Origin of the sequence: Bacteriovorax sp. Seq25_V (genome assembly GCF_000447795.1) — a bacterium.
In the GTDB taxonomy this organism is placed as follows: domain Bacteria; phylum Bdellovibrionota; class Bacteriovoracia; order Bacteriovoracales; family Bacteriovoracaceae; genus Halobacteriovorax_A.
This window is the reverse complement of record NZ_AUNI01000015.1, coordinates 230,687-346,029: the sequence shown is the minus strand read 5'-3', so window position 1 is coordinate 346,029 and position 115,343 is coordinate 230,687. Positions and strand designations below refer to the sequence as shown.

Below are 115,343 nucleotides of genomic sequence, written 5' to 3'. Positions count from 1 at the left end.
GGGCTCTGGATTAGGCCTCAGCCTTTCAGGAATGCTTGCGAAGAAAAATGAAGCTTCTATCGCATATGATATGAATGCTGAAAATACTACGTTTGTGATTAAAGCTAAGAAAGTTCTTACAAATCATCAATACAAAAAAGCAGCATAACGAATAACTTTGACAAGATACTAAAATCTAATAGAAAATTATCTAATGAATGATAATTTCGTCTTTATTGACCTTGAAACTACATCTCTAGACATTGAAAATGCTGATATCATTGAGCTAGCTCTCGTATGGAAGGATAATCACTCAGACGAAATTAAAAAGTATGTCACTCTTATAAAACCTAGGCGACAAGTCTCACGGGAAATCTCAAGCCTTACGGGTATCACGAATAAATCATTAGTTAACGAAAAAGAGTTTAATGAACTAGCTTCGAATTTATTTGAAATGCTTGAAGGCAAGATCCTTGTTGGTCACAAAGTTGATTTTGACTATGAAGTTTTAAAAAATCACTTTCAAAGAATTGGCATCAACTATGCTTCAAAGACTGTTTGTACTCTTCGTTTATCAAAAAGTTTTATCCCAGGTCTTAAATCCTACTCACTTGTTGATATGAATTCATTTTTCAATCTAAGCTACGGTAAAGCACATCGGGCCCTTAATGATGCTCTCGCAGCTTATAACCTCTATGAAAAGATAAAAGATACCTACTATCCTCGAACGCCTTCTGCTCTTAAATACATTCCTAAACATGAGAGAATTATTGGCACAGCCCCTCGCTCTCCGGGGATTATTAGTTTTTCAAACAAGCAAAAAAAAATCATTTCAATCCCAACAATAAATATCAAAAAATATTTATTAGATAGACTCAGTCTAACTATTAAGAACAAAGACTTTCTAAATGAAGTTATCGACATTAATTTTCATGAAAATTCATCTCTTATCGAAACCTACATTATCCACTCTAAAAAAGAAGAAAATCATAATTGGTCTTTATATACTGTAAAAGATAAAACAGGAAAATTAGCAATAAGAGTTAGCAAGTACCAAAAATTCAAACCGGCGCTAATGTACTTCAAAACAAAAAAAGAAGGACTACAGCTATTGATGAAAATTAATAGTCACCTCGAGGCCAGTTTCGAAAATCTTAAAACTAAAGAAATGGTGATAAAACACAATCATGAGTTAGAAATGAAGCTTCGCTTGTATCGACCATATTATGAATTAGTATGCTATTCTTCTTTTGATTATAATCGACGCTTATATAAACATATTTACATTTCATCCGGTAGATATATAAAAATAGTGCAGAGTAAGAACAAAACCCCTACCTCACCTTCAAGGAAAGGTTTTTCTTTAATGTCACCTAAAAATATCGCAGCCTACCACTATGCTCATAACCTTTTAAAAGAATCTAACTATGATGGTGAAGTATTTAAAGAAGTCTCACTTCAAAAATTTGCTACTCCTTAAATAATGGAAGATTGAAATCGATCCAAGATTATAAAATATAAAAAAGAGGAAAGCGTATTCAACACTAATTAATTCAGTCATCGTACCAAAAACTTGATGCATTATCATAAGTGTAATTCCAATGATAGTCATCGATGAAGAGATTAGTAAGTTTGAAACCTCCTTAAAGTTCTCATTAATCCATTCAACACTTACAGGAAAAAAATATGACATAGTTATCCCTGTCACAGACAAAAAGACAGGATGAATATAGTAACCAAATAGAAAAGCAATGAGAGTTAGAATCAGGGATGTATAGAGTAATCTAGAGCTCGATATACGTATATTTAAAGCTGCAAAAGACAATCTCCCAATTAATAGACATAAGAAAAATCCACTCAAATATGTATTAGCAACAGTAATTGAAAGCCCTTTTACCTCTGTAAGATAAAGAGTTAAACGAGTTGAAACTAGAATTTCACTGGCAACATAGAGTCCCATATAGATCCCAATAAGAAATTTAAGCTTCTTTGAGACTCGCATCGTCTTATAAGTGTCTTTAATAGATTCTTTATGTGTGTCATGAACAGTAAATGAATATAGAAAGACTAAGAGTGGAGGAATCACTGCCAATAAGAAATAAGTCCTCCAGTTCCCTTCTAGTTTCATTATCAGATTAAAAACTAACGGGGCTAAGAAAGATGCCACTCCGTAAGTGCCGTGAAGTCCCGAGAGAAAACGACGTCTAAGATGTGCTGGAGCCCCCTCTGAGACCATAATATTCATTGTGATACCAATGCCTCCAAATCCAACACCAGCAATTGCAGCAAAAAATAGAGTTATCCAGAAATTTGGGCTTAATGAAACTCCCAGAGCTGCGATCGAGAGAGTAAGTACAAAAAGTCTTGTTCCCCACACAAGTCCAAGATGAGGTAGCCAAAGAGCAGTTGAGAAATTAGTAACAAGACCAGTAAAAGAAGCCAAACTAAAAATTAGAGAGCCCTGACTTCCACTAGCATGGAAAGTTTCAAGAATTTGTGGGTAAGTCGCTCCTCGACCGTTATCAATAAAACTCAAAGCGACGAGTGCTAAATACCCTAGAATGATAAAACCTTTATTCTTCAATTTCCGACCTTTCCCATAAAGTATTTTGTATTTGAAACTATTCGTAATTTATTCACTTTTATTTAAGGAATAGCCGATATATTTACAGTGAGAAGTAACTATATCTATATTCTATTTTTTATTATTTCAAGCTCTATCTTTGCGAAAGATCCAAACGATTATTTAAAAAGAATTACTGATAATGAAACATTTAAAAAAATTAAAGAAGTAGTAGTTGAAGTAAAAGAAGTGACAGACAAATACCCTATTCAGTATATCGATGCAGACACAGAAGTACAAAATGATGTTTGTGTAAGCTGTGACGATATTCTAGTTCTAACAAAAAACGTAAATAAAATTGTTCAAGAGTTGGGAAAAGATGATCCAACATCTCATCTTATACTCGAACATGGAAACTTAGAAGCTTTAACGGTCGTAACTGAAGCAGTTAACAAAGCTACCGGTAATGTTAATTGCAGTTACGAACCTAACTCGAGACTCTCTGACGAGTTTACTGATATAAAAACTGAAGATCTAGAGCTGCAATTTGAAAAAGTAACTAATCTTGATTACGCATACGCACAGTATCGTTTTTCGAATAACAAGAGAATTATTTGGCTCCGAGGAAAAGGTAGAGATCAAAGAAAAGTAATCAAGGTAACAATCTATCCAGATGGTCACTCTGAATTAAGTTATTATCTCTTGCCAGTTGATTCCTACAATGAAAAGCTACAAGTGAAAAAACTAGGTGTTGCAGATAATCTCCCTAACCTTGATGTTGATGATCATCGTGAAGCTGGTCTTAAGGAGTTAATTCATGGAAAAGTTGATCTCTCAACAGGGTTCACTATCGACACTAGTCCTGACACTTTTATTAAAGTTAAAGTAGGGCCTTCATTTAACTATGAATATTTTATTCCAAAAGACATTAAACTTCTTAATGTAACTTCAAAAGCCCAATTAACAGAAGACTATAACTTAAGTGGAGATATTGAGGTTACAGCTAAAGGCCAGAAAGCTTCGGTTAACCTTCAAAATGAGAAAGGAAGAAAGCTACTCTCTGCTGAAATAGATAAAGATGACATAAAACTTGGTGCGGGAGGAGAGCTAAATATAAATGATGAGTTTAGCATTGATTCATTGGCAACGTATTCGATAGATGGTTCTTATTCAATTAATGCAAGCTTAAGTCACTTACAGAATAACTTAGTCGACACTTCATTTACACGTACAAGCAATGGTGACGAGATAGTAAGTATTTCTAAAAAACTTGTAGATAAAGACAAGGGTACTTTTTCAATAAAGTTAGATCAAACATTGAACAAAGGCAACCAGGCTCAAAGTGGAGTCTGGCTAACCTATTCCAAGCGATTTTAATCTAGAATCGCGCCACTCTTAATTTCCTCAACAACTTCTGGATCTAGAAGAGTTGAAATATCTCCAAAGCTATCAAACTCAGCTGCGGCAATTTTTCTTAAAATTCTTCTCATGATTTTACCTGACCTTGTCTTAGGAAGTCCTTTAACAATTTGTATCTTATCTGGCTTAGCAATTGGCCCAATGTATTTTACAACAGATGCAATAATCTCTTCTTTGATCTTTTCTGTTGCATTCTTACTAACCATGACAAACGCATAAATCCCCTGCCCTTTAATGTCATGAGGATACCCCACTACAGCAGCTTCAATTACATCATGATGTTGATCTATTGCATCTTCAACCTCAGCGGTACCAATTCGGTGACCAGAAACATTTATGACATCATCAACTCGTCCTGTAATTCTAAAAAATCCCTCGCTATCACGGCGACAACCATCACCTGTAAAGTAGTACCCTGGATATGTTGAAAAATAGGTTTGCTTATATCTTTCATGATCACCCCAAATAGAGCGAACAACTCCTGGCCAAGGGTGCTTCATACAAAGATTACCTTCAGCCTCAATTGATGTAATCTCTTGACCTTTTTCATCCAACAAGACTGGTCGAACGCCAGGTAACGGTAATGTTGCAAAACATGGCTTTAGTTTGGTGATATTAGCAAGCGGAGAAATCATGATTCCACCAGTCTCAGTCTGCCACCAAGTATCAACGATCGGACATTTCTTTTTTCCAACCTTTTCGTTGTACCAATGCCAAGCTTCGTCATTGATAGGTTCCCCAACACTCCCGATTACTTTCAAACTTGAAAGGTCATTCTTTTCTACAAACTCATCCCCACAGCCCATTAAAGCTCTAATAGCTGTTGGAGCTGTATAGAAATGGGTTATCTTATACTTTTCTACGATCTGCCAAAATCTACTTGCATCAGGATAAGTTGGAACACCTTCAAACATTACTGTTGATTTACCATTTAAAAGCGGTCCATATGTTATATAAGAGTGACCTGTAATCCAACCAATGTCAGCAGTACACCAGTAGAGATCATTCTCTTCAACTTGAAAAACATTTTCAAAGGTATATGCTGCCCAAACCATGTAGCCAGCAACAGTATGCTTGATCCCTTTCGGTTTCCCCGTAGACCCTGAAGTATAAAGCGTGAAGAGTGTATCCTCAGCATCCATAGACTCCGCAGGACAATTTAATGACATCCCCTCTCGAGCGGCATCCCAATCGACATCTCGTTCAGGACTCATGTTGATGATATTATTCACTCTCTTATGAACAATTACTTTTTCAACAGATTCACAACCTTCTAAAAGTAATGCCTCATCAACAATATTTTTTAAAGGAATAATCTTATCTCCACGATAACCACCATCATTTGTAATGATAAGTTTTGCTTCAGCATCCTCTATTCTTCCTGCTAAAGCTTGAGCAGAAAAGCCACCAAAAACAACCGAGTGAACTGCACCAATACGAGCACATGCAAGTACAGAGATTAAAAGCTCTGGTACCATCGACATATAAAGAATAACACGATCTCCCTTTTGAACCCCCTGTGCTTTTAACATATTTGCAGTAAGAGAAACTTCGTCAAGAAGTTCCTTAAAAGTAAATCTCTTATCTATTTCTTCTGGACTATTTGCAATGAATAGTAGTGCCAGATCATTTGCTTTCGTTGGGATATGACGATCAAGGCAGTTATTAGTAATATTTAACTTACCATTTTCAAACCATTTAATATTAGCATCAGAAAAGTTTCCAGATTGAACTTTCGTCCACTTTTTATCCCAAGTAAAATTCTCAGCAACATTTTCCCAGAAGGACTCTGGATTTTGAACAGATAGATCATAATCTCGCTTATACTGATCGAAGTCTGTAATTCTATAACTCATAAATACTCCATCATTTTGAATTTAATTAAATTTTATGCCTTCAAAAACTCAATGTATAGTAGTTAAACAATAAATCTTGGCACATTAATTGCTCTATATATAAGAAACTAAATCAAGTGGTGTAAACTATGAGAAATCTGATTCTTTTACTGGCTGCCTTTTTGACAGTGTCAACTTTTTCGACAAAATCTTTTGCCTATGATCTCGTCGATTATGGCATGATTGGTACGACAAGCGAGGAAGGGCTTATCAAAGTAGACCTCCCTCTCCCAATAATTGAGTCCGAAATTCAAAGTATGCTTCTAGGAGATGATTCTTATATCAAATCCATAGATGTTCTAAAGCTAGACCCAATCAACAGAACTCTTACTTTTAAGGGTGAAGTTGAGATGCCTGAGAGCTTGCTTCTAACAATGGAAGAGAAAGCCGGAGATAAATTAAAAAAGAAACACGATATTACACTAGTAATCACGTTTCCATCCGCTCGATTATTATCAGCATCAAAGTATGTGCAATTCAAAATAAATAGACTTGAACTAGATGGAGTAGATTACTCAAAAGGGATGAATATTATCTCTAATGTCCTACCTGCTCTTTTGATTAATAGAAGTTTAGTTAACTACTTTATTGATGAGACAAAGGCGCCAACGGATTATTCAGATAAAGACATATCACTCTTGGTAAAAACATTTTTAGAAACTAAAGCTGTAAAATTTAGAGATAATACAATCTCAATCAGATTCAACTTATCTGAGTTTATGGACCTAAAACGCTTTTCATACCTAGAGGAATTAAGACTATGGCACTTCAGTCCAATTTTAATAAAAGGAACTAAAGATAGAGTTGCATTTAGGATTGAAGCAGGACTTGGAAAGCCAGGTAAGAACTGGATTGCGGCAGCAAAGGAAAGACAAGACTCTGATGTTAAAGATCTAAAAGAGCTTAGAAAAGAACTCTATAATCAATTCAAATACACAGTAGCGCTAGATAAAGAGATCAATTCGTATATTGACTCTGAGATAGATCGTATAGGACTTGATAACTGGACAATCAGAACAGAGCGCGAAATCGCGGATTTAAAATCATCAATATCTCAAAGGGCGAGAAAGTTTTTAACGACTGATGATGAAATATTTACTGCAGATCCAGAAATGGCATACTATGATTTTAAAAAGGAATACAAAGAGTATGCTCTAAATGGATTACTTGATATCAAGAAACGATTGAATCTTGAAATTTTAAAGTTCGAAGGTGGATCAAACAATAAAAATCTCCCTCTTGCAACAAAACGACTTTCACAAAAGGCCGTAAATCAATTTACTAATTACTTCAGAGACTTTGAATTTGATAATGAACAATTATTTTCAAGCTTAAATGTTGTTCTTGCTCCTCAGCTTCCTGGTGTAGTTGTTCGCGGAGAAGTAAATCTAAATATTAATTCTCTTCTAGAAATGGGACTCGAAGGTAGTGGGATTGACTTTGCCGGACCAAAAGTACGATTTGACGAGAAAACATATGGAAAGTCCCTCCCATTTGAATTAACTCTTTATTCTGACTTACAAGACCACAGTGTACTTGAACTCGATATAAAAAATCTTTCTATAGGAACTGGTCAAAATCGTGTTGTTTTTGCCAACAATTCTAAGAATGGGGATTTTCTCAAAGAATTCTCAAAAATGACAATCATCAATGTTCTTAAAACATATATGATGAGTGATCCACTGGCCTCAACAGATTCAGAAGGTGACACACTTACTTACGACGACATCAGAATAAAGCTATTTGAAAAAATTGAAGTCTTCAAGAATAATATCTTAGGAATGAACACAAAGAACCTTAAAGGACAATTAAGTGATCTTATCAAGATCAAGGCCTTAGAGCTTAACAACCCATTCAATGAAACTCCAGCACAAATTGCTGAAGCACAAATTGTTGAATTTTTCAAAGATATCCTTGGCTACGATAGAACAACAGGAAGAATCAAAATTCGTCTATCTCCATCAATCTTTGCTGATAAGATAATGAACTCAGACAATAATATCAACATCTGGAATTTTGAGCCTCTATTTGATAAGAAAATGGATAAAACATACCTTGAGCTAAGTGTGGGAGATGGAAACCGCAGTAAGCAATACCTGAAATACTTAAAAGAAAGACCAGAAAACAAAGATTCACAAAGCTTTGCAGGAACGAGTGGAAACATTAACAATGAAGGGGAAGTTGATTACCACCTATCTCTTAATTTAAATGAGTTTGAAAAAACAGCAAATATCATCTTAAAAGATTCATTATCAGTGCAAACAGAACAGGTTAACTTAGCGCTTGATAAAGATGAAGAATCTGAAATGTCGCTACTTGAGGATATAACTCTTAAAGCAACAGCTGATAACTCACTGGTTCTAAACTTCACTCTCCTCTCTATTGAGAAGTCAAAAAAAGGTCTAGTGAGAAGAATTTTTTCCAATCGTGATAATCAGTATGACATAGAGAAATCTCGTTCTAAGATTTCTGCGAAACTAAAATTGACAGCTATTAATAAAGATCTCTATGAAAAAGAAATTTTAGAAAAAAGCCCAAATGAAGTATTCCTTGGAAGTACACTTTTAAAAGTTGACCTCGAGGCAATTGGAAAATCAATTGAAAACCCAGGGCTTCTCGGAAAACTGATGAATAAAATGATTGGTAATGTTAACCTTAACAATTCCTTCTTAGGCATTAATCTTAAATCGATCCTTTTAAAAGTAGCAGGACCATTTTTAAATGAGAGAAAGGAAGATAATGGGAACACTGTTCTTGGAGGCTTCAGGCTGAACCAATTCATGAAGGTTTACACACATAGCAAAGAGATTTTACTTCAAATCAACCCGAGGTTTGCAGGCCCAGTGTGGGATTTCTACATTTCACAAAATGGATTAAGTAATGGAACTAAAGTTGGTGTAATTGTTAATAGTAAAGACAATACTATCTCTTTCGACTTTAAATCAGCATTTGCACTATCAACAGTAGACAAAATAGAACTTTATAAAATCATGAAAGACGCTGAAGAATTGTCGCAGTTAAAACGAGATAACCTTATCGACGTTGAGAAGCTATCATATTACGACAAAATATTTTATAACTCAGACTCAAGTAAACCAAGCTTATATCATAGGCTTGTAAAAATTCTTGAACATTATGACAACTTAGTTCTTGCTCACTCAATGGATCAAGATGCCAAGAAGATATCATTTGAATATACAGCAGCGGGTGCAGAACTAATGCATATTGCTGCAGCATCAACGGCCCTAAGAAACGTAATTAGAATTTTCCAAGACGACAGTTTAATTCTAACTGGAAACTATGAATTACGCATGAGTGAAATTGAAAAGGAGTTAACTGAAAAGTACATTACTCCAATGAAGAAAATTTACTCTGAAAACTTTGAGGCCAACAATAGAAAAATCTTAAGAAAAAATGTAACAGACTGGAACTATCTCGTATATCCAGATGCCGTTTTCGCACAAAAAGCATATGAATATATAATTAGTGAAGATTAAAAAGGAGGCGACATCGCCTCCTTCACTCAATTAGAAATTAGAATCTTTTGAGCCACATCCCCTCATCATTGCAGCATAAGGGTTCTTAACATTTGAGTCTTTCTCTGTATTTTGTAACCATTTTTTCTTAACCATAGGACAAGAATAAGCGTTATACTTCTTTCCAAAGTCATATTTAGAATTCACATGTATCAATGCCATAGAAACGATATTGTAATCTTGCTGATTCAACTCTTCTGTTCTGTCAGCTGTCATAGTACTAAGCTTATCGGCAGAGAACTTCAATAAGTTCTTGATTTTTTCATCCGAAATCTTTTCGATTGCATCTTTAAGTTCTAAAGCACGCTTAGAAACCTCTTTCCCATTATAGTCAAAAAATGAATCATATAGCTTCTCGTTAACTTCATAAATCTTTACCAGTTCATCTTTAACTTTTCCTTCAAGCTTAATTCTGTCCTGAGCAGAAAAAATATTAAGTGTAAAAAATAACGCTAAAATAAATTTAAATTTCATCAATAACTCCTTTTTCTATTTTTTTATACTCATAAAAACTAAATACGACTGGTACAACAAATAAAGTAATTAATTCAACGATCATTCCCCCAAGAGTAGGAATTGCCATCGGCTTCATCACCTCACTTCCTGTGGATGTTGACCACATAACTGGAACAAGAGCGATAATTGTAGTAGTTGTAGTCATAACAAGAGGTCTAATTCGACGACTGCCTGCTTCAACAATGCAAGCTTTTAAATCTTGCCAAGTTCTAGGTTTGTGATTAGAAATGGCTTCCTGTAAATAAGTCATCATAACAACCCCGTCATCAACGGCAATCCCAAAGAGTGCGATAAAACCGACCCAAACAGCTACAGATGTATTAAACCCACCAATCCATAGTAAGATAATCCCCCCACTCATTGCGATTGGAACCGCACTAAAAATAATTACAGAATTTCGAAGGTTAGATATCCCCAAATAAATTATGATAAGATTCACTATCAATGCAATAGGAACAAGCATCTTTAGTCTGTTCGTAGCTCGTACTTGATTTTCATACTGTCCCGCCCACACAATTGAATAGCCTTTAGGTAATTTTACTTTTGAGGCAATCACTTTCTGCGCTTCTTCAACAAAACTAACAAGGTCTCGACCTGTAACATTTAATAAGACAACAGAACGTAGCATTCCATTCTCAGATGAAATTGCGGCAGGACCAGTTACTATCCTTATATCTGCAAGTTGCTCAATTGGGATATGTTGCCCTAATGGACTCGGAACCAGAACACTCTTTAACTGATCAATACGATCCCTTAGCTCTTTCTTATATCTTACACGAATTGGATATCGTTCACGACCTTCATAAAATTGGCTAATTGGCATACCTCCAACAGCTGTTTGAATTATTTTATTTATTGTCCCTGTATTGATTCCATAACGAGACGCTGCAACACGATCAATATCAAACTCGATGTATGGCTTCCCGGTAATTTTTTCAGCATATACTCCTGAGGCACCTTCGACTCCTTCAATGACCTTCCCCACCTCTGCTGCAATTTCTTGAAGTTGATCAAGGTCTGGCCCAAAAATTTTCACTCCAACTTGAGTCTTTATACCTGTTGATATCATTGCTATTCTATTCTCAATAGGAAATAACCATGCATTCACTAGTCCAGGAACCTGGAGAGACTTATCAAGCTCACTCATAATATCATAAATACTCATTCCCTCTGGCCATTCATCCTCAGGGATTAACTTCACTACAGTCTCAAACATAGAAACAGGGGCTGGGTCAAGAGCAGTATCAGCTCGTCCAAGTTTTCCAATCGCATCTTTAACTAAAGGGTGCTGTTTTAAAACCTTATCGGTATAAGCAAGTAACTCACGCGCCTTAGTCATACTGACGTCAGGAGTCGTTACTGGCATATAAAGAATTTCACCTTCATTTAGTGATGGCATAAATTCTTTCCCTAATTGTGTGAAAGCGAATCCCCCCAAGATTAATAATATAAGTGGTGCCATTAAAAATTTTAATCTATTTTCAAGAACCCACTTTAAAGTTGGGCGGTAGAGATTAATAATAGTCAAACTAACTTTGTTCTTCTCAATTGGTTTCAGGTTCCCCTTTAATAAGAATACGGATAAAGCAGGGAGGAGAATAATTGCAACAACGACAGAGCCAAACATGGCAAGTGTTTTTGCCCAAGCTAAAGGCCCAAATAACTTACCTTCACTCCCTTCAAGTGCGAAGACCGGTAAAAAAGTAACAATCGTAGTTAGTACAGCTGTAAGGATAGCCGGCCCTACTTCACGGGCTGATTTAATAATGACATCCACTCTCTCCTTAGAAGTCAGCTTTTGCTTTTCAGCGAGACTGGAATAAATATTCTCAGTCATGATGATTCCCATATCTACCATTGACCCAATAGCGATAACTAGCCCAGAGAGGGACATTACATTGGAGTCGATACCAAAGGCCTTCATAAGAATGAAACTAATTCCAACACCAAATGGCAGCGTCAAAGACACTAAGATTGAAGAATTAAAATGGAGTAAGAATAATAGAATAACAACTACTGTTATTATTATTTCCTGACCTAGAGCAGAGTAAACAGTTCCAATCGTTCTTTCAATTATCTCCGTACGATCATAGAAAGGAACAATCTCAACCCCTTGAGGAAGTCCTGCTTTGACAACTTTTAATCGATCTTTAACATTATCTATAACTTCTTTAGGATTTTCTCCAAATCGCATAGTCACAACACCACCAACAGCTTCGTGACCATTTTTATCCAGTGCTCCCCGACGAAAACCTGGTCCAACACCTACAGTGGCAATGTCTTTAATCCTTATAGGGCTTTTTTCTTTTATAGCAAGAACAACATCTTCTATATCTGCAAGAGATTTAAAGAAGCCTTTACCTCGAACGATAAACTCTCGTGCACCATCCTCAATGACTTCAGCTCCAACATCAATATTACTATTTTGAATTGCCTCTAAAACAGCACTAAAATGAATGTCATAAGCAAATAATTTTTTAGGATCAACATCAATTTGATATTCCTTTACAAATCCTCCGATACTTGCAACTTCACTAACTCCTTCAACACCTTGTAAAAGGTACTTAACATAGAAGTCTTGTAGTGAACGAAGCTCGGCTAGCGATTTTGGATTCTCTGCCCCTTTTTGATTCTCTAGTGTATACCAGAATATTTGTCCAAGACCTGTTGCATCAGGTCCTATTTGAGGACTCACCCCCTCGGGTAATGAATTTGTTGCTGTCGATAGTTTTTCCAGAACACGCGAACGACTCCAATAAAAATCTACATCATCCTTGAAGATGACATAAATAGTGGAGAAGCCAAAAGCCGACATTCCTCGTATATTTTTTACACCAGGGATCCCTTGTAAAAGAATACTAAGTGGATAAGTAACTTGTTGCTCAATGTCTTTAGGAGATCTACCTGACCATTTTGTAAAAACAATTTGCTGATTCTCTCCAATATCGGGAATAGCATCTATACGGGCCCTGCTTAAGCTAAAGACAGAGAGAAATGAAATTAAAATGAAAACAATAACAACAAGAACTCTGTTCTTAATGGAAGCTTCAATTAATTTTTGAATCATAATTGCCCACCAAAGTCCACATAACCACCAAACAACTGTGCCTGAGCATCGAGAAGAAAATTACCATCAACAACAACTTCTTCACCTTCTTCTAAACCTGATTTAACTTCAATATATCCCTCAGACTCGAGACCACTTTCAATTTCTTTGGCCTGAAACTCGCTATCACTAACTTTTAGCCACACAACTTTTCTTCGTCCAGTATCAATCACAGCACTTCTTGGTACAACCAGTGGCATTCCTTTAAACTTTATATCTACTATTGCATCTGCAAGCATTCCTGGCTTAAGCTTTCCTTGAGTATTTTTAATTGTAGTTCTAATCTTTAATGTACGAGACTGAAGACTTAATACTGGGCTAATAAAATCAATCTCGCCCTCTACCTTTTCCCCAGGAATTGAAGTAAATGCAAGCGTTGCCACTTGTCCCATTTCGACAAGTCCTGCATCATGTTCATAAACATCCATTTCTACCCAAACTTCGGATAGATCAGATAATTCAAAGAAATTTTGTCCTTCTTGAAAGTATTTACCAACTGTTGCATTTTTCTTTCGTACAATACCAGTTGCTTCGGAGAAAAGTGTTATGCTCTTAGGTACCTCACCTCGCTTGAACCATTCTTCATACTGCTGAGGTTTAATCCCCCAAAGTTGTAGACGCTGCTCGCTTTGCTTAATCATTTCTCTAAATTCTTTTGTTGCAGATTTTTGAAATGATCTTTTTGCTATAAGATATTCTTCTCCTGCAGTAATAAGCTTTGGACTATAAATCTCTATAACTGGTGCACCTGACTTTACAAAGCTACCAGTCGACTTGATATAGACTTTCTCAACCCTTCCCCCAACTCTCGCAGGAATACTACTTTCTTTATCTTCAGACTGAAGAACTGTTCCAAGCAAACGAATTTTCTTATTCATCACCATTTTAGTCACTGGAAAAAAAGATGGCGAAAAGTGAGCAAGCGTAGATTTCTGTAGCTTAAGCTTTGCGACAATTGAAGAAGCACTTTCATGATTAGAAACTAGAATCATTGGAGTACCATCAAGTGGACAAGGTCCTTCAACATCACTAGTAACATCAGGATAGTTTTCACATGCCCATTTTTTAGTTGGTGCAACTTTCTTTACTTCCTGCTCAGTTTTAGACTTTACAACTTTTGTGAGGTTCATATGGCATATTGGACATTTCCCTGGAGCTTTTTCCTTAATCTGAGGATGCATAGCACATGTATAGTAAACTTCTTCATGCTTATGCTCACTCTCATTCATTTCTGTTATAGCTTTCTTATCACAAGAGAACACAAGGAAAAGAAGTGGAATAATTACTAAAAAAATCTTATTCATAGAGGTTATCTCCAATTATAAATTTGTACATTACTTGATTTTTGGCGAGCGCAGCCTTGAGGCTACTTTTCATCAACAATAAATTTTGAAGCTTTAGTTCTGCTTGTAGTAATTCAACGTATGAAGTATCCCCCAAAGTGTAAGACTTAGAAGATATTTTCTTTGAGTTTTGTGCAAAACGAATTGTTTTAGAATCTAAGATACCCAACTCATTTTTAATTTTTTTGATTTGGTTTTTAATTCGTTTTTCTTCACTCTCTTTAAAACGATTGTAGTTTTTAAGCTGATATTTAATATTATTCTCTTCCTCCACGGCCTGCCCATAAGAGGCACTTGTTTTATCAGAGAACGGTAATGGAAATGAGATCATTGCAGATGCAAAATCTCCTTGTTTATCAATATTGGCCCGTTTGGTATATCCTAGAGAAAAAGTAATATCTGGCACGTAGTTTAACTTTGAGGCAGCTAGAACTTGTTTCTTTGAGTTCAACATTGATTTCAAACTCAATTCTTTTGAATCTTCAGTTTTTGCACCAACTTTCTCTAAGCTCGACCATGGAACTGATCTCTTATCTAGCCTGCGACTATTAGAACTAAGTAAATAGCTTAAACGATCATATTGTTCCTGTAATTCAAATTGTTTGTTACTTATCGAAGTTTCAAGCTCTGACTTTCTTATTTGGATATCAAGAAGAGTTTGTTGATTTATCTTTCCATTACGATAGAGTTGTTGTGAGGCCTTAAGGATACCATCTATCCAATTTTTATTTTCAGAAATGATGACAACTTCTTCATCAAGCTTTCTTATGTCGATTAAAATTTCCCAGTAAAGTTTAACAAGTTCTTGTTTCTTGTTTTCGACATCAAATTTTTTCGCCTGCGACATTTGGTTTAAAGCTGCATTTAACTTTCCATATTTATTTGTTAAAGCTATCTTTTGAGCGACAGATATTTCTAAACCGGTCATCGGACTTTTATCATCAGAAAAATTATCGACAGGATAATTCTTTGCAGCAAGCTTTACTATTGGATCACCCCATGATCCTTGTTTTTCCCCTTCAAACTCAAGTGCTTTTGCTTGAAAAGACAATGCTTCAACACTGTCGTGTGTAATTATTTGTTTTACACCATCTTTAAATGAAAATGCCCAGAGGCAGGAAGTCGAAAAAGTTAATATTACTATTTTTAAAATCATAGATGACCCCAGAAATTGCATTCATTCTTTAATACGATTTAAAAATAGAAATTGTGACAAGTCGATAAGATTAAATAATATTTACTACTTTATGGTCGGATCATAGCCAAATTTGACATACTCAGAGACGTATTTAGTTGATTTTTCAAAGAAATTTGAAAGTTTCTTGTCTTTTCTCATTCTGTTAATCTCAGCACTAAATAGCTTTGAAAGTCTTCTGCCTTTAATACTATCCTGAAATGAAAAGAAGACATCAAGTTTTGAAATGGCCTGTGGGAAAATATGTATCTCTCTTATCCCACTATCTCTCAACGCTGCGACCCCAGAGTGTAGTTCACAGACAAAGAAGTCAGCTCGCTTCTTTATTAGCATCTGTAGGCATGTTTGATCTGAATGAGTGTAGATAAGATTAAGTTCCTTATTCTCCAATAGTGATTTTTCATAAGGATAACCAGCAGTAAGACATACAGTCTTACCCTTAAGGTTTTTAACTTCTTCATATGAGAAGAAGAAGTCTTTTTTGTAATAGAATGGAGTTGTGTCGCTCGTTTTTAAATTTTGATTGAACCCATCAAGAGCAGGAAAGTACCCATCTAACTGTTCAGAGGCAAATGATGACAATGTCCTTCTTGGAGGGCGAAGTACAATTTCAATGTCAAGATCTAAGCGATTTCCGATTTCTCTCACAAGGTCAACAAATGCTCCGCTATCTTTTGAAGTGACAAACTCTGGAATATTAAAAGTGCCAAGAGTAATTTTTTCTCGCGCAAACACTGAAAGTGAAAATAGAATAAGTAACCACTTAATCATTAATCCCTTCTAGTATCTCCTTTATTGATAGCAGATTATTACCATCTGCAAACCCACTTTCCTCAGCATAGCTCCAGTCATTACACTGTCCTACAGATCTAAGATTAGCACCAGTGCCACGAACAAGAACACCTATAAGATCACCAGTATTCCTATCAAATATTGGGGAGCCAGAATTCACACTAAAGGTATCCAGATCACTACTAAAGCTATTTTTAAAAGGACTGTCTTTAACAGTTGCCCCATGAGATACTTTTTTAGGAGCTCCTAAAGGATATCCTATCATAAATATTTCATCCCCATTTGAAATTTCACTAAAGTTTACTTTATAAGGAGTTCGATCACTCACAGCTCTTTTAAGCTTAACAAGCGCAAGATCTAGTCCTGTTTTAGAAAAGAAGGTATCAAAATCATGGTGAATGATTTTCTGGCATTCGAAAATATTCTCTTTTTTCAAAGTTTTGACTTTACCATCCCCCCCTACTTCATAATCAAAAACATAGTAATACTCATCACAACTTTCTTGTTTATCGTCAGGAAGACAATGTGCTGCGGTCAAAACAGTATCATTACCAACCAAACTTCCAGAACAGTTTGCAAGTAATGGCTGATTACTAAATCGAGAGTTTTCGCACATTCTCAATGTCTCCGCTAAGCTATTAGATAGAATAGAAACACCATTATCCGTTATACTCAAACGATTTTTGGGGACGAGTGCGACAGATGAGCGAAGATTTTGACGAAGCACAGATGGCATCTCTTCAAAGGCCTCTAAACGATCATCAACACCAAAGATTTCAGCAAAGCACATGGACTGACAAAGTATTAAAATAGCTAATAGTTTTTTCATACAATTCCAATAGCATAAATTGATTTCGCTCAGAGTTTTGTTGAAAAATATACATATTCCATATCTCGAAATTTCAATTAGTTAGCATATTTACCTAGTCATATAACAGGTAATTTTGCATAATTTAGAAAGTTGTCACAAAACCACAAATTGACTCGTAATACTCTCTGAGGACTGATGGAAGAGATTAGAAATTTAAATGATGAAAAGTTAATGAATCTCTACGCAGCTGGTGAGTATGAAGCCTTTGAAATACTCTACTCTCGCTATAAGACAAAAATCTCTTCTTATTTAAATAGAAAGGTTTTTAATCAAGATATGAGAGAAGAAGTTTTTCAAGACATTTTTATGAAGCTTCATCGCACGAGAAGTCAATATAGTGATCAGTATCTTTTCGCTCAATGGATTTTTACTATTACAAGAACGACTGTCCTTGATTACTTAAAGAAGAAAAAGATTTCTACCGTTGATTTTTTTGAGAATGAGCTGGTATGTAAGAACGTGGAAAAGGAAGTAGAGATTGATCTTGAGTCACTCTCTGATCGTGAAAAAGCAATTATAGAGATGAGATACTTCTCTGATCACGATTATGAAGAGATTGCTCAAAAACTTAATCTCTCGACATCCAATGTTCGAAAGATTGCTTCGAGGGCGATTGCCGCACTAAAGGGTAAGAAGGTATAAGATGACTAAGAAAATTAATGATGATTTTAAACTTTTTATGACATCAGAAAGTTCTTCTAATGAAGTTAATGATACCGTACTTAATTTTGTTCATAGAGACCTTAATCCAAGTCACAGCACTATTATTCTAAAGCTAATATCGATCCAAACTTTTATCGGGCTAGTAACCCTACTATTTTGCCCACAATTTAACTTCAGCTTAACCAATAACTACGATCTGTTTCACTTCTTTCATCGCCACTTTGGCCACATCATATGCACGGCTATTTGTTCAGCGATTTTCATTGGCTCAGGAACGATATTTGCGAGTGCTCTATTAACAATTTCAGAACTTAAAGAAATCACAAAAACAAAAGGCCTCTATGGTTTAGGTCTTTCTGGATACTTCGTAAGTTTGTTTTTAATTTTGGGTTCAGATGTTTATCTTGTGAGCTCTTTAGTGTGGACCCTAAGCGCGGTGCTTACTTTTAGTACAATCAGCTATAGTGCTTTAAAAATAAGATACTCAATTTTAGTTTCTTAAACCTTATCTTTTTGAATGATTTTAAGACCCTCGCCTTTGTAGTTTGATCTAACAACGGCATAAACCTCAGTTTGTAATTCCTTGATCTCTCCAAGTGTGATTACATCTTCATTGAGCTCAAAACGTTTCTTCGAGACTTCAGGTACGATTGTAAATGCATTTCCACTCTTGGTCACAAGTTCTAGCATATCTATATCATTGGCTTCACCAATGATACGTGGATTAAGTGCATTTCTCATAAAGAATAGCTCAATCTCATGTCTAAGCGGCGAATCTTCTGTGTAGTTAAAAAATGGAATCTCAGTTAAGTTATTTGGGAAATCATTTTTAAATTTTTTAAATTTCTTATGGGCGACAACAAAAGTTTTATTAACACCGATTCGATATGCAGTGAAATTTTCCCCGATCCCCTCTTTGGAGTCAGTGAAGAGAATATCAACTCGACCTTCATCGAGATCTGAAAGAAGATAACGTCTCTCACCTTCTTTCATATTTATGGCCACATTCTCATTTCCAAGAAGAGGAAAAATCATCTCATGAAGAAAATAATGGGACATATACTGAGTAATACCAATATCAACAGAAGTCTTTGGTAGTGTGATTTGATCTTTTAACTGACTTGTTAATTCTTTTTCTAAATTAAAAATTTTTTGGGCATATTTCATCGCAACTTCACCATGGGAAGTTAAAGTTAGCGACCTACTTTTCCTATCAAAAAGTTTTGTATCAAAGTATTCTTCGAGAAGTTTTAACTGATCGCTGATCGTTGGTTGAGAAACATGGAGCTTGTTAGAAGCTTCCTTGATTGAGCCTAGCTTACCAACAACGTAGAAATAATAAAAATGATTGAAGTTTAGTCTATTCATCTTTTTTCTTATGACTTAGAGGACCTCTTTAATAGGTCCATTACCTCTTTAATTTTTTCCTCAATCTCTTTTTCATCATTTGATCTTGAGGCCTTCATCATGCAATGGCCGACATGATTTTCTAATACCTCTAACTCTAAAGACTTTAATGCACTTCGTGAAGCCTTAATTTGTGTCAAAATGTCGATACAGTACTTCTGCTCCTCAATCATTGAAGAAATACCACGAACCTGCCCCTCTATTCGCTTTACTCTATTGACTAATTTTCGGTGATCCGCATGGTGATTCATATTAAATTCCTTATACGTAAGCTATTTAAAACAACAGAGATACTACTCATTGCCATGGCGATACTTGCGAGGATTGGAGGCATCAGTGGTCCACCAAAAGGATACAAGATCCCAGCAGCAAGAGGAATAAGTGCCGTATTATAAACAAAAGAAAGCCCAAGGTTCTGCTTCATAATTTTCATGCTCCCTCGAGCAAGAATGAATAGATCGTAAATTTTAGCAATATCACCTGTCGAGATAGTGACATCACTAGCGTTAATTGCCACATCTGCCCCTGTTCCCATCGCGAGAGAGAGATCAGCCTTAGCCAGGGCCGGAGCATCATTTACTCCATCTCCTATCATTGCAACCTTATAATCTTTTTGAATCTTTTGAATATAATCTGCTTTTTCTAATGGCTTCACATTGGCATAGAAATCATCGATTCCAACTTCTCTAGCGACTTCAGCTGCTATCCTCTCATTATCCCCAGTGATAAGATATGTCTTAATCCCAAGTTCATGTAGCTTTGAAATTAGCTCTTTAGCCGATTGCTTAACTTTATCTCCAATGACAAAACGGGCAATACACTTCTTTTCAACGGAAACATAGACATATGTTCCTAAAAGATGATCGTCAAACTGATGTTCAAACTCCACACCTTCTGACTCAAGAAAGTTATGACTACCAAGAAGATATTCTTTTCCGATATAATCAGCTCTTACTCCCCCTCCAGCAACAATTTCAAATGAATCCGGATCATCAAGTTGTACCCCCAACTCCTTTGCGTAGTTTACAATTGACTTAGCAAGTGGGTGTTCGGAGTAATTTTCAATTGAGCTGACCGCGACAAGGAAATCTTGTTCGTTATCACCAAAGTACTCCATACTTAAAACGATAGGCTTTCCATGTGTAATAGTTCCTGTCTTATCAAAAGCAACAGCATTGATAGAGTTTGCCTTTTCAATAACACTTCCCCCACCTACAAGTACTCCCGCCAAGGAGGCTTTCCCGGTGGCTACAACAACTGCGGTAGGAGTCGCAAGCCCTAGAGCACATGGACATGCAATAACAAGAACTGCGATAAAATTAGAAATGGCATTACCCCAAACAGGAGTTGGTCCAAGCATAAACCATAGTATGAAAGTTATGACTGCTATTACAATTACGACAGGAGTAAAAACAGCACTTACTTGGTCAGCAAGCTTCTGAATTTGTGGTTTATTTAATTGTGCACTTTCAACAAAATCGATAATGTGTGCAACCATGGTATCTTTTCCAACTTTTGTTGCGACATACTCAATGACACTTTCTCCATTGATCGTCCCACCAAAAACATTGTCATCAATCTTTTTGAGAACAGGAACCGACTCTCCAGTTAGCATTGACTCATCAATACTCGATTGTCCTTTAATAATTTTCCCATCGACAGAAAGTTTCTCACCTGGTCGAACACGAAGAATATCCCCAACGACAATTTCATCCATTTTCTTAAGAACTTCAACACCATCAACAAGAACTGTAGCCTCTTTACTTGTTAAGTTTAGAAGTGAATCAAGCGCCTCTTTCGCTTTTTTCTTCGCCTTGTGTTCAAAGTATTGACCAAGAAGAACGAAGCTCACAATAAAACCGATAGCTTCAAAATAGACCGTCTGAGTTAATCCAATCTGAATTGATTTTTGATTAAAGAATGTAATGAATGAACTATAAGTAAAGGCAGCAGTTGTAGCAACCCCTATCAGAGTATTCATATTTGAACGAAGAGTTTTTAAAAGTACCCATACGGCTTTGAGGTATGGAAGCCCGATCCATGCCCAAACAGGAAGGGTTAAAGCAAATTGAATATACCAATTCACTTCTCTAGACACCACATGCATAAGTGGCCCCATAGCAAATAAGAAAATTAAAATACTCAGAGTGATTGAGATAAAAAACTTCATCAAAGTCTTATCATCTTTTTCTTCTTTTAAAGTATCTACAATCTCATACCCAATCTCTTTAATTTTTTTCTGAAGCTTATGAAAATCCGCTTCTGTCTCTGTTGATATCGCAACCGATTCAGTCGCAAAGTTAACCTCACATGATAGTACTCCAGCGACTTTGGATGCCTCCCTCTCAATAGTTGAAGCACAACCTGCACAGGTCATGCCTTTAACTTTCTGATTTATCTGAAAGCTCATTACTCAGCCTTAGAAAAGCTTTGAACTCCAAATCCTAATTCTTCAAGCTTCTTCTTTACTTCAATTGGTCTTGTCTCAGTGGCCAACTCTACAATGACCTCACCAACTTCCTTATCCACAACTGGGTGATAGTCCGAAAGATTATTTTCAATTTTTGAAACACAACCCCCACACTTAATTCCGCTAACAATAAACTTCATTTTTTTATTTTCTGACATAAATACTTCCTTTCAAAATACCCCCATGGGGTATACTTGTATCTTACATCTAAGTTCGATTATGGTAAAGTAAATTCATGATAAATAAGACTTTGATAAAACAAGAAATTCATAAAAAACTTCAACATGAGCTCGAGCTGGCAACCGAGGCCCTTGAGCACTCACGTGATCTCATGTCTCAAGATGATATGAAACCCGAAGGCAAGTACGATACTCGACGCACAGAAGTTGGCTACCTCGTACAAGCACAGGGCAAGAGAGTTGAAGAGTTAAAATCAGATATTGCCTATATTGATGCGTATACGCCTAAAGCATCAGACAAGGTAGAAGTGGGAGCAATTGCTAAAATTGGTCACGAAGACAATGAGGCACTCTATTTCATTTCTCCAACCTACTCAGGATATACATTAGATATTGATAATGTGGAAGTACATGTTCTTTCACTAAAGTCACCGATCGCTGAAGGCGCAATGACATTAGAAGAAGGAGAATTTTTTGAAGTCGAGTCTCCCAAAGGAGAGCTCGAGTATCAAATTATAGAAATTTTTTAGAATAGAATTGTACGATCTAGCGGGAAGAGAACCCATAACTGGTGAATTGCTCTTGTTGCAGCAAGGTGAAGTCTCTTTCTGGCCCTATTATTTTCTGGGTAATTCACTCTATCTGTATCTGGAAGAATAACGTAATCAAACTCAAGACCACGGATCTGGTCAACAGTTGTGATATCAATACCAGGCTTAAAGTTAAACCCTTGATCTAGCACAAGGTTCACACCACCAATATCTGCAAGTTCGTTGTAAAACTGCTCTGCCGTTTCTTCTTTATTACAAATGATGGCAATCGTCGCACGTGGCTCTCTCTTTGTAAGATCAACAAGAGCATCAGATAGAACCATCGATGCATGAGCAAGGTGTTGAACTTGAGTTTTAATAACTGGTCCACCGTTTCTCTTTGTATCTGGCATCTGACCTGGAGCAAGAGGACCAAGTACCGTGTGAGCAAACTCTACAATCTGCTTTGGAGAGCGGTAAGAAACATTAAGCTCACTTGCTTTAAAGTCACTAATTCCTAAACTCTTAAGAACAAGATCCCAAGAAGTGAAAACCATCGATGGATCAATTTGTTGAATCGCATCTCCTGCCACTGTGTAGTTTCCATCCTTCATAAGTGTATGAGACAGAAGTTCTAACTCACTTGCTGAAAGCTCTTGCGCCTCATCAAGGAAGATGTGTTTATACATTTTGATCTTGTGATTATTAATGTGGATTGTCCCATTTTTTAATTCAACAAGTTTGATTAGTAATGGGTAGTCTTCAAAATCAAACATACCACTTCTATCCATAGTCGCTTCAGTTGATTGATGATCCTTGTCTGAGTCGAACTCATTATAAGTAGAAGACATATGAAACTTTAACTCTTCAAGCATTCTATTTGTAATGAAACCATTTGAGTTGTCTCTTAACTTTTCCATTAAAGAGAAATTAGTGAAAAGATTAAAAATATCTTCTTGGTAATTTCTAAGTTTTCTTAACTGCTCTTTAATTTGCATTCTTTCCAAAGAAGTAATGAAAGACTGTTCATGAATCAGTTTAAATAATGGGATAATTGATAAGTGCTTATTAGAAGAAATGAAATTAAAGATCTTATCTTTATTCTCCATTTTCTCAAGAACAGAAAGAGCCTGATTTTTCTGTTGCTCAACATATTCAGCAAGCATATCTAAAGTATATGGATGCCTCTTGATTGTTGATACTCCAAGTGGAGTGTTATCATTAATCTTGCGTGGCATTCCCTTAATTGTCGTTGTTACAACTTCCTTTAAAAGTTCTTCAGTTGTTTTTACATGTACTCTTTCCAGGCCAATATTATAAAGAAGTGTCTTAGAAAGATTAATCAGACCTGCGTTTGGAACAAGAACAAGGGCATCATTAGGATTCAGAACACCCTTTTCACAAAGTTTTGCGATTCGATAAAGAGCTACAGTTGTCTTACCACTACCAGCTCCCCCTGTAATAAGAAGAGGTTTCTTTGCATCACCATGAACAATGTCATACTGAATTTTATCAAGAAGCGAGATTACTTCAGGAGAATCAAAGTTGGTATTTCCCATACCAAAAGCGAGCTCTCCATTAGCCTTCCCTTCTCCACCTGCAAGGACAGCAACTTCTTCGTGCATTCCAGTCCACTTACCATCTCTTTTCACATAAGACTCACCACCTCTATCAACACGAAGTAGTTCACCATTTCTAATTGTAAGGATAGACTTTTCAAGTATCGTTCCTTCAATTGTTCTCTCTTCAAGATCTAATTCAAAATCATCTTCTTCAGCAAATTGATAAAACACTCTCGCAATTGGAGCCTTTTTCCAGTCGATGATTTTAAACTTCGCAAGACGATGCGAAAACGATATATGTCCAAGATAAATATCTTTCGTTTTACCTTCTTGCTCAATTCTCATATGACCAAAGAATGGAGACTCGGCATCGGGAAGGCTTACGTGAGTCGAAAATCTTTCGGCCAGTTGATTTTGTAGGTGCATCTGTTGAATGATTGCTGGAAGATCATCGTCATTACATGACTTACTTTCTTCTTTCAGAGACTCTAAATTTCTTTGAATCTCCATCAAGGCTTCCATATTGTGATCAGGGATCTTTTTAATTACATCAACGCAATCAGTAACGGACTTCTCAAGTCGCGTTATATATTTATAAATTTCAGTACTTAGAGCATCAGACATGAAATATCCTTTATATGATTGAAAAAATTATTATGGCAATATAATGAAAAAGCACCTGTGAGGCAAGCTAAGATTGCCAGTAAGTGCTAGGGCCGATAAAAGTAGTTATCAAAAACAAAAAAAGGATATTTTATGACACAAAAAGTTATTGGATTTCATTACACTCTTAAAGATGATCAAGGTACAACAATTGATTCATCTGAAGGTGCATCTCCACTTCTTTTCCTAGAAGGTAGCGGAATGATTATCCCAGGACTAGAGCAAGAACTAGTTGTAATGAATGTTGGTGATAAGAAGAATGTTGAAGTAGCTGCTGCTGATGCTTACGGTGAAGTAAGAGAAGATATGGTTATTACTGTTGAAAGAGCTCAGTTTCCACCAGAAGCTGAACTAAATGTTGGAGACCAATTTAGAGTTAACAACAACCCAGCAATGCCTCCATTTACTGTTGTAAAAATCGAAGGTGAAAGTATTACTCTTGATGGTAACCACCCACTTGCAGGAAAGAAACTTTTCTTTGATGTAGAAATTACTGAATCACGTGCGGCAACTGATGAAGAAATTGCTCATGGTCACGCACACGGAGAAGGTGGACATCACCACTAAGAATTAAATTCTTTTTTCCAAAATACTAGTCTATCTGGGGAATACGGTTTTAATGCCTTTGTTCCCCAAATAGGTCCTGGCCAAGCTCTATCCCCTTCTTCTCTCGACAAAACATGTATATGTAAGTCACTAACCACGTTACCAAGACTACCAATATTTATTTTACCAGAATTAACAGACTTCAATTTACGACTAACGAGATCAATCTCTTTTGTTAATTGAATTTGCTGATCTACGCTTAGATCAATCCATTCTTTAGCACCAGGAACTTTGGGAATCATCATAAACCAATCGAGATCACCATCTTTCATTAGACGTAGCTGGCAAAGTTCTAGCTCAGTAACAAAGTCAGAATCTTCTACAAAACGTGAATTAATTTCCATTGATGATCCTAAACAAAAGACTCCGGAGGTGTCTTCTTAAAGACAATCGCAGGAATAATACTTGAAAGTATCGTATAAACAATCAGACCAGAAATAATATAAACATCAATTTGAAATCTCTCTCTTAAAATTGAAGCCAGTACTAGTCCAAAAATTAAATTTGGAAGCAACGCTGTTGCAATTGGATAACGATCCTGCCAATTATCTTTAATAAAGAATTTTATACTTGAAAACACTGTAAGGATTCTAATAGGAATAAACACAATCAGAAGTCCAAGTCCAAGCGCTAATCCCTTTATTGAGAATAGATCTGAGGTAATTGTTAGTCCTGTCGAATAAAAATAAAATGGGATGAAGAATGAAAAGAACATTCTCAAATGCTCTAGGATGTCATCGGCCTTATGGCTATTATTAAAATGTTTAAACTGTCCAGCAATGACACCTACAATAAAGGCTCCAACAAGATAGTATGTTCCAATATTCTTAGTGATAACTCCACAAATCAGGGCCACAAGAATCAGAAAGCCAACTTCCGAGTCTGGAGCGTAAGGCGCAATAACTTTAAAAAAGAATTTAAATAGAAATGGCAGAAATAACACAAGGAAAATCAAAATCCCTTTAGAGAAAATAAACTGCTCTAGCGACTCTGATTGAAGAGCAACAAATAGCATTACAATCGCAGCAATTTCTTTAGCGATCGCTTTTGATCTAATCCAGTATTGCTGATCCTCTGTGAAACCATAATTTCTAAGAGAATTTAAAATAAAACCAGTTGATGGAGTTAATATCGCAAGAGCTAAAATGATAGCTGGTCTAAAATGTAATCCCATGGACCACGAAAAGAAAATGGCCGAAACAATTGTGACAACAACCGCCTTTGCAATACTCTTGCTTAAAGCAGGTGCATCCCTTCTCAGTTCCTCAACCTCAATTTCCATCCCGGCAAACAAGAATAATGATGTAATCCCAAGGCGAGAAAGCATTAGAATCATTTGATCATCTTTAAACCAACCTATAGTCAAGGCCGTAATTACTCCAAGAAAAAGAGAAGATATCCCCACCGGAATATTAAATCTTAGTAAAATCTTTGGAAGAAGAAGTAAGACAGAGAATAAAATCAGATATTGTAGTTCAAGAGAGTTAATGTATTGTTCCATGTCATAATAATACGAGTAAAAAAGTCGTATTTAACTACCCAGCGCACAAATGTCTAGGAGACCTTTTGCCAAAAATTGGTTACCATCAACAAAAGGAGAATTTATGATTAAACTATTTTTAGTAATTTTTGCGACTCTCTCAACATTTGCGAACTCTCTCTATGATTTCAATATCAACACATACAAAGGTGAAGAAATTAAGTTTTCCTCATTTAAAGGAAAGCCACTTCTCGTTGTAAATATCGCGACACGTTGTGGCTATACTGGACAGCTTGATGATATTGAAAAACTCTATCAAAAGTATAAATCAAAGGGACTTGTCGTCTTAGGTATCCCTTCAAACGACTTTGGAGGACAAACACCAGAAGGTAATACGGAAGTCGCCAATTTTTGTCAGCGCAACTACGGAGCAACTTTTCCAATTACTGAGAAGCAAGTTGTCTCAGGTGCGAACAAAAATAAAATTTATGAATTCATCAAAAGCCAAACTCGTGAAGAAGTTAAATGGAATTTTGAAAAGGTTTTATTTGATAAGGAAGGAAGACTTATAAAAAAGTACCCTTCATCAACTGTGCCGCTAGATAAAGGGCTAATAAACAATATAGAAAAACTACTGTAGATTAATATCGGCAATCGCTTTGATGGCAATATCTTCATCATAGTCCGAAGATGCTCCTGAAATTCCGATTGCCCCGATAATCTCATCACCATCCTTAATTAATACTCCTCCAGGCTGAGGAATAAACTTACCATTTAGACTTCCATTAATCGCAGTACCAAATAGTTCGGGTAGAATTCCTTGCTTAACATAGTTGTAAAATTCACGAGAATTAAACCCCATCGCAAGAGCCGCATATGCTTTCCCAAGGGCTATTTCGTAGCGGGCGATTGAGCAACCATCCTGAGAATGTGCCAGTTTAACATGCCCACCATTATCAAGGATTACAAACGAGAGAGGAGGCCCTTTAAGAACCTCATTATTTCTTATTCCACTATCTAGAATATTGAAAGCTTGCTTCGATGTGATTCCTCTTAGATTCGCCATAGTACAACCTTTAATTAATTAAACCCGCTTTCTTATCGCAGTAATATTTGTAGTTTCCTGGATAGATAAGAACTTGACCATGGTCAACTTCAAATACCTTGGCAGATAGTTCTGTTAAAAAGTGTCTATCGTGGGATACGAAAAGAATTGTTCCTTCGTATGCCTTAAGAGCTTCAAGAAGAACCTCACGAGATTTGATATCAAGGTGGTTGGTAGGCTCATCAAGTATAAGACAATTATTATTTTGAGAAAGTAGCACGGCCATTACAAGACGAGATTTCTCTCCACCTGAAAGATACTTAACTTTCTTATCAACGTCATTACCTCTGAAAAGGAAAGCTGCAAGAAGATTTCTAACGTATCCATCACTCGCCTCTCCAAGTCCTTTTCGAACTTCATCAAAAACACTATTTTCAGGTTCAAGAACATCAAGAGAGTACTGACTAAAGTAACCAATCTTGATACTCGGCCCTACCTTCACTTGTCCAGAAGTTGGTTCAGTATGTTGAGTAATACACTTTAAAAGAGTCGACTTCCCTGCTCCGTTAACACCAACGACAGCGATCTTATCAAGCCTTTTTACTGTTGCCTTAAGTCCAGAGAAAACAGGAATATTCTCACCTTTAGAGTTTGTCCATGCCTTAGCAAGATCTTCAAGCATGATAACGTCATCACCACCTCTTGGAGGAGTTGGGAACTGGAAGTTAATTGTTTCTTCTTCAGTAGGAACTTCAATACGATCTATCTTATCAAGCTTCTTTACACGAGACTGAACCTGAGCTGCGTGAGATGCTCTTGCTTTAAATTTCGCGATGAATTCTTCTTCTTTAGCAAGCATATCAGCTTGTCTTTGCGCTTGCGCTTTTAATTGTACAAGACGAGTTTCTCTTTCTTGAAGATACCAGTCATAATTTCCAGAATATGTCGTCATCTTCCCATGAGAGATTTCAATAATTTTTTTACAAACATTATTCATGAAGTCACGATCGTGGGTCGTCATGAAAATTGCGCCCTTATAATTTTTCAGCCAATTTTCAAGCCAAAGAATTGTTTCCATATCAAGGTAGTTGGTAGGCTCATCCATGATGATCATTTCAGGGTTTATAACCAGAACCTTCGCAAGCGCGATTCTCATCTTCCAACCACCAGAGAAGTCTTCTACTTTCTTATGATGATCTTCTGGCATGATCCCAAGACCTGTTAGAATTTCTTCTGCACGAGATTCAAGATCGTAACCACCGCGCTTTTCAAACTCAGATTGAACGTCACCCATTTTCATAAGAACATCATTCATCTCATCGTCTGTCATATTTGCCATGTCGGCCAGCTTCTCTTCAAACTCGCGAAGCTTTTCTTGAAGCTCTTTAATTTTAGCATCACCTTCAATAACTTCTTGAAGAGCTGTCTTACCTTTCATCTCTCCAACCTTCTGAGAGAAGTAGGCCCAACGTAACTTGTCTGGGAAACTGATTTGCCCTTCATCTGGTTTTTCTTCACCAATAATCATTCTAAAAAGAGTTGTCTTTCCAGAGCCATTTGGCCCAACAAGTCCAACTTTTTCGCCTGGATTAATTTGGAATGAACAAGATGAATAGAGAGTTTCTCCACTCTGATTTTTTGATAAATTAGAGACGTTTAACATTGATTTTCCTTTAAGTGTTTAATGCCAAGATACTAGCGTTAAATACGCCAAAATGCACTAGAAATTAGTACATTATAAAGTAGCCCTTCACTTGAAAGGCCCGGTGGAACCTTATAATCAGCGGCGCTAAACTTGCTTAAATACTCGTCTAGCAATGGAAGATTATCAATCATTGATTCAAGAAGAAGTCCTGCCTCGAGAAATTCTGGAGAATTTTTTCCCGCCGTGATGTAGGCACTTGAAATTAGTTTAAAGTCTGTATTGAGTTTTTCTCTAAGCGAAGCTGAAGCATCAATATCAACAGGTATCTCTCTACCATGACCAAAGTCTTTAATCTCTGAGAGTCTCGTCGCGTAAATAAAGAAGGGTTCTACTGAGTCCATCTCATAACCCCATTTACTCTTCTTAACAATCACTCCTTGGCAGACAAGATTCCTTGCTTCTTCGTCGAAATTATTGACCTTGATAGTCGATGTTGCATTAATCACCTCAAGAGTATCCGCCTGGCACTCATACTTACAAGCAAATGAAATCGTTTTTGGAAATGGTTGGGTAAAATCAGGATTGATATAAACTTTAGAACTTGGTATCGCAACGCATTCTCCGTAAGAGATTGCAAGTGTTTGAAATGCTATTATCAGTGCGGCTATTAATCTAATCATGTCTTACTTATTATCACAATTTAACTAAAAATCATTGCCATATGTACTACTTATACGTTTAAATCGATGCCACACAAAGCACAACAAAAAACACTGAGGGAATATGAAGTCATTTTTAAAAATTTTGACGTTAATTGCATGTATTAACACTTTTGCAATGGAGCCTGAAACTGATCTTACTAATCCAAAGTATTCAGAATTAGAAATACTTGATCATGTTCTTAACCCATCATCAAATCTTATAACAATTAATTCACAGGCTGAGACTTTGGTCTTAATCAAGCTTATCCGAGAAAATGGAACTATTGAAATTCTCGAAAACCTTGATCTTGAAACAAACTGCGCTGAAGGCATTGCAACATCAAGACTCGATAATAGATACTTCAAAATTAAGAATATTCAAACTTATGAAATTCACGGTGAAGTTGAGTGTGGAAAAACAAATTACTGGATTTTCAATGCTAGCGAACCAACGGGACAAGTTATCGCAATTTACGATATCGCAATGAAGGCCGTTAATAAAATGTCTCGAGCAGGTATTATCAACTCTTGGACATCAAAAGTTAATTTTAGATTTCCGGCCGATGGTGATTACTATAACTGGAATACTGTTAACGTTTCAAGAGGTGATCACTGGGATGTAGTTGGTCACGAACTTGGACACGCAATTTATGATCAAGGAAATATTGGAGCTTTCGGAGGAGGAAGCCATAAGATTGACCAGTGCTACTCTGGAGCCCTTGCACTTTCTGAAGGATGGGCAAGCTTCTTCTCAGCATGGCTTTCAATTGATATCACAGATATCAACGCTAAATTTGAATACCTAGTTCCGAGAAGAGCTCCGATAACAATCGAATATATACCGGCCGATGTTTGTGCAGGACCTCGCAACGAATGGCGTGTAACTGGATTTTTATGGGACCTCATCGATCTTGCATACGATAACGAAAGCGCTGAAACTGCCTTTGAAACACTCTGGAATATTAACAAGAATAAAGATTATGGAGATGTGAAAGAACTTGCGAGAGATCTTATCCGCAATGGCTTTGATCCAATTCTCATTAATGTAATATACAAACAAAATTTCCTTGAGGAGCTATAGGTAGAAAATGATTAAACTACTTCTTCTTGTTAACTTTCTTTTTGCAAATTCAAACTCTGATTTTGAAGCGCAAGTGAAGCATCGACTCCAAGAAGAAGTCCTTTTTGAATATCTCCCTGGACTTCAAGCCTCGCTTGGAGAATGTGAAGATGAGAACTGCTTAATCGAAAATAGTGATCACTTATCTTTAAAAACAAAAGACGATGAAGTTTGTCTTCCTTACACACAATGTGGTTTCTACAATTGCATGGAAAAGAAGTATGGCTGCTCAGAAGTAGGAGTAAACTACTTCACAGGCCTTGCCTTCCCGACCTGCTCGACTTACCTAGAAAATATTAAGAAGAATTATTTTACAGAAAAAGGAATCCAGTGGATTTATAGTGTCATGGTTTGCCTTCAAAAAGGATTGATCGACGAATGTGAAGTACGTGGAAATTGCCAAAAAGAAACAAAGAAAAAGACATGTGACTATATAACTGACTTCACCCTCGATTTTCATCCTGGTTGCTATATTAACTCTGGAGTTGGTGTTTGCCACCTTCCGATGAAAGACAAATTAAATATCTGGAGAACAGTTAGTAAGTATCTAACAAAAGATGAGAGAAAGCAGGCTTACAAAGTTGTTTTTAATTGTATTCTTCCGACGACTAATTTTTAATAGTAAATTTCACATACATTAGAGCATGTTACAAAATCGTAAACATCAGCTCGACTAGAAATTCTTAATCCAACAATATCGGCCAAGAGATCTTCCCATTCAGGTGTGCCTGCACCAAAAATATCAGCTATCTCTTTTGCCATTCCTAAGATCGCACTCGAAGTGACACCACACTCAACTCCAACTATGCACGAAATCGTACAATGCTTATACTTGTCACGCGCTAATTCTGGGAACTCAACGAGATCTTTATATTTCATAGCAGATTCATAAGCACAGAAAATATTCTCCGGGCTTGCAAGAGTTGATAAAGAAAATGTTAGAGATAGAATTGCGATTAATTTTTCCATTATTAATTTCTAGCACTATTAATTTAGAAATTAAAGAATCAATTAAACGAAAAAAACATAATAAGAATTACACCATAGCGAAGAAGCTTACCTAATGCCATTAATAATACTACGCCAAGCGTTTTTTCCTTATTTAATCCGAGGACGAAAGCAATAGGATCACCAACAATTGGAAGGAAACAAAAGAAAGAAAGTATAAGTCCATAACGGTGGACCATCTTTTGAGCTTTTTCAACTTCCTCTTTCTTTATCCTAAGATACTTATTGGCCCACTCAATCTTTGAATAGTAGCCCAAGAAGTAGTTTGTCATTCCACCGAGTGTGTTACCTAAAGTAGCAACTACCAAAACCAACTGCCAATTGATTGACTTCGCCATATATGCAAGATGCACTTCCGAGGAAAATGGAAGAAAAGTAGCAGCAAGAAAACTAGATGCAAATAGTGACCACAAATCAGTGTTCATGATCATGTTTGTGATCGTGATGTTCATCATCATTCTCTGAACAGTCATACCCATCACTTTCAAATTCAATCGAAGAGAATTTAATTTGGTTCTTTACGAGAATATGCTTGATCTTTTTTTTAATTTTATCAACTTCAAGCATTTTTAAATCCCCGGAAACTGAAACATGAAAACTTAGAGAAATATTTGATTCATCAACTGAAAATCCTTGTATTCCATGTACATCGTTAACACAATCAATTTTCCTTATTAAAGAATATATCTTTTCAAGATCGAGGTGCTTCGGAAACTTTTGAAGAAGAATCTCCCCAACCCCAATTAAATTCTTATAAACTCCCCTTAAGATGACTATAGAAATTACAATCGAAAGAATTGAGTCAAGAATAAACCATGGTTTAAATAGAAGTACGATACTCACGACAAGTACAGCAATCCAGCCAAGAATGTCTTCCATAAGATGAAGCATTACCATCCTTTGATTGAGACCATCATCCTTAGATAGTCTAAAAGCGGCTACTCCATTAATGGTAATTCCAAGAAGTGCTAAACCTAGCATTCCTTCAGGATGCACTGGTTGTGGATTTGAGATTCTTTCAATCGACTCCATGATTACAAAAAGTGATCCTGTAAGAAGAATAACACCATTGATTAAAGCAGAGATTACAGAAAATCGTTTATACCCATAAGTATAATTTTCATCAGGAGCCTTATTTCCCATCTTCTCTGAGAAATATGCAAACAAAAGAGCAAGACTATCTCCAAGGTCGTGAATAGCATCTGAATAAATTGCTACAGAGTTTGTAAGATAACCACCAATGAACTCAACAACAGCAAATGATGCATTTAAGAAGAAAGCAATAAGGATATTACCACTTCCTCCATGATGGTGATGATGATGGCCATGACCATGATGATGCCCAGTTCCCATTTTTACCCCTTAACTTGATACGAAAGTCCTTTTAAGTACTCTCTTATCTTATTCATCTGATCGCCCTGAATCTCAATAGTGCTATCTTTAAAACTTCCACCAGTTCCACAATGATTCTTTAATTTCTTTGTGAGCTCTTTAAAGAAAGGAGGATTATTTGGTAAGTTATAAATAACTGTGACTGACTTTCCACCTCTTCCATTCTTTTCTATTCTAAGTTTTAAAATTGTTTGACTTGGAACTACATCAGCATACGAAGCCGGAGTTTTATTTTTCTCAACAAGATTAACTCCCGAGCCATCACTACTATATAATATTCTACCTTTTTCACTCATACTTACTCCTCAATGCAATCATAACGACATTTGGAGAAAATGTATATATTTCACGATCTTAAAGTTGTTGAGATAATAAACAAATAATTAAAATATCTTTTAAATTTTGTGTACTAGGAGTTAAAAAAAATGGCCCTATTCAGGGCCATTTTTCAAACTTGGATTTAATTAGGCAATATTTCCGAAATTATCTTCATCATAATCAAGCCATGCAGCTTCTGGATCCATAATCTGTAAATCCTTATGTCCTGGACGTGATTTTTTGGAAGTAATTTTATCTTTTCTCTTTTGTAATTGTCTTTCAATTTTTGCGACAACAATATCAAATGACTTGTATAAGTTTTCACTTGATCCTGTTGCATGGTAGCTATAGTTTGGTCCACTAAGTTCTACTTCAGCGTAGTGAACACCTTCTTTTACTGAACAACTCCATTTAATATGTGATTTACCTCCAAGGTATTTTGAAAGTCTTTCAGATTTCTCATGAATTCTTTCATCAAGTGAAGGTGTATGCTCTAAGTGTCTAAATGTGATTGTAACTTTCATAAACGTCCGACTCCAAATTTGTGTGTAAAGTTGTTGTGTATGTATTCCTTATCGTACTTTCTTATCCCCCAATTAAGTAAAGTTGTATTATTTTATTTTACGTTTAGCTGATGACAAAATCCCAAGCATTTCTCTATACTTAGCAACTGTCCTTCTTGCAACTTCGACGTCATCTCGACTCAAAACCTCGGCAATTTTTTGGTCACTTAAAGGTTTCTTAGGGTTTTCGTTTTCAACTAGCTCTTTTATCTTAAGTTTTAAAACTTCACCCACAACCTCTGTCCCACCGTTATTTCCACCAATCGCAGAACTAAAGAAGTATTTCAATTCGAACATACCAATCGGCGTGTGCATGTATTTATTTGAGGTAACTCTTGAAACAGTTGACTCGTGCATTCCAATCTCATTAGCAATATCTTTCAATACCATAGGTTTAAGGCACTTAGGCCCCTTCTTAAAAAATTGTTGCTGACGTCTAACAATTGCTTTTGCAACTCTTTCAATAGTCTTTTGTCTATTTTGAATAGATTTAATTAACCATAGAGCTGACTTTAATTTCTCAGAAACAAACTCTTTTGCTTCCTTATTATTAAAGCTCTCAGCCTGGTTAAGCATATCTTGATATAGTTTTGAAATTCTAAGTCTTGGAACGCCATCATCATTTACCTGAACAACAAACTCTCCACCGATTTCAACAACATAAACATCTGGTGTCACATAATGTGTTTCAGCAGGCGCAACAAGTCGTCCTGGTTTTGGATGAAAGTTATGAAGAAGTTTTGCTGTCTCTACAATTTGTTCCTCAGATACTCCAATCTCTTTTTCAATTTTTTTGAAATCTCTATTTTTTAAATCAACTAAGTGATTACGAATTATTTTTTCAAGTAGTGGTGACCTTTCTTCAGCGATACGAGCTTGTGCAAGAAGACACTCTGTTAAATTTTCAGAACCACATCCTACCGGATCAAGTCTTTGAACAATCTCTAAAACCTCTAAAGCCTCTTCACGTGAAATATCAATCTCTTCAATAATCTCGTCGAATGGAGTTGCAAGATATCCATCGTCATTAATATTATTGATGATTTGAAGTGCACACTCTAATTCAATTGCTTCAAGATCTTCCATACGAAGTTGCCATTCAAGATGCTCAGCAAGAGTCATCCCTTTTGAAACCATATTTTCGTAATTTGGACCATCTTCGCTTAAATCAGGAGCGGCCATATTTGGTTGTTGATATGTAGTTGAATTAAAGCTATCAGCATACTGTTGCCAGTCAATACTCTCATCTTTTGAAGCAACAAATGAGTCTTCTTGAAAGTCTGAACTACTCGATTCTCTGTTTTGAGATTCAAGAGATTCAAGCCTATAATCCTCTTGAGTTTTCCTATCACTTCCACTGATCTCTTCAAGAACTGGGTTCTCTACAAGTTCTGCTGAAATCATATCTGTCATTTCAAGATGATTTAAAGTCAAAAGCTTAATGGCCTGCTGAAGTTGCGGGGTCATCATTAAGTTTTGAGTTTGCTTAAGACTCTGCGAGAGTTTTATTGCCATAACTAAACACCTAAGTTTTCTTATAAAGGTTTAATCTAGAAATTAATTTCTAAATTACATTTTAAATTCTTCACCTAAATAGAACTTCCGTGCTCTTTCATTATTTACAATTTCCTCAGGCTTCCCGCTCACAAGGAGTTCACCACTACTCATAATATATGCTCGATCAACAATTCCTAAAGTCTCTCTAACATTATGGTCTGTGATAAGTACGCCGATATTTCTTCTCTTTAGTCCAGTGATAACACTTTGGATATCAGAAACAGCTAGAGGGTCAACACCTGCAAATGGTTCATCAAGTAAAACAAACTTAGGTTCAAGGGCAAGAGCACGAGCGATCTCCACTCTTCTTCTCTCTCCACCAGAAAGGGCAGACCCTTTTGATTCTCTGATGTGTCCTAAACCAAAATCACTAATCAGTGATTCAAGTAAGTTTTTCTTCTTCGCCTTTGGAAGTAATCTATTTTCCAATACAGCGAATATATTTGCTTCCACACTTAAATCTCTAAAGACTGAAGCTTCCTGTGGAAGATAACCAACACCTTTAAGTGCACGCTTGTGAATTGGATCTTCCGTTAAGTCGACACCTGATAAAGTAATTGATCCTCTATCTGCTTTCACAAGACCAACGATCATATAAAATGAAGTAGTCTTTCCTGCACCGTTTGGACCAAGAAGGCCCACGACTTCACCTTGAGTAACCTCAAGACTTACGTCTTTAACAACTGTTCTACCACCATATATTTTTTGCAAATTTTCTGCTTTTAAACATGCTAGAGCTTCGCTCACAATTACCTCAGTTTAAAGTTTGTATTTGCATCATCAACTTCGATAGTCTCGTTGTTTTCTCTAAGGATGATAACATTCCCCTTAAGTACATCTTTCTTCTGATATACTTTTGGAGACCCAAGTAACACAACCATTCCTTCTGAAGTAAAACCTTCTAATCTTTCACTGTAGGCCCTACGCTCAAAAGGTGGAGTATTTTCTGGCGCCACCTTTTCCTTAACAATCACATCGTCAAATAATGCAAAATACTTGAGTTTTTTATTATAGTTCTCGAGAAATACTTCTCCTCGCCTAGAATTGGCCCTAAGCCCCTGTTTTTGTATAGCAACATTTCCATCCATTTCGGCTTTTTTGTCATCCATCAAGAGTGTAAGGCGATCTGAATTGAAATAAAATGGGGCTTCATATTTGCGAAACCTATTCATTTTTCCTCTTACATTTCCACTATATTGAGCTTTTCTTGCGAGATGAAAATATCTCAAGGCTTCGCTTTCAATTACTAGCTCAAACATATCATCGTAATTTGTTGTCTTCGAAAAAACATTTCCTCTAGAGAGAACTGTTTTCAATTTATCGTCGTAGTTAAATTCATCTGAATTAATTGTCATCTTGCGTGAACGAAGAATTACATTTTCTTTTAAAAATAATTTTCCCTCATCAATATCGTAAAACCCACTTCCTCCAGAGTAATACATTGGATCTCCATCATCAGAAAAGAAAACCCCGTTAGGTGAAGTGAGAATCAATTCATTCTTAGTTTGATTATGAATAAGCTCGGAAGAGTATAAGTGAAAGTTGTCTGCATCCTTACCAATAAGATAATAATCAGCAGAATTGAAGTAGCTTTCAATAATCTTTGTACTCGCCTCTTCTGTATCTTCTACTGGTTCGAACTCATAAACAGGCATACTGCTCAGCACAATAGCACCAATGCAAAGTGCAAAAAATATTCCAATAACTAAATTATGTCTTAGGTTTAACAAGTGCCACTCCTATGGGCCATAAGTCATTATTATAAGGGACTTTTAGCATTATATCTAGCTTAAGATAAATTACTTGTTTCTTTGACGATTTTTAGCTGAATTGATAGGATTCAAGATACACAGAAACCGAGTACATCAGTCCACTTTAGGAAGAAATATGACACTACAAATAGAAAGTATTGTTAACAGCGGAACGAAATTAACTCCAATGATGGAGCAGTATTTTGAAATTAAAACAAAGTACCTTGATCACCTTCTTCTATTTAGAATGGGTGATTTTTATGAAGTATTTTTTGAAGATGCAAAAACGGCATCTCAAATTTTAAATATTGCACTTACCCATCGTGGAAAAGTTGGTGACCATCCAATTCCAATGGCGGGTATTCCACACCATGCAGCTGCAACATATATTGATCGTTTTGCAAGCCACGGAATCAAAGTTGCAATCTGTGAGCAAGTTGAAGACCCAAAAGAAGCAAAAGGTATTGTAAAGCGCGCTGTTACTCAGGTTGTTTCTCCAGGTATGCCATATGATCTTGAGAAAACAAATTCTAATGAAACTCACTTCATTGTTTCAACATTTAAAAAACAAAATACTTTCTATATTACTGCTCTTGATTTCACGACTGGCGTGTTTAAAGGTTTCGAACTAAATACAGAAGAAGACTTTCTTGAAAAGATTAGAAACCTTGCTCCTAAGGAATTTATTACTTTCCTTGGACAATGGGATAACAGTGCAAAAAGTGATGATTTAAAAACACTTTTAAATCACATGGGCACACTTGTAACTAATCTATCAAAAGAATATTTTGAGTCAACTTTCACAGAAATTTATATCGAAAAGCTAATCCCTACTTACAAGAGAGATCAGGTTCTTGTTGAAAACGATGTTATCTTAAATCCGATTGGAGCATTAAGTTATTACGTGAGTTCGACCCAAAACAACGAAGATTTTGTTCATATTCAACCATTCTCATTAATTTCAGAAACTGGTTATATGAAAGTTACGATCCCTACCCTAACAGGTTTAGAGATCCTTCCAAAATCGCGTGAGACATATCATGAGTCACTACTTGGATTTATGGATAAAACAAAAACAGCTCTTGGTGCTCGTACGCTAAGAGACGTTTTCACAAGTCCGTTAACTGATGTAAAGAAAATTAAGCAGCGCCAGTCGACGACGGCTTATTTCTTAGAAAATGAAGATATTCTTCAAACATCAAGAGAACTTCTTTCAAATGTAAGAGACCTTGAAAGAATTCTTGCTAAGGTGTCTACTAATAAAGCAAATGCCGGAGATCTTCTTAATATCTCTGGTGCTATTAATGTTTACCAGAAGCTTTCTATTATTCTAAAAGACCTTCCTGTGAATAACTTGAAAGAGTTACCAAAAGAGAATGTCACTGATCTTTTAAAGCTTGCAGAAGCGATCACGGTTACCATCAATGATGAAATTGGTGCCAACCTTGAAAAAGGTAACCTGATCAAACCAGGAGCAAATAAAGAAAGAGATCGTCTCGCTGGACTTTCTCAAAATGCTTCGGCTGAACTTCTAACTCTTGAAACCAAGTATCGTAATGAGACTGGTATTCAAAAATTAAAAATTAAATCTAATAACGTTGCAGGGTATTTTATTGAAGTTTCTAAAACTTATACTGATAAGGTTCCACCGCACTTTATCAGAAGACAAACTTTAGTAAATAGCGAGCGTTACTCGACGCAAGAGCTTAATGAGTTTGAAAAAGAATTAGTGATTGCTTCAGAGAGGCTACAAAAGCTTGAAAGAGAGATTTTCAAATCACTAATTGAAGAAATTATTGCAAACAGAGCGCATATCCAACTACTCGCGACTATTCTGGCAAAAATCGATGTACTTCAATCATTTGCATGGATTGCACGTAGTGAAGACTTTATCTGTCCAGAACTAAGTACAAAGAGTAAGGAAGTATCACTAAAAGGCGCATGGCACCCACTGATTAAAGCAGCAATTAAAGATCAGTTCGTAAGTCACGACTTAAATCTTGATCATAAAAAATACTTTGGTCTTATCACAGGTCCTAACATGGCCGGTAAGACAACAGTCATGAGAGAGGTTGCAATCATCCAACTTCTTACCCAAATTGGCTCTTTCGTTCCAGCAGACTCTGTAAAGGTTTCGGTATGTGATTACCTATTTAGCCGTCTTGGAGCAAGTGATGATATCCTAAAGGGACAGTCGACTTTCATGGTTGAAATGGCCGAGACAGCAGAAATCCTAAGACACGCGACAGAGAATTCACTTATTATTCTTGATGAAGTTGGGCGTGGAACGTCTACTTACGATGGACTTTCAATTGCATGGGCACTAGTAGAGCACTTTATTGAAAAGACAAAATCAATCTGCTTATTTGCAACTCACTACCATGAGCTAATTGATCTTGTTGATAGTTATGATCAAACAAAGAATCTTACTGTTGAGACAATGAATCACAATGGAGATGTAAAATTCCTATATAGACTTATTGAAAAAGCGGCATCTCAAAGTTTTGGTATTTATGTTGCGAAACTCGCTGGAATTCCAAATGATGTTCTAAAAAGAAGTCAGCAAATTCTTAAAACTCTTGAAAAGAATCACAATCACGCACAAGGCCTTATTGAGCCAGGTAATCCTGAACAACTCAACTTCTTCTCTTCAATCGAGCCAGAAGTTTATACCCCAGAGTATCTTAAAGATGTGGAAGAAGCGATTAATTCGCTCGACCTTAATAATCTGACACCGATTCAGGCATTAAATAAATTACAAGAGTTAAAAGATTTGATCCAATATCAGTAGGACAGAGAACCTGCCCTACTGTTTATTAAGTTAAATTATTTCTCTGACATTAATTTTGCTTCAATGTAGAAGTCTAGGTCATTATCAGAAAGAAGTTGATTAAGTGTTTTTCCACCTTCAATATTTTTTTCGATTTCTGCTCTAATCATCTCTCTTAGACCTGCAAGAGTATCTTGATCATTTCTTTCTACTGCTCTTTCAATTTCCTCTCTGTTGACTTCGAAGATATTTGAAATTGCTGTTACTGATCTTGTAACAAAGTAAAGAGCTGCAAAAATCCCTTCAGAAGTTAATGAAATACCTTTTCCTGTTAACTCAAGTCCATTATCAAGGTTTTCTTCACCAAGGACGGCCTTAGAAACTTCTGAACTTGACTCAGATCCTTTCGTGATAATTTTATAGAATTGATCAAGCGTCATATCAGTAAGCTCAAATGGCTTCTCAAGTACATCACCTAAGAACACTAAGATTTTTTCTGTTACATCAGAAGAAAGTTCTGACCCTTTTGATAGGTGTTTAAGTAATTCAATAATGATATCTCCAGAGACTTCAAGAGTTGGATCAAGAAGTACAACTAGTTTTTCTGAAGCTTTAAGAGTTTGCTCACCCGTTGCTTGAGATACTTCAAATACCATTGCGATACCGTCTGCAGTTAATCTAAATACAGGTTGAGAAACTTCAGAAAGCTTAACGATTGCTTCACCGATTTTCCCTGATGCTTCAATTGAAGAAGCAAAGTTTTTAGAGATGAAAGCTTTAAGTTTTTCCGCTGAAAAGTCTGCAATATCAACCGTTGCATCAATTGAACTTTTACCTTTATCAAGAACTACCTCAGATGCCTTAGAAGATGTATTCAAAGAAGCATCTCTAATATCAGCTGCAAATGGTTGAGCTGCGATTAATGCGATAAGTGTTGCGATTGTCATTTTTTTCATACTAATTCTCCTTACTTTAAATAAAGTTTCATTGAAATAATTTTAGTTTTTGTTCTAATGTCGTTAATTAAATTTTTAAGCGTTGATAAATCATTTATATCTTTTAAATATCTATTTTTTACACTTTCAATGAGTTTAGTTTCAGCCTCTTCAAGAACCTTTGCTGACTCTTGATAGTTCTTATTATCTTGCGCTGTTACTTCAAGCGGGATTCCATACGTCTTATCATTTGGATATAATCTGAAGTTCTTTCTCTTCTCATTCCATTCACGTACAAATTTTCCAAGCTCGCCTTCATCTTTTTCAAGTTTCTCAAGAAATGTTCCAATTTCTTCATCTAGAGCATGCTGTCTTACATTCATTACCCCTTGAGCAAGGATCGACAAGCGCTGTAACTTTTCTTTTGTTTCAACTGAAGCTCCTTCCTCAAAAGTGCTCATAAAAATATCTTTTAACTTTTCCGTAGAGATACTTTCAATAATCTCCTTAATATCTTTTTTCTTTTTCACTTCTCTATAATTACTTCCGAATTTTTTCCCATGATTTGAATAGCGATAAATTTTATAATCAGACTCTTCTTCACCAATTAGCTCATTTTTAATATCAGACAATCTTTTTTCATCACTCTCAAATAGAATACCTTCAGCTACGGCCTTTGCTCTATCTTCAAAATAATCTTCTCGAGAAAGCCCATTTTCAATAATTTCATCCATTAAAGAATATGGCTTAATGATATTTCCATACTTAATTTCATGATCAAGCATTGCACTTTGAAGTAGATCATGGGATTCAGACGCGCAGTTGCTACTTAAAAATTTATAGTTACCAGCATATTCCCAATAGGTTTCGAGAACCTTGTGGATAAAGCTTCTTTTTTCATCTTCGTTCAACTCAATAGGAAGACTCATTAGGTCTCTTAGCTCTCCCATTGTGTACTCTTCAATTACATTTGGAAGTGAAAGCATATAGAGAATCGAATCATAGCCGCCAAACACACCTTTAATAGCATTACTCTTAATATCAGTAACATTGGCTCTATAACTTAAAACAACGTGGTAAAGCTTATCTTTAATACAATCCTCACTTGCTTCTTGTCTAAAAGGTGCGCAAACAATAAGCCTGAACATTGAATGACCAAAACCAGACATGAGAGCATCACCACTTGAAGCGAGGAGATAATCAACTCGATAAACTCTTTTTGGGTCGATATCGATCACTGTTTTCTTATCATCTAAAATGATCTTTGTATTAATTTTGCAATCAGCATTTTCATGTGGATAAACATCAAACACCTTTGAAAAGAAATTATAATAGCTAGGACGCTTACACTTGTAGTTTTCATCCATTAAGAAGAATTCAAAATTTACAGCATAGTGTTCTTCAAGATTTTCATACTCATACTCATCTGCAGATCTCTTACGTGATAGATTCTTAGATTGTTTTGAGAAAAGTTTTTGCTGCCAATTCGCAAGTTTAAAGAAGTCATATAGTCCACTTACTGATTTTTTATTCATTTCTTCTTTCTTTACTGCATTACATTTTGAAGAATGTCTCCATCTCCTATCACTTGAGTCGTAGCACTCTTTTACATTTTTCCTGTGCTCTGCGGAACGAATTCTCTTGAAATCATAAATATGTGCCACTTCATGTAGAACAGTTGCAATGGCTTTCTTGTAGTAATTTCCATGTCCACAGTTATATGAATTTGCACTCTCTTCACCAGCTAAGATCTGAGGCAGAAATAGTTTTGATATTTTGATAGTGTCTCTACTGAATGTATTCACTTGGGCGTAAAGAATATTTGAGTTATCTTCACATCTATTTTTGGGTAATACCGAAATTGACTTATTTTCATCAAAGCTTTTAAATCTAATAGTAAGAGGCTCTTTGATAGTTCTTTTTATTGAGTCAGGAATTTTCTCTTCTACTTCCTGAAGGAAATTTTTGACTGCGTATATTTCATTTTTGGAGACAGAAGATTCATCAAGCTTTAAAACTGGGGACGCGAAAATACTTGAGGCAATAGCTACAGCAAATAGTCCTTTCAAAATTTTCATCATTTCTCCCTTGTACACATGTCCATGTCTTAGACACTTTCTAAGCTTGATTTACTTAGTAAACTTCATATTTGTTGTTTATAAAGCAAGCCTTATGCCAACTTTGGGTAAAATCTGCCTTCAGACGCCAGCGGGAGCCCAGGAGCTTCATCTAGAGAGGGATATGACGATACGCCTGCTATGGAAAGAGTAAGACTTGTAACTGAAATTGAACATTTAACCCCTAAGATGCCAGAGAGAAAGAAGATCCTTAAAAAGCGCATGTACGCTTTTATCTTAGATCTCTACGCGATTGTCTTCTTGAATAAGTTTATGGTTTTCGCTTGGCTTGGCTTTGTGAATAGCTATATTTCGAATATCTCGCTCTTTAACTCAAAGTCCTCCTCTCTAGTGAATTCAGGGGCGACTAATCTTTCACTGCCTATTGTTTATACGGCATATTTCTTTTTCTTCTATTATCTAGGAGAAGGTAGAACATTAGGTAAAATGTTTTTTAAGCTTAGAGTGTATTCTAATGGACATCGCAAAGAGGAGCTTTCTGCGAAAGAATGCTTCGCTCGCGCTTTAGGCTATTTGCTATGCAACTACATGTTCTTTATTCCTTTTGCTCTAGTCTATTTAAAGAAGGATATGAAGAGTATTGGAGATTACTTATCTGGAACAACTGTGATGACGGATGAAGAATTTGCGATTATTGATACACTTGAGGAGAATATATCACCTAAAGCAGAACAGATTGATATGTTCCCTGAAGATCCTGTTTCAAACAGATTACTAAAGATCAGTTAGATCCAATCCATGAAACAATGATTTCGCTCTTACAATGATTTTTCGTAGGAGCTTTTCTTCATCAAAATCTTGATTATCTTTTGTAAATGGCATCATTACTGATGACTGGCGGTCCTCAAAGAGAGCAGTCTCATCTTTCTTGGCCCAGGGTCTGACACTTTTTTTCTTAAAGCGACCACCTTGCCTTCTTTTAAAACGCTCTTCCTTTCTCTTCAAAATGATATCGAGTAAGGATTCCTCTGCAAGCGGTTTTCTGGGTGATTTTAAGTCGTTTAAACGAATGGCCATTATCTGATTTTACTTTTTTTTCTTGAAATTACAATACCTTATTGCTCATCTTTAAGCTTATCGACTACATCCTTCTTATTCTTTTTCAAAGTCTCCTTCTGTCTTTTAATAAGCTCAGCACTATTGAGATTTACAAATTTTAGCTTATCCTGCTCATTTTCAGCTTCTATAGGTATTCTTAGCAATCGGTTAACTTCCCTCCTTAGTAGGGATTTTTCAAGCTCATCGACTCCCATTATTAGTCCTCCATAGAAATCCTTATCTGCAAGTTTATCAAGAACTAGAAGATAAAAAACACATGGAGTTGAGAACTTAATTACAGTCTTATCTGATATTTTCATAGGACTAGAAAATGTTAAGCGATGCTCATTAAGTTTTTCAATAATAATTGGAAATTCAAGCTTTAGTAGTGGATCTACTTCAAAATTTTTAATTTCTTCAATTCCAAGAACTTCTTCAACCCGAAGTGGATTATGCTCAATTTTCTTTTCATATACCGAAATAATCTTGTTCAAGAAATCAGAAGTAATATCAAATGGGACATTCAATTGTGTTTTCGAAATTTTTTTAATATCAATGTCATGAAGTCCAAAAATGATTAGTACCGTATCCTCATTTAGAAGTTTTTTGATATAGCTTTCAATGGAATGAATTTTTTGATCATCATTCAAACTTAATTCATTCGAATTTTCATCGAGAATTGTTAACTGATCCCACTGTAAAGCAATAATATGAGGCCGACAGCTTATTTGATCTTCATGCTTCATAGATAAGAAAGGATATGAAAAAAGATTTGCTTTCTGTTTTTCTGTTTCATGGTTTTTTTGGAGTAACTTTACGCGCTTATCAATCACCATAACACGGACTCTAGTATCCACCATTTTTGAGAATATTTTTTTTGTCTTTTTTTGTACTTCTTCAAACTCTGAAGGTGAAACTCTTTTTGCTAATTTATAAGTAAAAGTATCGACCGCATCTTTTTCTACTGATGAAATATTTAAAAAGTCTCCTGTTAGTAGTTCATTCTCACTGTACTCAAATTTTAGTGTATTAATATCTTCAATCCATCGACATTTTTTTTCCAACGATTCAGAATTACTAACCATTGCCTTTCCATCTCCAATTTGCGGAATAAAGCGCTTTATCCACTCATCACTTGGATTAAGTTTATCAAATGTTGTTGTTGCTAATATATTCTGAGGGTCAATATGCTTTATCTTGCAAAAGAATCTTGGCCATAAGACAGTGTCATAACCCCTACTCGTTGCATATTCAGGTAAAAAATTAAATTCTGAATTTTTGAGATACTGAATATTTGTTACAATATCATCAAGGTCTGGTCGCTTATACTCAACCATATGGGCACCAGCAGCGAGAGCGGCTTCTAAATCGGTCTTTGGATTCTCTTCTCCAAAGAAGCAGATTTGTAGAATATACTGCGCTCCTTGATACTTATTAAAAATCTTAATAAGGTCCAAACAAAACTCTTCTTTCTTTTCAAAATCAAAGAAGACGACAATATTCACTTTTTTTATTTTTAAGATTAGTTCGAATAGCTTATCGAGTTTAAAATCTTTTTCCTCATTTGATTCACTGTTAGAAAAAACAAGTGTACGCCACTCTATAGAAATTTCATTCTTAGATAAGACACGCCTTATACGTCCTGAGAAAAGCGGGTCATCGGAAATAATTAATGTATAAGTTTTAATATTCATAATCCTAGACCTCTTAAGTTAATTTTAACTCGAAGTCTCTCTAGAATTATGGGTATTTGTTATAAGTTGGAGAGGTGTTCACTTTTTTGTGAACACCCATGACAAAAATTGACTATTTATTAAACGAGAAATGAAGCTCATCTGTTTGATCTTTAGACGGTCTTGATGGCGCACTCGACATCATATCACTTGCTGTTGTAGTTTTTGGGAAAGCGATAACATCTCTAATATTATCTGTTCCAGCAAGAATCATCACAAGACGGTCAAGGCCAAAAGCGAGTCCACCATGTGGAGGAGTTCCATATTTTAATGCTTCAACGAAGAAACCAAACTGATGCTTAACTTCTTCTTCGCTCATTCCAAGAATTTCAAACATACGTGATTGAACGTTTTGGTTATAGATACGAAGTGATCCACCACCAATTTCATAGCCATTACACACGATATCGTAAGCTTGAGCACAAAGGTCTTTAATAGGTCCATCTGGATCATTGATATCACCATTTAGGAAATCATCAAGCTGATCTTCTCTAACTTGTGTGAATGGGTGGTGACAAGCATAGAAACGTCCTTCACTATATTCGAATAATGGAAAGTTATTAACCCAAAGAAATGCTTTTTTATCACCTAGAAGCCCTAGTTCTTTACCAAGATGTCTTCTTACAGCATCAGCACTTGCGTGGGCAACTTCAGCAACGTCTGCAAAAAATAACCATGTTCCATTATTACCTTCTGCTTCCAATCCATTCAGTTGTTTTAAAATATCTTCAGTAATAAATTTTGAAATACCGCCTGTAGCTGCTTCATTTTCTACTTTAAAAAACGCAACACCTTTTCCACCGTGTGGTTTTACAACATCTACGAACCCATCAAGAATTTTTCTTGAAAACGTTCCCAATGACTCAGGAATAAACATTGCCTTGATTAGACCATTAGTTGCAAGAACGCTTGAGAAAACTCCAAAGTCCGTTCCTTTAAAAATGTCATTCACAATGTGGTGCTTTAATCCAAAACGAGTATCTGGTTTATCACATCCGTAATCTTTCATTGCATCTTGATAGCTCATAACAGGAATTGAAAAATTATCATCTAGTTTGAAAAGTCCTTTTAGAATTTTTGTAACAAGATTTTTAATATATTCTTCTGTTGAAAAAGAAACTTCGATATCAATTTGAGTAAATTCAGGTTGTCTATCCGCTCTTAAATCCTCATCTCTAAAACACTTACAGATTTGAAAGTACTTATCAGTCCCCCCAATCATTAAAAGCTGCTTTAACGTTTGTGGAGATTGTGGAAGAGCATAAACATGACCAGGGTGTACACGTGATGGCACAATATAATCTCTTGCTCCCTCCGGAGTCGACTTGTATAGAATTGGTGTTTCAACTTCAATAAAGCCCTCTTCCATCATCATACTTCTAACTTTAAAAGTTGTGTCTGCTCTTAGCTTTAAAATATCTTGTAGTTTTTGCGTTCTAAGATCGAGATATCTATATTTAAGCTTATTATCTTCAGTAGCCTCAGTCGCTCCATATGGTAGAAATGGGATTGAATTAATATCGTTTGCAGAAAGAAGCGTAATCTCCTCGGCCTGAACTTCAATTTCCCCAGTTGCCATATTCTTATTGATTGCTTCAGCAGGTCTCTTCACAACTGTTCCAACAACTTTGATAACAGATTCAAGATGACAAGACTTAAGGATAGAAAGATCTCCTTTAAAGCTTGTGAAACCAACTTGAGTAACACCGTACTTGTCACGGATATCGATGAAGTTTAATCCTCCAAGATCTCTATTCTTATTTACCCAACCACAAAGAGTAACTTTCTCTCCTTCATTAGATGACCTTAGTTGTGCACAGTGGTGCGTCTTCATTAAACCAGCGATATTTGACACAAAGCTTCTCCCATTTCCTAAATTTTTAGAGCAATATCTAAATATGAACATAAATATATCAAAGCCTAGCCATTTGCTCACTATCTTTTTGTGCATTTTTTTTAATACATTAGATGTTAATGCGCAGTTCCTAAACAGCTCTCGTGGCTCGAGTGAGCTGATCGCACCAAATGGGCATATCATCAGCGTCTCATTTGCTATCAGTAATGAAGAGAAGACAAAGGGACTCAGTGGGCTTCACCCATCTAAAATGAAATTTAATGAAGGACTATTTTTTGTTTACAACAATATGAGCTCAAAAACTTTCTGGATGCCTAATACATACTTTAATCTAGATATTATCTTTCTTGATCTCAACATGAAGGTCGTTGGCCTAGAGAAGAATGTTCAACACTTCAAAGGCCGAGAGCCAATAAAGTCAATTCCAGTAACTCCTACATATTACAGCGCCCACGTTTTAGAACTACACGCAGGTGAAGCTGATAAATATAAAATTGAATTAGGCTCTGTTCTTAAATGGAAGAAATATCCCTATTTTCTGTCGAGGCCTCACTCCCCTTAGAAAATAGAACTAGATATTCATCTTTTGCGATATAACCAAGATGGTCACGAACTAGTTTCTTCTGATATTTACCATCACTTTTAATAAGCTCAAGTTCTTGCATAAGAAGAGCATTGTCCTTCTTCGTGATTTCAAGCTCATGAACTTTTTGATCATAAACTGCTTTTTTGTCAAGGTACTCAACAACTCCACCATCAGAGAATATCAATCTTCCAATCAGGAAAGCACAAAACATCCAAGTTCCCTTCACAAACCAACTAGAAATTGAAGATGTCTCGCTTGTATTCTTATTTTTAGTTTTTAATTTTCTTTTCGCACTAACTGATTTTTTTACAGGAGCTTTAATCGGTTCCGCACCATAGTTAACAACAGCTGGAGCAGTCGTTCCTTTACGTAAATTTCCAGCAAGTTCAATCTTATCGGGATCTGCCGTTACAGTTCTTCTTGGCATACTCGATGTAGTTGAGCCAGAAGCTCCAGACATTCCCGAGTTAACTGGTTGAGTAACTGAAGGCCTAGGAATATCTTTCCCAGAAGCCTGTGCTCTACGAGCACGCATTTTCTCAAGTAACGAAGTTGAATCATCTGAAGAGGCCGCTGAAGAAGCAGGTCTCGCCGCTGTATTTTGAGATGCATTTAATCTTTGTTGTAAAGTTTGATTTGGAACTGGCGGAGGAGTTGAACCCATAGGCCTTGGTCTCTGTGGAGCCGAAGCTTGCATACCTGTAGAGGCTGATGCTGCCGAAGAGCCCTGTCTTTTCAGCATTTTTTCTCTGTTACGCTCTATGGCCTTTCTTAATTTATCATCAGCTGAACTTCCTACATTATTTGAAGAAGCTGCATTTTGTGGTGCCGCTCCCGTAGGTGCTGACTTTCTCTCAAAAGAAAATTGCAAATTAACATCCTGTTGTTGTGTTTAAAAACATCCTGTTTTTAATTATTTTATCAAGTTTTGAATTTTATTCAACAATCTAATTTAATAAATTTAAATTATTATCATAAAGTGCACCTTCGACATCAATCCAAAATCTTCTAATATCTGCAAGCTCAAGTAGATATAGCCTAAGACTTAGATCTAGCTCACATAGAAGTGCACTTTCTTCACTTATCTCGCCTCTTTCAAAAAGATTCATCAACTCTTTCATAATTGGATGAGTCTTATCTGAACTTCTTAGAACGAATTGTTTCTCATTAATAACAAGTTCTGAAATTGGAAGATGATATTTAAAATGTTCTTTTAACTTAGCAAATCTTAGACAAGCAACGATCACATCACCAATTGGACCAAGCTTCGTTCTCTCGCCTTGACACATAAACTTGTGACTCTTGAAATTAATACGGAAGCCATCATCAGCTTTTCCATACCACCAAGAAAATCCAGGGTCACTAATATTACAAAGCACATCCTCCTCAAGAGGAAAACGCTTATTAAATACTTGGTCGAGAACTATCTCTGCTCTTTCAAAACTTGAAAGTTCGAAAAATTTAATTTGATCTAATTCGCTATCATTTAAACGTAGCGCTCTTAAAAAAGACTTTTCACCGCTATAGATTGAGTCGAACGCTTCTTCAATAGATTCACATGCGAAGCCTCTAAGAGAAAATGTTGTTCCACTTTTAAAGATTGTATAAACCAGCCCCGGTTTATTTGGATACTCTATTCTTTGATCTTCGCTTTCAACGATTGGTTCATCAAAATGTGATGAGAGAGAGAACTCATTATAAAGTTCGTCGTCATACGATTCAATATTGAGATCGGCCATATTAGCGAGTCTCATTTCCTCGCTTATGCGCACTGTTTCTTGAGTTAAAAACTCAAACTCACTTGGTGTGTGCAATCTCACCCCTCCCTAGGTAAAACAATCATTATTAAAATTTTAAAATTGTTTACTGCGGTTTGGCAAGTATTTGATTTAATTAATTACCAGAGAACTTCTAAAATTTTTAAACAGAAGATAACAACCATTGGAGAAATATCAAAAGGAATATCTAGTTTTGGCATTAAGCGCCTAACTGGACCACATGAGAAATCTGAGATTTGCTTAATTTTCACAGAGAAAGGATGCCCTTTGTACTGCGGTAAGTAACTTAGAATAACATCGATAATTAGTATTAGAATATAAATGTCAATTAAAGCACGAATCAAAATCAACTCCATTTGTTATCAACAAAATATAATCCTATTGAAATGAAAACTCAAGGGACTGAGAAATACCCTCTTGCACTGCGATTAGTCAGACCTTTTTGTAGTAGTATTTATGAAAGTTCAAGCTTAAAAGAACAGAAAAATAAAATACAAACATTGAAAATAAAATCCAAATAAATAAAAGTATCAATGCATACGAAGCGCCATAATTAGCAACAAGTCCTGCTTCAACAAATGAGACATAGAAGAAGAAAAGAGACTTCACCGAAATAATTAGAATTGTGAATACACCAGACCCTAGTAAAGCACTTTTAAAGTTAATTCTTGGATGTAAAATATAGCGAAGTATCGACATCATAAAAATCACAATCATAATAACAGAAACGATATCTGCTCCTATAATTAATGAGTTTAAAATTTCAAATATCTTCTCTATCTTAAAGAAAGCAATCATCTTAGCAATATAACCCACTTCACTAATTTTGGTAATCAATTGAAAAACAATTGGAATGATAAAGGCCAATGTTAAAAAACCGCACGTAATAGCAAGAACACCAATTCCTTTAATCGTTTTTACAACTTGAGAAGCATTCTTTTCACCTGTAATAACACTTAATGCCTTCCAGATAGAATTAATAAACCCAAGTGAAGAAATCAGTAGAAAGAAGGTATTGATGATATTAAAACCTTTATTAGCAAAGAGCGATTTCTTGAGCATGTCTGCAATAATGTTAACAACCCCATCTAAGTGAGGTGGAATAAGTTCGAATACATATACCATAAGAAGATCAAACTTTTCGCCTTCTGGTCCAAAGAAGAACCCTAAAATGCGTGTCAAAACGAGAACAAGAGGAACGAAGGTTAAAATAAGATAGAAGCTCGAACTTGCGGCCAGGATTCCTAAATGACTTCTGTCACAGTCCTTAGCCAGTAATATTAAAAACTGTAGAAAGGAGCGAAATCTATTTTTTAATTTCATTCTTAATTATCTCACAGGCGCGGTCATATTTCTTATCGCAGGCCACGTGAAGGTAGCGATCTGACTTACTCAACTCTCCGCTACTTTCATATTTTTTTGATAGAAGATAGCAAGCAGGGGCGTTACTTTCGGATTCACATAAGTATGTATAAGTCTCCGCTTCGTAGATATAAAAAAGTAGTCCAAAAATGGAAAAAAAGACGAAAATAAAAATCCAATTTTGTTTGTATCTTGCCACAAATTCCTTCTCTTAAAACAAACTCATTTGACTACCTGAAATTATATCATCAAAACTCAAATTTAGAAATTTTAATACATCTGTTGCAAGTGGAGCAATCTGCTTATCAATATAGTGCTGATAATCAATATCAGTCGGATTAAATTCAATGGGAATAGGCCCTCTAAATGTCATTAAATAGGATACATCCTTGATAAATAACTTAGGGTCCTTTTCAAGTAGGAGTTTTGCGGCCTTAACATGTGGAGGAACTGTTTTAATATATTCTTCAACAGGTTTACTAAGTCTCTTCTTATACACAAGAAGATTATCAAACTCAGAATCTTTAAGCCTCTTTACATAATCTTTAATAAATTCTTCAACCTTTTCCTCAGCAAAAAACTTAGTGATCAGATCAAATTGAAAGTTCTTAGCAAGCTTTGTCCAGTCAGACCTGACGAACTCCATTCCAGAAAAGTGGAGCTTTGAAGAGTTCTCTTTTTCAAGAAGCCCAACGTAACGCTTCTTCGCCCCTTTATCTGTTGAGCGAGACTCTGGGATAAAAAGCTTAGAGAAATATTTTTCATATTCAATTTCAAGAAAAGACTCAACACCAAACTTTGACTTAATCTTTGATTCGAGATGACTATTAACTTTTGTTGCGATCTCTTTTCCTACTCTATCTCGAGCCCCAATCTCTAAGAAATTTAGCTTGATAAATAGAGAGTCAGTATCACCATAAACCACACGATGACCATTTTCTTCAATATAAGAGATTGTCTCTTTTAATAACCACTGCCCAGTCTGGGTAATACTTTGAGGAAGATCAGCATGATAAAAACGACAGCCACCAGAGCCCATAACACCATAAAATGAATTCATCAAAATTTTCACGGCCTGAGAAAGGTTGGCATCCTTTTTATGTTTAGCGATACTTCTAAGATTTAAAAGACCATCAATAATTCCTGGGAGGATATGTTCTGTTTTTGAAAAGTTCACCCCATTGACGGTCGTCAGAGAATTTATATCACCTTTTAATCTCGAGTAAGGATCAATTTTAAAGGTCTTTATAATTGTCGGATAGAGACTTTTAAAATCAAGGACAATGACATGCTCATGAAGACCTTTAATCCCATCCATCACATAACCACCAAGGCTTGACGCATCCTTTTGTGTATCAATAACGTTATTAGCAACAAGACCTTTTCGATGAATGAGTGGAAGATAAATATGATCAAAGGCCTTTGCCGATGAAGAAATTCGATCCATTAACATCCCACTATATTTAATTCGTTTTACATAATGATCAACGATATTCAATTTTTCATAAATATCTAAGACTAAGGTACAGTCAAGAAGGTTATATTTTGCAAGCCCCATCTTGTCTTCATGAAAGCGACGTGTAATCTCACTAACCTTATCGCTACCCGTACTGTCAATATCCTTACCTGTTCCCAGAACTTCATTGGCAACGGTATCTAATCTATAATTTTCAAAATTATGAAATGCTTGTTTCAATAGCCAAGGACCATCAAAGACAACTCTTCCAGCAATATCAGCGAAGTGCCCACTTCCCTTTCTCTCGACAAGTCGAACTTCACTGCCATCTCGTCCCAGAGAAAATTTAATCCCTAATGCACGACACTTTCTCTCAAGGAAGGCAAGGTCAAAACCAACCACGTGCCATCCACAAATAATATCTGGATCGAGCTTTCGAAGGTCATTAATAAAAGCGAGAATAACTTCTCTCTCTCCAGGGTGAAATTGAACTTCATTAGTGTTTGGAAGCTCCCCGATAATATGCACTTTCTTATACTCAACATCTCCGTCAATATGGTGAATTCCAATTGAATAAAGATCATCTCCAAGAGAGGTTTCTATATCAAAAGATAAAGTCGAGAGAGAAACTTCAACATCAGCTTTTTGCATTTTAGGGTTTGTGACTACTTGTACTCCGGAAACTTCTTTAGCATCCCCTTGGAATTCAACTCCACCACTAATAAATCTCTCCATAAGAAATCTTTCATTAGGCCTGACGTCACTTTCATATGTTCTGACACCACTTGAACTAAGTGACTCCCTTGCATTAAGAAGCGAGCGATAATCTTTAAAATAAAGACCATCAACTTCGGCCCCATTAAAGCTTTTAAGATTGAGTTGTTTTCGCTCAACGTCAGCTCCTAACCTTACATCTGCACGACGCTCGACAAAGAAGATTGGTTTTTCAGATGTAATCACTAATTTTACCGGATTTTTTTCTGTCTTCACCCAGTATTCGATTGTCATCCCGTGTGGACCATCAATAATATTGTCTGATAATATAAAACCTTTCATCTGCTTCCTTTGAGCCTACTTTACCAATGGCCATGAGAAAAAGAAAGTAAGCGAGAGCCAAAAAAGGAGAAAATATGCGTACATTATATCCAGAAATTACACCACGTGAGACTGGGCATCTTAAAGTGAGCGAAATCCATAATATCTATTATGAAGTCTGTGGAAATCCAGATGGAAAGTCTGTTGTCTTTCTTCACGGTGGACCGGGCGGGGGAATTGATGATAACTACCGTCAATACTTTGATCCAGAGAAGTATAATATCGTTCTCTTTGATCAAAGAGGTTGCGGACGTTCAACACCATTTGCTGAACTTAAAGAAAATACAACATGGGACCTTGTTGCAGATATTGAGAAACTTAGAAATCATCTAAGCATTAACACATGGGCGGTCTTCGGGGGAAGTTGGGGCTCAACTCTTGCCCTTGCATACGCGCAAACTCATCCATCATCAGTTGAGGCATTATTTCTTCGTGGAATTTTCATGCTTCGTCAAAAAGAACTTAAATGGTTCTATCAAGATGGTGCTAGCTACATTTACCCAGACGCTTGGGAATTCTATAGAGACGCAATTCCAGAATCTGAGCGTGGGGATTTCATCTCTGCTTATTACAAAAGACTAACAAGTGATGACAAAGAAATTCGCTCAGCTGCTGCAAAAGCTTGGTCAATCTGGGAAGCTTCAACAAGTAAGCTTATTCAAGACAAGGCCCTGATGGAAGACTTTGGCGATGATGAATTTGCCGATGCTTTCGCACGAATTGAATGCCATTTTTTCACAAATAAAGGATTCTTTGAATGTGATGATCAAATCCTTCGTGACGTTGATAAGATTAGACACATTCCAGCGATTATTGTGCAAGGTCGTTACGATGTCGTTTGCCCAATGACAAGTGCTTGGGATCTTCACCGTGCTTGGCCAGAGGCTAAGTTTGAGATAATCCAAGATGCTGGACACTCACTTAGCGAGAAGGGCATCAGAAGTTGTCTTATTGAAGCAACTGATCGTTACGTAAATACTGGCAATATTTAGGCAAAAATATGATTTTGCTCCTATTTCTAAATAGGAGCTCTCTCCCCCTTGAGTTCTACCAAAATTTGGAATAATATCGGCCTATGAAAACATTTAAATCAACAAAGAACTTTTATGGTTACCCTTGTACTCACCGCCAATGGAAAGCAGATAGTCACTGCAAGTACGTTCATGGCTACAGTCGCTCATTCCACTTCGTATTTGAATGCACGGAATTAAGTAAAGAAATGTGGGTAATGGATTTCGGTGATCTTAAAGATGTTAAAGCTTGGCTTGACTATATGTTTGATCATACATTTCTAGTTTCTGAAGATGACCCTTTTAAAGCAGAGTTCGTAGAACTTGATAAAAAAGGAGTTATTCAAATGAGAGAACTTCCAAACGCAGGGATGGAAGGTACGGCTATTTTTGTCTATGATCATGTTAATAAAATGGTCGAAGAGAAAACAAATAAGAGAGTTAGAGTTTACAGTCTTGAAGTAAAAGAAAACGAAAAAAACTCGGCGATCTACTGTCCGACCGCCTAAGTTAGGTTATTCGTAAAAGCTTGAATAGGTAGAAGAGAATTTTTCTTCTAACTCTTCAAGCTCCCACGGTTTTGTAATAAATTCATTTGCCCCATTACTAATAGCATCGAGCATATTTGAAACTTCATTCAGTGTTGTACACATTATAAATGGTACTTTATCTAGTTTTGATATACTTCTTACTTTTTTCAAAAAATCAAAACCTGTTCCATCCGGAAGATTCCAATCAGAAATAATAAAGTCTATTTTCTCTGATTCAATCTTTGCAATTGCAGTAGCGACATCTTCAGCTTCAACAATCGTTGCTTCAACTCCAAGTGATACTAAATCACTTTTCATCTTAACTCTTAAATCTTCTAAATCTTCAAGATGTAGAATTTTGAATTCAGATGTTATTGGAACTTTAAATTTTTTCATTATCCTTACCTTTTGATGCTAAGTCTCTCATCTTGTTTTGTTTTATTTCTTCTACAGGAAGATAGTAAAGAGTAAATCCAGCATAAATAATATTTGGATCTTTAATAAGGTAAGTATTATTTTCCCAAATATCTCTCCAGTACCTTGTCGTTCCATCATAAACATTTTGTGAAACTCTCATAAGTGAATCACCATCTTGGATAAGATACGGGTTCCCTTGTGGTTGCCAAATATTTCCTTCAAAATCTACGACCTTAACTTTTAGCTTATCTCCTGGATAGATTTTTGTTCCTCCATTTAAATTTTCACTATTCCATCCTGCGATATCTTTCCACATCATTACATCGCGATATAATCTGAACGCAAGGATCATTAGTGTATCACCTTTTTGAACAACGTAATCTTCGTAACGATCATTACTAATTACATTATCTATTTCTTCTTTCACTTCTTCGTTATGAGCAATCATTGGTGCAGGATTATCCATAATTGTATTTGCTTGAACTGGTTCCTCAGCAATGACATTTTCAACATCCTCAACTTGTGAAGAAAAAATTTCAACGACTCCATCCTCTTTAGTTTCTACGATTTGTAGTGAATCCCCATCAACAGAATCACCTAATTCTGCAATAGTCTTTTGCTGCTGATTTCCATTGAATGAACAAGATGCCGTGAGAAGGGCAAGAATAATTAACGAATTTTTCTTTAGTTTCATAAATATCCCCAAGAATTATTAGATGAACAAGTATTGTACTATTCTTCTCGGGTAATCCATGAAATTTCTTTAACATTATATAATTTTAGATACTTAGTTAATTAATAATCAGAAGAGTAAATATCCAAAACCTACCCCTAGCCTCAAAGTTGTGATATCTGATGGCCCAGACATCCAGTGATACTTAAAGAGAGTATGTGCAAAAAACTTATCATTCACTCTTCTAAATAGATAAAATAATATTTTATTACCTGTAAAAGGTGTATCTCCTGTTGCTCCAGAAAAGCCAGGAGTACGACTAGAGGCAATTGATTGTGATAAACTTAGTTTCGCAAAAAAATCCCATTTGTAAATTTTTACTTTCTTTGCAGCTCCGACCGTAAGATAGAAGACAGAGTTCTCATCAAAGTAAATTTTCTTTTCTGCTTGAATTCCTTCTAAACTGAAAGTCGTAAACTTCTCGTAATCAATACCTGCATAACCACTAAAATTCTTAGTTGTAAAACGGTACTCTCCATAAATATTTCCACCGATTTCAGTTGGTACTCGAATATTATCTGCGCCCAAATTACTTGCAGCAGCAAGTAGATATGAAAAATATAAACTTGAAGCAATCGAAAAATTAGAATTTTCTGGGTAGTAAGAAGTTGAAAGCCCTAGAGATAGCGGTGAGTTCTGCAAAAAAGTAATATTAGCAAGCTTAGGATTATCTTGAGTAAACTTTCCATATGAGGCCATATAAAAAAGAGACCCTCTCCATCCAGATGTCTTTGGAGCAGCGGCACGCTTCTTCATTAATGCTTCTTTTAATCTCTTAGATAATTCTGCAACCTTTTCGTTATACTTTGTGACCTTATCAAGATCGATATACTCAACATCAAGATAAATAAGAAGTTTCTTTTTAGGTGGTAAATTATCCCATGTTTTAATTGTTGGATTGGAAAGAATAGTCTTTTCAACCATTCCCTCACTTTTAGAAATAATAGAATCATCTCTTACAAAGCGCTTATATATAGATGCTAAGTTTTCACCTTTTCTTGTAATATAAGCAAGTTTAATATACTTAACATCTTTTCTATTTTGAATAATATCTCTAAAATCAAGTGACTCTGCATATGCAAAGCTTCCGCTTAAAAGAGATAGAAGTATAAATAATACTTTCATCTAAAACTCCGTCAAAGGTGAGATTGGAAAAATAATCTCACCAATCTTTGAAAAGGATGACTGACGATTCCAACTATCAAAGTATTTATAACGGTAGAAGTACTTCCCATGTCTGGAACTTTGCCAACATACTCCTGTATTATCTAACCAACGATTGAATACCATCTTCGTTCTATTTGCATCTTCATATACTTCTATGAAGTACTTCGTACTATTAGGAATTTTTGGAAGATCAAATGAATAACAACCTCCAAAATCTTTCTTGTATTTCATTATAATTGGAGCTGGAACAGGAAGCTCTTTTAAAAGCTCTGGTGGAGCTATCTTGGATTTTTTTGAAGGTAGCACAGAAGAAATTGATCCACGAACTCTCCAAGTAAGATTATTTACACTTGGGACCTTTATACTTGTGCTAGTACCTTTTACTGCTTTAGTAATGATTGGTGTCTTAGAATTATTTTCGAAAACTTCAACAATATTTTCATCAACTGGCGAGTTCCACTTCAACGGAACTTCAAACGCACCGTCCGTCTTCTTAATCATACTTGGATTTACTTTGACGCTTGAAATACGAGGAGCAACACTCACCTTTGAACTACCTATTCTCTGCCCCTGCTTTCCTGCTTGATAAAAATTTAATTGATAGTCACCACTATCTAAATTTTGGAATTTAATATCAGGACTTTTTAAAACTCCAGACTTCACAATACTTCTGTTTGCAGCAAGAAGCTCGTAGCGAACTTCTCCTTTTGCCTGAGACTCAACTTCAATTTTCTTTATATAGTTATCACGTACGTCAATCTCATCAATATTATTTTTAATACTAACAGGACTATCGAGAGCAATATTAAATTGTTTTCCAGTTGTAGTTGCGAGTGGGACATATTTCGCAGGTGCACTTGCAATAGAGCCTTGAGCCCCTACTGAATTCTTCGCTACAAAGGCTGCTGCGACGGCTAGAATACTCGGAGATATTTCTTTTCCATAATCTTTATCAATCGCTACGACCTTTCCATTTTCATAACGTTGATCAAATTTTTTATTCCCCTGAAAAAGAGTTACCGACGTGATCTCACCTTTTGAGTCATATCTCGCAATTAACTCTTCTATTTTTCGACCACGACTATCATAGGTCTTAGCTTTTCTTAGAGCAGGAATCTTTTTATCAATATTTGATCTTTCATAGAGTTCAACTTCTTCTTTCCCCTGTCCCGAGAGGAATCGGGTTCTAGCGATCTGTTGCTTATCACCATCTTTAATCATTCCCTCTTTAACACCTATAATTTTTAATTTCCTTTTTGAATCAAAGAAATCAAAAGTGAGATCTGATGTGTTGATCTTTTTATTTCAAGAATTCTTTTTGTAGAGAAACTCCATCAGAAGTAGTAAGCATCATCACATTATGACCACTTGAGCGCTTCACATCAGATTTTTTATCAAGTTTAGTCACAATATTACTAAGTACACTATCCGCGACGAAGAGCTTTGGCCCTTCAGTTAGTTTTAATGATTCAGAAATAATAGGTTCGTGCTTAGCTCCAACTTTTTTAACAGGAACAACACTTATATTATGAGCACCTGACTCCTGAGGATAGAAGGCCAACTGATTACCTGTAGTAATTTTTCTAAATAAGTCTCCGCTTGGTGAGTTAATTGTAACCTCAACAGTATGAGAGTTAGGATTACTCCATTTAAAGTCAATCTTCTCACCCTGTAATAGTTGTTGTGAAGATTCTTTCAGGTCAATTTGTATTGGCTTATACTCCTTGACTTGAACTCGATCAAGAATTTGACTATTTGCGACTTTGACAAAGTAATTTCCCGGACCGATATCATCCATCTCAATTTTATCGGACTTCACGACTTTCGTAGCTATTGGCCTGTCTCCAAGAGATTGATAAATCTCAACAGTCTGACCATCAAATTTATCCGACACAAGAGAGAGATCATTATCGATAAGAGGATCAATGCTTTTTGCCTTCAAAATATTATTCATTCTGATTTTTTCAAGATTTGATGAAGAAACCTTTACGATATCATTTGCCTGAACAGTAATATTATCCTTTTCCTGAGTATTTAAGACAAGATCAGCTTTCCCCTGCTTAACATCAAGAAGTGTATTACTATCAACCCTTTTGAGATTAACCACAGATTTCTTTGCGACTTTGATTGACTTGGACACTCCAGTATTTGATTGTATCTTAAACTGTATATCTTTTTCACCTGAAGCAATCGAAATTTCACCTCGATCAAGATTAAGAACGATGTCGTCTTGGTTTTCTGTAATAACAACGAGAGATTCTTTAGGTACGTTAACAATAGCTTTTGATTTTAAAAGTTCAATATTAATTTGCTGATCTTGATTCGCAAAAATCTTATCGCCATTCCAGATTTTTGATTCATTCTGTAGAGGTAACCAGAAAAGATTGCCTACTCTCTTTTGATTTCCCTTACCTTCAATCAATCTTCCCACAATTTTACCGCTAGCACTTGTTAGTGTGTTGTTAAAGTCAGTTTGATAGTAATAGGAACCCACTGTAATGAGTGAAACACCGATTAGCATTATCGTAGCATCAAAATGTGATAAATTAAGCCTCTTGAACATTTCCACAATTTCAATATGATATAAGTAATAACAAAATTTATTTTAACGCATGTGTCGATACAAGTAACTAGGAAATTAAAGTCATGTCACAAAGAGTTCCTTTTAGTATTAAAACAAAACTAATTTTAGCAATCACTGCCGTAGTTGCATTAACAACAGCATTCAATCTTTACTACACATATAAAACATTCAAGGCAGATAAAGAGTCTTATATTTTTGAATCTGCTCAACGCACGAGTTCATTGGCATTAGAAAAAATTTCTTTATTCTTAAACCCTATCGTCGAAGGACTTCAGAAAAAAAACATTTCACAACTCAATGAGAATGAAAATATCAAATCCATTTTCGAATTTTCAGAGGAGAAACTTAAAACGTTAAGTAATACTAGTAATTACAAATACGAAACAAAGGCCCTTTCAAATCAAATGCAGTTCCTATTGAAAGGAAAAGAAGATGGCATCTATTTCGACAAGTTCAACACTGACTTCATAGTTGGTATCAAGAAAGATAACTTCTCTCGTTTTGCAATCATTAACCTTGATGATATTACAAGAAATTTTTCAGTTGATAATATATTTCAGTACAAAATAACAATCGCAAAATTCATACTACTAGACTCTAATGAAATTAGTACAACAGGTTTTGATTTAACAACGAATCAAGCAAAATTTATAGGTGAATATCTTGCAGCAAATTCTTTTAATCCTAAGTTTAAAATAAGTGTTTTAAGTTTCATCAGTAAAGAGAAGAGTTTTTCTGTAATTCGTCAAATTATTTTTAAGAACATACTTTTTGCAGTTATTATTCTTGGATTTTGCCTAATTTTGGCTGTATTTTTTGCTAATACACTTACAAATCCAATTATTCAAATCATTAATAAAACTAAGCAGATTGCGGCAGGTAATTACAACGGTGATCTACAAGTTAAAACCAATGATGAGCTAAAATCTCTTGGAATTAGTATCAACTCAATGTCTCAAAAGATCAGAGATTTATTACAAGATAAAGAACAAATGATTTTAGCGCTAGAAAAGGCTAATATCCAATTAGAAGACTATAACAAAAACCTAGAAAACAAAGTTAATGAAAGGACAAAAGAACTAAGAGAAGCAAATGAATTCATTAATACTGTAGTCAACTCACTCAATCAGGGGATTTTTGTTTTCAACAAAGAAAACAAAATTGAGGAGATGAGTAATAAGGCTTGCACTGAAATCTTCAACACCGAAGCAAAACATCAAAATGTACCTACTCTCTTAAAGCTTAATACGACGGAAACGACGAACTTTACAAAGTGGTCAGAAATTCTCTTTCAAAACAAATTACCTTTCAATAGCGCTAAAGCACTAGGTCCTAAAAACTTTAAGGAACATGAACCTGGACACCCAGAGTTCAAGTATGTTGAGTTGGAGTATATTCCAATGAATAATCAAGAAGGACAACTAAACAACGTACTTGTTGTAGCTACAGATAAAACCAATGAGATAAATGCTCAAGAAGCTTTCAAAGAAAAAGATCTTTATGTTTCAATGCTAATTAAAATTGTAAAAAACAAACAAGCTTTCCTAGATCTTTATGAAGAAGCTCTATCAATGCTTGAAGATCTTCGCTACTCGCTTGGTCATAATAACTTAGAAAACAAGGCCATGATTGTATTTCATACTTTAAACGGTGGATTCGCTTCTTACAGTGCTCAAGAGCTAGTAAATGCCGCAAGAGAGACTGAAACAAAAATAAAAAGCTTTGAGCATGAAAAAGAAAACTTCAATCTTTTTGTTGAAAATGAGATTTCATCTTACCTTGAACTAATGACAAAGTTTAAAGAAGATCTCCTATCAAAAATTAGCTCAGGTAAAGATGTGGTTGAAGTAAGCAAGGAAGACTTACATGACCTAGAACATGAGCTTCATAAGATTTCAACTCCTGCACTTGAAGCATTTGATAAATACATCAAAAAGAAAAAGATATCGAGTCTTTTTGAAAGCTATGCTTCTCTCGTTGAAAATCTTTCTCTAAAACTTAATAAACCAATGGCTCCATTGCAAATAGATGATAATGGAATCCGCATAACTCCTGAGACATATAAAGATTTCTTCTCTAGTCTTGTTCACTTATTTAGAAACTGTATGGATCATGGAATCGAAGATGCAGATCAAAGAGCTGCTCATGGCAAAAGCACAGAGGGTTTAATAAAGGTTTCGGCTAACGTAGATGATTCAAAAATTCAATTAAAAATTCAAGACGATGGTGCAGGTATTAATATCTCAAAGCTTCGTGAGAAACTTATTCAAGTAAACGGAGAGCAAGAGGTCGCAGCAATGAGTGATGAAGAAATCTCAATGGCAATTTTTTTACCTAACATGTCCACACGTGATACTGTCACAGAAATCTCAGGACGTGGAATTGGAATGAGTGCGGTGAAAGAATCGGTAGAAAGAATTGGTGGACAGTTAACACTATCCACACAAGCAAACAAAGGGACAGAGTTTAAGTTCGAACTTCCCCTACTTTAAAAACTTTCCTATTTCATTTAACTTTGCTTTTAGAGTCTCTGTTGTAAAAGGTTTTAAGATGTAATTCACGGCTCCGGCTTGAATTGCATCCATAACCGTTGCAGCTTCATTCTCAGTGCTAATCATAACGACAGGTATATCTTTGAATCGGTCATCGGCCTTGAGTTTTTTAAGAAGTTCTATCCCATTACATTCAGGCATATTAATATCCGACAATATTAGTCGATAAGGTTCCTTCTCGTTATATGCATCTTCAATTTTTAAAAGGGCTTTGACTCCATCTTGTGCCGAACTGACTTTCGTGAACCCTACTCCTCTCAATAGTGTTACGATTGATTCCCTGAGTGTGGCCATATCATCAACAACAAGAACCTTAATCTCATCGAGAAGCTTATTTGCCATTATTCCTCCAAATATTAGTTATTTAAAACCGTAAACGCCATTTTAAATTGTCATTTATATAATTCAAGTATCGTAATCACTTTCTATTTACATTAGGAATTTTTTTCCAAGCCTCTAATAATACATATTAAGTCAATAAATTTTACTAAACTCCGATAAAGAATTAAAGACTTATAGGACAATGAAGAGAAATCCTCTTAATTTTTGTTGAACGTCGGATGGTAATTAAGTTGTTAAAAAATGTTTTAGTGTACATTTTAATTGTACTGTTTATCTCTAGTTGTAGTGATACTTCTAGCTTAACAGGTAAAATTGAGATTTCTAATATCGTCAATCCAGACAGTACTGCGCCCTCAATCTCATTTATCTCAACACCAACAAGTATCACAGGGAATAACGATTACAACCTTACCTATTCTATTACAGATAACACAGGTGGTTCAGGCGTTAAAACTTCAACTCTATCGTATTCACCAGACGGTATATCATTCAAGACTTTAAGAAACATTGGAAGTGGTACTCAAACAATTAAATTCTGTGTCCCTAATAAGAATCATCCTCTACCTACATTTAAAATTGATGCTGTCGATGGTAATAATAACACGGCTTCCGCAACTCTTGGGGACACCGGAGCAAACTTTAATATTACGATCGACCCAGAGCCGATTCTTCCAAATATTTCATCTTCTAATGGAACTCTTACTAATAGTAATTCAACTAAAATTTTCGTTGATGCTTGTCTTCAGAGTAAGTGTAGTGCCGACGCTATCTATTATGAGCCACCAAGCAATAATCTTTCAATCTCTCTTGGAAGTACTCAACCTGCTGCTGGAGACTCATCATGGGTAACATGTCAGGATGTTATTGATAATGGTATCGATTCACCAACATTTTTAACAGATAACGATTACGAGCTAAAAGTATGGGTTAAGTCAGAGGATACTGATTATGACAGTACACCCATCACTCACATCTCAAGCTCTAGTGAGGATATCACTGTTACATATGACACAAGTGCTCCTGATGAGTCATCAATTGTAATCGAAGGAACGACGCTTACAGGTAAATCACAAGGAACTTACCGTTTTACAGATTGCACAGATATTGCAAGCGTAATGATTAATAAAGCTGGCGCCCCACCTCTCGCAACAGACAGTGGATGGCAAGCATGTAGTAGCTCAGCCTTCTCTCTAAAATATACTGACTTCATAGAAGGTAGTAATAGTTTAAAATTTTGGATTAAAGATTCAGCTGAAAACGTAAACTCAGCTTTTGTACCATTTACAACTACCTATGATCCACCAAACATCACAGTTGTAGGAGGTCCAACAATCTCTACTTCGACAGCAAATATGACAATTGAGTTCTGTGATGAAGCTTCTATTACACAAGTATTTTTCAACGAAACAGGAACTCTACCGTCAGCGTCAGCTAGTGGATGGCAAACATGTAATACAGCATCTGGACACTTCAACTATGGTCCACTAAGTCCAGGTTCGACAACCCTGAAAGCATACTTTAAGTACGCAGACGGCTTAATTTCTCCAAACCCGAAAGATGTTCCAGTCTACTTTAGTCCGACTGTTTCATGGGTTGAAACACCTGTAACAAGAAGACCACAAGCAAGCTTTAAACTGGCATCATGTGAAGGTGTAACTTCAGTTTTTGTTAAAACTCCAGGGCCCGCACCACTTGCAACAGACAGTGGTTGGCAAACATGTTCTACAGTATCAGGTGCTATTACTTATGATGGTCTTTCTACCGGAACTCAAACACTAAACTTTTGGTTTAAAGACGCTCTTGATAATGTTTATGGTGAGTATGCAACAAGTTCTGTAACTTTCACTCCTCCACAAACAAGTGTGAAGGATGCTCCAAGTATTTCAACACCAAAAGCTTACTTAACTGTTAATACTTGTACAGATATCCAACAAGTTCTTATCACCATGGATGATGCGACAACTCCAACAGGAGCAGAAGGTGGTTGGGTTAGCTGTAATACAGCAAGTAACGCTCTTCAATCTCCAAATTTTGGAACTGATGGATCACACACTCTTAGAGTGTGGTACAAGTTTACTGACAATTATGTAATGCCTATTAACAATCAGCATATTGTTAACTATACAACTCCTGATACAACACCTCCTCCACTCACAACTGGAGATGGGGCAACAAGTGACATCCTTGCAACTCTAGACAATGGTGATGGAGGTTCTCCACCAACCCTACTTGCAAATGACTCGAGAGCTGATTTTACAATCAACTCATGTTCACCAACAGGAAGTTCCGAAGATGATATCACTGGTGTTTATGTAGGTACATCTGCGACACCTCCAGCAAATGGTGATTCAGGTTGGCAAACATGTACAACATCTGCATCAGCAATTCAATCTGGAACACTTCCTGATGGAACGAATACTCTATATGTATGGTTTAAAGATGATGCTGGAAATGTTAACTCATCACCAATTACACAGACAGTAATTGTAGATACATCTGGTGATGCTGCTCCTCCACCAAGACCGCTTGTAACCGTTGAGAATGCTCCGACGCTTACAACAGCGCCAGCGCAAATGACAGTATCAACTTGTACTGACATCGATCAAGTGTTTGTTAATAACAATGCCGATCCGCAGCCATCATCAGGAGATACTGCTTGGCAAAATTGTGATACAGCAACAGGAGCAATTACTTACCCAATAGATATCGCTGGGGACTATACACTCCAAGTTTGGTTTAAGGATACCGCAGGTAACATTAACCCAATACCAAGAAATGTTTCATTTATCTTTGATCCAGTACCAAGTACACTCCCAGAGCCAATTGCATACTGGTCATTTGATAATAATCACTACTTTCACAACAAGCTAATTGATATCAAAGGCACTTCCGATCTTAAGATTGCATCTTCTACGACTCTAAGTAAAATTACTGGAAAAATAAAAGAAGCCGTAGATTTGGATGGTGCTAATTACTTTGTAACAGAAAACTCGGTAGCTATTAAGCCAACTGTTGCTGTAACCCTATCAATGTGGGCATATCTTACAAGTGGCGATGGTTCAACTCAACACATTGCTGGAAATATTTCGAGTGGTGGTGGGTACGGTTTTAGACAGGAGTCAAACGAACTTAGATTCTATACCAATAGTACATTTGCAAAAATTTCAACGGCTGACTATACGACAGGCTGGCACTACATCACTGGTACATCTGATGGTCAATTAGTTAAAATCTTCATTGACGGTGTTCTGAAAGACACAGTAGATCTTGGAAGCCCACAGAATATTACTTATGGTTGTGCAAAAATCTTTGCCATTGGTGCCTCTGTTGCAACATGTACAGACAATGTAGATGTATCAAATAAGTTCTCTGGCTCACTAGATGAATTAGTTCTTTGGGATAAGAGCTTAACTGATACTGAAGCTTACAACCTCTTTGTTGATAGTCAGAATAAATTTAAAGTAAATTATTCGTCAACAGTACCAGCTGATATTACTTCAGCAACATTCTTTGGTGCGTTTGAACAAAATGCACTACTTTCGATTTCAAACTGCGTTGATGGGAAATTCATCTACCTTAATGAAACAACTCACCCACCAACCGCGAATGATGCAAACTGGACTCCGTGTACATCTATTTTAGGTGCTTTTTCAGAGACAAGCCTTCCACAAGGTGCTCATGAACTAAAAGTGTGGACAAAGGATGAGTACGATAATATTTCTGCGGGTTATCAAAAGATTGATACTACAATCATTAGTGTCATTGATGTTCCAAAGCCTCTAATACACTTTAACTTCGACAATACACATTCTTCGACCTCTCAGACTTCCGATATGTACTCACAACTGATTGGTATAAATAATGGCGCTACTTATAATACTCCGGCCATTCAAAATGAGGGATACAAGTTCACCAAATCTGAAGGTGACTATATTGAGACAAAATATGCTTCAACTTCAATGATTGAAACAAACCTAACTTTCTCTGTTTGGGCAAAATTAACAAACAACGACAATAGAAATCAAGTTATCGCTGGTAACAGAGTCACAAACTCTGGATACTCAATTGAAATTGATGGACCTAACGCTGAATTAAAATTCATCGTGGAGTCAATTGCAGGAAAAAGAGAACTTGCAGTTACAACAACCAGCTTTAATACAGACTTCCATAATCTTGTTGGTACATACGACGGTCAAGTAGCAAAATTCTTCATTGATGGAAAACTTGTAGCCTCTAATGACTTTGGTAGCTCATCAAATATCAACTACTCTTGCCTCCCATCATTTGTTATTGGAGCAGGTGCAACTTGTAATGAAGGTGCAGCAGCTGGGTCGCACTTTGATAATATTGTTGATGAAGTAATCTTATGGAATTCAGTTATCAGTGAAGCCGACGTTAAAAATATTTTCAACGGGCAAGATACAGTACCACCCGATCCAGTTGATGTAACTCCACGTAATAATGAGTACACTGTTGGAATTCCTTTAGTTCGTGTAAACATTGAAAACTGTGATGATATCGCAAGTGTCTACGTTACAACAGACATATCAACACCAACATCAGATGCAGCGAATTGGCAAGCATGTTCAACAACCGGAGATAAGATTTACTCTAACCTACTCGCAAATGGTGTTAACACTGTTAAGACATGGTTTAAAGATGCTGCAGGGAACGTCAGTTTAACATCAACAGATATGTCAATTACATTTAACTACGACTTTACAATTCCTGAGCCTTCGTCATATTGGACACTTGATAATGTAAACGTTCTCGGCGCAACAGCTATTGATGTAACAGCAGGAAAAGATGGTATCATTTCGAATGCTAACTCTACATCAGGAGCGTCTTTCGAAGCTCTATCATTTAACGGAACAGATTCTAATATTCTAGTTAACTACGATGCTTCCCATCAACCAACATCTAAAGTAAGTTTGAGTGCTTGGATCAATGTTGCGAGCTGGCCAACAGCTGACCAATATATTGCAGGTAATCTCAATGATGGTGGTTACGCACTTGTTCTTGGCAATGGAACTGTAGAGTTCAGAGTCAAAGCAAATGGCTCAATACAAACTGTTTCAACTCCTTCTGGAACGTTGTCAACAGCGACAAACTACATGATCACAGGTGTTTTCAATGAAGGATACTTACGCTTATTCATCAATGATGTTGAAATCGCTAATAACGACATGGGTGCTACCTACAATATTGATTATACATATGCCAACGCTTTTGTAATTGGTGCATCAGCAGGCACGGCAAATGATATCAATGCAAATTACTTCTCTGGAACAATCGATGAAGTCTCATTTTTCAGTGATGCTATCACAGACACTGTTGTAACAGAAATGTATGCTAGAGGTTCGGTTGCAGACAAAATTTTCTATGATGTAACACCACCTGCGATACCAACTACTTTAAACCTTATTTACTATAATGCCCTAGTATCTAGAGCGAACCTGACTTCAACAGATTGTACAGGTATCGACTACCTAATCGTTACGGCATCGAAATTTCCACCAGACAAAAATGATGAAGACTGGCAAACTTGTAATACATTAACTGGTGGTATTTTATCTAAGGAGCTTAATTCTTCAGACTCATACGGAAAGGTTTGGACGAAGGATAAATTTGGTAATATCTCGACGACATTCCAATACACTCCTATCACAACAAATTACGACCTTCCTATTGCGAGACCTATTGTACACTGGACATTTGATAGTGCTCATAACAACTCGACAACAAGAAGACTAACTGATCGAATTTCAGGTGCAATACTATCGAGTGAAAAAGGTATCTGGGAAGATGTTGATCCAGACCCAGGCAATACTGTTTACAACTTTGTCCACTACGCTAATTCAGACGACATGCTTTATAATCAAGCAGGTGTTCTTAATGAAGCAATCAAGCAACCATCAACAAACTTCACACGTTGTGACAACTGCGAACATCTAAGAATTAAAGACAAAGTTTCAGTGTCAGCATGGGTATATATTCCAGCAAACCATAGTAGCTCAGAAGATGTTATTCTTGGAAATTATAATGGGTCATCGGGATATGGTATAAGATTTCAAAATGATGCACCAATTGGACCTCGAGTAGAGTTTGTATTACGTCTCGACAATGGACAAACATTAAAGCCATACTTAGAGACTTCAAGTCTTTCGTCTGCATGGCACTTATTAACTGGTGTTTACGATGGTCAGACTGCATCTCTCTATGTTGACGGTATATTCATTAAGAGCTTCTCTGCAGCCACAGCAAGTGCAATAACTCATAATACCAATATTAAATTTGCAGTTGGAAACGGACCAACAGGAGCCACTCTTCCACTAGACTGGAATGCATCTTCATACCCAATTGTAAGATCGACATATTCAAGTGGAGAAATCGATGAAGTTCTTGTATGGGATAAACCTCTTACTGGCTTAATGGTTTCATCGCTATACCATAATGGGGCTGATATTATTTACAGCGCAGATACAACTCCACCAGCAAACCCTACTCTGCGCAGAGAAAACCAAAGAGAAACAATATACGATAATAAATTATATTTAACAGTAAACTCGTGTACAGATATTTCAGGGGTCCTTGTAAACGAAGGAACTCAACCCGACAAACAAGATGACAGATGGCAGATTTGTAGAACAAGACCAGGCTCTTTTAACAGAAGCTTAACTGAAGGTGGTCACACAGTTACACTTTGGTTTAAAGATCTTGCAGGTAACGTAACACCAATATCGTCTGACTCAGTAGCCTACTACAATAACCTGACACTTCCACAAGCAAATGCCTACTGGCCAATGGATCAAGTAACATATGTAGGAAGGGAATTTAGAGATGTAATCAGTGAAAATTTTGAACATGATATGTTTGCCTATAATTTTGAATCATCACTTAATACTGTCTCAGGGTTTGAAGCAGGAAAGAAGAATGAATCAGCAAATATTGGAGGTCGATCTTACCTAACTGGTGATACTTCAATCTTAACCCGTCCGGTAAACGAGCTATCACTCAGTGGTTGGTTTTACACAACAAATGGAGACAATGCTGAAAGAACTTTAATAGAGTCAGCATATTATGATAGAGATACAAGTAATCCTACTGATGGTTATCGCCTCTATTTAAATGCTGGAAATATCTACTTCAAACTTGGGCTTACAATTGCGGGCGAGAGAACCATTTCAGCACCAATGGCTCTTGTCCCAACGGGATGGAACCATTTCACAGCAGTGTTTAACAATAACCAAATGTTCTTATATGTAAACTCATCTCAAGTAGCGACAACAACGCTTGCTGAAAATGATTTTATCAAGTGGACTTATACACCACGACTAAACATCGGTTCAAATGTTGAAACTTCAACAACTAGACCAGGAACATTTTTCAGTGAAAAAATTGATGAAATAGCATTATGGGGACAGGCCCTTACTCAATCTGAAATCAATGATATCTACAACAGAGGAAACACAGGACAGTATCTATTTGATGTAAGAAAAACTGCAACAAATGTGAATAATGCCTATGTTTATCATTATGATAATTTTGAATCACGTACAAAGGTTACAATTCTTAATTGTACATCTACACCATTTATATACATTGGAGATCCATCTGTTACTTCACCAGATCCAAAATCAAATGATTGGAGAGAGTGTAATACAACTCCTGGGGCAATTATTTCTGCCAAACTTCCAATGGGAACACAATACGTGAGAATATGGTCAAAAAATCATTATGGTGATGTTTCCAGTGGTTTTGCAATACTTGAGATTCCAGCGATTGATGATGATGATGATCTTACTATACCTCTCACCTACTGGTCACTAGACCAAGACCAAAGATTAACTGATAGATACTACGATTCAATCGTACACAACAATGCAATTCTATCAAACACAACTAATTACTCAGTTATAAAAGATGCTATCAACAATGGTATATCAACAACAACAAGTAATCATTTAACCTCTAGTAAATATCATGTTAATGATGAAGCTCTTGGTATTACTGTCATGTTCAATGCGACTTTAACTAATGGAGATACTTCTTCAAGAGGTTTTTATCAACACGGGTCAACGAGAATTTATCAGTACGACGGAACCTTAAGATTTTCGGTACAAAGAACGTATGATACTAATTATACGGGTTACGTTAATTCAAATCCTACAATTTATTTACCAACATCAGAAATCACATCAGGACTTCATCACATTACAGCTCAATATGACGGTAAGAATTTATCTCTTTGGATTGATGGTATCAAACGTAGAGCTATTAATGCTGCAGAAGATAATTTTTCTACAGATATTTTCAAGACATTAGAAAGTGGGACAGGGCCAACATATATAAACAGAGACACTCTTGGACCATTCTACAGTAATGGACTCGTAGACGAAGTAATGATATTCGATGAAAACCTTACAGAAACAGAAATTGTAAGCTATTATGATCGATTAAAATCTAAACTCTATGCGGGTGATACAACTCCTCCGGCAACAGTTCCTACAATCAGTCTCGATTTAAAAAATTGGACAGGCACAAAATGGGAAACTGGAACTTCTAGTGAGAATTATTTAACTCTCAATGATTGTACTGATATTGCTGCAGTTTATATTACTGTTAATGACATCACTGTGCCGCTCGAAGATTCTAATGGTTGGCAATTCTGTTCAACTGCTGATGGCTCAATAGAAATACCAGCGCTTGCAAATGGAGATAATACAGTCAGACTATGGTTTAAAGACAGTGCTGGCAATGTAACTAGTACAAGCCAAGATGTTATTGTTAACTTCACTGCACAGCCAACACCAACCCCAACAGCTTATTGGAGTTTTGACGCTAACACTATTTATTCGCAAAAGGCTTATGAGTCAGCAAATAGAGTCGATGCCGAACTACACTATTATTCTGCAATAGCAGGTCAAGTTAATGAAGGACTGGATTTTAACAATGCAAGAACACATGTAAAAATCCCATCAAACACAGCCTTCAAGCCAACAGATGAATTATCAATTTCTTTTTGGGCAGATATTAATGATGATGCCGGTGATTATTCTTCAGCGGATACCACGGGAACTATTTTATCTACGATGAATAATGATGGTGATGGGTACTATCTTTGGTCTCTAAATCAATCAAGATGGCCTGGAGCAGGAATAAATTCACTAAAAACTATTCACTTTTACATCTCTCTTAATGGAGTAAAATATCGCTCAGTTATCCCAAAAGACTATATTGGATACAATAGAGCACACATCGTTCTAACTTTTGATGGAAGAAGGGTTAAGTGGTACGTAAACGGCATGCTTAAACACGTAGATGATTTCTTAACCAGACGTACTATCAGCTATGATGGTGGCTCAAATACTCCATTATACTTAGGAACAGGTGTAAACCCAGCAACAAATGGACCTAATTCTGATTTATATGAGGGAACACTTGATGAACTAGCAATTTTTAATAAGTCCCTAACATCAACTCAGATAATGGAACTATATACGAAAGGAAATACTGCTCAACGTATTTATGATCCAGCGAGAACAATAACAACTCCACTTAACACAAAAGCATCAATTTATGATAGCTCATCTAACTTCTTCTACGGAGATAGGATTAGAGTAACAATGAATGATTGTACTGATGCTGATCTTGTATTAGTAAACGACAGTACAACTGCGCCAAGTGCAACAGATGAAAATTGGCAACCATGTACAACAGCCACAGGAGCAATTCTTTCTTCTCCATTAACAACTGGAACACCAATTACTCCACGCTTATGGCTAAAGTCATTTAACGGTATTGTTCATAACACTAGTGCGACATTAAATGGAGAAGTCGTTAACCTTAATGCAACTGTAACAATCCCTAGACCGACAACAATTCTATCTCTAGACTCTGTTGCTTCTGGTCATACAAGTGCAACGGAGTTTTATGACTCAACAAACAAAACTTCCGTTTCTGTTAATGGTGTTATTCCTTCAGGAAATGAGCCAACCGCAACAACAGATACAGCAGCAGTAGTTGCAGCAGGAAGAGATTTCAATGGAGTCAATCAGTATATGACATTTGCTCCTACAGGTGCAAACACGTATGAGACAGACCTTACGATCTCAACTTGGGCTTACCTTGTAAAAGGTGACACACGAAACATGACGATTATCTCCAACAAGCAAAATGGAGCAACTAACGCTGGTGGAACCGCTATTAGAATTAAAAATAATAAATTGCAATTTGTTATGTCAGTTAACACATCAAGTGCAATTGGTTTATCTGCTGCCGAATATTCAGTATCAATTGACAATTATTCTTATACAACAGGATTTCACCATATCACTGGTACTTTTGATGGAAAGATTTTAAAAATTTACCTTGATGGTGTTTATATCAATAAATACAACATTCCATTTTACCAAGCATCTCGCTACTACTCTTATAGTAACTATGTAACTCCATGGTATATTGGAGCTGAAGCTGATGACAACGCTCCTGAAGCAGGCTCATTTTTCTCTGGAATAATTGACGAAGTTACTATGTGGCCGACTGTTCTTACAGAACCACAAATTGTAGCGCTATACAACTATGGAGCTCAGTATGACATCGCAAATACTGCTGATGGGTATGCGCCTAACGATCCAGGTATAAAAATCAAAGATAATAAAACAATTATCTCATCACCTTTTGCAACATTTACGATGCCAAGCTGTACTTATAATCAAACTTCACCTGTAGTCAAAGACATTCCAATCAATTCAATTTATATTAAAGTTGATGATGCAACACCTCCAGATAATTTCACAACAGGATGGCAGTATTGTACGAAGGAAGCTGACGCAATCATTAGTTCTCTGATTTCTGAAGGTAACTCTACTATCTATATCTATTTTCGAGATGAGGAGGGAGACATTTCCTCTGTTCCAATAACATTTGATGTAACGTATCTTCCACCAGAAATGGAGAATCCAAGGGCCTACTATGCGTTCGAAGGTAATCTTAATGATTCTGCGAATAATCTTCACATAAGGGCTGCTACATTTTCTAATCCAGGGGGGAAAGTAGGAAATGCATACAACTTATACGGTATAAGTGGTGGAACAACTGATCGAACTTATCTTGATGACTTAAATCTTGATAAAAACTTTGCAATCTCGGTATGGTACTACCCTTATGATAATGACACTAAAATATTTGAAATACCAAATCAAATCACTATTGCTAAAACAGCAAGTGAAACCATTAGCGCGACAGTAAAAGGTTCTTGGTGGAGTACTGTAACTGTTGAAACAACTGAAATTGTTACTCCAACGGCATGGAACCATATTGGGGTAATAAGAGAAGATGGATCAATTAAAGTTCTACTCAATGGAAAAATTGTAGCATCATCGAGTATAAATGATCAGAGTCTTCAAAAACCAATAGGAAACTTTAAACTTCTTGAATCATCATCTAAGTATCTTATTATTGACGAGCTCGCAATCTACAATAAAGATGTAACTATCGAACAAATGCAGTATCTATACTATCGCGGAATGAAGGGTCAGCCTGTTCCAACAAAAGCTGAAAACTACCTAGCTGCGACAAAACCTAATCACTACTATAATTTTGACGATGCCAATATTGTGACTACGACATTAGCAGACCTTGGAAAAGATGCTACGGCACCACTAACAATTAACAATGCTGTTATTACGGGATCTGTCGATGCTAAAGTCAATCAGTCATTCTTTATTAAAAGATATGAAGATACTCTTGAAGGAAGTGATGGCGGGGGTTCAATCAATAGTGTTGGAGCTGCACAATACTTAGAATCAAGTGCAACTATTGATATTCCTAATGACTTTACAATTTCAACATGGGTAAAATTAACAAAAACGACATACCCACTATCTGATCCGAAGCAAGAAACATATACGATACTATCTCAATGGGGCGATGATCCAACAGAGCAAAGCTATAGACTGTATGTTGATAGGACAAATAATGCTGGAACTGTTGTATTCCAATATCGTCTGGCAAACAACAACTTATTTCAGGTAACATCTGCTCTTGATAAAATTTTTGCAACTGACTCTAATTGGTACCATATTACAGTAAGACGACTTGGAAACCATATGGCGATGTTTATTAATGGTAAGCAATCCGGCTTTGTTTGGAATATGGCCAACTCACCTCTTCGAACGGTTACAACGAAGTTTAGAATTGGAGATATCACAAGTGCAACTATTGATGAAAATAGATTTGAAGGTTTTATAGATGAAACTGCAATTTGGACAAGTAAGGCACTTGACCATGATCAAATCTATGATGTTTATCAACGTGGTTTAAATAGTAATGCTATTTCAACAATGCCATTTCTCGCTGTCTCAGAACCTGGATCAACTATTGATTTAACTATTGTAAATATGAAAATTAACGAATGTGACGGATACGAATCAGTCTGGATTGCAAAATCTACTGATGCAACACCAGGAGCTTCAGACACAGGCTCTGGCTCACAGCTCGGCTGGCAGACATGTTCAACTGCAGTAGATGCATTCAAAACTCCTCTACTCGTTGATGGTAATAATGACTTTATTATTTACTTCAAAAAAGCTGGTGTGGTTTCGACATATACTCAGTCTGTTACAATCATTAAAAATGTTTCTGATACAACACCTCCAGCGCTTCCAACTGCGACTCTAGCAAGCAGCACTCCTACCGACTCAGCTATTGCGAAGTTTACAATTGGTAGCTGTGCGGATATTGCAGGTGTTTATGTTGGTACAACTGGAGCAAGTGAACCGGTATCAGGACTTTCTGGTTGGCAAGGTTGTTCAACAATTGCAGGAGCAATCACTTATCCAAAACTTGTGTACGGTGTAAATAACATAAGTCTCTGGTTTAAAGATGCGGCAGGAAATGTTCAGCCACTGACTCGAGACTTTAGTATTACATACAATACACAAACGATACCAGTGGCAAGCTTATATTTACCGTTTGATAAAGAGCTCTCTGGAGCGGCAGGTTCTTTTGACCTTATTAATTCTGATTTCTTTGCAGGAAAAAACAATGCGAGCTTATCAGCGAATACAGATGGTATTATCAAAGGATCGTTAGCAAATATTGGTACAGGTTACTTAGAGAGATCATCTGGAGCTATCTCTCTTTCAAACGAACTGTCGTTTAGTTCATGGGTCAAAATTGCGAAACCGTCTACACGCTCTGTTATCTATAGTAGATGGGATGAGAATACAGCAAACAACCAATTCTCTATCGAGGTTGACTCAGAAGGAAGGCTTTGTCTGGCATTCCAAACAGTTAATTCAGCAGGTGGAAGTTCATGGAATACATCAAGTTATGCTCGTAAGTGTTCATACAACAAGGTTAACTTTAGTCAGTGGTCACATATTGCACTGACACGAAAGAATGCTAATTTGTATTTTTACATTGATGGTATTCAAGAGCAATCAGATGCAATAGATACAGGAAATTTCCTATCTGTATCACCTCCTGTTGCACGAGTTGGGGCACAAGAGCGCAATGGTGCTTACTATACTGTTGGGTCTTTAGATGAAATGGCAATTTGGACGACCGAATTAACGCAATTCCAAATTGAAGCAATTTATTCGAAAGGAAAGAATGCAACACCACTTAATCAATACATTCAGCCACAAGTACCTGCTGTTCCAAGCTATTACTGGACTTTTGATGATGCGGATTACACTGGTGGAACATATGTACTCGCTGATCGCATGGGTGCAATGAACTTAACTAATATCCAATCGGCTTCATTAACATACGCACAAGATGGTATAAATGGTGTTTTGAATGAATCATTTAGTTTCCTAAATGAAGAACACCTTCTTGGAGGACCGACAGTATCTCTAGGTACAGAATTTGCTATTTCAACTTGGGTATACTTAGAAGATGATTCAGATGATGATGGATACATCATCAGTAAGTGGTCTACAGGACAAGAAGAATTCAGACTTTACACAAGTGCAGGTATTGTGAAATTTGATTTCCAAACAGCTGGCCTAACTAATAGTATTGAAGCTCCAAAAGCTTTAAACTACGATGCTTGGAATAATATTATCGTCGCAAGAAAAGATGGTGTCATTAAACTTTATATTAATGGGGCATATGAAGCTGTTAACAGTACAGTTTCCGTCAATCCTGTTCTTGATACACCAAACAACCTCTATATTGGTTGGGATGGTTCAGGAACAGATAACTACTTCACAGGGTTAATTGATGAAACAGTTATCTACCATCAGTCTCTAGATATGAGACAAGTTGATTATGTCTACAAAGAAGGAAAAGCGGCAAGGTCACTTCCTACAACTATTAAAGTAAGTGCAGCCCATGCTTCTAACACGGTTTCAGGTACTGATGTTGATTTAACAATTGGAGATTGTCTATCATTCACAGATGTTAAGATCCAGCTTTCAGGAACTCCTGCACCAGGTTCAGGAGATGCAGGATGGCTAGCTTGTAGCGAGGTTGTAGGAGCAATTAACTTTACAGGGCTTCCTGCCTCATCGACAACGACACTCGATATTTGGTTTAAAAATGGAACAACAGTTGAAGGTGCAGCGACAACAACAATTGATATCACTACACCATAGTTTCTAAAATTGATTTGTTGTTAATAAAACAAGAGTACAAGCATTTTCACAGTTAATACCCAGCTTGCTAAGACTCTTAGCAAGCTCTTCATTCTCACTTCCTGGATTAAAAATAACCCTAGTAGGCTTAAGTTTAATAATTGACTGTGTAAGTTCACTTGAAATCTTATTATTCACATATACTGTTAATGTATCAATCTTCTCTTGAACTTCTTCGATAGAATGAAATACTTTTCTTCCTTCAATTTCATCTTTAATTGGATTAACTAAAATTGGCTGATGTCCATGATCTTCCAACATGTGCAAGGCCTTATAAGAGTATCGTTCCTGATTATCACTTGCTCCCAAGATGAGTACTTTTTCTGATTTCATTACCAAGTCCCTACATTTTCCATCGTGTTCCACGGTGCTTTGGCCGGAAGCTTTCCACCTTTTTGTAGTAGTTCAATTGAAATCCCATCTGGCGACTTAATAAAGGCCATATAACCGTCACGTGGTGGTCTATTAATTGTTACACCAGCATCCATTAAGGCCTGACATTTTTCGTAGATATCATCAACTTCAAAAGCAAGGTGTCCAAAACTTCTTCCTATTCCGTATTCTTCTTTATTATTCCAGTTATGAGTAAGTTCAACTTCTGGCTCCCCTGGAGCTGTTGCCAAGTAGATTAACGAGAATCTTCCCTCTTCAAAATCAAGTCTTTTTGTTTCAACAAGACCTAACTGATTGACAAAAAAATTCATTGATTTTTCAAGGTCTAAAACCCTAACCATCGCGTGTAAGTACTTCATAAGGCCTCCTTTAGCACGATAAAAACTGTCTAATCTTTATACAAATCACAGATATATTAACACAATCCGGCCCGTAAATCACAAACATAGGCAAATTCAATGGCACAGGTATTGCTCTAAATAATGAATACAGTTATAACAAGATCGTACCAAAACAGAAAGGTATTGGAGCTCAAATGAAAATAGAAAAATTAACAAATTGGATTAGTGTAAAAGAGAGACCACTTGTTATAGCAGGGCCATGTTCGGCAGAAAGTGAAGAGCAGGTTTTGGCAATTGCAAGACAACTCAAAGAATCTGGTAAAGTTGATGCATTTAGGGCCGGTATCTGGAAACCAAGAACAAGACCTAATACATTCGAAGGTGTTGGACTAGTTGGTCTTCCTTGGATGGAAAAAGTAAAAGCAGAGACAGGACTCCCTATAACAACCGAAGTTGCAAATGCTTCGCACGTTGAACTTGCTCTTAAACATAATGTTGATATTCTTTGGATTGGAGCGAGAACAACTGTTTCTCCATTTGCGATCCAAGAAATTGCCGACGCACTTAGAGGCGTTGATATTCCTGTAATGGTTAAGAATCCTATCAATGCCGACCTTGCTCTTTGGATGGGTGCTATTGAAAGATTTTCTAACGTAGGTCTTACGAAGCTTGCTGCTATCCATAGGGGATTCTCAACAGCAGAAAAATCGAAATACAGAAACAAGCCAATTTGGTCACTACCAATTGAACTTAAAAGATTACTTCCAGAACTTCCAATTATCTGTGACCCTTCTCATATCGCGGGAGATAGAGAATTTATTGGAGAGGTCTGTCAAAAGGCTATGGACGCAGGTATGGATGGGCTAATGGTTGAAACTCATATTACACCAGACAAGGCCCTAAGTGATGCCGCACAACAAGTAACCCCAATGAGTTTAAATAATATTATTGAGCATCTCTCTGTTCGAAAACTTGAGACAGAGGATAAGACATTTGAAGAAACTCTCCAAAAGCTTAGATCACAAATCGATCAAGTAGATAGAGAATTACTTGAGCTTTTACATATGAGAAAGAATATTATTTCAGAAATTGGACTAGCGAAAAAAGAAAATAATGTAACTCCCCTACAAATCAATCGTATGGATAGCTTAATGAAAGATCGTAATGATCTTGGTGCTAAGCTAGGCCTTGAAAAAAGATATATCGAAGAGTTATTCCACGTTATTCATACGGAATCAGTTAGACTACAGACAAAAATTATGAATGACTTTAGTGGAAGTGACGATTAAAATATTTAGTAAATCATAACAATGAGAACTAAATGAATAAATCGGACTTATCAAATAAAATTCTAGCAATTGCTCCCTCAGGGAGCATTTCTATTGCCCAGGCCATCACAGAGTTAAGAGAAAAAGGTGAAAAAATTATTGGCCTCAATGTTGGAGAGCCTGATTTTAAAACTCCAGAAGTTGTTTTAAATGCAACAAAGAAAGCACTTGATAGCGGAAGAACAAAATACTCACTAGTTAGTGGAGAAAGAGAGCTTCGTGACGCCATCGCAAAATACTTTTTTGCGAGAACTGGTACGGTAATCGGAGCTCAAAATATTCTTGTAGGAAATGGATCTAAGCAAATTATCTACAATGCTTTTCAAGCAATTTTAAATGATGGTGATGAAGTTATTATTCCAGTTCCCTACTGGGTGACTATTCCTGAGTCTGTTAAGCTTGCAGGAGGAGTAAGTAAATTTGTTCCAAGTCAAAAAGATTTCCACTTAGACCTTGATGCCATAAAGGCAGCCGTCTCTAAAAACTCAAAAGCAATCTATATAAATACGCCAAACAATCCGACAGGAATTGTTTACAATGAAAAAGAACTTTTAGCTCTTGGTGAAATTGCAAAAGAACACAACCTATGGATTATAGCAGACGAAGCTTATGAATCATTAACTTATGATAGAAAGTTCGTAGCAATTAATACATTAAGTGAAGATTTGTTTGAGCGTACAATTTGTATTCAGAGTTTCTCTAAAACATTTTGCATGACTGGTTTTAGACTTGGTTATATGATTGCCAATGAAGTCGTTATCAAAGAGATTGATAAATTCCAAGGACACCTTTGCGGTAACGTTGCTCCATTTACACAACTAGGAGCAGTCGATGCTTTGGCCATTCACGAACAGATATCTTTTCCTCTTGTTGAAGAAATGAAGAAGAGAAGAGATATTACATTTGAATTATTTTCTAAGCTATTTGACTGTCACAAACCAGAAGGGGCTTTCTACTTATTCTTAGATATTTCAAAATATATCAAATCAGGTCTCGTTAAAAACTCTGCAGAGATGGTTGAGCTACTAATAAGAGATGCCAAAGTAGCTCTTGTTCCAGGCTCGGCTTTCGGGCAAGAAGGTTTTATTAGACTCGCCTACACTGCCTCTATCGATGAGCTAAAACAAGCATACGAACAAATTGCGAAGGTACTTGCATAATGAAAATTGGAATCATTGGTTTTGGACGATTAGGAAAACTTATCACACGATATCTTGCTCAAGACTTTGATGTTCTTGTATATGACCTAGTTGATCATACTGATGAAATAAAAAAACTCAGGGCCACTGCTTCCACACTCAAAGAGGTATGCGAGTGTGATGCAATAATTCCATTTGTTCCAATTAGCGCTTTTGAAAGCTGTATTAAAGAAATTTCACCACTTTTAAAAGATGGTGCTCTTGTTATTGACGTTTGTTCAGTTAAAGAAATCCCTGTTGAGATCATGCAAAAAAATCTTCCACAATCTGTTCAAATATTGGCAACCCACCCTATGTTTGGTCCAGATTCTGCAAAAGATACTGTCTTTGGTTCAAAGATCGTTATTTCTAAAATCAGAATTAATGACGATCTGTACGACAAGATTAGTTCATACTTAAAAACAAATGGTCTTAAGGTTGTCGAGGTAACACCCGAAGAGCATGATAGACAAATAGCTAAGTCCCTTAACCTCGCCCACCTAATTGGTCGCGTACTTATTGACTTTGAATCAACACCACAAGAAATCGATACAAAAGGTTATCGAAGATTACTTAAAATCTTAGAGACAGTTGAAAACGATTCATGGCAATTATTTCAAGATATGAATAAGTACAATCGTTTTGCAAAAGAGACGACTGAAGGTTTCAAAGACTGCTTAAATAAAGTATTACAAAGGTTAGAAGATTGAAAATTGCATTTCAAGGTACTAAAGGTTCATATTCAGAAGAAGCTCTCTATAAATACTTCGGCAAAGAAAATATAATCCCAACAGGTTTAGCACTTAGTGAAGACGTTTGTGAAGCGCTTGATCAAAAAGAAGTCGCAGCCGCGATTCTCCCGATTGAAAATAGTATCGTTGGAAATGTCGATGTCAATATGGACTTGATTTTCAAGTATCACTTCTACGCAATTGGGGAACTCTATCTCCCAATTAAGCATTGTCTACTTGCAACTAAGGGAACAAAACTAGAGAATCTTAAAAAAGTATACTCTCACCCAATAGCCCTTGCCCAGTGCCATGACTTCTTAAAAAGACATGGGATCCAAGCAATCCCTGAATACGACACGGCTGGAGCAGCTAAATTACTAAGTGAATCAAACGACCATGAGACAGGAACTATCAGCTCTCGTCTATGCTCTGAGTATTATGGACTTGATATTATTTCTGACGATGTACAGAAAGTAAAAAATAACCTTACTCGCTTTCTAGTTTTCGTGAAGGAAAATGAAAGACCGACAGTAGTTGGCAACATAAAAACAAGTATTGCATTTTGTACCAAACACCACCCGGGGGCACTTCTTGGCTGCCTACAAGAGTTTTCAAATAATAATATTAACCTTACGAAGCTTGAATCAAGACCAATTCCAGAAAACCCATTTATGTATATTTTCTATATCGATTTCATGGGAAGTCTCGATGACCAAAACACAAAGACTTGCTTAAAGAATCTTGAAGAACATGCAACAAGTATTAAAATTATTGGTTCTTATCCTTGTGGTGATCGACCAGACTTGATGTAAATCGTTTTGATATAACAAAACGGAAGTAGAACATCTCTGCAATCATAAAGATGCCAAAACAGATATAGAAACCTATTGTTTTAAAAAATGCCCATATTGAAGTTGAGTAATACTTGGCAAGAACTCCCATAAAGAGTCCGAACAAAAGTAAAAAGAACGCCATATGCCTTTCTAATACGAGTAGAACTTCTTTTGGTACTTTCATTTTCATATTCATATCTTTAGACATCGTCCACATCAAGCTCTCTCCACGAAGGCCTTGAATAAAAAGATAGAGATAGAGAATTATTCCTGTAAACATTGGTTGTAACTTAAACCACAATCCATCTTCCCCAATTAAGGATATAGGTCCAAGAATAAATAAGAGAACAAAATTTAGTTTACTCAGTGAATGAACATGTCTTACAAAGAAAAGCTCGAGTAAGATCTCGATACAAGCTAATCCCATTCCTCCAATAACAGCAATCTTTATGGAGTAATTTTCCTCAAGATACCAGTACGCAATCGCAGGCAAAAAAGAAAGGAGATAGAAACTTTTTGAAATTTCCATCCCCTTATTCGCATTTTTTTCATTTTGATTTGTCACGAAAAGCCTTAAGCAGCATTTCTCATACTGCAAAAGTATTCAAATTCATCTTTGATACTTGTGGGATCAAGAATATCAATCTTATCTCGAATAGAAAATAACCATTCGTAAAGATAATCTGACTTCTCTACAGAGGCGGCCCAGATGACATCACCATACTGATTTGTTGTTGTGTATGGATTTCCAAGAAAGATCAACTCACTTGGCATTTGAATCTCACTTCCATATTGTATTTTAATAACTAGCCTTTCATCACTTCCCGCGACTAATCGCATGGCATTGATAAAATCTTCGACTTCAAGTCTTGAAAAGAAGGATTTGTAATCATCCCCTCTTACTTCCATCTCACTAATCTCATCCATCTCAATCGTAAGCAGACGCTTTGTCTTTATATCTTCACCAATAAGAGTTAGGGAATTATCAAGAAACAAAAGCCTCCAGGGCCTAATTTCCATCTCTGTATCATTCTTATAGCTCAAGTTACAAATACGATTTGTCTCAATACAATTTTGTAGATCAGCAGCAAGTTCTCGGTAAAAGCTTTTTTGAATTATTTGATCGCCAAACTCTTTATGCCAAGATAGAGGAAGGATTTTATATCCTTCAGCTTCTTCTTGGAGATTTACGATTAGTCCAAAATAGTGTGCTTGCTCAAGGAAGATAAAGAAAGTGTCTCTTTCAATATCATGTTCGTTTAAAAATTCACTTAGTTTCGTTGGGACCCTTAGCTCTTCCAGATGAAAAAGAGTGTTCCAGAATACGTCACTGACTTCAGCGCAATTGTTTGTCATGTATGCTCCATTAATAACCTATGTTTCTTATCGGGTATTGCGTTTTTTTCCTTTAGTGATTTTTATAGAAAAGTGAGAGATAATAACTCTATGATACTAAAATCATTGATGAAAAATCCTATACTTATGGTCGGAATCCTCTTTATGGCGATCTTCCTTTTTCAGTTACGAGACAAAGGATTCTTTTCAAAAAGAGCGGAATCGATGATCCCTACTTCGTGCAAGTCTGTTATGGTGAGACTGAATAAATATATGAACGATGCATGGGAAATGAAATGTAATGGAAACAACTTATTAATTGAAACGAAAGTCGATCCAAAGGTTATCGATCCCAAGCTTAAAGACCCAAAAATCTTAAGAGAGAAAATGTATAAGGCGCTAGCTAATTCATATGCGAGTATTTCTAGATACTCCCTCGAAGAGAGTTTGAGTCGCACCAATATAATTAGTTTTCGACTGATTCACCCTCACCTCACTTTGAACTCAATGAGTGAAGGTCAGCACGTGGCGAATATTAAGAATATGAAAGAAGTTTCAAATTTATCGAGACACTTCCAACAAACTATCCGTGTTCAAGAAGTCACAAAATAGTTTATCTTCTAACGCGTAGAAAGTTCTCTTCTCTCCACGACATTCTAAGGAATATTTTAGAGCATGTAGAAACATACGGCTTGCGCTTTGTGCGCCGTAAAGAGAATCTCCAACAATAGGATGTCCAAGTAGTGCTAGTTGTACTCTTATTTGATGCCTAAATCCAGTTTGCAGATTTACCTCAACAAGGGTTTTATCTCCAATAACTTTAACAGTCTTCATATGAGCGATACAAAGTTGTCCGCTCAAATCTTCTTTGACAACCGCACCTTTGCTTGAGCTTCCTTGAAGATAGTTTCTAACTTCACGATCAATTTCAAGCTTACCTTCGATTAGTGCAAGGTAGGTTTTTTCTTTCATCAGCGATGAGAAATTCTCACGAAGCTCTCTGTGTAGAGATTCATCTTTTACAAAAATCAAAACCCCGCTCGTTTCAAAATCCAAGCGATACAGTAATCCCCTTTCGCTATTATCACTTTTCCCAGCAAGGAATTTTAAATTTTTATATGAACGGAGAAAATTTAAAACAGTTATATCTTCACTATATTCAAGTGCGTGACCATGTATCCCGGCAGGCTTGTTAAGAACGATGAAGTCTTGATCTTCAAATATAACTTGAATTTCGTTACCTTCATATCTTGGGTTGATAAAATTATTATTCACAAGATCAAGAGGAAGCTCTATTTCGTCCTGAGCCCGAACAGACTTTTCTAGAAACTTCTTTGGTAAATGTTTTTTTAATAAAGCAGCAGAAAAATGAAGCTCCTGATTTAGGAGCTCCTTTATTGAATGATATGAATTTATTGAACAAAACTTAGTTAGAGGCTTCATGATTAATGAGAATCTACTTTATGCCCATCATTTTGCAAATCAGTTTTTCTTAAAATAAATTCAACTCTTCTATTCTCGGCATCAATTTCAGACCTTGAACGTCCAGGAATATTTGTTGTCTGAGTATCACCATAAAAGACTGTTGTAATCTTATCAGGCGAGACACCTCTTCTAATAAGAGATCTTGAAACGGCCATTGCTCTTGCTGCAGATAACTCGTACGCATCACTCTTGCCATCTATTGCAACTTCACCACGAGCAGCATGTCCAACGACAAAAACTTTCCACTTAGTATCACTAAGAAGTTTAATTAGACGTGCATAAACAGGTACTGCAACTTTTGTATCTTCAATTTCGATACTTCCAAGCTTGAAGTAAATCTTATCTTTTACACGTACCTTCACACCTTCTGGCTGCTCATACATATCAACTGATTCTGTCAGATCGTACTCTTTGAGATCGTATTTCATCTGTTTAAGAACTTCGTCAGACTCTCTATTGATCTCATGCTTATCAAGAATTCCTTCCATTGTAAGAAATTCAATTGGAAAAGGTTGAATTGGAGTTTGAGATTCCATCATCGTTGGAAAATTATCAGGAGACTTTCCTCGCTGGATAACTTCACCTTGCTTTAAAACGTTTCCACCAAAAGCATCACGAATAGAACCAAGAGCTGCTTCGTACTTTGCTGTTTCAGTCTTAGCAAATGAAAGTAAGAGAACGAAGAATGTTAGTAGAAGCGTAACGAGATCCGAGAACGTCGCCATCCAACCCGGAAGCCCAGGAGGACAAGGAGGACATTTCGTTTCCGCTGGAGGACCACCATCGTCTCCACCGCCACCGCCGCCTAAATTTTCGCCTTCTTCTGCCATTTCGTCCTCCGTGATATTGGCCTAAAAATTATTCTCCGCCGCCTTCTTCACCGATATTTCTTTCAGCTGGTGGTAAGAATGAGCTTAACTTTTCAATAATCATTCTTGGGTTCTCACCTGCTACAATACCTAGCGTTCCGGCTACGACAATATTCATCGCTGTTAGTTCATCCGCTGATCTAAACTTGATTTTATTCTTAATTGGATTACAAAATACGTTGGCAATAATCGCACCGTAAAACGTCGTTAAAAGGGCAACGGCCATGGCAGGACCAATCGCAGATGGATCAGATAAGTTCTGTAACATCTGTACCAGACCAATCAGGGTCCCGATCATTCCCATCGCTGGACCATCTTCTGCCATACCACCAAATATATCTGCACCAGTTGTATGCCTAGCTTCCATTGAATCGATATCCATTTGAAGGATTGCTGCAATAACTTCTGGCGGTCTGTTATCCGCTGCTAGTGTCATCGCCTTCTTCATAAACGGATCATCAATCTCAGCCTTTTCAAGAGCAAAAACTGATTCTCTTCTCGCAAGTTCTGCAAGGTCTTTAATTTTTAAAATTACTTGTTTCGCATCTGCAGGTGTTGCAAATATTGATTTTAGTCCAATCTGAACAATTGATTTTACCGATTCCATTGGCCACTTAATAAATGTTGTACCAATTAACCCAAGACCTACAACGAGTACAGAAGGAACGTCGACGAAGATCATGAGTGACCCCCCCGCAAGAATTGATCCTATGATCGCAACCATCGCAACGACTAATCCAATGACCGTAGATATATCCATAAAAACTTCCCTGTAACAATTTTTACTGTTTCAGGATAACTATCGGAAATTGTAATCATGACATTAGAAAAATTTAGATAAATAACTAAAACTAGGAAAAAAAATTCAAACAAAACTAAAATGATCAACTGTTAATAAACAGCATCTGCATCCTCCCAACTCGATTCCCCAGCCTTCTTCTTCGGCTTAGGACTTGATTCTAATATAAGAGTGGAACCTGCTGCAGCAGGTTTTCGAACAGATGAAAATATTTTCTCAAATGGATTAGAAGAACTATAGTCACTTCTTTTCGTCTTTATTTCTTGACGAGAACCAGAACTCGAACTCGACGATGAGCTTTTAACGTATGAAGTAGGTTTCGCTAAGTCAGAAATTTTTGAATTAGCCGAATCAAGCATACGTTGCATATCATTTAATTGCATCAATAGATTCTTATTCTCTTGGGCCAGATCTGCACTAAGCATTGAATCTATCCTACTATGCGAGGCCGAATCGAGAAGCTTTGCATTCGCCTTAGACAACTTTCCTTCTAGGGCCTGAAGCTTTTTCTCATAAGATAGTTTCATCGCATCTCGATCTGAATTAGCTTGAAATATTGCTAAAGAGAGATTGGTATTTACTTGAATCAAATACAGGACTGTCGCAAGTAGAGAAACTGTCACACAAAGATGAGCCTTCTGCAAGAAACTGCTCGCTTCTTTTCGTGATACCTGTTTTTTAATTTTCTTTGGAACTGAAGGCCTCTTCTTTTTTTCGGCCTGCCCAAATACTGCAATTTCGTTGTCTTCAAACATAAAGTAAGTATAAGTCTGAAATGAGTCAAAATTTGATGATTCTATAATTTAGGGAAGTTAGAAAAACTCAATAAATTTTACGGCGCCAAAAAAAAGGGCCATGCAAAGCATGACCCCCTCTTTATTTATAGAAACATTTCCTATGTTTCGAATTTATTTATTAGCTGCGAATGTTTGATCAAGAAGATTCAACATCGATGATCTTAACGCTTCCATCGAAACCTCTTCACCATCAAGAAGTAATTCTTCCTTGATGTATTCCATTGGTACACCAGCTAGCTCTGAAAGCTCAGCAAGCTTTACCATATCAACGTCCTTGTTCTCTGCTCTTTTACCTATTTCTAAGGTTGACATAAAACACTCCCTTGTCCTATAATCCGAACCCCGACATCAATGTTAGGGCGCATTCCTTTGCTACATATTGTCACAAAATAATATCTATCCGCTTTTTACTATGTCAAAACATACATACTAGATGTAAGATTTTATTAGAATCTGACTAAATTAGTTTTTTTTAACACTTAAACAGTGTAAAGAAGCTTTCAACTTTTGAAATCATTTCATCGTACTCTTCATCACACTTACTTAGCAGAGTTATTCCCCCACCCGCTCCGTATTGAAGGACTGATTTTTTAATATCAACATTTGCTGTGCGTATGTTGATTGAACAAGATTTCATTTTACCAAAAAGAATGATCGTTGAGCCCGTGTAAGCTCCACGTGTTTGTGATTCGATTACATTAATTAATTTCAAAACTCGTTTCTTAGGTGCACCTGTGATACTTCCACCAGGAAAGAGTGCTTGAATAATTCTTAAAAGAGATACTGACTCTTCGAGCTTTACTTTAATCTCAGAGAATTGATGAATAAGACCAGGGACATGAAAGACTTCTTTTAGTGAGACCACTTCACTGAAGTAGTTTCCTATACGAGAAAGATCATTTCGCAGAAGATCAGTAATGATAGATAGTTCACTATTATTCTTCTCATCCTCTGTTAAAAGTTTTACATCAAGCTTATCACTAAGAGTTCCTTTAATTGGTCGAGTGTATAACTCCTCTTCTTTTATTTCAAATAGACACTCCGGGGAATTACTCAGAATCAGAGAGTTCATATTTTCAATAAATATACTATGGGCAAACGACGACCTATTCTTAGCAGAAAGAAAGTTTTGATAAAGTTCTTCGATGGAACAATCAAAAGCAACATCAAAAACCTTTGTAAGATTTAACTGATAACAATTACCATCTAATAGATTTTGATAAACTTCATTAAAGCATCTGTGATACTCCTCTGACGATATTTTATTCTTAAAACTAAAGTTCACATTCTTTAAATTAACTGAAACCGGAAGCTCTTTAGTCGCCTTAAATTTGAGAAAGTCGCAAAGAACAATTTCTTGATCAAGAACTTCGTTAAGTTCTAATAATAAGCCTAATTCGTAATAGAGATTCACAACAATCGGCTTCTCAAAAGATTTTTGAATATTTATTTCGGATAAAAGTTTTTCAAGTTCTGAGAAGTCAAAACATGACTCCTCACCTGTTTTAAGATTGATAATCTTCTTCGTGGTGTAGCGATATCCTTCATCAAGATCATGACAAAGGATATTCTTACCATTTTTATAAAATGTAGCGTGGGTTTTAGTTAGCAGGTGCTCTACTGTCATCATAAGCAACGTTCTCAAAGCTTGTGTGAGCACCAACAAAGGCCATCTTCGCTGTACCAACAGAACCAGCTCTGTTCTTACCTACGATAACTTCAGCAATCCCAGGCTCTTTAGTATCTGGGTTATAATACTCATCACGATACACGAACATAACAATATCGGCATCCTGCTCAATCGCTCCAGACTCACGAAGATCGGAAACGTTTGGTCTTTTGTTAGGACGAGATTCTACGGAACGATTAAGCTGAGATAGTGCGATTACAGGACAATCTAATTCCTTGGCCATCGACTTTAATCCCCTAGAAATTTCCGAGATCTGTTGTTCACGAGAGAGAGTCTTATTGTGTGAGTTCATCAGCTGAAGGTAGTCGATTACAATTAGAGCTAAACCTTGTTCGGCCTTAATTTTACGACACTGAGACTGAATATCCAAAAGTGTAATACTACCATTATCATCAATATAGATCGGAAGATCAGATAGGGCCTGAATTCCCATTCCGATTTTTCGAAGATCTGTGTCATCAAAATTCTTTTGACGTATTTTCTTCGCATCAACCTTCGCTCTTTGAGTCAGAAGTCTCATAGAGAGCTCCTTCTTCATCATCTCTAGAGAGAATATCGCAACAGGAAGTTTAGAGTAGTCACATGCATTTTGAGCAACGTTTAGTGCCAATGCAGTTTTCCCCATCGCCGGACGAGCAGCAAGAATAATTAGCTGACCAGGCTGCATACCGAGCAGTAATTCATCAAGACTGTTATAGCCAGTTGGAATACCTTGAATCTCACCAGGTCTTCTCGAAGTATCCTCGAGTTCTTTTATATTTTCTTTAAGACAGACATTTAATTTTGTAAGTGCACCTGTCTTCGCTTCATTTGTTAATTTAAAAAAACTTGATTCGACCTCTTGAATGAAGTCAGCTGCATCACCAGAAAAAGTAAGTCCCATATCAGCAACTCTTCTTGCTGTTCTTACAATCTCTCTAAGAGAAGCTTTATCTTTTACAAGCTGAGCATAGTGTCTAATATTAACACTTGAAACTTGATCTTCTGTAATCTCAAGAATGAATGCTTGTCCACCTAACTCTTCAAGTTTTCCTCGAGAAGTTAAGTAAGAGCAAAGAGTAACGTAATCGATTGGTCTTCTCGAGTGCGCCATGTCTTTGATAGCATCGTAAACAACACCATATTTTGGATGATAGAACTCAGAGCCATCAAGTTTTAAATCACTAATCTCATCAAATGCCTGACTATCTAATAGAAGACATGAGAGAAGTGATTTCTCTGCCAAAAGGTCATGTGGAAGTTCTTTTATCTGTGGGTGTTGATTAGACATTGATTATCCTCTATGAGTACGAGAAAAAAAGGCCTCAAAAAATGAGGCCTCCATTTAAACAAATCTAGAGATTAACCTCTAAGAATTCTGTTTGCTTCTTGCTTAAGTTTTTCTTCTTCAGAAAGTTCCTTAACTTCACCAGTTGGATTCTCTTCAGCTTCAGCAGCAGCAATTGCAGCAAGAGCTTGCTTCTGAGCAGCTAGCTCTTCAGCTTTTTTCTTGTTTTCTTCTTCTTGAGCTGGATCCATCTTTACAGTTACAGTAAAGTTAGCTTCAACTTCTTTGAAAAGTTTAGCTTTAACATTGTAAACGCCTAATCCTTTGATTGGCTTATCAAGTGTTAATGCTTTTCTTTCAACATCGTAACCAAGTTTAGAAAGTTCTGCAGTTAAATCTTGAGTAGTTACAGAACCGAATAGTTTCCCACCGTTTCCAACTCTCTTGATCATTTCAATAGCAACACCATCTACTTTCTTAGCTAGATCTTGAGCAACTTTTTTCTCTTCAGCAACTTTTGCTGCAAGAATTTTGCTCATGTGCTCTGTTTGAGCTTTATTTGATTCATCAGCTAGAACTGCTAATCCGTTTGGGATTAAGAAGTTTCTTGCGTGACCAGCAGAAACGTTAACAGTTTGTCCAACGTTTCCTAAAGTTTTTACTTTTTCTTTAAGAATGACTTTCATGACATATCTCCTTAATTCATTTCTTTTTGAAGTATTTTCTAAAGTTGACCCAAGTATCAAATAGGCCAGCGATAGCAACGAATTGGTAACCGTAAAAAATTGTCATAATAGTCAAAAGATTTCTAAGAAGTCCGAAGATTCTAAGATATCTTAAAAGATCTACATATATTCCCATTCCCTGGAAGAAGTATAAAACTCCTAACCCAAGTAAAATATTTCCACCGATAATTTCTGCAGTTTCACCACCTAAAAAGTCAGATCCCACAAATAGGCCAAAACCTATTATTACGAAATAGACTACAAAGTCAGGTACTTTAAACTTAACAAAATCACTTAATCCATATTTATAGTTATGCATTCTATGCCATAAAGACTTATTTCTCATAACTGTAAAAGTTGATAACCAAAGAACAAAGAAAACAAAAACGAATACTAGAGAGAAAATCCAGTTATAAAACTGTCTTATCAACTCAAGTGGATTCGACATAAATTGCTCAATTTGTCTTGCTTCATCACCACCATTTTTAAGTACTGCCTGATAATTCTCAGTGCTTTTTACCCCATTTGTATATTCTACGATTTGTTTTTCGAATGAAGCCGTTAACGGCTCAGGCGAAATAACATTAGCCGCAAAAACTAAAAGTCCAATAACACTTAAAGAAACGAGACCACGGAGAATAAAACCTTTTACAGGATGCTCTCCTCTTACAACTATTGTAGAAACCATGAAACCAACGATTGTTACGATGACCATGATGACACTATAGATAGAGAGCTCAGCCATTGCAGGAACAGTCAAAGCCAAAGCCATACTTGCAAAAATTGCAACTAGAGCGACAGAGAAAGTTTGTACAAAGCCATACATTAAAAATGCCATAGCAAGTGGAATCGGAGAAAAGATCACTAATGGACCTACTGCACACAGTACAAAGGAAACAAGACACAGAAGGATAAGCTTAATAAAACTAAGCTGCCCGATAACTCTCTTTTGAGAATTTTGCGTTGATCCTGAATATGTGTTTTTCTCTAAAACCATTATGAAATAATTCCAGCTAACTACTCAGTTAGGTTTCCAGACAAGTGAGAAGCTAAACCAATGTTTCTTGCTCTCTTAATTGCTGACTCAACATATCTATGGTGCTTTCTAGAAATTCCAGAAACTCTAGATGGTTGAATTTTTCCAAATTCATTTACTAACCAATTAAAAGTTTTTGGATCTTTCCAATCTGCAGAGATGCTGTTTTGTTTAAACCAACAGTTCTTTCTCTTAGAAAATCTTCTTCTATCTTTGTCTCCACCCTTCTCTAACTCATCAGTTTGAGAACCATTGTGTGCTTTTGAATGAGGAGTCTTGTATTTTTTTACAATCTCTTCAGCTTCAGCGTCAATGTCAGATAGTTTTACTAGAAGAATCTTGTGAACGTCTTCACTGATCTTAGTACGTCTGTTAATTTCGTCGTTAAGTTTGTTATTACCCTTAACGATAAAATAAACATAGTGCCCGTGTGTTGCACCATTCTTTGCGATTTGAGCGAATTGCTTTCTTCCCCAATCATCTGTAAGAAGAACTTCACCTTCGTACTGACCTGCGATTTCCGCGATCATGTCTTTAAGCGAAGCAATTTGCTCGTCAGTAGCTTCTGGTCTGGCTACTAATGCCAACTCATAAATCATACAAACCTCCTGAACAATATTATGATATTGGCCCAGGTCCACAATTGGCCTGAGCGATAATTTGGTTTTCTAAATGTCAGAGGAATTTAGCAACTTAGATGCAACTAGTAAAGGGATAAAAAAGCTTCCGGCAGATGTTACAACCACAAAATGGAACTATTGCAATAAAATGAGCGCGTTCAATAATTGTTTTTTTTTAACAATTTCTCGCAAATGACAACGAAAGTTGACGTTTTTAAGGCACAGCGAGTCATTTTCTACCCAAAACCGTGTAATTTTAGGCAGTAAGTTAAGATTAATTAAGCAGATCCGAATAGTGACTTAACTTTTACTTAAGAAAAAGTGGTTCCATGAGTAAAAAAACACTAATAACAAAACTGATTACTCCAGTGCTAATTTTTACAGCTGCAGCCGTAATCTATCGCGAAGTTTCAGATGAAGCGCTGCAGTCAAATATCATTAAATCTTCAAAGAACTATAAATTTAATAAAGGTTCGCGTGCAGAAGAGCAAAACAAGGCCCGTCTAAAGCGAAATCCAAGCTCAGTAACAACAATCAATCATGGCTTTAAAGAAGTAGTTAGCGATTCAAGCTACACAGTTGACTATAACGGTGACGTTTCGGTTGCTGATGGAAACAAGAAGTCTGCTTTCAATATCAATAAAGGAAATGTTAGTACTAATAGCGCTGTCAGTAATAATAGAGTACCAAGCAGTTCATTTTCACAAGCAGATACAACTCTAACAAATCCAGAAAGCAGCTCAAAATCCTCAACAGACTTAAAGAAAAATATTAGTGAAACAATTGTTGGCAACCCGACGTACCAGCCGGCAATGGAAAAAGAAGTATCTGAAGATACAATAATAAATTCATCATCTAAAAAAACGGATGATGTTTTTGTATCGAGTCCTCCACTAGTAAAAGGAAAGATTCCACCTCTCGTTGGAATCATTGTTGTTGATTCTGGATTTAGTTTAATTGAGAAGGCTTACTCAGCAGCATCAAGCTGTACCAATCCAAAGATAACTCTGTTTGATATTAACACAATGACAGTTCTTGCAGACAATCCTATCACTGCAGAAAATCTCAATACGACGACAACTTTTCAATTTGAGCCTGTAGGTTTGAATCTTGATATTACGAAACCTACAAAGTACCTTCTTAAAACGTCTGGTTGTGATATCAATTATGAAAGGATCGTAACTAGTTATTTTACAGAACAGGACCTTACACCTACTTCGACTCTTGTTTCAAAAATTATCAAGTCTTCATCAAGCGTTGATATTGAAGAACTTGATGGTGCAAAAATCGAAAGCTTTATTAACACAATTGATTCTCAGATTAATATTAATGATGAAATTGAAGCTTCATATAGTGTCGTTGAATCAGATCCAACAACTCAAGCTAAATTTGAAGAAGCATTTGAAGGAGAAAATTATCAAGTTCTTGCTGATGCTGCTCCAGACATTACAGGTTTAACAATACCAACAGCTCTACAAGAAAAAGTTTCAGCTATTTTAAATGTTGAATCTCAACACTGGAATACTTCATACACGACTGCTTACGAATGGCATATTGATAGTGCAAAAGTATCAAACCTTGCATCATGGTCATACACGCCTTCCGCAAATTCGAAGAGAACTATCGAGGTTAAACTCTTTGTAGGTAGAGCGGTAGCAGGTGCGGGTAGTGATGTTGACAGAACACTTCCATTTCACGAACTAACTTATAGTATCGATATTAGTGATGATGCTCCAACAACTGCACCAAATATCGCACTAAACAGTGGAAGTACAAATCCAACTCAAACAAGAGATATTCTAATCGATATTTCAACCGGTGCTGACCTGGGTGGTTATTTTCAAAACTGTGAGAGCTTCTCAAATTTTGCCATCACTGAAGGATCTACTATTCCAGTTCCAGGTGACTTCACATACACATGTACGACAGCAATTACACAAGTTATAAACCCATACACCCTAGTTTCAGGTGATGGAGATATTGAAGTAAATATTTGGGCAAAAGATGTTAACGGAGACATAAGTCCGAAGAAAACATTTACCATTAACCTTGATACTTCAGCTCCGGCAATTACGATTGACACTTTAGCCTCAAGCTATCGAGCAGACACAACACTAACTTTAGATTGGACGGTACTAGAAGCTAACCAAACAACTACTAACCAACATGTTGTTGAATTCTTTGATGGTTCAAGCTGGTCTACTCTACCGGCCGTTGCATCAGCAAATGGGTTCTTAAACAACCAATCCTTTTCAACAACATACTTACTTCCAAACATTCTTGTCTCAAACGCAAGATTAAGAGTAAGCTTAACTGACGTTGTAGGAAATACTGGTATTACAGAGACTGCTGACTTTGAAATTCAAAAACCAATCTTAGCGGTATCTCCTACTTCATATGATTACGGTTCAGTTCTCAATAAGGCACTTGGTCCTAATTATACTTTTACTGTTTCAAATAGTGGAACAGCTGCAACAAAAGATTGCTCGATTGCGGCACTAAGTGCTGCTAATGCTTCTGAATTTGAAATCACAACGGATAACTGTGCAACTGGTGATATTGGTCCAAGTTCATCTTGTGACATTATAGTCAGACCTAAACCAACAACAAAAGGTTCAAAAGTTGCGACACTTAACTGGGCATGTGGTCTTGATAGTATCTCAACTTCTCTTTCGTATAATTCTGCTAATAATATTCCTACGGTACCGTCAGACTATGCACTTTCTACAAATGAAGATACTGCACTTAGTTTCACTGCAACAGCTGGTGACGACATTGATGGTGATTCATTAACTTATACAATTACTTCTGCTCCGACAAATGGAGCATTATCTAATTGTATGGCCACTGATTCGGATCTCACATGTGACTACACTCCAAACCTAAATTATAACGGTGCGGACTCTTTCTCATATAAAGTAAATGATGGTACATCTGACTCGGCAACATCTGTTACTGTTAGTATTACTGTAGTTCCTGTAAACGATGCTCCTACAGTTTCCACAACACAATCGATATCGACAAATGAAGACACTCCAATTACTTTTGATTTAAACCTTGGCTCTGATATTGAAGGTAGTTCACTTAGTTATATTAAAGTAAGTGATACAACAAATGGAGCCATCTCTTGTGTTGGTGGAACGTCACGATCGTGCACTTACTCGCCAAACGCAAACTACAATGGAGTTGATTCATTCACGTTTAAAGTTAACGACGGCGATCTTGACTCTTCTATTGCAACAGTAACAATTACTGTTAATGCTATTAATGATGCTCCTACATTAGTTGATCCGCAAGCAATTGCGACAAATGAAGATACTCCGATAACTTTTGATCTTGGAATTGGGGCAGATACTGAGGGAGACACGCTTAATTACATAAAGGTTTCAGATACAACAAATGGAACTATTTCTTGTACTGGTGGTACTTCGAGATCATGTACATATACTCCAAACCTAAACTTTAATGGATCGGACTCTTTCACGTATAAAGTAAACGACGGCACACTAGATTCAAACACAGCAACAGTAAACATTACTGTAAATCCGATCAACGATGCGCCAACTCTTGCCTCAACTCAAACTATCAATGTTACTGAAGACACTGCACTAAACTTCTCTCTTAACAGTGGTGCAGATGTTGATGGCGACACTCTCACATATATTGTCACTCAAAACCCAGTGGCCGGAACTTTAACATGTACTGGTGGAACTTCAACGAGTTGTACTTACACTCCAGTTGCTGACGATATTAATACGTATACTTTCAAGTACAAAGTAAATGATGGGAATCTTGATTCGACAGAGGCCACTGTTACAATTAACATTAATAATACAAATGATGCTCCAGTAATGATTGGCGATCAAACAATCTCTACAAATGAAGATACTCTTGTTTCGTTCACTCTTAATGGTGCAACAGATATCGATCCAGCTCAAACACTTGGTTATAAGATTATTACAGCTCCAAGCAACGGAACTCTATCAAATTGTATCGATACTTCTGGTTATGGATCAGACCTAACTTGTGACTATACTCCAAATGCAAACTTCAATGGTGTTGATACTTTTACATATAGAGCAAATGATGGAATTGCTGATTCTGCAACAGTATCTACAATTACTATAAATGTTGCTCCGGTTAATGATGCCCCTACTCTCGTAACACCACAATCATTTGCTACAAACGAAGATACTATTTTAAACTTCAATCTTGGAATCGGTTCTGATATTGAAAATGACACTTTAACATACGTTAAACTTTCTGATCCGGCATCAGGAACATTAACTTGTACAGGTGGCACTTCAAGAGCTTGTACATATACTCCTGCAGCCAATTACAACGGAAGTGTTTCATTTACTTATAAAGTTAATGATGGAGCTCTTGATTCAAATACTGCAACAGTAAATATCACTGTAAACGCAGTAAATGATGCTCCGACATTAGTAACACCACAGTCATTTGCAACAAATGAAGATACAACATTAAACTTCAATCTTGGAATTGGATCTGACATTGAAGGAGATACTTTAACGTATATTAAACTTACAGACCCAGCTTCGGGATCACTAACTTGTGCAGGTGGAACTTCGAGAGCTTGTACATACGTACCTGCACTTAATTATAATGGGACCGTTTCTTTTACTTATAAAGTAAATGATGGGAATGCAGATTCGAATACAGCTACAGTTAACATAACAGTAAATCCAGTTAATGACGTTCCAACTCTTGTGACTCCTCAATCATTTGCAACTAATGAGGATACAACATTAAACTTCAACCTTGGTGTGGGTTCAGACGTAGATGGTGATACACTTACTTATGTTAAGCTTACAGATCCAGCTTCAGGAACATTAACTTGTACGGGCGGTACTTCGAGAGCATGTTCTTATGTTCCGGCCGCTAATTATAATGGAACAGTATCTTTTACTTATAAAGTTAACGATGGAAATGCAGATTCAACTACTGCAACAGTAAATATCACAGTTAACCCTGTTAATGATGCTCCAACTTTAGTAACTCCTCAATCATTTGCAACTAACGAAGACACAGTACTTAATTTTAATCTTGGAATTGGAACAGATATTGATGGTGATACTCTTACTTATGTAAAACTAACGAACCCTGCCTCAGGGACATTAACTTGTACAGGCGGTACTTCGAGAGCTTGTACTTATACTCCGGCACTTAATTACAACGGAACAGTTTCGTTTACGTACAAAGTTAATGATGGGGCACTTGACTCAAATACAGCAACTGTAAACATCACTGTTAACCCTGTTAATGATGCTCCGACTTTAGTAACACCTCAATCATTTGCCACAAACGAAGATACAACACTTAACTTTTCTCTGGGAATTGGAAGTGATGTTGATGGTGATTCACTGACATATGTGAAGCTTACAAACCCGGCTTCTGGGACTCTCACATGCACAGGTGGAACTTCGAGGGCCTGTAGTTATGTTCCTGCATCAAACTATAATGGAACGGTATCATTTACATACAAGGTTAATGATGGTGCTCTTGACTCGAATACTGCAACAGTAAATATTACAGTAAATCCAGTGAATGATCCTCCAGTAATGGCTGCGAATCAAACTTTCTCAACTGACGACAATGTTGCTTTCGCATTCACAATATCTAATGCGACTGATATTGATGGGGATTCTCTTTCGTATAAAATTGTTTCATCAACTTCAAATGGAACGATCTCAAACTGTATCACTACAGGGACATACGGAACTGATCTAACATGTACTTACCAAGCAAATACAAACTTTAATGGAACTGACTCATTTACTTATATTGCAAATGATGGGACTGTTGATGCTCTATCGACAGCGACGATAACATTTAATGTTTCTGATAAAACACCATCAGCAGCTCCTCCTGTGATACTTGCTCATACGCAATACCGTAAAGTAATGGGACAAAATCTTACTGCAACTTCATGTTCAGATATTAGTGCCATCTTTATCAACGAAGGAACTCAACCGGCAGCAGGAGCTGCGGGATGGCAAACATGTACGACGACAGCTTCGGCGCTTTCTTACACTCTTGCGGCTGCAACAGAAGGTACACACACTTTAAAAGCATGGTCAAAAGATGCATATGGTAATGTTTCAACAACGGCTACAAATATTACTGTAATTTACGATGTTACAGCTCCAACAATTGCTGTCGCAAACCCAGGTCTCCAACGTGGAGGAGATTCAATAACTTTAACTTGGGCCGTAACTGAAGCTAATATTAGCGCCTCTCAAAACCACACTGTTCAATATTATAACGGTTCATCATGGGTAACAATCACAACATCAAAGCCAGCAACAACTGGACCTCTCAGTGGTACGACATTTACTCAATCTTGGACAACACCATCTTTAAATAGGACAGATATCAAAATCAGAGTAACTCTTACTGATCTTGCAGGAAATACAAGAACTTCAGACTCAACTGCTTTTGAAATTGATTCAATTGCACCTGCTTTAGCTTTTACTTCTCCTGCAGCTAATAGCTATCACCAGTCTTCTGCAACAGTGACAGGGAATTGTGAGACAGGGCTTGATATTAATTTTAGTGGAAATATGCCAGCAAGCTTTAACCAAAATTGTTCTGGTGGAACATTCTCTCAGCTTGTTAACTTTGACTCAGGGGATGGAAACAAGACAATCACTATCTCTCAAACTGATGCCGCTGGAAATACGACAACTGTTTCACGAATCTTAATCCGTGATGAAGTTGCTCCAATTATGGCAAAGACGACTGGTTTGTCTCCAGACTTTACAAGATTTAATCAACCAAATGCTTGGGGTGGAACTTGTGAAGGAAACTATACAATTTATGTAACAGGAGATGAAACAACTTCATTTGCTTGTAGTGCAGGTTCATGGTCTTGGACTCCAAGTGCAAAAACTGTTGATGGTACTTTCACATATAATCTTGTACAAACTGATGGAGCAGGAAATACTTCTTCTCCACCACTCTCTCTTTCTTGGCAAAGAGATGCAACACCTCCAACATTTAACGTAAATACACCAGTTGCTATAGCATCAGGAGCAACTGTTACAATTACAAATAATTTAAACACTGTAACTCTAGCTGGTAACTGTGAAGGCACAAATACCATTAATGTTACAGGCGGTGCTACTGATGCATTCTCTTGTTCTTCTTCAAGCTGGACTTGGACAACTCCATCAACGACAACTGACGGGACAAGAACATTTACTTTCACTCAAGCTGATCCAGCAGGAAACACTTCAACACTTACGATGAAGCACACAAGAGATACAACTGGTCCGGCCCTAACAATTGCAACAAATATTATTAAAAATAATGACGATACAGTTACATATACTGGTGGTTGTGAAACAGGATTAACAGTTAATGTTTCTGGATCAGAGACTTCAAGTACAACATGTCCTTCTGGAACATGGTCTTGGACAAGTGCATCTCAAACAACTGATGCCACAAGAAACTTTACTTTTACTCAAACAATGACAGTGGCACCATTTAACTCAACTGCAGTGAGTGGTCAGTGGATCAGAGAGACGAATGCCCCGACAATTTCTCTATTTACAACGAGTGCTTCGAACCCTTCGAGATCGGCCTTTATTCCAGTTGATTTGAATGCGACATCACAAAATGCTAATGTGTACCTAAAGTCATTCTGTATTAAGTCAGATGATTCAACAACTCCAGCAGTAGATGATGGTTGCTGGTTAGATGTCAACTCTCCTTCTGTTGGTAAAGCACTGGCACAAACATTGAGTCTCGATGAATTCCCTAACCTTCTTGGTTGGGTACCAAAAACATTTGATGTTTTTGTATGGGTAAAAGATGAAGCCGAAAATATTTCAGTTCAATCAGCGACTGTAGGAGTGGATAAAATCGTTCATGGATATGACCCAGGTGTTGCACCAGAAATCTGGGACGTTCTCGCAGCCAACGTGGCAAATGCAACACTCCCTCCAACAAGAGCACAATCAAGTGCTCCTGCAGGAAATGATGTTTATATTAGATGGAAAGCAAGTGATAACAACACACTTCCATCTGGTGCGATTACTCTTTACTACACACCTGATGAGATTAACTTTACTCAAATTGTAGCTGGTCTTGATAATGCAAACTACGGCTGTACAGGATATACTCTTCAGGCTAACGAGGGTTGCTACAAGTGGACAGGTGGTTCTCCACTTAATACGACTTATAAAATTCAAGTAAAAGTAACTGACGCCGGGGATATTTCAACTCAGCTAATTTCAAATATTATTAATGCTGATATGTTAAAAATTATCGCTGGGAACACTGAATCAGGACTTGGAGGTTCTGCACAAACAGCACTATTTTTCACTAGAAAAAATGGTTCTGAGGCAGACCCAGGGACACTTGTAGTAACAAACGATGGTCGATTCTACGTGGCGGACTATAAGCGTGGAATTATTACAATTGACCCTAACGATGGGAAGCAAAAAGTTTTCATCCCAGGAACGGGAACATCATCTGGAGATGGTGGACCTGCTGTTAATGCGACTTTAAGATATGCAACTAAAATCACTCTTGATTATCAAGGTCGTCTCTTAATTTTAGATACTGATAGAATTAGAAGAGTTGACTTAAACCAATCGACACCCTCAATTGAGACAATTATAGGTGGTGGTACGGATACTAGTGATTCTGTAGCAAATCCGTTAAATTTAAAGTTTGATACTTTATCATCAAACTCGCTTTGGTCTAGAAGTATTCCATTCTTTGCACTTCCAAATGGCGATATTTATTTTATGACTGAACATTCTTATATTAATCCAACTCACTCAGGGCTAAGAATAAGAATTTATAAAGCGGCAACTGGTCAAGTGACAAGTAAACGTCTTACTGGTACGGGAGATGGATATAACGCCTCTCAAGACCTTACAAAATGTAGATTATCTCAACCAGGATTCCAATTTGATCCAAGTAATTCGCAGATAACAGGGATTCAATCAAGAGTTTATAAAGTCAATAGCTATACCGACTGTGACAATAATCCATTAGCAACTGATGGTGATCGACATGACATTGCTTACTATAACCCTTCAACTTTTGAAGCAATACCAGCTGTTGATAACTGGGCTGCTTACTACTACTATCATAATACGACCTCGATGGATGGCCATCTCTATCGATTTATCTACAGAGACTACGTTCAAAGAATTAACTTTGATGGAACAACAACAAGGTTAGTTGGAACAGGGACTCGTGGTTTTTGCGTTGACGGTACACCTGCGACGTCTTGTAACGTAGACATTCAAGATGTATTCATTACACCGGCTGGAAAAGTATACTTGCTTGAAGGTGGTCAAATTCGAACAATTGATGAGGATGGAAAAATTGTTACGCTATTCGGACAAAGAAGATCATATGGTGATGGCGTTAATGCTCTCAATGCTAGATTTGACTATATTAATAACGTCAAGCGACTCAATAATGGTAAATACATTGTTGGGGACAATGCAAGTTACTTCATAAAAGAGTTTACGACTGAAGGTGATATTAATATTATCGCCGGGGATGGTAATATAAAATCCTACCCAAGCACTTCTGTTCTAGCAACCGCTCAAGGTTTCTATGATGGATCTTGGTACTCTGTTGACAAAGCAACTGGAGATGTTTTCATGAGAGCCTATGCTTATGGAGAATACCAAAAATTAAATCGATCAACAGGATACTGGGAAAATATTATCGGAATCGGCGGAACTGAAACCTATGACTATTGGAATGGTGATGGTCAACCAGGTCTTCTACTAAAATCAAACGGTAATCAGTCATATGGTCTTCCAATAGGTTTTGATGGGCAAAATTTATTAATCGCAAGAATGAGATACAACGGAACGGATAGTCACTGGGAAGACTTTATGTTAAAGCTGTATGACTCAACAGACTCATACAGACAGTCGCATATTGCTGGAACAAACGGTGTTGATACATATACAGGTGGATATAATGGTATCTGTACTAGTGGATCAGTTGCAGCAACCTGTAAAGTCCCATATTATGCCTATTACGGATTACCTTTCTGGGACAGCACAGGAAATAGATGGATCTTCACTCAAAACAGAGATAGTTCAGATACTGGTAGAAATATTTTTAGTGTTACAAAAGGTGGAAATATAACTCAAATTTCAAGACTTGCTCGTAGAGCATACAACGGATACACATACCTAAAAGTTGGAGCAACTGAGTACCTCTACTACTGCTACGACAACGGAAGAATTTATAAACACAATATTACAACAAACACTGACGAAGGTGCTGTAACCTGGCCAGTATCAAATCTCTACTGTCGTGGTTTAAGTATGGAATATAATCCAACTAATAATTCACTTGTTTTCCCATTTGAGCAAAATGGTCTTTACGGTGTGGCAGAGTACTTCCTACCATAAAAAAAAGCGGCTTTAGAGCCGCTTATTTTTTGTTAATTATAAAAGCGCGTTTTCAGCAACTGGTACAACAGGAGCTGGACACTCTTGAAGTTCTCTATCAAAAGCAATAAGCTTCATCCCATTTTGGTACCAACGAACTTCAACAAGCTTGTCTGTAAAACGATCTCTTAAAAATACAACATCTCCAAACATCTCATCTCTTTCAGTTGAAAGATTGTCATAAGAAGTTACAGTTACGAATCCTTTATATGAAGAAGAGTACATTGGTGACTGGTAATCAAGCACGAATTCATTCTCAGCTGAGTTCATCCACTTTGTTATATTTTTTGAAATTGTTGAAAATGATTTTTTGTTTGCGAATTTAAATCCTTTGGCAATGAAATCTGCATTAACACATTCACTTGACCAAGCACTCATTACAAATAGAAAAGAAATTAAAATCTTCATTGGACCTCCAGAATTTGTTTATACTTAAAGTACAACTCTAAAAAGGTCCAATGTCAAATTTGGCTAGCCGAAAATCTCGAACTGCTCGACGTGATATGAATTTTCGGAGCGAATTTGAAGTGTAACTCCATACGCCTCTTCAAGAGTATCGATAAGATCAAGATCTTCACCACATAGTCTTGCAGTAACTTCCGGGTGAGCAAAAATAGAAATCTTTTTTGCATTAGCAGGAGCATTCTTAAGTGTCTTATTCAACTCTCTCACTAATTCATAACAAACAGTAAGAACAGTTTTGACTCTCCCCGTCCCTTCACAGTAATGGCAAGGTTCACATAGGATTCTTGTTAGAGTATCCCTTGTTCTCTTTCTTGTCATTTCAACAAGACCAAGGTCAGAAATTGGAAGAACTTTTGTTTTTGCTCTATCTTTTTTCAACGCCTCAACTAACGTATCGTAAACCGCCTGACGATTTTCTTCTTTTTCCATATCGATAAAATCGATAATGATAATACCACCACAATTTCTAAGTCTTAATTGATAAGCGATTTCTTTTACTGCCTCTAGATTTGTTCTTAGAATTGTCTCCTCGAGAGTTTTTCTACCAACAAACTTTCCTGTGTTAACATCAATTGAAACAAGGGCTTCAGTTTGATCAATATTTAAAGATCCACCAGAACGAAGGTAAACTTTATTACTTAGTCCTCTTTCTATCTCAACATCAATTCCGTACTTTTCAAAAATTGGTGTTGTCTCATCATAGAAACGAGCATTACCTTTAAGTTCAGGAAGATATTTAAGAGTAAACTTTTCGATCTCTTTCACACCTTCTTTTGTGTCGATGATAATATCATCCACATCTTCATCTGTAATATCTCTAAGAACCCTTTGGATAAAAGTTAAATCTTCATAACAGACAAAAGGTGCATTTTGTTTTTCAAATCTTTTTTGAACTTCTTTCCAAATTCTTACGAGCATATCGTAATCATTTTTTAAGATTTTGTAGCTACTTCCCTCAGCAGCTGTTCTTGCAATAATCCCCTTCCCTTCTGGGCGGATTGTATCAAGAATATCTTTTAGGCGATCTCTTTCCTCATCATTTTCAATACGACGAGAAACACCGGTATGCTCAATATATGGCATGTAGACAACATAGCGGCCAGGCAGAGTAACATGTCTTGTAACTCTTGGTCCTTTAGTTGAAATTGGTTCTTTTGCTACCTGAACAATAATTTCATCACCCTCTTTAAGAAATGATTCAATTGTTGCAGAATCAGGGCGAAGTCTCATATCAACAGCATCTGTAAAAGTACTAAGTTCATCTGGAATTATTTTTCCACGAATACTTTGTTCTTTTCTTTGGGCCTCGGCCTTCTGTGCCATCTCACGTTGCTCATCTAGTGTTGGCATATAAGCATCATCAACGTAAAGGAAAGCGGCCTTTTCAAAACCAATATCTACGAATGCTGATTGCATTCCCGGAAGAACTCTTAGGACCTTACCTTTATAGATATTTCCTACTCTTGGGTGATTAACTGAACTATCTTTCTCTCGTTCAAGAAGGTAATCCAAGATCTCACCATTCTCAACAAGAACCGCTCTCCACTCGTTGAGGGTCTTGTTAATAATCAGATCTTTTGACATATATATTCCTATTTAAAATTGTATAGTATTTTTTGATGTTCTTATAAAAACATACCTGCAATACACGCAGTCATCAAGCAGGCAACAGTTCCCGCTATAAGAGACTTCATACCAAGACTCGCTAAATCCTTACGACGTTCAGGTGCTAGAACTCCAATTCCACCTACTTGAATGGCAATTGAACTGAAATTAGCAAAACCACAAAGAGCATAAGTTGAAATAGCAACTGCACGAGGAGACATTTCGGCCATCTGCTTTGTAAGATCTAAATAAGCGACAAATTCATTCAAGATTAATTTCTTACCAAGTAATGAACCGACAACCTGACAATCTGCCCATGGAACACCAAGCATGAAAGCAACAGGCGCTAGAACATAACCAGTGATAAGTTCAAGAGAAAGTTCAGGGTGATCAATGAGTCCACCGAACCAACCAATAACTCCGTTCACCATCGCAATTAGAGCGATGAAAGCAAGAAGCATTGCTCCAACATTTAATGCTAGTTGAAGTCCGTCACTTGCTCCTTGAGCTGCAGCATCAACAAGGTTCTCAGTTCTCTCTTCAATATCAGCTTTAACCACACCTTTCGTTAGTGATTCTTCTGTTTCTGGTAATAATATTTTTGCACAAACAAGTGCTGCAGGAGCAGACATTACAGACGCTGCAAGTAAATGAGCTGCATCAATCCCAAACCCAACATATGCAGCAAGAACTCCACCAGCAACTGTTGCCATTCCACCAGTCATTAAAGCTAAAAGCTCAGAACGTGTCATTTTTGAGATGAAAGGTTTTACAACGAGAGGAGCTTCTGTTTGCCCTGCGAAGATATTGGCCGCGGCAGAAAGTGATTCAGCTCCAGAAGTTCCCATTACAACAACCATTACCTTTGCCACAATTCTAATTACGAATTGCATAACTCCAAGGTGATAGAGAACGCTCATTAATGAACTTGTAAATATAATTGTTGGAAGAACCATGACGAAGAAAATAAAACCAAACTTCTTTGTATCTGTTAATGGACCAAAGATGAAGCTAGAACCTTCAGAAGTATAATTTAGGATTCCCGTAAAAAGTGCTCGAGCACCTTCAAAGAACTCCTGCCCTAGAGACGATTTCAAAATGATCAGACCAAGGAATATCTGAAGCCCAACTCCAGAAAATACAGTTCTCCAATTAATATTCTTTCTATTAGTACTAACTCCAACTAGAAATAAAAGTAATAGAATAAGGCCAAAAAAAGAAATTAATCTCTCCACAGTAAACTCCAAAGGTAAGGTACCCTTGAAGTTTACATATCTTGAGCTGAATTATCAATTATTTAGAAAGAAAATGTATAACCGACTTGTGGTTGATTCGAGAAAGACTTAGATTTTGCAGTAAAGCTATTAGCAGCGTGCCATTTAACTCTATCTTTAGTAGAGAAATCCTTGATTTGTGCGCCCTCAATATACTCTTTAGACTTAGAAGCCTGACTATATGCAACAACTCCAACTCCAATAATAATACCAATCGCAGCACCCACAACAATATTTTTTAAGTGATCACTTGGCTCTTCAACAAAAGACAACGTCGAAAGCCCCATAACTGCCCCACCGGCTCCAAGCCCAGCGACGATTGAAATATCTCTCAGCGATTCATCAGCAAACGTAGAGCTATCTTGAGCGTTCGCTACTGGTGAAAAAACTAACACTAATGATGTGCAAAGCATCAAGAAAATGTTTTTCATTTACCTATCCTCTTAATTTTATTCATAAAGAAAATTACACTATTTGCAACTTTTCTCGAGATTTACTATATTAAGTCCTTATCTCTTCTCAACCTTAATGGTACATTGCCCTTTTTTGATTAGCAATGCTTTAGAAAACGGAAATTTAAATGACGAAAAAAAATAATTTTAATGCCTATTCAATTATCGCAAAAAAACGTGATGGAAAATCTCTAACAGCTGATGAAATTAACTGGATGGTTAATGGTCTAGTTAGTGGTCAGGTTGAACAATACCAAATGACAGCGCTTCTTATGGCGATTTACTTAAATGGGATGAGTGTCGCTGAGACTGCAGCATTAACAGATGCAATGCTTTATTCTGGGAAAACTCTTAAGTTTAAGGGAGAGAATGTTGTTGATAAGCACTCTACTGGTGGTGTTGGCGATAAGGCTTCTTTCATTCTTGGTCCAATCGCAGCGGCTTGTGGTGTAAAAGTTCCAATGATGGCCGGACGCGGTCTTGGTCATACTGGTGGAACCGTTGATAAAGTTGAAAGTATTAAAGGTTTCAAGACGGCCCTTACACTTGAGCAATTTAAAAAACAACTTGATAAAGAAAAAATCGTTCTTATTGGACAGACAAAAGATATCGCGCCTGCAGATAAGATTATCTATGGTCTTAGAGATGTAACAGCAACAGTTGAATCTATTCCACTTATTACTGCGTCTATTATGAGTAAGAAACTTGCAGAAGGTGCTAATGGTATTGTTATGGATATCAAAACTGGTGAAGGCGCCTTCATGAGTGATATCAAGAATGCGAAAGCACTTGCAAAGAGCTTAAGAGATACGGCAAAGAGATTTAATAAGCGTATGGTGACTTATATTACGGATATGAACCAACCACTTGGTAACTATGTTGGTAACTCTCTTGAGATTATCGAATCAATCGAAACATTGAAAGGAAATGGTCCAAAAGACCTAACAGATATTTCTGTGAAGCTTGCTGGAGCTATGATTTATATTGCAAAACAGGCCACTTCTCTTAAAGAAGGTGAAGCGATGGCAAGAGAGTCTATCGCTAATGGTAAGGCCCTTGCAGTATTTAAAAAGCTAATCAAGGTTCAAGGCGGAGATGATAAGGTTATTGATGACTACTCTCGCCTACCACTCGCTAAAGTAATCACAGAAGTTAAAGCTTCTAAAGCTGGTTATGTAAGTAGTATTGCTTGTAAGGAAATGGGACTACACTGTGTTGCACTTGGAGGAGGAAGACATAAGGCTTCTGACAAGGTTGACCTTGGTGTTGGATTCATTTTTAAAAAGAAGGTTGGAGAGAAAGTAGCCAAGGGTGAAACTCTAGTAGAAATCTACCACAACAAAAATCAAGCAGCGATTGTAAAAGATATCAGTGCAGCAATGACAAAAGAGATTAAGATTTCTCAAGCTAAAGTTGCATCACCAAAACTAATTTTTGAAATTAAAGAAATATAGCAGGGATTTTTTATGAGTACTTTAATCGATCAATTAAAAGCATCAGCAGAATTCATTAAATCAAAAACAGACCTTAGACCAACTATTGGAGTTGTTCTTGGTTCAGGACTTGGTGAATTTGGAAATTATTTAAATGAAAAAATCGAAATTCCTTATCAGGAAATTCCAGGTTTTAAGAAGACGACTATCATTGGGCACGAGGGAAAACTTCTAATTGGTAAAATCGGTGAAAATACAGTTGCAGTTATGCAAGGACGTATCCATGCTTACGAAGGGCACTCTCTTGAAGAAGTAGTTTTCCCAGTAAGAGTTCTTGGAACACTAGGTGTAAAAAACGTTATTCTAACAAATGCAGCTGGCGGTATTAATACAAACTACAGACCAGGACAGCTAGTTCTTATTGAAGACCATCTAAACCTAACAGGTAATAGTCCACTTGTTGGTCCAAACCACAGTGAACTAGGAACAAGATTTCCAGATATGACTTTCGCTTGGCATCCAGAACTAATCGAAGTTGCGCAAAAATCTGCAGCAAAGCTTGGTTACAAGCTAGAGCAAGGTGTATACGCAGGTGTACTTGGTCCTTGTTATGAAACTCCTGCTGAAATTAGAATGTTTAGAAATATGGGTGCTGACGTGGTTGGAATGAGTACTGTTTCTGAAAATATTGCAGCAGTTCACATGGGTCTAAAAGTTCTTGGAATCTCATGTGTAACAAATATGGCAGCAGGGATTGAAAAAACGGCACTTAGCCACGATGACATTAAAGACCAAGCAAATCAGGTCATGAAAACATTTTGTGACCTTTTAACTCAGGTAATTATCTCTCTTTAGAAAATACTGCCATCGCGGCTAAATTTTGACCCCGATGGCATCTTTATATATATTATTAATACCAATAATCTCAATGCTCGAATGAATATTCGGCTTTAGGCGTACAATGAAAAAAAATTTAAATGAACAAAAATCAGAAAGTGATATTTTATCATCACTAAAATTTTGCGTATTTGACCTTGAAACAACAGGTGGAAATACAAAGACAGATAAAATCATCGAGATTGGATTAGTAAATATTGATGGCAAGGAAATCGGTGAAAAGAAATCCTACCTTATTGACCCAGAAAGAAAAATTCCAGAATTTATTCAAAAACTCACATCAATCAAGCAAGCAGATGTCGAAGGATGTCCAAAGATTGATAACGTCATTGAAGAGATCCTTGAGTTTATCGGAGATAGAGTCCTAATTGCTCACAACTCTTCATTTGATGTCCCATTTTTAAATTCAGTTCTTAAAAGACTTGGAAGACCCGAGCTTACAAACAAGAGTATTTGTACAAATCTCATGACGAAGTACCTAATTCCTTCGCTGATGAACTCGAATCTAAACTACATGAGTAAGATCTTCAAGATCAAGCACACGAAGGCGCATAGGGCCCTTGATGATGCTGATGCTACAGCGAAGCTTTTTATTAATTATCTCGATATTTTTGAAAGTAAGGGTGTTTCAAAAGTTAATCACCTCTACTACCCGAAGAATAGATTTGAGCTCGATCTTGTTAACTACAAGAAAGATACTCCAGAAAAAGAAATTAAAGCTAAAATTTCGAAAATGCCAGCTCCATATATTGTTTCATTTAAAGGTGAAAATGGAGTCATTCTCTTTGCATTCCCATGTGCTAATGATGCAAGAGAAGTTGAATATATTATGGATAAAGTTTCTTCTATCCAATGGGAAACAATGACAATCAAGCTTATTGGCCCATTTACAGAAGTACTCTTGAAATATACTCACCTCTTCGCAAAACTTGATCTTGAGTGCAAAAAAGAAGTTATGACAAAACTTTGGGATCTTCATCTCGTTAAAACAGAACGAAAAGATTTACTCGCAGTTGCAGCTGAAATTGAAAAGTATGACTTCCTCATTATCAATCATCTGGTTCCTGAGCAGTATACAATCTACCCACTGGCCTCACTTGGTCATAAGAGTGAATTAATTTTCAGATATCCAGGACACAAGAAGAAGCTTGCTCAGTACATCAACTCTCGAGGAAATAAAGTCGCGAGTGGAAAAACTCGCAAAGTAAATGTTCCTCCACAGCTCAAAGATTTTATCGATTGCTATATGGCCAAATGCCAAACTGAAAACAAGGAAGTATTCTTTTTTGATAAGACGATCGCAATGAAAAAAGTTGAAGAGTTCTACGAGGCATTTGAAAAATTTGCTGCAAAAAATAAAAATACCTACAACTACCCTCAAAAGTACATTTAAGCAGGTATTGCTGAACTTAGTTCAAATCCATCATCTTTAATTCGAAGCCCCATATTGTCCATTTCTAGTAAATGGATAATGAGCTTCTGATTCAAAACTTTCTTGTCTGAAGAAGTTAAAGGAAATGATTTTACTTTCACAATTAAGTTAGTCTCACTGACCATAATATCGAGACAAAGTGTTTTGTTAATATTTTCATCTATTAGCTTTTTATGTGAAAGCAAAGTAAGAAGCTCTCCAAATAATAGATAAATAACCATTGGAAGAACGACACCCTTACACTCCACTCTTTTTATATCGTCAGCAATTTCGACATTGATATTTGAACCAGATTCGATAACACGAAAACGTAAAAGGGACAACGCCTGCTCAACAACCCCACCAAGAGGCTTAATTAGAGTTTCACGAACCTTATATCTCGAAAAACCCAAGAAGGTATCGACAAGCTCTTTGCATCTTACTGCACTATCTTTAAGATCTTTTAAGAGCTTTAAATTTTCGTCATCCCACTCTTCAAACTCAAGAATAGTCACGGCGGCCAGAATACCAGCAACAGGATTATTGAGCTCATGAGCAATTGATCCAGTAATAATTCCCAATTCTGATTGATTATCAAGCTTCAGCCCCTCTTGCTTGCGGGAGGCGATAAGAACAAAAACACTTCCAATCAGATCTATATTATTTTTTCTAATTTTATAAAACTTATCATTAATGTCTATCCAATCATCATCCTGGTAATCAAGCAAATTACTTGGAAGAATATTGAGCGCAGAGAATTGATCATTAAATAAAACAACACTTCCCCCCTCGTTTAAAATAGCGACAGGGTATTCTAGTTTAGAGGCAATATAAGAAAGGTTTGAATAATTAATCACTTGAAGATTATCAGGAGCGGTACTTCTTCCCTCTTTTAAAATTTCGACTAGTGCCAAGTTAATCAAGTCCCATACTAGGAGAGAGTTTTCATTTGCATCTTTTTGATCGCATAAGATGTAGAAGTCTCCAAACAGCATACAAAGTTCTTCATCCAATATTTTTTTAGAAATTGAATTTTTTGAAAGTATCAAAGTATCAAAATAGCTTTTAAATTCTATAAATTTAAAAACCTCACTAATAAAATTCACATCTTCTTGTTCTCTATTGTAGAGGTCTCTAAGTGTACTAAATATATAAATGAAATAATTGAAAACTTCACTGTCGTTTAAATGATCATAGGCACGCTTTAGGCTCGCTTTATTGGCCTCATTTCTTTTTAGCACTCGATAAAACTGAGAGTTTTTTACAATCTCCTCTATTGAATGGTCTTGGATTTGAAAAAGTACACTACTTGAATTGATATAATTGAAACCTCCTTTGAAAAGGAAGATATCAGCGCTTTCAATTCTTTCTGTTTCAACGAACTGACTTTTGGGCAATTGATATTCATATTCTTCATTCTTAAAATAGTAAAGACTCTCTCCATCTGCGTGGTTTGAATTATTGCCTTCAAAGAATAAATCACCATCTAACATAAATACCTATATTTTCTTAACTTCACCACAACCATCATTAAAGTGAAGTTTCAGTACTTTATCTTTTTCTACTTTCGTAAAATCCTTAAAGCTTGTTAAAACTTTTCCATCAATCTCTGTATACGCATATCCTCGAGATAGGATGCTTTTTGGATTAAGGGCCGTCAGTAACTCGTTTTGTAGTTGTAGGTCACGGCTCTTCTTTTCAATTAGTTTCTTTATATTTGTCATCATCGAATTTATTAGAATATCGAGTTCGTATTGAGACTCAGAAAGAGATAAGAGCTCCACTTTGCGTTTTAACACATTACAATTTTCAAGTCTTGACTTGAATAATGAAATTCTCTTCCATAGTTTCTCAAGAATCTTAGCCGGTGTTGCACTTGATAGTTCGTAGCGATGCTTCTGTACTTTTGATTGAATTGCAGATTTTAGATGTCGCTTATTATTTTCAAGTCTCTCTACTATTTCTTTTTGTTTATTAGTTAGAATTTCTGCCGCCGCAGATGGAGTCTCTGCTCTTAAATCGGCAACAAAATCAGATATTGAAAAGTCTACTTGGTGTCCAACCGCTGAGATCGTAGGGATTGGACAATTGTAAATATCCCATGCCAGAGCTTCATCATTGAAGGCCCATAGATCCTCAAGACTTCCTCCACCGCGCGTAAGAACGATAACGTCAATGCACTTATCAAGGTTTCCTGCCTCTCTGTGTTTCATATCGTAGCGAATAACTTTTTCAAGCGCTTTACGAATTGAGACAGGAGCGGCATCACCTTGTACCAATGCAGGTGAAATCAGAACATCACAAAATAAAGATCGACGATCAACAATATTTAAAAAGTCCTGAAGTGCAGCTGCTCCCTTTGCTGTAATAACAGCAATACGTTTTGGCATTTCAGGGATTGGCATTTTACTTTCAAGATCAAAAAGACCTTCAGCGGCTAGCTTCTTTTTTAGAAGTTCAAACTGCTCCTTAAGATCACCTTTCCCCACTGGAGTAATTCTTTTAATTATCAGTTGAAATGTTCCGCGTTTAGCATAAACAGAAATGGCGCCTGCACAAATAACTTTATCCCCATCTTTTAGGTTTTTGAGCACAGGATTTCTCATTGCATCCATCTTAAAGACAGCAGCAGAAATTAGTGACTCAGGATCACTAAGAGAGAGATACCAGTGACCAGAAGAAGAGTAACTTAAATTAGTAATTTCACCAACTACAGTGACATTTCTAAAAGAGGCCTCGAGATTACGCTTAATTTGGTTAACAAGTACCGAAACACTTGGGACATTTAAATTCATTTAAGCATTGTCTTATTTTTGAGATGAAGTGAGTAGACGGAGTGCAACAAAAAAGCCACCCGAAGGTGGCCTTTTTCTAATATTTTGATACTGCTTGGAGTAAACGAATTCCCTGTATAATTTGATAGTCATTCTCAGGGTCATACTTTCTAATTTCAGCATCCGCAACAGATGCCGTAATCTCTTTATTTTTCTTCGCCCTCTCGATTCTTTTTAACCTTTGGGACTTTTCTCTTTTAATACGTTCTTCTTTTTCTGCAGGAGTTTCTATTGTTGCCGTTAAGTGGTTTCTCAGGTCAGCTTCCCTAATATATCCGTCATCTGATAAGTTCTCTCTTAACCACTCTCCCTCAGCTGGAAGAACTTCAACATCTGGCTTAATACCGATGGCCTGAATTTTTCTTCCTTTTGGAGTCATATACTGAGCAATTGTAAGCTTTAATCCTTGATCTTCAGTTAATTGAGAAATTGTTTGAACTGAACCCTTTCCAAAAGACTGAGTCCCAATAATTAGTGCTCGCTTTTG

At 36.5% G+C, this 115,343-nt stretch carries 91 protein-coding genes (2 of these 91 running past the window's edge); 27 read left to right on the top strand and 64 right to left on the bottom strand.

Going from position 1 to position 115,343, the window contains the following annotated elements:
- Both M900_RS09310 and M900_RS17185 read left to right on the top strand, forming a co-directional pair.
- A protein-coding gene (locus tag M900_RS09310) for a sensor histidine kinase (RefSeq protein ID WP_021274540.1) crosses the window boundary here: on the top strand, positions 1-148 show its 3' portion. It extends 1,154 nt beyond the left edge of the window; the window shows 148 of its 1,302 coding nt (coding positions 1,155-1,302); its start codon lies beyond the left edge, outside the window; its stop codon occupies positions 146-148.
- A gap of 45 nt (positions 149-193) precedes the next feature.
- Positions 194-1,459, top strand: a complete 1,266-nt coding sequence (locus M900_RS17185; protein WP_021274590.1) for a PolC-type DNA polymerase III — start codon at positions 194-196, stop codon at positions 1,457-1,459.
- On the opposite strand, the gene M900_RS09300 is transcribed toward M900_RS17185, so the two are convergent.
- Entirely contained in the window at positions 1,433-2,563 is a 1,131-nt protein-coding gene (locus M900_RS09300; protein WP_021274498.1) for a sugar MFS transporter, read from the bottom strand. The two genes, M900_RS17185 and M900_RS09300, sit on opposite strands and share 27 nt — an antisense overlap.
- A gap of 87 nt (positions 2,564-2,650) precedes the next feature.
- Between M900_RS09300 and M900_RS09295 the strand changes: the two genes are divergently transcribed.
- A complete protein-coding gene (locus M900_RS09295) occupies positions 2,651-3,919 on the top strand; it encodes a hypothetical protein (RefSeq protein ID WP_021274520.1) in 1,269 nt (422 codons plus the stop codon).
- Here M900_RS09295 and acs read toward each other — a convergent pair.
- Positions 3,916-5,817: an acetate--CoA ligase gene (acs, locus tag M900_RS09290; protein ID WP_021274654.1), complete on the bottom strand. Its 1,902-nt coding sequence runs from the start codon at positions 5,815-5,817 to the stop codon at positions 3,916-3,918. The two genes, M900_RS09295 and acs, sit on opposite strands and share 4 nt — an antisense overlap.
- A gap of 128 nt (positions 5,818-5,945) precedes the next feature.
- Here acs and M900_RS09285 point away from each other — a divergent pair, with 128 nt between their 5' ends.
- On the top strand, positions 5,946-9,353 hold the full coding sequence (locus M900_RS09285; protein ID WP_021274329.1) for a hypothetical protein: 3,408 nt from the start codon (positions 5,946-5,948) through the stop codon (positions 9,351-9,353).
- A 30-nt stretch (positions 9,354-9,383) separates the two neighbouring features.
- Here M900_RS09285 and M900_RS09280 read toward each other — a convergent pair whose 3' ends face one another.
- The 6 genes from M900_RS09280 to M900_RS09255 form a co-directional block, all read right to left on the bottom strand.
- Complete coding sequence (locus M900_RS09280; protein ID WP_021274465.1) at positions 9,384-9,866, bottom strand: DUF3347 domain-containing protein; 483 nt, start codon at positions 9,864-9,866, stop codon at positions 9,384-9,386.
- Complete coding sequence (locus tag M900_RS09275; RefSeq protein ID WP_021274600.1) at positions 9,856-12,975, bottom strand: efflux RND transporter permease subunit; 3,120 nt, start codon at positions 12,973-12,975, stop codon at positions 9,856-9,858. Before M900_RS09275 ends, M900_RS09280 begins: the two co-directional genes overlap by 11 nt.
- On the bottom strand, positions 12,972-14,318 hold the full coding sequence (locus M900_RS09270; RefSeq protein ID WP_021274549.1) for an efflux RND transporter periplasmic adaptor subunit: 1,347 nt from the start codon (positions 14,316-14,318) through the stop codon (positions 12,972-12,974). Before M900_RS09270 ends, M900_RS09275 begins: the two co-directional genes overlap by 4 nt.
- On the bottom strand, positions 14,311-15,513 hold the full coding sequence (locus M900_RS09265) for a TolC family protein (RefSeq protein WP_021274729.1): 1,203 nt from the start codon (positions 15,511-15,513) through the stop codon (positions 14,311-14,313). The genes M900_RS09270 and M900_RS09265 overlap by 8 nt, the downstream gene beginning before the upstream one ends.
- A gap of 84 nt (positions 15,514-15,597) precedes the next feature.
- On the bottom strand, positions 15,598-16,323 hold the full coding sequence (locus tag M900_RS09260; protein WP_021274379.1) for an ABC transporter substrate-binding protein: 726 nt from the start codon (positions 16,321-16,323) through the stop codon (positions 15,598-15,600).
- A complete protein-coding gene (locus M900_RS09255; protein ID WP_021274617.1) occupies positions 16,316-17,173 on the bottom strand; it encodes a serine protease in 858 nt (285 codons plus the stop codon). Before M900_RS09255 ends, M900_RS09260 begins: the two co-directional genes overlap by 8 nt.
- Before the next feature lie 177 nt (positions 17,174-17,350).
- Between M900_RS09255 and M900_RS09250 the strand changes: the two genes are divergently transcribed.
- Together M900_RS09250 and M900_RS09245 are read left to right on the top strand one after the other, a co-directional pair.
- A complete protein-coding gene (locus M900_RS09250) occupies positions 17,351-17,857 on the top strand; it encodes an RNA polymerase sigma factor (protein ID WP_021274481.1) in 507 nt (168 codons plus the stop codon).
- 1 nt (position 17,858) lies between these two features.
- Positions 17,859-18,380 (top strand): hypothetical protein, encoded by a 522-nt coding sequence (locus tag M900_RS09245; RefSeq protein WP_021274751.1) that lies wholly within the window; start codon positions 17,859-17,861, stop codon positions 18,378-18,380.
- On the opposite strand, the gene M900_RS09240 is transcribed toward M900_RS09245, so the two are convergent.
- The 4 genes from M900_RS09240 to M900_RS09225 are packed head-to-tail and all read right to left on the bottom strand — an operon-like array spanning position 18,377 to position 21,913.
- Positions 18,377-19,246 (bottom strand): LysR family transcriptional regulator, encoded by an 870-nt coding sequence (locus M900_RS09240; RefSeq protein WP_021274387.1) that lies wholly within the window; start codon positions 19,244-19,246, stop codon positions 18,377-18,379. The genes M900_RS09245 and M900_RS09240 overlap by 4 nt on opposite strands.
- An 8-nt stretch (positions 19,247-19,254) precedes the next feature.
- Positions 19,255-19,536, bottom strand: coding sequence for a metal-sensitive transcriptional regulator (locus M900_RS09235; RefSeq protein ID WP_021274500.1), 282 nt, complete (start codon positions 19,534-19,536; stop codon positions 19,255-19,257).
- Entirely contained in the window at positions 19,533-21,695 is a 2,163-nt protein-coding gene (locus tag M900_RS09230) for a cation-translocating P-type ATPase (RefSeq protein ID WP_021274625.1), read from the bottom strand. The genes M900_RS09235 and M900_RS09230 overlap by 4 nt, the downstream gene beginning before the upstream one ends.
- Complete coding sequence (locus M900_RS09225) at positions 21,695-21,913, bottom strand: heavy-metal-associated domain-containing protein (RefSeq protein ID WP_021274634.1); 219 nt, start codon at positions 21,911-21,913, stop codon at positions 21,695-21,697. Before M900_RS09225 ends, M900_RS09230 begins: the two co-directional genes overlap by 1 nt.
- Positions 21,914-21,990: 77 nt before the next feature.
- On the opposite strand from M900_RS09225, the gene M900_RS09220 reads away from it, so the two are divergent.
- Positions 21,991-22,464: a GreA/GreB family elongation factor gene (locus tag M900_RS09220; RefSeq protein ID WP_021274560.1), complete on the top strand. Its 474-nt coding sequence runs from the start codon at positions 21,991-21,993 to the stop codon at positions 22,462-22,464.
- Here M900_RS09220 and M900_RS09215 read toward each other — a convergent pair.
- Positions 22,461-24,650, bottom strand: a complete 2,190-nt coding sequence (locus M900_RS09215; RefSeq protein ID WP_021274514.1) for a UvrD-helicase domain-containing protein — start codon at positions 24,648-24,650, stop codon at positions 22,461-22,463. The genes M900_RS09220 and M900_RS09215 overlap by 4 nt on opposite strands.
- Before the next feature lie 132 nt (positions 24,651-24,782).
- Here M900_RS09215 and M900_RS09210 point away from each other — a divergent pair, with 132 nt between their 5' ends.
- Complete coding sequence (locus M900_RS09210; RefSeq protein WP_021274674.1) at positions 24,783-25,256, top strand: peptidylprolyl isomerase; 474 nt, start codon at positions 24,783-24,785, stop codon at positions 25,254-25,256.
- On the opposite strand, the gene M900_RS09205 is transcribed toward M900_RS09210, so the two are convergent.
- Positions 25,253-25,639, bottom strand: coding sequence for an HIT domain-containing protein (locus M900_RS09205; protein WP_021274711.1), 387 nt, complete (start codon positions 25,637-25,639; stop codon positions 25,253-25,255). The genes M900_RS09210 and M900_RS09205 overlap by 4 nt on opposite strands.
- An 8-nt stretch (positions 25,640-25,647) precedes the next feature.
- Positions 25,648-26,796 (bottom strand): cation:proton antiporter, encoded by a 1,149-nt coding sequence (locus M900_RS09200; RefSeq protein ID WP_021274324.1) that lies wholly within the window; start codon positions 26,794-26,796, stop codon positions 25,648-25,650.
- 103 nt (positions 26,797-26,899) lie between these two features.
- On the opposite strand from M900_RS09200, the gene M900_RS09195 reads away from it, so the two are divergent.
- Positions 26,900-27,415 carry a glutathione peroxidase gene (locus M900_RS09195; protein WP_021274776.1) on the top strand — a complete coding sequence of 172 codons (516 nt, stop codon included), beginning with the start codon at positions 26,900-26,902 and terminating at the stop codon, positions 27,413-27,415.
- Here M900_RS09195 and M900_RS09190 read toward each other — a convergent pair.
- Genes M900_RS09190 through M900_RS09180 form a run of 3 tightly spaced genes read right to left on the bottom strand, consistent with a single transcriptional unit; the run spans position 27,407 to position 30,145 of the window.
- A complete protein-coding gene (locus M900_RS09190; RefSeq protein WP_021274565.1) occupies positions 27,407-27,841 on the bottom strand; it encodes a heme-binding protein in 435 nt (144 codons plus the stop codon). The genes M900_RS09195 and M900_RS09190 overlap by 9 nt on opposite strands.
- A 10-nt stretch (positions 27,842-27,851) precedes the next feature.
- On the bottom strand, positions 27,852-29,483 hold the full coding sequence (locus M900_RS09185; RefSeq protein WP_021274784.1) for an ABC-F family ATP-binding cassette domain-containing protein: 1,632 nt from the start codon (positions 29,481-29,483) through the stop codon (positions 27,852-27,854).
- Positions 29,484-29,521: 38 nt separating this feature from the next.
- Positions 29,522-30,145, bottom strand: coding sequence for a hypothetical protein (locus M900_RS09180; RefSeq protein WP_021274393.1), 624 nt, complete (start codon positions 30,143-30,145; stop codon positions 29,522-29,524).
- Between the two features lie 103 nt (positions 30,146-30,248).
- On the opposite strand from M900_RS09180, the gene M900_RS09175 reads away from it, so the two are divergent.
- Together M900_RS09175 and M900_RS09170 are read left to right on the top strand one after the other, a co-directional pair.
- Entirely contained in the window at positions 30,249-31,247 is a 999-nt protein-coding gene (locus tag M900_RS09175; RefSeq protein WP_021274306.1) for a hypothetical protein, read from the top strand.
- Between the two features lie 7 nt (positions 31,248-31,254).
- The gene (locus M900_RS09170; protein ID WP_021274742.1) at positions 31,255-31,905 is read left to right on the top strand and encodes a hypothetical protein; all 651 of its coding nucleotides are present in this window, start codon (positions 31,255-31,257) and stop codon (positions 31,903-31,905) included.
- On the opposite strand, the gene M900_RS09165 is transcribed toward M900_RS09170, so the two are convergent.
- The 8 genes from M900_RS09165 to M900_RS09130 form a co-directional block, all read right to left on the bottom strand.
- Positions 31,902-32,255: a hypothetical protein gene (locus tag M900_RS09165; RefSeq protein ID WP_021274425.1), complete on the bottom strand. Its 354-nt coding sequence runs from the start codon at positions 32,253-32,255 to the stop codon at positions 31,902-31,904. The genes M900_RS09170 and M900_RS09165 overlap by 4 nt on opposite strands.
- 38 nt (positions 32,256-32,293) lie before the next feature.
- Entirely contained in the window at positions 32,294-32,719 is a 426-nt protein-coding gene (locus M900_RS09160) for a YqaA family protein (protein WP_052600797.1), read from the bottom strand.
- A complete protein-coding gene (locus M900_RS09155; RefSeq protein WP_021274660.1) occupies positions 32,709-33,647 on the bottom strand; it encodes a cation diffusion facilitator family transporter in 939 nt (312 codons plus the stop codon). Before M900_RS09155 ends, M900_RS09160 begins: the two co-directional genes overlap by 11 nt.
- A 2-nt stretch (positions 33,648-33,649) precedes the next feature.
- Positions 33,650-33,982, bottom strand: a complete 333-nt coding sequence (locus tag M900_RS09150) for a translation initiation factor (RefSeq protein WP_021274327.1) — start codon at positions 33,980-33,982, stop codon at positions 33,650-33,652.
- A 168-nt stretch (positions 33,983-34,150) separates the two neighbouring features.
- The gene (gene hpf / locus M900_RS09145; protein WP_021274550.1) at positions 34,151-34,528 is read right to left on the bottom strand and encodes a ribosome hibernation-promoting factor, HPF/YfiA family; all 378 of its coding nucleotides are present in this window, start codon (positions 34,526-34,528) and stop codon (positions 34,151-34,153) included.
- An 87-nt stretch (positions 34,529-34,615) separates the two neighbouring features.
- Complete coding sequence (rpoN, locus tag M900_RS09140) at positions 34,616-36,082, bottom strand: RNA polymerase factor sigma-54 (RefSeq protein WP_021274670.1); 1,467 nt, start codon at positions 36,080-36,082, stop codon at positions 34,616-34,618.
- Between the two features lie 54 nt (positions 36,083-36,136).
- Positions 36,137-36,871 (bottom strand): LPS export ABC transporter ATP-binding protein, encoded by a 735-nt coding sequence (gene lptB / locus M900_RS09135; protein WP_021274394.1) that lies wholly within the window; start codon positions 36,869-36,871, stop codon positions 36,137-36,139.
- Between the two features lie 2 nt (positions 36,872-36,873).
- Positions 36,874-37,854 carry an LptA/OstA family protein gene (locus M900_RS09130; protein ID WP_021274524.1) on the bottom strand — a complete coding sequence of 327 codons (981 nt, stop codon included), beginning with the start codon at positions 37,852-37,854 and terminating at the stop codon, positions 36,874-36,876.
- 157 nt (positions 37,855-38,011) lie between these two features.
- Between M900_RS09130 and mutS the strand changes: the two genes are divergently transcribed.
- Entirely contained in the window at positions 38,012-40,666 is a 2,655-nt protein-coding gene (gene mutS / locus M900_RS09125; RefSeq protein WP_021274355.1) for a DNA mismatch repair protein MutS, read from the top strand.
- A gap of 35 nt (positions 40,667-40,701) precedes the next feature.
- Here the strand turns inward: mutS and M900_RS09120 are convergent, their stop codons facing one another.
- Both M900_RS09120 and M900_RS09115 read right to left on the bottom strand, forming a co-directional pair.
- The gene (locus tag M900_RS09120) at positions 40,702-41,601 is read right to left on the bottom strand and encodes a hypothetical protein (protein ID WP_021274471.1); all 900 of its coding nucleotides are present in this window, start codon (positions 41,599-41,601) and stop codon (positions 40,702-40,704) included.
- An 11-nt stretch (positions 41,602-41,612) separates the two neighbouring features.
- Positions 41,613-43,658, bottom strand: coding sequence for a DUF4105 domain-containing protein (locus M900_RS09115; protein ID WP_021274580.1), 2,046 nt, complete (start codon positions 43,656-43,658; stop codon positions 41,613-41,615).
- A 180-nt stretch (positions 43,659-43,838) separates the two neighbouring features.
- On the opposite strand from M900_RS09115, the gene M900_RS09110 reads away from it, so the two are divergent.
- Positions 43,839-44,447 (top strand): RDD family protein, encoded by a 609-nt coding sequence (locus tag M900_RS09110; protein ID WP_021274664.1) that lies wholly within the window; start codon positions 43,839-43,841, stop codon positions 44,445-44,447.
- On the opposite strand, the gene M900_RS09105 is transcribed toward M900_RS09110, so the two are convergent.
- From M900_RS09105 to aspS, 3 genes are all read right to left on the bottom strand, one after another.
- On the bottom strand, positions 44,433-44,735 hold the full coding sequence (locus M900_RS09105) for a hypothetical protein (RefSeq protein WP_034732154.1): 303 nt from the start codon (positions 44,733-44,735) through the stop codon (positions 44,433-44,435). The genes M900_RS09110 and M900_RS09105 overlap by 15 nt on opposite strands.
- 38 nt (positions 44,736-44,773) lie before the next feature.
- Positions 44,774-46,450, bottom strand: coding sequence for a hypothetical protein (locus M900_RS09100; protein WP_021274488.1), 1,677 nt, complete (start codon positions 46,448-46,450; stop codon positions 44,774-44,776).
- A 112-nt stretch (positions 46,451-46,562) separates the two neighbouring features.
- Positions 46,563-48,344, bottom strand: a complete 1,782-nt coding sequence (aspS, locus tag M900_RS09095) for an aspartate--tRNA ligase (RefSeq protein ID WP_021274723.1) — start codon at positions 48,342-48,344, stop codon at positions 46,563-46,565.
- Between the two features lie 88 nt (positions 48,345-48,432).
- On the opposite strand from aspS, the gene M900_RS09090 reads away from it, so the two are divergent.
- Positions 48,433-48,906, top strand: coding sequence for a DUF192 domain-containing protein (locus M900_RS09090; protein WP_157680608.1), 474 nt, complete (start codon positions 48,433-48,435; stop codon positions 48,904-48,906).
- On the opposite strand, the gene M900_RS09085 is transcribed toward M900_RS09090, so the two are convergent.
- The 6 genes from M900_RS09085 to M900_RS09060 form a co-directional block, all read right to left on the bottom strand.
- A complete protein-coding gene (locus M900_RS09085) occupies positions 48,857-49,801 on the bottom strand; it encodes a septum formation initiator (protein WP_021274456.1) in 945 nt (314 codons plus the stop codon). The genes M900_RS09090 and M900_RS09085 overlap by 50 nt on opposite strands.
- A 76-nt stretch (positions 49,802-49,877) precedes the next feature.
- Entirely contained in the window at positions 49,878-50,744 is an 867-nt protein-coding gene (locus M900_RS09080) for a hypothetical protein (RefSeq protein WP_021274447.1), read from the bottom strand.
- A gap of 83 nt (positions 50,745-50,827) precedes the next feature.
- Entirely contained in the window at positions 50,828-51,052 is a 225-nt protein-coding gene (locus M900_RS09075; RefSeq protein ID WP_021274779.1) for a YggT family protein, read from the bottom strand.
- An 88-nt stretch (positions 51,053-51,140) separates the two neighbouring features.
- Positions 51,141-52,031 (bottom strand): YihY/virulence factor BrkB family protein, encoded by an 891-nt coding sequence (locus M900_RS09070; protein WP_021274383.1) that lies wholly within the window; start codon positions 52,029-52,031, stop codon positions 51,141-51,143.
- A complete protein-coding gene (locus M900_RS09065; RefSeq protein WP_034732151.1) occupies positions 52,015-52,269 on the bottom strand; it encodes a hypothetical protein in 255 nt (84 codons plus the stop codon). Before M900_RS09065 ends, M900_RS09070 begins: the two co-directional genes overlap by 17 nt.
- A 12-nt stretch (positions 52,270-52,281) precedes the next feature.
- Entirely contained in the window at positions 52,282-54,582 is a 2,301-nt protein-coding gene (locus M900_RS09060; protein ID WP_021274512.1) for a DNA polymerase II, read from the bottom strand.
- A 74-nt stretch (positions 54,583-54,656) separates the two neighbouring features.
- Between M900_RS09060 and pip the strand changes: the two genes are divergently transcribed.
- Together pip and M900_RS09050 are read left to right on the top strand one after the other, a co-directional pair.
- Complete coding sequence (gene pip, locus M900_RS09055) at positions 54,657-55,613, top strand: prolyl aminopeptidase (protein WP_021274635.1); 957 nt, start codon at positions 54,657-54,659, stop codon at positions 55,611-55,613.
- 83 nt (positions 55,614-55,696) lie between these two features.
- Entirely contained in the window at positions 55,697-56,140 is a 444-nt protein-coding gene (locus M900_RS09050; protein WP_021274734.1) for a 6-carboxytetrahydropterin synthase, read from the top strand.
- A 6-nt stretch (positions 56,141-56,146) separates the two neighbouring features.
- Here M900_RS09050 and M900_RS09045 read toward each other — a convergent pair whose 3' ends face one another.
- The 5 genes from M900_RS09045 to M900_RS09025 all read right to left on the bottom strand — a co-directional run bounded on the left by M900_RS09045 (position 56,147) and on the right by M900_RS09025 (position 61,041).
- Positions 56,147-56,557 (bottom strand): response regulator, encoded by a 411-nt coding sequence (locus tag M900_RS09045; protein ID WP_021274786.1) that lies wholly within the window; start codon positions 56,555-56,557, stop codon positions 56,147-56,149.
- A complete protein-coding gene (locus M900_RS09040; protein ID WP_021274404.1) occupies positions 56,544-57,272 on the bottom strand; it encodes a LysM peptidoglycan-binding domain-containing protein in 729 nt (242 codons plus the stop codon). Before M900_RS09040 ends, M900_RS09045 begins: the two co-directional genes overlap by 14 nt.
- 108 nt (positions 57,273-57,380) lie before the next feature.
- Positions 57,381-58,436, bottom strand: a complete 1,056-nt coding sequence (locus M900_RS09035) for a hypothetical protein (protein WP_021274448.1) — start codon at positions 58,434-58,436, stop codon at positions 57,381-57,383.
- Complete coding sequence (locus M900_RS09030; RefSeq protein ID WP_021274444.1) at positions 58,437-59,699, bottom strand: hypothetical protein; 1,263 nt, start codon at positions 59,697-59,699, stop codon at positions 58,437-58,439.
- A gap of 79 nt (positions 59,700-59,778) precedes the next feature.
- The gene (locus M900_RS09025; RefSeq protein WP_021274740.1) at positions 59,779-61,041 is read right to left on the bottom strand and encodes a hypothetical protein; all 1,263 of its coding nucleotides are present in this window, start codon (positions 61,039-61,041) and stop codon (positions 59,779-59,781) included.
- An 83-nt stretch (positions 61,042-61,124) separates the two neighbouring features.
- Between M900_RS09025 and M900_RS09020 the strand changes: the two genes are divergently transcribed.
- Positions 61,125-63,554 carry an ATP-binding protein gene (locus tag M900_RS09020; protein ID WP_021274762.1) on the top strand — a complete coding sequence of 810 codons (2,430 nt, stop codon included), beginning with the start codon at positions 61,125-61,127 and terminating at the stop codon, positions 63,552-63,554.
- Here M900_RS09020 and M900_RS09015 read toward each other — a convergent pair.
- Entirely contained in the window at positions 63,546-63,956 is a 411-nt protein-coding gene (locus M900_RS09015; protein ID WP_021274612.1) for a response regulator, read from the bottom strand. The two genes, M900_RS09020 and M900_RS09015, sit on opposite strands and share 9 nt — an antisense overlap.
- 248 nt (positions 63,957-64,204) lie before the next feature.
- On the opposite strand from M900_RS09015, the gene M900_RS09010 reads away from it, so the two are divergent.
- A complete protein-coding gene (locus M900_RS09010; RefSeq protein ID WP_198295987.1) occupies positions 64,205-78,562 on the top strand; it encodes a LamG-like jellyroll fold domain-containing protein in 14,358 nt (4,785 codons plus the stop codon).
- Between the two features lie 3 nt (positions 78,563-78,565).
- Here M900_RS09010 and M900_RS09005 read toward each other — a convergent pair whose 3' ends face one another.
- Complete coding sequence (locus M900_RS09005) at positions 78,566-78,934, bottom strand: CoA-binding protein (RefSeq protein ID WP_021274479.1); 369 nt, start codon at positions 78,932-78,934, stop codon at positions 78,566-78,568.
- The gene (locus M900_RS09000) at positions 78,934-79,353 is read right to left on the bottom strand and encodes a VOC family protein (RefSeq protein WP_021274622.1); all 420 of its coding nucleotides are present in this window, start codon (positions 79,351-79,353) and stop codon (positions 78,934-78,936) included. The genes M900_RS09005 and M900_RS09000 overlap by 1 nt, the downstream gene beginning before the upstream one ends.
- A gap of 176 nt (positions 79,354-79,529) precedes the next feature.
- Between M900_RS09000 and M900_RS08995 the strand changes: the two genes are divergently transcribed.
- From M900_RS08995 to pheA, 4 genes are read left to right on the top strand one after another with little or no spacing between them, the layout of a single operon-like run.
- On the top strand, positions 79,530-80,624 hold the full coding sequence (locus M900_RS08995; protein ID WP_021274356.1) for a chorismate mutase: 1,095 nt from the start codon (positions 79,530-79,532) through the stop codon (positions 80,622-80,624).
- Between the two features lie 32 nt (positions 80,625-80,656).
- Positions 80,657-81,823, top strand: a complete 1,167-nt coding sequence (locus M900_RS08990) for a pyridoxal phosphate-dependent aminotransferase (protein ID WP_021274618.1) — start codon at positions 80,657-80,659, stop codon at positions 81,821-81,823.
- Positions 81,823-82,551 (top strand): prephenate dehydrogenase/arogenate dehydrogenase family protein, encoded by a 729-nt coding sequence (locus M900_RS08985; protein ID WP_021274525.1) that lies wholly within the window; start codon positions 81,823-81,825, stop codon positions 82,549-82,551. Before M900_RS08990 ends, M900_RS08985 begins: the two co-directional genes overlap by 1 nt.
- Positions 82,548-83,384, top strand: coding sequence for a prephenate dehydratase (pheA, locus tag M900_RS08980; RefSeq protein ID WP_021274772.1), 837 nt, complete (start codon positions 82,548-82,550; stop codon positions 83,382-83,384). The genes M900_RS08985 and pheA overlap by 4 nt, the downstream gene beginning before the upstream one ends.
- On the opposite strand, the gene M900_RS08975 is transcribed toward pheA, so the two are convergent.
- On the bottom strand, positions 83,341-83,970 hold the full coding sequence (locus M900_RS08975) for a septation protein IspZ (protein ID WP_034732140.1): 630 nt from the start codon (positions 83,968-83,970) through the stop codon (positions 83,341-83,343). The two genes, pheA and M900_RS08975, sit on opposite strands and share 44 nt — an antisense overlap.
- 8 nt (positions 83,971-83,978) lie before the next feature.
- Complete coding sequence (locus M900_RS08970) at positions 83,979-84,761, bottom strand: WYL domain-containing protein (RefSeq protein WP_021274752.1); 783 nt, start codon at positions 84,759-84,761, stop codon at positions 83,979-83,981.
- 108 nt (positions 84,762-84,869) lie between these two features.
- On the opposite strand from M900_RS08970, the gene M900_RS17720 reads away from it, so the two are divergent.
- Positions 84,870-85,352: a hypothetical protein gene (locus M900_RS17720; RefSeq protein WP_157680606.1), complete on the top strand. Its 483-nt coding sequence runs from the start codon at positions 84,870-84,872 to the stop codon at positions 85,350-85,352.
- On the opposite strand, the gene M900_RS08965 is transcribed toward M900_RS17720, so the two are convergent.
- From M900_RS08965 to rpsR, 10 genes are all read right to left on the bottom strand, one after another.
- On the bottom strand, positions 85,302-86,183 hold the full coding sequence (locus M900_RS08965; protein ID WP_021274503.1) for an RluA family pseudouridine synthase: 882 nt from the start codon (positions 86,181-86,183) through the stop codon (positions 85,302-85,304). The genes M900_RS17720 and M900_RS08965 overlap by 51 nt on opposite strands.
- A 2-nt stretch (positions 86,184-86,185) precedes the next feature.
- Positions 86,186-87,055 (bottom strand): flagellar motor protein MotB, encoded by an 870-nt coding sequence (locus M900_RS08960; RefSeq protein ID WP_021274315.1) that lies wholly within the window; start codon positions 87,053-87,055, stop codon positions 86,186-86,188.
- A 28-nt stretch (positions 87,056-87,083) separates the two neighbouring features.
- The gene (locus tag M900_RS08955; RefSeq protein WP_021274695.1) at positions 87,084-87,854 is read right to left on the bottom strand and encodes a motility protein A; all 771 of its coding nucleotides are present in this window, start codon (positions 87,852-87,854) and stop codon (positions 87,084-87,086) included.
- Between the two features lie 131 nt (positions 87,855-87,985).
- Positions 87,986-88,648, bottom strand: coding sequence for a hypothetical protein (locus M900_RS08950; RefSeq protein WP_034732138.1), 663 nt, complete (start codon positions 88,646-88,648; stop codon positions 87,986-87,988).
- A 153-nt stretch (positions 88,649-88,801) separates the two neighbouring features.
- A complete protein-coding gene (locus tag M900_RS08945) occupies positions 88,802-89,002 on the bottom strand; it encodes a hypothetical protein (RefSeq protein WP_021274637.1) in 201 nt (66 codons plus the stop codon).
- A gap of 160 nt (positions 89,003-89,162) precedes the next feature.
- On the bottom strand, positions 89,163-90,320 hold the full coding sequence (locus M900_RS08940; RefSeq protein ID WP_034732137.1) for a chorismate-binding protein: 1,158 nt from the start codon (positions 90,318-90,320) through the stop codon (positions 89,163-89,165).
- Positions 90,292-91,650, bottom strand: a complete 1,359-nt coding sequence (dnaB, locus tag M900_RS08935) for a replicative DNA helicase (protein ID WP_021274630.1) — start codon at positions 91,648-91,650, stop codon at positions 90,292-90,294. Before dnaB ends, M900_RS08940 begins: the two co-directional genes overlap by 29 nt.
- Before the next feature lie 71 nt (positions 91,651-91,721).
- On the bottom strand, positions 91,722-92,333 hold the full coding sequence (rplI, locus tag M900_RS08930; protein WP_021274716.1) for a 50S ribosomal protein L9: 612 nt from the start codon (positions 92,331-92,333) through the stop codon (positions 91,722-91,724).
- Positions 92,334-92,349: 16 nt separating this feature from the next.
- On the bottom strand, positions 92,350-93,369 hold the full coding sequence (locus tag M900_RS08925) for a DUF2232 domain-containing protein (protein WP_021274336.1): 1,020 nt from the start codon (positions 93,367-93,369) through the stop codon (positions 92,350-92,352).
- 20 nt (positions 93,370-93,389) lie between these two features.
- Entirely contained in the window at positions 93,390-94,007 is a 618-nt protein-coding gene (gene rpsR, locus M900_RS17180) for a 30S ribosomal protein S18 (protein WP_021274409.1), read from the bottom strand.
- Positions 94,008-94,357: 350 nt separating this feature from the next.
- Here rpsR and M900_RS08915 point away from each other — a divergent pair, with 350 nt between their 5' ends.
- Positions 94,358-104,446 (top strand): Ig-like domain-containing protein, encoded by a 10,089-nt coding sequence (locus tag M900_RS08915; RefSeq protein WP_021274582.1) that lies wholly within the window; start codon positions 94,358-94,360, stop codon positions 104,444-104,446.
- A gap of 36 nt (positions 104,447-104,482) precedes the next feature.
- Here M900_RS08915 and M900_RS08910 read toward each other — a convergent pair whose 3' ends face one another.
- From M900_RS08910 to M900_RS17175, 4 genes are all read right to left on the bottom strand, one after another.
- Positions 104,483-104,893 carry a hypothetical protein gene (locus tag M900_RS08910; protein ID WP_021274671.1) on the bottom strand — a complete coding sequence of 137 codons (411 nt, stop codon included), beginning with the start codon at positions 104,891-104,893 and terminating at the stop codon, positions 104,483-104,485.
- A 63-nt stretch (positions 104,894-104,956) separates the two neighbouring features.
- Positions 104,957-106,534, bottom strand: a complete 1,578-nt coding sequence (locus M900_RS08905; RefSeq protein ID WP_021274323.1) for an Rne/Rng family ribonuclease — start codon at positions 106,532-106,534, stop codon at positions 104,957-104,959.
- Positions 106,535-106,575: 41 nt separating this feature from the next.
- On the bottom strand, positions 106,576-107,790 hold the full coding sequence (locus tag M900_RS08900) for a NupC/NupG family nucleoside CNT transporter (protein WP_021274663.1): 1,215 nt from the start codon (positions 107,788-107,790) through the stop codon (positions 106,576-106,578).
- A gap of 62 nt (positions 107,791-107,852) precedes the next feature.
- A complete protein-coding gene (locus tag M900_RS17175) occupies positions 107,853-108,260 on the bottom strand; it encodes a hypothetical protein (protein ID WP_021274640.1) in 408 nt (135 codons plus the stop codon).
- 149 nt (positions 108,261-108,409) lie between these two features.
- Between M900_RS17175 and M900_RS08890 the strand changes: the two genes are divergently transcribed.
- The 3 genes from M900_RS08890 (at position 108,410) to M900_RS17170 (ending at position 112,004) form a co-directional block, all read left to right on the top strand.
- Positions 108,410-109,735, top strand: coding sequence for a thymidine phosphorylase (locus M900_RS08890; RefSeq protein WP_021274428.1), 1,326 nt, complete (start codon positions 108,410-108,412; stop codon positions 109,733-109,735).
- Between the two features lie 12 nt (positions 109,736-109,747).
- Positions 109,748-110,569, top strand: coding sequence for a purine-nucleoside phosphorylase (locus tag M900_RS08885; protein ID WP_021274414.1), 822 nt, complete (start codon positions 109,748-109,750; stop codon positions 110,567-110,569).
- A 106-nt stretch (positions 110,570-110,675) separates the two neighbouring features.
- On the top strand, positions 110,676-112,004 hold the full coding sequence (locus M900_RS17170) for a PolC-type DNA polymerase III (protein WP_021274668.1): 1,329 nt from the start codon (positions 110,676-110,678) through the stop codon (positions 112,002-112,004).
- Here the strand turns inward: M900_RS17170 and M900_RS08875 are convergent.
- The 3 genes from M900_RS08875 to M900_RS08865 form a co-directional block, all read right to left on the bottom strand.
- Positions 112,001-113,515 carry a histidine kinase dimerization/phospho-acceptor domain-containing protein gene (locus tag M900_RS08875; RefSeq protein ID WP_021274692.1) on the bottom strand — a complete coding sequence of 505 codons (1,515 nt, stop codon included), beginning with the start codon at positions 113,513-113,515 and terminating at the stop codon, positions 112,001-112,003. The genes M900_RS17170 and M900_RS08875 overlap by 4 nt on opposite strands.
- A 6-nt stretch (positions 113,516-113,521) precedes the next feature.
- The gene (xseA, locus tag M900_RS08870; RefSeq protein WP_021274366.1) at positions 113,522-114,817 is read right to left on the bottom strand and encodes an exodeoxyribonuclease VII large subunit; all 1,296 of its coding nucleotides are present in this window, start codon (positions 114,815-114,817) and stop codon (positions 113,522-113,524) included.
- A gap of 76 nt (positions 114,818-114,893) precedes the next feature.
- Positions 114,894-115,343, bottom strand: the 3' portion of a protein-coding gene (locus M900_RS08865; protein WP_021274476.1) for a S41 family peptidase. 897 nt of this gene lie beyond the right edge of the window; 450 of the gene's 1,347 nt are visible here — the last part of the coding sequence; its start codon lies off the right edge, out of view; it ends in the stop codon at positions 114,894-114,896.

Excerpts from the sequence above, each read along its gene's own strand:
- xseA (WP_021274366.1), bottom strand. The coding sequence starts at position 114,817 with ATGAATTTAAATGTCCCAAGTGTTTCGGTACTTGTTAACCAAATTAAG.
- M900_RS09210 (WP_021274674.1), top strand. The coding sequence starts at position 24,783 with ATGACACAAAAAGTTATTGGATTTCATTACACTCTTAAAGATGATCAA.
- M900_RS08885 (WP_021274414.1), top strand. The coding sequence starts at position 109,748 with ATGAGTACTTTAATCGATCAATTAAAAGCATCAGCAGAATTCATTAAA.
- rplI (WP_021274716.1), bottom strand. The coding sequence starts at position 92,333 with ATGAAAGTCATTCTTAAAGAAAAAGTAAAAACTTTAGGAAACGTTGGA.
- M900_RS08965 (WP_021274503.1), bottom strand. The coding sequence starts at position 86,183 with ATGAAGCCTCTAACTAAGTTTTGTTCAATAAATTCATATCATTCAATA.
- M900_RS08950 (WP_034732138.1), bottom strand. The coding sequence starts at position 88,648 with ATGTTTGAAGACAACGAAATTGCAGTATTTGGGCAGGCCGAAAAAAAG.
- mutS (WP_021274355.1), top strand. The coding sequence starts at position 38,012 with ATGACACTACAAATAGAAAGTATTGTTAACAGCGGAACGAAATTAACT.
- M900_RS09235 (WP_021274500.1), bottom strand. The coding sequence starts at position 19,536 with ATGAATCACCATGCGGATCACCGAAAATTAGTCAATAGAGTAAAGCGA.
- M900_RS09105 (WP_034732154.1), bottom strand. The coding sequence starts at position 44,735 with ATGGCCATTCGTTTAAACGACTTAAAATCACCCAGAAAACCGCTTGCA.
- M900_RS17170 (WP_021274668.1), top strand. The coding sequence starts at position 110,676 with ATGAAAAAAAATTTAAATGAACAAAAATCAGAAAGTGATATTTTATCA.
- M900_RS09275 (WP_021274600.1), bottom strand. The coding sequence starts at position 12,975 with ATGATTCAAAAATTAATTGAAGCTTCCATTAAGAACAGAGTTCTTGTT.
- M900_RS09285 (WP_021274329.1), top strand. The coding sequence starts at position 5,946 with ATGAGAAATCTGATTCTTTTACTGGCTGCCTTTTTGACAGTGTCAACT.
- M900_RS09150 (WP_021274327.1), bottom strand. The coding sequence starts at position 33,982 with ATGAGTGAAAAAGGTAGAATATTATATAGTAGTGATGGCTCGGGAGTT.
- M900_RS09165 (WP_021274425.1), bottom strand. The coding sequence starts at position 32,255 with ATGGAAAAATTAATCGCAATTCTATCTCTAACATTTTCTTTATCAACT.
- M900_RS08960 (WP_021274315.1), bottom strand. The coding sequence starts at position 87,055 with ATGGCAGAAGAAGGCGAAAATTTAGGCGGCGGTGGCGGTGGAGACGAT.
- rpsR (WP_021274409.1), bottom strand. The coding sequence starts at position 94,007 with ATGATTTATGAGTTGGCATTAGTAGCCAGACCAGAAGCTACTGACGAG.
- M900_RS09205 (WP_021274711.1), bottom strand. The coding sequence starts at position 25,639 with ATGGAAATTAATTCACGTTTTGTAGAAGATTCTGACTTTGTTACTGAG.
- M900_RS09170 (WP_021274742.1), top strand. The coding sequence starts at position 31,255 with ATGATTAAACTACTTCTTCTTGTTAACTTTCTTTTTGCAAATTCAAAC.
- M900_RS17175 (WP_021274640.1), bottom strand. The coding sequence starts at position 108,260 with ATGAAAAACATTTTCTTGATGCTTTGCACATCATTAGTGTTAGTTTTT.
- M900_RS09215 (WP_021274514.1), bottom strand. The coding sequence starts at position 24,650 with ATGTCTGATGCTCTAAGTACTGAAATTTATAAATATATAACGCGACTT.
- M900_RS09230 (WP_021274625.1), bottom strand. The coding sequence starts at position 21,695 with ATGAGCTTTCAGATAAATCAGAAAGTTAAAGGCATGACCTGTGCAGGT.
- M900_RS17185 (WP_021274590.1), top strand. The coding sequence starts at position 194 with ATGAATGATAATTTCGTCTTTATTGACCTTGAAACTACATCTCTAGAC.
- M900_RS09270 (WP_021274549.1), bottom strand. The coding sequence starts at position 14,318 with ATGAATAAGATTTTTTTAGTAATTATTCCACTTCTTTTCCTTGTGTTC.
- M900_RS09175 (WP_021274306.1), top strand. The coding sequence starts at position 30,249 with ATGAAGTCATTTTTAAAAATTTTGACGTTAATTGCATGTATTAACACT.
- M900_RS09280 (WP_021274465.1), bottom strand. The coding sequence starts at position 9,866 with ATGAAATTTAAATTTATTTTAGCGTTATTTTTTACACTTAATATTTTT.
- rpoN (WP_021274670.1), bottom strand. The coding sequence starts at position 36,082 with ATGGCAATAAAACTCTCGCAGAGTCTTAAGCAAACTCAAAACTTAATG.
- M900_RS09020 (WP_021274762.1), top strand. The coding sequence starts at position 61,125 with ATGTCACAAAGAGTTCCTTTTAGTATTAAAACAAAACTAATTTTAGCA.
- M900_RS08925 (WP_021274336.1), bottom strand. The coding sequence starts at position 93,369 with ATGGTTTTAGAGAAAAACACATATTCAGGATCAACGCAAAATTCTCAA.
- M900_RS09060 (WP_021274512.1), bottom strand. The coding sequence starts at position 54,582 with ATGAAAGGTTTTATATTATCAGACAATATTATTGATGGTCCACACGGG.
- M900_RS09070 (WP_021274383.1), bottom strand. The coding sequence starts at position 52,031 with ATGAAATTAAAAAATAGATTTCGCTCCTTTCTACAGTTTTTAATATTA.
- M900_RS08985 (WP_021274525.1), top strand. The coding sequence starts at position 81,823 with ATGAAAATTGGAATCATTGGTTTTGGACGATTAGGAAAACTTATCACA.
- M900_RS09255 (WP_021274617.1), bottom strand. The coding sequence starts at position 17,173 with ATGAAAAAACTATTAGCTATTTTAATACTTTGTCAGTCCATGTGCTTT.
- hpf (WP_021274550.1), bottom strand. The coding sequence starts at position 34,528 with ATGAAAGTTACAATCACATTTAGACACTTAGAGCATACACCTTCACTT.
- M900_RS09110 (WP_021274664.1), top strand. The coding sequence starts at position 43,839 with ATGGAAAGAGTAAGACTTGTAACTGAAATTGAACATTTAACCCCTAAG.
- M900_RS08990 (WP_021274618.1), top strand. The coding sequence starts at position 80,657 with ATGAATAAATCGGACTTATCAAATAAAATTCTAGCAATTGCTCCCTCA.
- M900_RS09005 (WP_021274479.1), bottom strand. The coding sequence starts at position 78,934 with ATGAAATCAGAAAAAGTACTCATCTTGGGAGCAAGTGATAATCAGGAA.
- M900_RS09225 (WP_021274634.1), bottom strand. The coding sequence starts at position 21,913 with ATGTCAGAAAATAAAAAAATGAAGTTTATTGTTAGCGGAATTAAGTGT.
- M900_RS09100 (WP_021274488.1), bottom strand. The coding sequence starts at position 46,450 with ATGAATATTAAAACTTATACATTAATTATTTCCGATGACCCGCTTTTC.
- M900_RS09025 (WP_021274740.1), bottom strand. The coding sequence starts at position 61,041 with ATGTTCAAGAGGCTTAATTTATCACATTTTGATGCTACGATAATGCTA.
- M900_RS09155 (WP_021274660.1), bottom strand. The coding sequence starts at position 33,647 with ATGGGAACTGGGCATCATCATGGTCATGGCCATCATCATCACCATCAT.
- M900_RS08940 (WP_034732137.1), bottom strand. The coding sequence starts at position 90,320 with ATGATGACAGTAGAGCACCTGCTAACTAAAACCCACGCTACATTTTAT.
- M900_RS09265 (WP_021274729.1), bottom strand. The coding sequence starts at position 15,513 with ATGATTTTAAAAATAGTAATATTAACTTTTTCGACTTCCTGCCTCTGG.
- M900_RS08875 (WP_021274692.1), bottom strand. The coding sequence starts at position 113,515 with ATGTTAGATGGTGATTTATTCTTTGAAGGCAATAATTCAAACCACGCA.
- M900_RS09190 (WP_021274565.1), bottom strand. The coding sequence starts at position 27,841 with ATGGCGAATCTAAGAGGAATCACATCGAAGCAAGCTTTCAATATTCTA.
- M900_RS09050 (WP_021274734.1), top strand. The coding sequence starts at position 55,697 with ATGAAAACATTTAAATCAACAAAGAACTTTTATGGTTACCCTTGTACT.
- M900_RS08910 (WP_021274671.1), bottom strand. The coding sequence starts at position 104,893 with ATGAAGATTTTAATTTCTTTTCTATTTGTAATGAGTGCTTGGTCAAGT.
- acs (WP_021274654.1), bottom strand. The coding sequence starts at position 5,817 with ATGAGTTATAGAATTACAGACTTCGATCAGTATAAGCGAGATTATGAT.
- M900_RS09120 (WP_021274471.1), bottom strand. The coding sequence starts at position 41,601 with ATGAAAAAAATGACAATCGCAACACTTATCGCATTAATCGCAGCTCAA.
- M900_RS08970 (WP_021274752.1), bottom strand. The coding sequence starts at position 84,761 with ATGACAAACAATTGCGCTGAAGTCAGTGACGTATTCTGGAACACTCTT.
- M900_RS09015 (WP_021274612.1), bottom strand. The coding sequence starts at position 63,956 with ATGGCAAATAAGCTTCTCGATGAGATTAAGGTTCTTGTTGTTGATGAT.
- M900_RS08945 (WP_021274637.1), bottom strand. The coding sequence starts at position 89,002 with ATGTCAACCTTAGAAATAGGTAAAAGAGCAGAGAACAAGGACGTTGAT.
- M900_RS09245 (WP_021274751.1), top strand. The coding sequence starts at position 17,859 with ATGACTAAGAAAATTAATGATGATTTTAAACTTTTTATGACATCAGAA.
- M900_RS09040 (WP_021274404.1), bottom strand. The coding sequence starts at position 57,272 with ATGAAACTAAAGAAAAATTCGTTAATTATTCTTGCCCTTCTCACGGCA.
- M900_RS08915 (WP_021274582.1), top strand. The coding sequence starts at position 94,358 with ATGAGTAAAAAAACACTAATAACAAAACTGATTACTCCAGTGCTAATT.
- M900_RS09220 (WP_021274560.1), top strand. The coding sequence starts at position 21,991 with ATGATAAATAAGACTTTGATAAAACAAGAAATTCATAAAAAACTTCAA.
- M900_RS08890 (WP_021274428.1), top strand. The coding sequence starts at position 108,410 with ATGACGAAAAAAAATAATTTTAATGCCTATTCAATTATCGCAAAAAAA.
- M900_RS08905 (WP_021274323.1), bottom strand. The coding sequence starts at position 106,534 with ATGTCAAAAGATCTGATTATTAACAAGACCCTCAACGAGTGGAGAGCG.
- M900_RS09000 (WP_021274622.1), bottom strand. The coding sequence starts at position 79,353 with ATGAAGTACTTACACGCGATGGTTAGGGTTTTAGACCTTGAAAAATCA.
- M900_RS09045 (WP_021274786.1), bottom strand. The coding sequence starts at position 56,557 with ATGAAAAAATTTAAAGTTCCAATAACATCTGAATTCAAAATTCTACAT.
- M900_RS09185 (WP_021274784.1), bottom strand. The coding sequence starts at position 29,483 with ATGTTAAACGTCTCTAATTTATCAAAAAATCAGAGTGGAGAAACTCTC.
- M900_RS09200 (WP_021274324.1), bottom strand. The coding sequence starts at position 26,796 with ATGGAACAATACATTAACTCTCTTGAACTACAATATCTGATTTTATTC.
- M900_RS17720 (WP_157680606.1), top strand. The coding sequence starts at position 84,870 with ATGAAAAATCCTATACTTATGGTCGGAATCCTCTTTATGGCGATCTTC.
- M900_RS09115 (WP_021274580.1), bottom strand. The coding sequence starts at position 43,658 with ATGAAAATTTTGAAAGGACTATTTGCTGTAGCTATTGCCTCAAGTATT.
- M900_RS09180 (WP_021274393.1), bottom strand. The coding sequence starts at position 30,145 with ATGATTAGATTAATAGCCGCACTGATAATAGCATTTCAAACACTTGCA.
- dnaB (WP_021274630.1), bottom strand. The coding sequence starts at position 91,650 with ATGTCTAATCAACACCCACAGATAAAAGAACTTCCACATGACCTTTTG.
- M900_RS09160 (WP_052600797.1), bottom strand. The coding sequence starts at position 32,719 with ATGAACACTGATTTGTGGTCACTATTTGCATCTAGTTTTCTTGCTGCT.
- M900_RS09260 (WP_021274379.1), bottom strand. The coding sequence starts at position 16,323 with ATGATTAAGTGGTTACTTATTCTATTTTCACTTTCAGTGTTTGCGCGA.
- M900_RS09250 (WP_021274481.1), top strand. The coding sequence starts at position 17,351 with ATGGAAGAGATTAGAAATTTAAATGATGAAAAGTTAATGAATCTCTAC.
- M900_RS09195 (WP_021274776.1), top strand. The coding sequence starts at position 26,900 with ATGATTAAACTATTTTTAGTAATTTTTGCGACTCTCTCAACATTTGCG.
- M900_RS09030 (WP_021274444.1), bottom strand. The coding sequence starts at position 59,699 with ATGATTAAAGATGGTGATAAGCAACAGATCGCTAGAACCCGATTCCTC.
- M900_RS08995 (WP_021274356.1), top strand. The coding sequence starts at position 79,530 with ATGAAAATAGAAAAATTAACAAATTGGATTAGTGTAAAAGAGAGACCA.
- pip (WP_021274635.1), top strand. The coding sequence starts at position 54,657 with ATGCGTACATTATATCCAGAAATTACACCACGTGAGACTGGGCATCTT.
- M900_RS09035 (WP_021274448.1), bottom strand. The coding sequence starts at position 58,436 with ATGAAAGTATTATTTATACTTCTATCTCTTTTAAGCGGAAGCTTTGCA.
- M900_RS08955 (WP_021274695.1), bottom strand. The coding sequence starts at position 87,854 with ATGGATATATCTACGGTCATTGGATTAGTCGTTGCGATGGTTGCGATC.
- M900_RS09240 (WP_021274387.1), bottom strand. The coding sequence starts at position 19,246 with ATGAATAGACTAAACTTCAATCATTTTTATTATTTCTACGTTGTTGGT.